Source organism: Roseitranquillus sediminis (assembly GCF_016918935.1).
GTDB classification, from domain to species: Bacteria; Pseudomonadota; Alphaproteobacteria; order Rhodobacterales; family Rhodobacteraceae; genus Roseitranquillus; species Roseitranquillus sediminis.
In genome coordinates this window covers 1-111,725 of record NZ_JAFFOB010000018.1, presented here as the reverse complement: position 1 = coordinate 111,725, position 111,725 = coordinate 1, and the positions used below count along the sequence as shown (strand labels likewise).

The following is a 111,725-nucleotide window of genomic DNA, read 5'->3' as shown; positions in this document are numbered from 1 at the left end:
CAGAAGCCAAAGACTGCGAAGCGGCTGCACTTCGACGTGATCCCCAAGGCGGTGGACGAGTACCACCAGCAGCTCCGCGCATATCCCGAGCAGGACGCAGGCCAGCGGCTGGCGAACCCGGTGTTCCACATCCATGGGGCGGACGTGCCCGAAAGCGACATGGTCGTGCCCTACGCGATGCTACTGAACCTCGCGTCGGTCTCGGCGGCGCACGACAAGGAGACGCTCTGGGGCTTCATCCGCCGCTACGCGCCCGAGGCGAGCCCCGAGACGCATCCCGGCCTCGACCGCGCGGCGGGTCACGCGGTCCGCTACTTCAACGACGTGGAAAAGCCGCAGCGTTACTTTCGCGCGCCGACCGAGCAGGAGCGCGCGGCGATGCTGGACCTGCTGGGCCGGCTGAGGGACTGGCACGGTCCGGCGGACGCCGAGGAATTGCAGTCGCTGGTGTTTGCCGTGGGTCGGGAGCACAAGTTCGAGCCGTTGCGCGACTGGTTCAAGGCGCTCTACGAGGTGCTGCTCGGGGCTAGCCAGGGGCCGCGCTTCGGCGGCTTCGTCGCACTCTACGGCGTCAGCGAGACCACATCCCTCATCGACGAGCGTCTGGCGGCCTGAGCCTCAGTCGGCGCGCCAGCGGTCCCACCAGGCGCGCCAGCGGCCGGCCAGCACCTTCGGCTTGTCGACGAAGAGCCGCGCGGCCAGATCGCGCGCCTCGGCGGCGGTCGCCGCCTTTTGCCTGTCCACGATTCCCCGGAGCACGCGCCTGGCGTCCTCGTCGAGCGGGCTGTCGTCGAGCGACGCGGCGAACACGACGAGGTCCTGGTGGTGGCCCAGACGGTCGCCGAGGTCGTCGAGCGCCGCGCGGCGCACCTCCATCTGCTCGGGCCAGATCTCCTGCAGCAAGCGGACGTGGTAGAGGTGGTACTTCACGCGCTTGCGCCACTCGTGCAGCGCTGCGTCGTCGTCGTCCTCCGGCCCGTTGCGGGCGCGGCCGTAGGTCTTGAGCAGCCCGCCCTCGATCGCGTCGAAGCCCGTGTCGGACAACGTCCACAGCGGCACCCGCTCGCGTGTCCGCGCCAGCGTCTCGGCCGCCGCCGCAAGCGGCTCGGTCAGGTCGACGTCTGCCTTCGCCACGGTGTAGTGGCGTCTGAGCGGCGCAAACGCCGTCCGGTCGAGCTGTTGGTCGTGGCGCTCCATCAGCAGGTCGTAGGTCTGAGCGAGCACCGTGAGGTCGCGGAGGCCGGAGACGCTGCGGGCGGTGTCGCGCGCCACGCGGTTCTCCATACGGTAGTCCGGGAACACGGGACGCACGAGGCGGATGAGACCGCGCAGCTTCTTCATCCGCTTGCGGATGTCGTGCACGCGCGGGGCAGGATCGCCCGCGTCCTCGGCCGAGGCGATGGCGCGGTCTAGTTGCTCCAGCGCGATCCGACGCAGTGCATCCGTGGCGTCATGGTCCTTGAGGCGGATGCGGTAAGGGATGGCTGACCTCCTCTGATCGCGAGACCGTGAACAGATGCAAGCCTAGCGGCTTCTGCCGCAAGGTAAACCGGACTGCCATCTTATGCGTATAATGGGTGCGTTTCTCAGGGAGAAGCCCAATGCTACGCATCCTCTCGATCCTCACGCTGCTGCTTGCTCTGGCCGCGCCGGCGCGGGCGCAGCAAGCGCCGGATCCGGACGTCGAGAACGTCATCCGCCAGCAGCTCGACGCGTTCCAGGCGGACGATCTGGCCACCGCCTTCACCTTCGCCTCGCCGGGCATCCGGCGCACGTTCCGCACGCCCGAGGCGTTCGGAACGATGGTGCGGCGGGGCTATCCGATGGTCTGGCGCCCGGCGGAGGTCACTTTCCTCGAACTCATGCAGATGGACCGCCAGGTCGCGCAAAAGGTCCTGATCCGTGACCGCGCCGGGGCGCTGCACGTTCTGATCTTCGTCTTGGTCGCGACCGGCGACGACTGGCAAATCGCCGCCGTGCGCATACTCGAGACGCCGGAGCGGGCCGCCTAGAAGTCGACCCAGAGCGCCAGCGCGGCGCCGACGCCGGTGTCGTTCAACACCCCCGCCTGCGCCTCGACCTGCAGGCGCAGCCTCTGGGTGAGCCGCAGGGCGACGGAGGGCGCGAGGCGCAGGTAGGGCTCTGCCCCCGGATAATCGCCCGCGCGTGCCTGCAGGATCACCGCGACGCGGTCTATAGCGTTCAGACCGACCGTTGCGTCGAGCTTCCACGCCGGGTCGCTGCCTTCGGAGTAGACTTGCGACGCGCCCTCGACCTCGAGCCAGCCGTCGCCAAAGCGCGACATATAGCCCATGCCCCAGACCGCGCCGAGCCGCAGATAATTGACCTCGTATCCCTCGTCATTGCCCCGCCGGCCGACGCCGGCCTCGACGGAGGCGACGTGCCGGCCGGACTGGAGGAACGCGTATCGGGCGAAGCCGCGCGTTTCGATGATCCGCATGTCGCCCGAGCCGGACCTCGCGATCTCGCCACCGAAGGTCAGCACCGGCGTCACGCCGAACTCGGCGAAGGCGGAAAAGCGATCGTCCCGGGCGAAGTCGCGCACCAACAGGCGCTCGCGGTCAAAGCGCGTTTCGAACTTCAGCGAGACGAAGCCGTTCCCCTCGCCACGCGGCCAGGCCGCCGCTTCGACGACGCCGGCAGACACCATGAGCGCGAGCGTGGCACTTGCCGTGATGTTCCTCATGGTGGTGACGACCTTCATCCGCTCCTCCGTCGCGTGAAGAAAGGAGGGGAAGCGGCGGCGCGGGTCAACAATGGCGGATGCAGCAGCGTCGCCCGATGTGCTAGCCTGTGGCAAAGGAGTGCGCGATGTCACAGAGCCAGACCGTCATCACCACCTTCGAGGTCAACCCCGGCACCTGCCAAGACCTGCTGGACGAGCTGTCAGACGCCTACGAGAGCTTCATCTCCAGGCAGCCCGGCTTCATCGCCGCGCGGCTCCACGTCAACGACGCGCAGACGCGGATCTGCAACTACTCGCGATGGGAACGGCGCGAGGACTTCCTCGCGATGCTGCGCTCGACCGAGATGCGGCAGCGGAACCGGCGCCTCACCTCGCTCTGCCGGAGCTTCGAACCGGTGCTCTACGACGTTGCCGCGACCTTCGGCGGCGAGCTCTAGGGCCGCAGCCAGCGGAACGCGGCGGAGGCGCCCCAGCCGGCGACGCCCGCGAGCGCCAGCGACATCAGGCCGTAGATAAAAGGCCGCTCGTGCGCGAGGACATAGAGGAACTTCTCTAGGCCGACCTTCTGCACGTAGATCACGGTATCGTAGGCGTTGATCACATGGCCCTCCCGCGTGAGGAAGATCCGCACCTCGTAATTTCCCTCGACCAGGTTCGCCGGCAACTCGATCGAGGTCGAGAACAGCGTCTGCTCGCGCACGCTGACGGCACCTTCGCGAAGCTGGTACTGACCGGCACCTTCTCGCACCCGGATCAGGGCGCGCACGAACTCCGGCAGGTCAAGCACCTCCTGCGGCGCGCCCACGGCCCGGATCGCACGTCGCGTGGTGATCCGGTGGCGCAGGTCTTCCGTCTGGCTCAGCACCTGAGACAGCGGGCCACTCGTCGCGACAGCATAGAAGCTGGGGGCACGATCCACCTCTACCGCGGCGGTATTGGCCCAGATGGCCGCCACGCGCGACTTTCGCCGCACCATCACCGTCTGCGATGGCCCGGAGAGCGTGATGACCACCTCAAGCGGCACACCCTCAAGCGGCTCCTCGCGCTTGACCGCGCCGAAGATCAGGATCTCGGACCCGTCGAAGTCCGCCGTGATCGAGATGCGGTTCTGGCTGAGGTCGGCCACAACCTCCTCGGCCGCCGCCGGCACGGCCCAGATGAGGAGCGCGACAAGCCAGCGCATCAGAAGCCCCGCCAACTGACGGAATAGAGCTCCTCCGGCTGGAGCAGCAGGTCGATCGCGAGCTTTCCGCAGACGGCGAGCACGAGGAGTGCGAGCAGCACGCGCAGTTGCTCGGCCTTCATTCGCGCGCCAATCCGCGTACCGACCTGCGCGCCGATTACCCCGCCCACGATCAGGAGCAGCGCCAGCAGGACGTCGACGGTGTAGTTCGTGGTCGCGTGCAGCATCGTCGTGAAGGCGGTCACGAAAATGATCTGGAAGAGCGAAGTGCCCACGACGACCTTGGTCGGCATGTGCAGCAGGTAGATCATCGCCGGCACCATCACGAAGCCGCCGCCGACGCCCATGACCGCCGCCAGGAGTCCGACAAGGACCCCCACCATCAGCGGCGGGATGACCGAGATGTAGAGGCCGCTGGTGCGGAACTTCATCTTGAGCGGCAGCGCGTGCACCCAGTTGTGCCGTCGCCGCTGCGCCGGACGTCCGCCGGAACGTGCGCGGCGGATCGCGTTGACGCTCTCGATGAACATCAGGCCACCGATGATGCCGAGGAAGACGACGTAGCTGAGGCTGACGAGCAGGTCGACCTGGCCCATCGCGCGCAGCCAGTTGAAGACGCGCATCCCGATGGCAGCACCGATCAGGCCGCCTACAAGGAGCACCATGCCCATCGGCAGGTCGACCGTGCGGCGTCGGAAGTGCGCGAGCACGCCCGAGATGGATGAGGCGACGATCTGGTTCGCCGAAGTCGCGACCGCCACCGCGGCCGGGATGCCTATGAAGATCAGAAGCGGCGTGATGAGAAATCCGCCGCCCACGCCGAACATCCCCGAGAGCAAGCCGACGAGGCCGCCGAGACCGAGCAGCATGAAGGCGTTGACCGAAACCTCGGCGATGGGGAGGTAGACCTGCATGCGCCTGCGTTACGCCCCTTCGACAGCGCTCGTCCAGCCGTGCTGCTAACGCTCCTTCACATAGGGCGCGCCGCCGGCACGGGGCGGAATGGCGCGGCCGACGAAGCCTGCCAGGATCACGACCGTGAGGATGTAGGGCAGGGCCTGCATGAAGGGGCCGGGGATGGTGACGCCCAGCAGATCGACCGTCTGGTAGCGGATCGCCACCGCCTCGAGCAGGCCGAAGAGCAGGGTCGCCATCAGTGCGTACCAAGGCCGCCACTTGGCGAAGATCAGCGCGGCGAGGGCGATATAGCCGCGCCCCGCCGTCATCTCGCGCCCGAAGCCTGCGTTGAGGCCGGTGGCAAGGTAGGCGCCCGCGAGGCCGGTCAGCAGCCCGCAGATCAGGACGGCGGAGTAGCGCAGACCGGTGACGCTGATTCCCGCGGTGTCGACGGCGGCCGGGTTCTCGCCTACGGCGCGCAGCCTCAGGCCATAGCGCGTGCGGAAGAGGACGTACCACGTCACTGGCACCGCCAGCAGGGCGACGTAGACTAGGATCGTGTGGCCGGAGACCAGGTCGTGGTAGATCGGCCCGAGAACCGGCACATCGCGCAGCGCGTCGGCGAAGGGCAGGTCGATGGCCGAGAACCGCGCGGGTCCGGCCAATGCGGGGGTGCGGCCACCGGAGCTGAACCAGTCCTGCGCGATCAGCACCGTCAGACCGCTCGCCAGGAAATTGATCGCAACGCCGGAGATCAGCTGGTTGCCGCGGAACGTGATCGACGCGAGGCCGTGGATCAGCGAGAACGCCAGCGCCCCGGCCACGCCCGCCATCAGCCCCAGCCAGACGGAGCCAGTGATCGCCGCGGTCGCCGCCGAGAAGAAGGCCGAGATCAGCATCTTGCCTTCGAGCCCGATGTCGAAGATGCCCGAACGCTCGCTGAAGAGGCCGGCGAGGCAGGCGAGCAGGAGCGGCGTCGCCAGCCGCAGAGTCGAGTCGAGCAGGGGGAGGATCGCGGCTACGTCCATCTCAGACCTCCGCTTCGGCCGACGTCACAGGTGCCCCGTGCGTCGGTGCAGGTAGAAACGCTCGACCGGCAGGCGCACCATGTTGTCGAGCGCGCCGGTGAAGAGGATCACCAGCGCCTGGATCACCACGATCATCTCGCGGCTGACCGCCGGCATCTCGAACTCGAGCTCGGCGCCGCCCTGGTAGAGGATGCCGAAGAGGATGGCGGCGAGGAACACGCCGAGCGGGTGCGACCGGCCCATCAGCGCGACCGCGATGCCGATGAAGCCCGCACCCTGCACGCTGTCCAGCACCAGCCGCTCGGCCTCGCCCATCACCGAATTGATCGCCATCAGCCCGGCCAGCGCGCCCGAGATCAGCATCGCCAGCATGGTGATGCGGAAGGGCGAGATCCCGGCATAGACCGCCGCCGGCTCCGAATGGCCGAAGGCGCGGATCTGATAGCCGAGGCGGGTGCGCCAGATCAGCAGCCAGACCAGCCAGCAGCAGAGGATCGCGAGAAGGAAGGCGAGGTTGAGCGGCGTTGAGGGGCGGAAGGGCAAGCCGATCGCGGCGAGGACGCCGGCGTTCGGCAGCGTCGCGCCCTCGGGGAAACGTGCCGTCTCGGGCGACATCTGACCCGGCGCCTTCAGCACGTCGACGAGCAGGTAGACCAGCAGGGCCGAGGCGATGAAGTTGAACATGATCGTCGTGATGACGATGTGGCTGCCGCGCCGCGCCTGCAGGTAGGCCGGGATCGCCGCCCAAGCCGCGCCGAAGACCGCGCCGCCGACGATGGCCGCAGGCAGCGCCAGCAGCCAGTGCGGCCACGGCACCGCGAGGCAGACGAGGGCGACGCCGAGGCCGCCGATCGCAGCCTGGCCCTCGCCCCCGATGTTGAAGAGGCGCGCATGAAACGCGACCGCCACGGCGAGACCGGTGAAGATGAAGTTCGTCGCGTAGAAGAGCGTATAGCCCCAGCCGTAGGCCGAGCCGACGGCGCCGCGGATCATGATGACCAGCGCCTCGATCGGGTTCTCGCCGATGTAGAGCACGACGAGGCCCGAGACGAGGAACGCCAGCACGAGGTTGATCAGCGGCACCAGCGCGACGTCGGCCCATCTCGGCATCAGCGCGCTCCCGTCATGCCGGCTGCTCCAGCGGACCGCGTCCGGGTGCACCATCGACCGGGCCAGGCGAGCCCTCGCCCGACATGCCCGCCATAAGCAGGCCCAGCTCGCGCTCGTCCGTCGCGGAGGCGTCGCGCTCGCCCATGATGCGGCCGTCGAACATCACCGCGACACGGTCCGAGAGGCCCAGGATCTCGTCGAGTTCGACGCTGACCAGCAGGATCGCCTTCCCGGCGTCCCGCAGGTTGACGATCTGCTGGTGGATGAACTCGATCGCGCCGATGTCGACGCCGCGGGTCGGCTGGCCGACCAGCAGCAGGTCGGGGTTGCGCTCGATCTCTCGCGCCAGGACGATCTTCTGCTGGTTGCCGCCCGAGAAGCTGCGCGCCTCGAGCCAGCAATTCGCCGGGCGCACGTCGAAGCGCTGCATCTTGCCCTCGGTGTCGCGGCGGAGCGCGTCGTTGTCCATCAGCGGGCCGCGATTGTAGCCGGGGTCGCGCTGATAGCCGAATGCGACGTTTTCCCAAGCAGTGAACTGCATGATCAGGCCGCGTCGCTGGCGGTCCTCGGGCACGTGGCAGATGCCCTGCGCGCGGCGCGTCTGACCGTCACTCCGGCGTCCGGTCAGGTCGATCTCCTCGCCGTTCATCCGCACGGTGCCGGTCGCCGGCATGATGCCGCCCAGCACGTCGAGCAGCTCGGACTGGCCGTTGCCCGCCACCCCGGCAATGCCAAGGATCTCGCCCGCGCGAACGTCGAGGCTGACGCCCTTCAGGCGCTCCACGCCCTTCTCGTCGGTCACGCGCAGGTCGCGGACCTCGAGCACGACAGGTCCGGGCCGGGCGGGGGACTTCTCGACCCGCAGCAGTACCTTGCGGCCCACCATCAGCTCGGCCAGCTGCTCGGGGCTCGTCTCGGAGGTCTTGACGGTAGCGGTCATTTCGCCGCGGCGCATGACGCTGACGGTGTCGGTCGCCTCCATGATCTCGCGCAGCTTGTGGGTGATCAGGATGATCGTCTTTCCCTCGCGGCGCAGGCCGTCGAGGATGCGGAAGAGGTGGTCCGCCTCGGAGGGCGTCAGCACGCCGGTGGGCTCGTCGAGGATCAGGATGCGCGCATTGCGGTAGAGTGCCTTGAGGATCTCGACCCGTTGCTGCGCGCCGACGCCGATGTCCTCAATCTTCGCGTCGGGGTCGACGTTCAGCTCGTATTCCTCCGAGAGCTGCTTGAGGATGCGCCGCGCCTTCGCCAGCGACGGGCGCAGGAGCATTCCGTCCTCGGCTCCGAGGACGACGTTTTCCAGCACCGTGAAGTTCTCGACCAGCTTGAAGTGCTGGAAGACCATGCCGATCCCGGCGCGAATCGCTGCCTGGCTGTCGGGGATGTCGGTCCTCGTGCCGTCGATCCAGATCTCGCCCGCATCGGCGCGGTAGAAGCCGTAGAGGATCGACATCAGCGTCGACTTGCCGGCGCCGTTCTCGCCGATGATGCCGTGGATGGTGCCCGGCATCACCCGGATCGAGATGTTCTTGTTGGCCTGGACCTTACCGAACGCCTTCGAGATGCCCCTCAGCTCAATCGCCGGAGGCGCGCCCGCTTCAGGCGATGGGGCGACCTCTGGCCGCCCCGTTCTGCTGGTGCCCGTCAAGCCGTCAGCTGGTGGAGCAGTTGTCGTCGGTCGAGTAATCGTGCACCTCGATCTCGCCCGAAATGATCTGCTGCCGCGCCTGCTCGACCGAAGCGCGCATCTCGTCCGTGATGAGGTCCTGGTTGTGCTCGTCCACGGCGTAGCCCACGCCCTCTTCCTCGAGTCCCAGGACCATGAGTCCGGTCTCGAACTGATCGTCGCCGTCGGTGCCGTCGACGAAGGCGTCGTAGACGGCGTTGTCCACGCGCTTGACCATCGACGTCAGAACCGAGCCGGGGTGCAGGTAGTTCTGGTTGCTGTCGACGCCGATCCCGAGGATACCCTCGTCGGCAGCCGCCTGAAGGACCCCGATCCCGGTCCCGCCGGCGGCGTGGAAGACGACGTCGGCACCCTGGCTCGCCTGCGACCGCGTCAGTTCGGCGCCGCGGGTCTGGTCGTTCCACGCGGCGGGAGTAGTGCCGGTCATGTTCTGGATCACCGTCGCGTCCGGGTTCACCGCCTTGACGCCCTGCACATAGCCGCAGGCGAACTTGCGGATCAGCGGCACGTCCATGCCGCCGACGAAGCCGACGGTTCCGCTCTCCGACGCCATCGCCGCCAGCATTCCGACGAGATAGCTGCCCTCGTGCTCGGAGAAGATGTAGGACCGCACGTTCGGCTGGTCGACGACGGTATCGATGACCACGAAGTCAGTGTCGGGGTATTCTGGCGAGACCTGATCCATGACCGACTGATAGGCGAAGCCGGCGGTCACGACGGGGTTCGCGCCGCTCTCGGCCATGCGGCGCAGGGCCTGCTCGCGCTGCGCCTCGCTCGTCAGCTCGATCTCCCGGTAGCTCCCGCCGGTCTCCTCCGCCCAGCGCTCGGCGCCGGTGTAGGCAGCCTCGTTGAACGACTTGTCGAACTTGCCGCCGAGGTCGAAGATGATGGCCGGCTCGGCCGATGCGACGGCTGCGGACATCGCCGTGACGGCGGCAGCGCCGAGCAGTCTCTGCATGGAACTCATTCCGAAACTCCCTGGTCGTTGTTCCGACCGCGCGACGCCCGTTTGCGGCACGGTCGCCCGACGCGCAAAGCGCGCGACGGATCGAGGCAATTAAGGCCGCAGCCCCGGAAACGGGTCAATAGCTATTTCTGGCTGAGGCGGATGCCGCGGCGTTAGCGCGCGCCTGTTGCATCGCCTCGCAAGGTCATGACGAAGCTATCTTTTTCCGGAGTATCAGCGCGTCGGTCGAGCTGTCGTAATAGCCGCGGCGCCGACCCGCCTCGTTATAACCCGCCGAGGCATAGAGATCGCACGCGGCATGGTTGTCGGCCGCCACTTCCAGGAGAGACACCGTCGCGCCGCGCTGTGCTGCCTCGGCTTCGAAGGCGGCGAGGCACCGGCGGGCGAGGCCCTGCCGGCGGTACTCGGGAGCAGTGACCAGAGTCAGCAGCTCGGCCTCGTCGGCAGCGGTGCGACCCAGTGCGAAGGCCGTGGCACCACCGATCAGGAACACATGCGGCGATGCCAACAGTGACGCGAACTCCGTCTCCGTCCAGGGACGTGGCTTGCGGATCGACCGGGCATGCAGGGCCGCCAGCGCAGCGGGCGTCACGGCAGCAGGCGGGGCATGGCCACTCGGGATGGCGCAGCGTCGGCCGGTCGGACGTAGAGCGGGGCGGGGCGCGGCCGCACCGCGCCGGAGCGCAGGCGGCGTCTGGCGACGAGCGCGATCCCGTGCGCGAGCGGCTGCGCCGGCGGAACGCCCAGAACCTCGCCGAGCGGACGCAATCCCTCGCGCAGGGCGAGCGACAGCGCTTCCTCTGCGGTCAGCGTCAGCACATCGTCGGACAGGCCGCTTCCGTGGGGGCGGGCGTGGACGGCATCGCGAGGGGCAGGGACGGCGACGAGAGCCGGACCATCCTCACCGAAGGCCCGCGCCTCGAAGCCGTCGACGCCGATGGCAGGCTGTCCGAGCGAGAGGGCGAGGCCGCGTGCTGCGGCGACCGCGATGCGGAGGCCGGTGAAGTTGCCGGGGCCGGTGCCGACCGCGAGCGCGTCCAGGTCGCTCCAGCCGACCGACTGGCTCTGCAGGAGCTCCTCGAGAAGCGGAAAAAGGCGCTCGGCCTGCCCGCGCGACATGGGCTCCAGCCGATCCGCCACGATGTTGCCGTCCGAAAGCAGAGCGGCCGCGCAGTGCGCGGCCGACGTGTCGAAGGCGAGGATAAGTTCAGGCACTGCCGTCAGGCGGCGACGGGCCGGACCTCGATCACCTCGGGAATGTAGTGTCTGAGCAGGTTCTCGATCCCCATCTTGAGCGTCAGGGTCGAGGACGGGCAGCCGGCGCAGGCGCCCTGCATGTGCAGGTAGACCACGCCCCGGTCGAAGCCGTGGAAGGTGATGTCGCCGCCGTCCTGCGCCACAGCCGGGCGCACGCGCGTGTCGAGCAACTCCTTGATCTGGTTAACGATCTCCGCGTCCGGCCCCTCATGCTCGGCGTGGCCGGGCGAGGTCTCGGCACCGCCCGACATCACCGGCTGGCCGGACTGGTAGTGCTCCATGATCGCGCCGAGGACCGCCGGCTTGACGTGGTCCCACTCGACGCCCTGCTCCTTGGTGACGGTCACGAAGTCGTTGCCGAAGAACACGCCGCTCACGCCCCGCACGGCGAAGATGCGCGCGGCGAGGGGCGAGGCGACGGCCGCTTCGGGCGTCGCGAAATCCGCTGTGCCGCTGTCCAGGACCGACTGTCCGGGCAGGAACTTCAGCGTCGCGGGATTCGGGGTCGACTCGGTCTGGATGAACATCTGACCACCTCCTGGATGCCTTGCGATATGCGGGGTCGCGGGCGCCCTGTCAAGAATCTGGAACGATTCCAAACTGGGGCGAAGCGGCGCGGATCGGGCGTATGACCCGCATGCACATCGCGTACATACGACGTGCATACGCGGACTGGCCTCAGCAGACCGCCTCGAGCTCCTCCTTGGACATCCCTCCGGGCACGACCGTCACCGGCACCGGCAGCGTGCCCGCCATCCGCGTGAGCTGCGAGACGAGCGGACCGGGGCCAGAGTTCTCGGAGCCGGCGCCGAGGACTAGCACGCCCACCTCCGGCGCTTCGCGGATCTGAGCGAGGATCTGCGGTACCGCCTCGCCCTCGCGGATCACCAGCTCGGGATCGACCTTGTGGCGGTCGCGCATCCACTTGGCAAAGACCTCGAAGTGGGCGCGGATCCGGTCGCGCGCCTCCTCCCGCATGATCTCGCCGACGCCGAGCCAGTGGTTGAACTCCTCGGGCGGGATGATCGACAGCACCTGCACGCCGCCGCCGGTCTTTTCCGCGCGCATCGCGGCGAACCGCATCGCGTTCAGGCACTCGCGGGTGTCGTCGAGGACGACCAGGAACTTGCGCATGTAACCCCCCTGCCGTCGGATCATGGCGGAGGCCCGCCGACGCGGCAAGTCAGCCGTTGGAGTGCGCCCAGTCCCAGTAGAGTTCAGTCGCGCGGCGGGTGAGGGGGCCAACCTGGAAGTGCGTGCCCTCGAACTCCGTCACCGGCGTCACCTTGGCCATGTTGCCCGACAGGAACACCTCGTCCGCTGCGCGCACGTCGTCGAAGGTCAGCACCGTCTCGTGCACCGCCACGCCGTCCGCCCGGAGGTTGGCGATGTGGCGGGCGCGGGTGATGCCGGCGAGAAAGGTGCCGTTCGGAACTGGCGTGAAGACCTCGCCGTCCTTGACGATGAAGACGTTGGAGGTGGCGCTCTCGGCGACGTTGCCCAAGGCGTCCGCCACCAGGGCGTTGCCGAAGCCCTTGGCGTGCGCCTCGGCCAGCATCCGCGCGTTGTTCGGATAGAGGCAGCCCGCCTTGGCGTTCACCACCGCGCAATCGAGCGTCGGGCGGCGGAAGCGCGTGGTCCCGAGTGTGGTCGCCCGGTCGCGCGGCGGCATAGGGATTGCCTCGAGGCAGATCGCGAAGCCGGTGGCGCCCACCTTCGGCAGAACGCCCAGCGGTCCCCCTTCCAGCGCCCAGTACATCGGCCTGATGTAGACGGCGGTGTCGGGCGCGTACGCATCGAGCCCCTCGCGCACGATCTCGACCATCTCGTCCGTCTCGACGGTGGGCGTGATCATCAGCGCCTCGGCCGAACGGTTGACGCGGGCGCAGTGCGCCTCGAGGTCGGGCGCCACCCCGTCGAAGTAGCGCGCGCCGTCGAACACGCTGGAGCCGAGCCACGATCCATGGTCCGCCGCCCGCATCACCGGCAGGTCGCCGTCGTGCCAACGGCCGTCGAAATATGTCCTGATGTCGGTGCCCGTCGCCATGTCCGCTCCCCTTCGGAAGGGGCACCATAGGCGTGGCCCAGTGTACGGTCCACCCGGGATGCAGCGGCGCCGGCGCGGCAGGACAACAGATCGTGATAAAGGAATGTCAGTGCTGGCTTTCGCCGTCTGCTTCCCTAGGGTCCGCGGCACCGATGAATCAGAAACGTGAGGCAGATCGATGCAGCGTCGGACCTTTCTCGCAACCGCGGGCGCCTTTTCGCTGGCGTCGCCGGGCGTCCTGAGGGCGCAGGATGGCGTGCGGCACAATATCTCGGGCTTCGGCATGGCCGACTGGCGCGACCATTTCGCGAACCTGTCAGGCGGCGCGATTCTGGCCGATACCGGCTCGCGCGCGCTGCACTACTGGTCCGAGGACGAGAGCATCTATCGCCTCTACCCGACCTCCGTGCCGATGAGCGACGAGCTGACCCGGCTTGGCTATACCGAGATCGTGCGCAAGCGCGTCGGCCCGGACTGGACGCCGACCCCCTCGATGCGCGAGCGCGACCCGAGCCTGCCGGAGTACATGCCGCCGGGACCTGGCAACCCGCTCGGCACGCATGCGCTCTACCTCTCGTGGCCGGCCTACCTGATCCACGGCACCCACGACACGCGCAAGATCGGCCGCCGCTCGTCCTCGGGTTGCATCGGCCTCTACAACGAGAAGATCGCCGAGCTCTTCGAGCTGGCGCAGGTCGGGACGCAGGTCCGCCTGATCTGATCCGAAGCGCCGGGGCGGCCGCGTCGCCGCTCCGGTCGCTCCACCATCTCGCCGCCGGACGCGGCGTTCAGCCGACCATCCCCACGATGTCGTAGGTCCGCCGCAGGATCGGCGCGGCGATGGTGCGGGCGCGCTCCGCGCCGCGGGCGAGAATGCGGTCAATCTCGGCCTCGTCCGCCATCAGCCGACGCATCTCGGTCGAGATTGGGGCCAGCTTCTCGACCGCGAGGTCGGCCAGCATCGGCTTGAACTCCGAGAAGGGTTTGCCGCCGACGTCGGCCATGACCTCGTCAATCCCGCGGTCCGAGAGGGCGGCGTAGATGTTGACCAAGTTGCGCGCCTCCGGCCGGTCCTCGAGCCCCGCCGCCGTTTCCGGCAGCGGCTCGGGGTCGGTGCGCGCCTTGCGGAACTTCTGCGCGATGGTGTCGGCGTCGTCGTGCATGTTGATCCGGCTCATGTCCGAGGGGTCGGACTTCGACATCTTCCTCGATCCGTCGCGCAGGCTCATCACCCGCGTCGCCGGCCCCTCGATCATCGGCTCGGTCACCGGGAAGAAGTCCACGCCGTAGTCGTGGTTGAACTTCGCCGCGATGTCGCGCGTCAGCTCCAGGTGCTGCTTCTGGTCCTCGCCCACCGGGACGTGCGTGGCGTGATAGGCCAGAATGTCCGCCGCCATCAGCGCGGGGTACGCGAAGAGCCCCAGCGACGCCTCCTCGGCGTTCTTGCCGGCCTTCTCCTTCCACTGGGTCATCCGCCGCATCCAGCCCATCCGGGCGACGCAGTTGAAGATCCAAGCGAGCTGCGTGTGCTCGGGGACCTGGGACTGGTTGAAGAGGATCGAGCGCTCCGGGTCGATCCCGCTCGCGATGTAGAACGCGGCCAGCTCGCGCGTGCGGCGGCGCAGGTCGTCCGGATTCTGCCAGACGGTAATCGCATGCATGTCGACCATGCAGTAGAGCGTCTCGATGCCTTGGTCCTGCAGCTTGGCGAAGCGCTTGAGCGCGCCCAGGTAGTTGCCCAGCGTCAGGCCGCCGGAAGGCTGGATGCCCGAGAAGACCCGCGGCGTGAAGTCGGCCATCCTGTCGCTCCGTCTGGAAATTCGTGCCGCGCTCGCTTAACGGGGGGCACCTGCCGGGTCAAGGAAGCCTCATCCCATGTCGCAAGATCCCGACGCCTCTCCGGTCCACCCGCTGCCGCCCCTCGTAACGGCGCTGGCGCTCGTGCTGACGGGGATCGAGGTTGCCCTGAGCGCGGCGGCGCGCGGGTTCATCGGCGGCGCCGATGGCATCGGCTGGCGGCAGGCGGCGATCGAGCGCTACGGCTTCTTCGGTCAGGTCTTCGACCTGATGCTCGAGCGCGGCAGCTGGCCCCTCGAGCATGTGGCGCGGTTCGTCACCTATCCGTTCGTGCATTACGGCTTCACGCACGCGCTCTTCGTGATCGTGTTCCTGCTGGCGCTGGGCAAGATGGTGGCCGAGCGGATGGGGCCGGGGGCGATGCTGACGCTCTTCTTCGGCTCGGCCTTCAGCGGCGCGCTCGTCTACGGCCTCGCGCTCGACGATCCGCTGCCGCTGGCGGGCGGCTTTCCGGCAGTCTACGGCCTGATCGGCGGGTTCACCTACATCCTCTGGGTCAGCCTCGGCGCCGTTGGGGCGCCGCAGTGGCGGGCCTTCACGCTGATCGGCTTCCTGCTCGGGATCCAGCTCGTCTTCGGCGTGCTCTTCGGCGGCACGAACGAGTGGGTGGCCGAGGTGTCGGGCTTCGCCACCGGCTTCGCGCTTTCCTTCCTCGTCGGTCCCGGTGGGTGGCGGCGGGCGGTGCAGGCGCTCAGACGGCGCTGACCGCTCAGCGCCGCGCGGCGGCGCTCCGGCTGGTGGCGAGCCGGAAATCCCGCGGCGAGAACGCGCCAAACAGCGCCCCGGCGGCGGCGTAACTCGCCAGACCCGCTGTCACCAGAATGGCGAGGGCGGCGTAGCGCCAAAGCGGTTCGGCAAGCGCCGGCGCCAGAAGCGCCTCCGCCCCCAGCAGGCAGGCGCCCATCACCGCGGACGCCGCCAGGATACGCGGCAGCCGCGCCACGAAGCGCTCGTCAAGAGTCGCCGCCGCCCCCATATCGCGCGAGCCGCGCCAGAGCAGCACCACCATCGCCCAGGCGGCCAGCGTCGTGCCGATCGCCGCTCCGAGATAGCCGATCGCGAAGGCCAGCCCGACCGCCGCCGCCGCGTTTACCACCAGCGACACCAGGGCATAGCGGAACGGCCGCACCGTGTCCTCGCGCGCGTAGAAGAGCGGCTGCAGCACCTTTTGCAGCACGAAGGCCGGCAACCCCAGCCCGTAGACCGCCAGCGCCGCGGCGGTGGCCCGGCTGTCCGCCGCGTCGAACGCGCCGCGCTCGAAGAGCACCGAGATCAGCGGCAGCGGGATCACCACCAGCGCCACGGCCGCCGGCACCGTCAGCGCCAGCGAAACCTCCGCCGCCCGGCTCAGCGCATGCCGCCCGCCCGCCTCGTCACCTGCGCGCAGCCGGCGCGACAGGTCCGGCAGGAGCACCACGCCGATCGCGATTCCCACCACGCCCAGCGGCAGCTGGTAGAGCCGGTCGGCATAGTTCAGCCATGCGATCGCGCCGTCGAAGAAGCTCGCCACCTGACGCCCAACCAGCAGGTTCACCTGCACCACGCCCCCCGCCAGCGCCGCCGGCGCCGCGATCACCGCCAGCCGCTTCAGCTCCGGCGTGAGGCTCGGCCGCCGCGGCACCAGATGGAAGCCCGCCCGCGCCGCCGCCCACCAGACCAGTCCGAGTTGCACCACGCCCCCCAGCGGCACCGACAGCGCCAGCGCCGAGCCGACCTCCAGCCCCAGCATCCGATCGATGCCGAGCCCGAGGAACTCGTCCGCCGGGATCTCGAAGAACCATCCGACTGCGATCACCGCGATGAAGACGATGTTGAGCAGCACCGGCGCCGCCGCCGCCGCCAGGAACCGCCCCGTCGCGTTCAGCACGCCCGAGACCAGAGCGGCGAGCGAGATGAAGAGGATGTAGGGGAACGCGATACGCCCGAACGTCACCGCGAGGTGGAAGCGTTCGTCGCCCACGAACCCGCCCGCCATCGCCGTGACGAGAAGCGGCATAGCCACGACGCCGAGGACGGTGAAGCCCGCGAGGATCACCATCATCCCCGCCATCGCGTCGCGGGCGAAGTCGTGCGCGTCCTCGTGCCCCTCGAGCTTCTTGGCGAACATCGGAACGAAGGCCATGTTGAAGGCGCCCTCGGCGAAGAACCGGCGGAACATGTTGGGCAGCGCGAAGGCCACCAGGAACGCCTCCGCCACCGGCCCCGCGCCCAGCGTCGCCGCGATCAGAATGTCGCGCACGAAGCCCAGAACCCGGCTCAGCATCGTCCAGGCGCCGACAGTGACGAAGCCCTTCAGCAGGCGGATCGGCTGCACCGCTCAGACGCCTTCGCGCGAGCACAGGCGCGTCAGCGCCTGCGCGGCCCAACGGGAGGAGGCGTGCCCCGCAGGGGTGCGCCGACGACGGGCGGGAGCCGCCCCTTCTCCGGCGATGCGTCGCCTCACGCCCGGGCCCGTTCGGCGCCGCTCTTGATCGCCTCGCGCAGCTTGCGCTCCAGCGCCCGGCGCCGCGCCTCCGAGTGGAACTTCAGACCGAACATGTCCTTGACGTAGAAGGTATCCACCGCCTGCTCGCCGTAGGTCGCGATCACTGCGCTCGCGATCTGCACGTTGTTGGCGGCGAGCGTCCGAGTCAGGTCGTAAAGCAGGCCGGGCCGATCGCGGGTGTCCACCTCGATGATCGTGTAGAGCTCCGAACCCTCGTTGTCGAAGGCGATCGAGGTCGGCACGATGAAGGCGCGCTCTCGCTTCTTGAGCTTGTCCTTCGGCACCAGCGCGTCGCGTGCGACCACCTCGCCCATGAGCGTCTTGTGGATCATCTCGCGTAACCTCGGCAGCCGCTCCTCGCGGTAGGGGTGGCCCTCGGCGTCCTGCACCCAGAAGCAGGCGGCGACGAGGCCGTCCTTGCTGACGTAGCTGCGGGCGTCGACGACGTTGGCGCCCACAAGCGCCAGCGCGCCGGCGATGCGCGAGAAGATGCCGGGGTGGTCCACCATCGCGAAGCAGGCCCGGGTCGCGTCCCGGTCGTGGTCGAGCTGCAGGTCCATGCGGACGTCGCCGTTGCCGATCCCGCGCATCAGCCGGGCAAAGATCGCTTGCGCCACGTGCGGCAGCCCCTGCCAGTAGGGGCCGTAGTGCCGCTGGATCTCGGCGCGGATCTCGTTGCGGTCCCAGTCGGACAGCGCCTCGCGCAGGGCACGCTTGGCCTCCGCCTCGCGCGATCCGCGGTTGAGCTGCTCCAGCCCGTCGCGGAGCGCCGTCTCGGTCTGCAGGTAGAGGTTGCGCAGGAGCTGCGCCTTCCAGTTGTTCCAGACGCCGGGGCCGACGCCGCGGATGTCGCAGACCGTCAGCACCGTCAGGAGGTCGAGCCGCTTGCGTGACTTCACCGCCTTGGCGAAGTCACGCACGGTGCGCGGGTCGCTTAGGTCCCGCTTCTGCGCCATGTCCGACATCAGGAGATGATAGCGCACCAGCCATTCGACCGTGTCGCACTCGGCGGGCTTCAGGCTGAACCGTGGCGCGAGGCGGCGAGCGATCCGCGCGCCCAGCACCGAATGGTCCTCGTCGCGGCCCTTGCCGATGTCGTGGCAGAGCATCGCGAGGTAGAGGACCTTGCGGTCGACCCCTTCCTTCAGGATGCCGCTGACGATCGGCAGGCTCTCCACGAGTTCGCCGCGCTCGATCTGCGAGAGCGTCGAGATGCACTGGATGGTGTGCTCGTCCACGGTGAAGTGGTGGTACATGTTGAACTGCATCATCGCGACGACCGGCGCGAACTCGGGAATGAAGGCGCCGAGCACGCCCAGTTCGTTCATCCGCCTGAGGCCCCGTTCCGGGTTCACCCGGCGCAGCAGCATGTTGAGGAAGATGCGGTTCGCCTCCGGATCCTCACGCAGCCGGTCGTCGATGAGGTGCAGGTTGGCCGCGATCAGGCGCATCGCAGCGGGGTGCAGCAGCAGCCCCGCCCTCAGCGCCTCGTCAAAGACGCCGATCATGTTCACCGGGTTGTTGAGGAACGCCGCCTCGTCCTTGATCGCCAGCCGGTTGCGCAGGACGTGGAACGGCGGGCGCAGGCGCGGCTTGCGGCTCAGCAGGCGTTGCAGGCTGGGCGCGGTCTTCACGTGCCGGTCCTCGAGCGCGACGAGGAAGATCCGCGTGAGTTCGCCCACCCGGGTGGCGTGGCGGAAGTAGTCCTGCATGAAGACCTCGACCGCGCGGCGCCCCGCGGTGTCGGCATACCCCATCCGGTCGGCCACCTCGACCTGCATGTCGAAGGTGAGCTGGTCGACCGCGCGGCCCGCGATCAGGTGCATGTGGCAGCGCACCGCGAGCAGGAAGCTCTCGGCCCGGATGAAGGAGTCGAACTCGCTCTGGGTGAAGGTCTCGCCCACCAGCTCGCCGGCGTCGCGCACGCCGCCGAGATACTTGGCGATCCAGAACAGCGCCTGGAGGTCGCGCAGGCCGCCCTTGCCCTCCTTGACGTTGGGCTCGACGACGTAGCGCTGGCCGCCCTGCCGCTGGTGCCGCTCGGCCCGTTCGACGAGCTTGGCCTCCACGAATTCCGGGCCGGTGTCGCGGAAGAGGTCCTTCCAGAGCCGCTCGCGCAGTTCGCGCGCGAGCGCGGCGTCGCCGCCCACGAAGCGCTGCTCGAGCAGCGAGGTGCGGATCGTGAAATCGTCGCGGCCGAGGCGGATGCAGTCGCGCACCGTGCGGGTGGCGTGGCCGACCTTCAGGTGCAGGTCCCAGAAGATGTAGAGCATCGACTCGACGAGGCTCTCGGTCCAGCCCGACGCCTTCCACGGGATCACGAACAGCAGGTCCACGTCCGAGAAGGGCACCATCTCGGCCCGGCCGTAGCCGCCCACGGCCATCACCGCTATGCGCTTGCCGTCGGTGTCGTCGGTGCGCGGATGCAGGTACTGCAGCGCCACGTCCAGCACCGTCTGCACGATGCTGTCCGTCAGGAAGGTATACGCCGACACGACCGCGCGCGAATCGCGCGGGCGCGCCGCGAAGGCCGCGGCGATCGCGGCGCGGCCGCTTTCGAGCGCCGACTTCAGATGACGCACCGTGACCCCCCGGATCGCGCGTGCGTCCTGCGCCGCCCGGATGTCCGCGGCGAGAGCCCGCCTGATGCGGGCTCCGTCGAAGATGTCCTGCGCCGGACAGATCAGGTCGTTCGGGAGCGGCGTCGTCAGGTCGGGCCGCTCCGGCGCCGCGGTCGCGCCGCGGGCGAGAGGCTCAGAAGAACGCGCCGCCGAAGCGTCTTGGGGCAGGGTCAACGATGATCACCTGGTTGTTGCGGATCTCGGCCACGGCCAGCGCCCGCTCGACGGAGCCGTCGGCGAGGAACCGGAACGCGCCGCCGGTGCCGGCGAAGCCCGAGCCCTGGGTCAGGGCGCGCGCCGTCAGCGCATCGGACCGGCCCTGCCGGATCAGCGCGCCGATGGCGGCGATGCCGTCGTAGGCGAGGCCGGCGATGGGATGCGGCTGCGAGCCGTAGGCGGCCGCGTAGCGCGCGTCGAAGCTGCGCCCGAGCGCGGGGTCGGGCAGGGCGAACCACGCGCCCTGCAGGCCGGGCAGGGTCAGCGCGCTCGACGGGATGTCGAGCCGCTGAAGCCCGATGTACTGATAGCTGCCCGGCGCGATCCCGTTCTCGGGCAGGAGGTCGGCGAGGAACGGCAGCGCCCCGGACGTGCCCGAGGTCAGGAACACGGCATCCGCGCCGCTCGACCGGATCTGCTCGGCGATGCGCGGCGCCGCGTCTCGGACACCCGCCTGCGACAGCGGGAAGGTCGCCTGCCCGGCGAGGCTGGCGCGACTGCCAGCGATCGCGCGCAGGATCGCGTCGCGCCCGACCGACTCGGCCGTGTCCTGGCCGCTGACCACGAAGATGTCGCCGCGGCCGCGGCTGGCGGCATAGCCCGTCAGGCGGCTGGCGGTGTTCTGGAACGTGGTGCCGAGCACGAAGACGTTGCCGCCGGCGATGTTGGAATTGTTGGAGAAGGCCAGCACGTTCACGCCCTCGTCGCGAACCGCGACGCCGGCGGCGTTGGCGGCGCCCGCGAAGACGGGGCCGAGGATGATCTGCGCACCTTCGTCCACAGCCTGCTGGGCCACGGCGGCGGCGCGGCCGGGTTGGCCGGCGGTGTCGTAGACCCGCAGGTCGATCGCCGCGCCGTCGAGGTCCGCGATGGCGAGGCGCGCGGCGTTCTCGAGGCTCCGCGCCAGGATCGCGCCGCCCTCGGCTGAGCCCGCAGGGACGAGCAGCGCCACCGGGACGGCGCGGGTGGTGTCGACCCGAGGCCCGCCGACCGGGCCCGCGACCGGCACGTCGCAGGCGGCGAGCCAGAGCGCGGCGAAGAGCAGCGACAGCCGCGCGGCCGCCTTGCGGAACAACGATGAACGGATCAACATGGGCGGACTCCTCGCACGCAGGGGGCTTGGAGGGGACCGTATGCCGTCGGCGCACCGGTGTAAATCGCGAGGCGGAGCACGATGAGCGGGGATCCCCTGGCGCCCGGCCTCTACCTCGTCGCGACGCCGATCGGCAGTGCGCGGGACATCACGCTGAGGGCGCTCGACATCCTGCGGGACGCCGACGCCATCGCCGCGGAGGACACGCGGACGGCCCGCAAGCTGATGGAAATACACGGCATTCCGCTGAACGAACGGCCGCTGGTCGCGTATCACGACCACAACGGGCCGGCGGCGCGGCCGCGGCTGATGCGGCTACTCGCGGAGGGCAAGTCGCTCGCCTATGTATCGGAGGCCGGTACGCCGCTCGTCGCCGATCCGGGCTACCGGCTGGCGGTCGAGGCCATCGCGGCAGGCCTGCCGGTGACGGCGGCGCCGGGGGCGTCGTCGGTTCTGGCGGCGCTGTCGGTCGCGGGGCTGCCCAGCGACCGGTTCCTGTTCGCCGGATTTCCGCCCACGGCCGGCGCGGCGCGGCGGAGCTTCCTGGCCGAGTTGGCGCCGGTGCCTGCGACGCTCGTCCTCTTCGAGTCGCCGAAGCGGTGCGCCGCGACCCTCGACACCATGGTCGAGACGCTGGGCGCGGGGCGGCAGGCGGCGGTCTGTCGCGAGCTGACCAAGCGGTTCGAGGAGGTGCGGCGCGGGACGCTGGCCGAGCTGGCCGAGGCGCTGGAGGCCGAGCCGCCACGGGGCGAGGTGGTGATCGTGGTCGACCGCGGCCACGACGCGCCGGACGCGGACGCGATGGAGGCGGCGCTGGGCGAGGCGCTGGCGACGATGAGCGTGCGCGACGCCGCCGACACGGTGGCGATGGCGCTGGGGCTGCCGCGGCGCAAGGTCTACCAGGCGGCGCTGAAGATGCAGGGCGGGACGTGAGCCGCCGCATCGCCGGCGCCGTCGGCCACCGCGCAGGGCTCGCCACCGAGGAGCAGGTGGCACGCCGCTACGAGCGGGCGGGCGGCGAGGTCGTCGCCCGGCGCTGGCGCGGGCAGGCGGGCGAGATCGACCTGGTGGTGCGGCTGGCTGGTGGGCTGGTCTTCGTCGAGGTGAAGAAGGCGCGGGACCTCGCGCGGGCGGCGGAGCGGGTCACGCCACGGCAGGCAGCGCGGCTCATGGCGGCCGCGGAGGAATACGTCGCGGGCGCGCCGGTCGAGATGCGCCTCGACGTGGCGCTGGTCGATGCTGAGGGACGGATCCAGATCCTCGAGAACGCGATCTGGGGTTGAGCCGCCCGTTGCGGTCGGGCCGGGCTTCGGCCATGACGGAGGCCGTGACGCGAACGGAGGTCCCATGTCGCTCAAGGTTGCCTTCCAGATGGACCCGATCGGCGCGGTCGACATCGACGCCGACAGCACGTTCCGGCTGGCCGAGGCGGCGCAGGCGCGCGGGCACCGGCTCTGGTTCTACACGCCCGACAAGCTGGTCTGGCGCGACGGGCGGGTGATGGCGCACGCGCAGACGCTGGAGGTCCGGCGCGAGCGCGGCAACCATGCGACCCTCGGCGAGGTGCGGGACGTGGACCTGTCGGAGATGGACGTGGTCTGGCTGCGGCAGGACCCGCCCTTCGACATGGGCTACATCACGACGACGCATATCCTGGAGCACCTGGCGCCGACGACGCTGGTGGCCAATGATCCCTTCTGGGTGCGGAACTCACCCGAGAAGATGCTGGTGCTGCGCTTCCCGGACCTGATCCCGCCGACGGTGATCGCGCGCGACCTCGCGACGCTCAAGGCCTTCAAGCACGAGCATGGCGACGTGATCCTCAAGCCGCTCTACGGCAACGGCGGGGCGGGCGTGTTCCGGCTCGACCCGAACGACCGCAACCTCGGCGCGCTCTGGGAGCTCTTCGCGACGCTCTCGCGAGAGCCGCTGATCGCGCAGAAGTTCATCCCCGCCGTGGCCAAAGGGGACAAGCGGGTGATCCTGGTGGACGGCGAGCCGGTCGGGGCAATCAACCGGGTGCCGGCGGAGGGCGAGACGCGGTCAAACATGCATGTGGGCGGCAAAGCGGAGCCCGCGACGCTGACCGACCGCGACCGGGCGATCTGCGCCGAGATCGGCCCGGTGCTGCGCGAGAAGGGGCAGATTTTCGTCGGCATCGACGTGATCGGGGACTCGCTGACCGAGATCAACGTCACCTCGCCCACCGGCATCCAGGAACTGGAGCGGTTCGACGGGATCGACGTCGCCGGGGCGATTTGGGATGCGGTGGAGCGGCGGCTCGGCCGCTGAGGGGGGTCGACCTGGGGGGGCATCGAGCCCCCGCTCGACTGAGGCCACCTGCGGTGGCCGGCGCCACGTCCTGCGCTCAGTGCTGCTGGGAGCGCACGACGAAGCCCTCGACGGTTTCCTCGCCCAGTGCCTTCAGTGCCTCGATGCGGTGCAGGCCCTCGATCAGGATGTAACCGTCGCCGTCGGCGCGGACCCGGATCGGGGTCTTCTGCCCCTCTTCGAGGATGCTCTCGGAGAGGCTGGCGACGCGTCCGGGCTCGAGCGTCTTGAGACGCTTAACCGGCACGCGGATGCGCGGGATGGGCAGGGTGCGGACCTCCAGCATCGGCGTGCCTCCGGCGTTACCGGTCGAGCCTAGCACGCGGATACCAAGCGAGTCCCGCCCGCCGGTCAGCCGCGGAGCGACGTGAGGCGGAAGCTGAGCGCCTCGGCGACGTGGGGCCGGCTGATATGCGCGTCGCCCGCCAAATCGGCGATGGTGCGCGCCACGCGCAGGATGCGGTGGTAACCGCGGGCGGTGAGGCCGAAGCGGTCGGCCGCACGGACGAGCAGCTCGCGCCCCTCGGCGTCGGGCGCGGCGACCTCGTCGAGCAGCGCGCCCTCGGCGTCGGCGTTGGTGCGGGCGTGCGGGTGCTCCTCGTACCGCCTCTCCTGTACCGCTCGGGCCGCGGCGACGCGCTTCGCGACTGTGGCCGAGCCTTCGCCCGCCGGCGGCGCGTCGAGGTTGGCGAAGGATACCGGCGGGACCTCGATGCGGAGGTCGAAGCGGTCCATCAGCGGCCCGGAGATTCGGCTGAGATATTCCTCGCCGCAGGCCGGCACCCGCGCGCAGGCGCGTGCCGGATCGGGCAGGTAGCCGCAGCGGCAGGGGTTGGCGGCCGCGACCAGCAGGAAGCGGCAGGGGTAGCGGATGTGGGCGGCGGCGCGGGCGACGACGACCTCGCCCGTCTCGATCGGCTGACGCAGGGTCTCGAGCACCTGCCGCGAGAACTCCGGGAACTCGTCCATGAAGAGGACGCCGTTGTGGGCGAGGCTGATCTGGCCGGGCTTGGCGCCCTTGCCGCCGCCGATGATCGCCGCCATCGAGGCGGTGTGGTGCGGCTCGCAGAACGGCCGGGTGCGCGAGATGCCGCCCGCCTCGAGCTGGCCGGCGAGCGAGTGGATCATCGAGGTCTCGAGTGCCTCGGCGGCCGACAGGGGCGGCAGCAGGCCCGGCAGGCGCGCGGCCAGCATCGACTTGCCTGAGCCGGGGGTGCCGACGAAGAGCAGGTGGTGGCGACCGGCGGCGGCGATCTCCAGCGCACGCTTGGCCCGTTCCTGACCGCGCACGTCGGCGAGGTCGCGGTGGCCCATTTGGGCAATCAATTCGCCCGGTTCGGCCGGCGCGATGGGCGCGCGGCCGGTGAGGTGGGCGACGGCCGCGTCGAGCGAGCGCGCCGCGATGACGGCGGTCGCGTCGACCCACGCGGCCTCGGGTCCGCAGGCGAGGGGGCAGATGAGCGCCCTGTCTTCCTCCGCCGCCGCGAGCGCGGCGGGCAGTGCGCCCAGAACCGGCACCAGCGAGCCATCGAGCGACAGCTCGCCCAGCGATACGACACCTTCGACGTCCTCCCGCGCCAGCACGTCTATGGCGGCGAGGAGCGCCAGCGCGATCGGCAGGTCGAAGTGCGAACCCTCCTTCGGCATGTCGGCGGGCGAAAGGTTTATGGTGATCCGCTTGGACGGCAGGGCGATCGACAGGGCGCCGAGCGCGGCACGTATCCGCTCGCGCGCCTCGCTGACCGCCTTGTCCGGCAGGCCGACGATCGAGAAGGCAGGTAGTCCCGGCGAAACCGCGCATTGTACTTCGACGAGGCGCGCCTCGATGCCCTCGAACGCGACGGTGTAGGTTCGCGCCACCACTGAACTTTCCTCCGACGACGGCCGCGCCCGTCATAGCCGCTCGGGAGCCGACGGAAAGTCTCCAATTCGCTTCAAGGTTAGCGCGTCAGTATGGCCGGATCTTCGTGCTGCCCAGCTCTCGGGCAGGCTGCCTTTCAGACGCGCAGGAGGCGGGCGGGCAGCAAGCGTCTAGGACATATTGCTTCGTTGGCAACGTTACAGGTGAACTTTCTTTGATCCGACGGCGTTCGGGTTGCGTAGCGCAGGTAGTAGCAGCCGAAGGTCTTCAGGACCAAATGAAGGGGAACGTCCCATGGCACTCGATGGATTTTCCGATCAGACCTTGTCTCGCCGCGCCATGCAGGCGGAGTTGCTGGACGCGGAGACGGAGCTCAGGCTGGCCTACGCCTGGCGCGACCATCGCGACGAGAAGGCGCTGCACAGGCTGGTGACGGCCTACATGCGGCTGGCGATATCGATGGCCGCCAAGTTCAAGCGCTACGGGGCGCCGATGAACGATCTGATCCAGGAGGCGGGGCTTGGCCTGATGAAGGCCGCCGACAAGTTCGACCCCGACCGCGGCGTGCGCTTCTCGACCTATGCGGTCTGGTGGATCAAGGCGTCGATCCAGGACTACGTGATGCGCAACTGGTCGATGGTGCGGACCGGCAGCACATCGAGTCAGAAATCGCTGTTCTTCAACATGCGCCGCGTGCAAGCCCGGCTTGAGCGCGAGGCGGCATCGCGCGGCGAGCGGCTGGACCGGCACCAGGTGCGCCAGCTCATCGCGACAGAGGTCGGCGTTCCGCTGCACGACGTCGAGATGATGGAGGGGCGGCTCGCGGGCTCGGACTTCTCGCTCAACGCGACCCAGTCGGCCGAGGACGAGGGGCGCGAGTGGATCGACATGCTGGAGGACGGCGGCCAGCAGGCGGCGGAGACGGTCGAGCACGACAAGGACATCGACACCCTGCGCACCTGGCTCGTCACCGCGATGTCAGCGCTGAACGAGCGCGAGCGCTTCATCGTCCGCGAGCGCAAGCTGCGCGACGATCCGCGGACGCTGGAGAGCCTCGGCAACGAACTCGGCCTCTCCAAGGAGCGGGTTCGCCAGCTCGAGGCGGCGGCCTTCGGCAAGATGCGCAAGTCGCTCGAGACCACATCTCGCGAGGTGCACGAATTCTTCGCCTGACCGCCGCTGCGGTGTTGTCCGCGACCCCGTCCCTGGCCAATCCGATCGATGCGGACGCACTGGAGGATCTGCCGCCGGCGGATGTCGTAATACTTGGCGAGTACCATGACAACCCGACGCATCACCGCAACCAGGCCGCGGCAGTGGAGGCGCTGCAGCCGCGGGCGCTGGTCTTCGAGATGCTGACGCCCGGGCAGGCGGAGAAGGCGGTGCCGGACCTCAGGCCTGATGCCGATGCGCTGGGTGCGGCGCTGGCGTGGGAGGAAAGCGGCTGGCCGGACTTCGTGATGTACCACCCGATCTTCGCCGCCGCGCCTGAGGCCGTCGTGTTCGGCGGGGCGCTACCTCCCGGACAGGTCCGCGCCGCGGTGGGCGGCTCGGCCGCGGCCACGTTCGGTGCCGAGGCGGCGCGCTACGGGCTGGATCGTCCCCTCGCGGCCGACGAGCAGGCAACGCGCGAGGAGGAGCAGGGGACGGCGCACTGCGGCGCAATGCCCGTCGGGATGCTGCCCGGCATGGTCGAGGCGCAGCGCCTGCGCGACGCGGCCTTGGCGCGGGCAGTGCTGGAGGCGCTTGATGCGACGGGCGGGCCGGTGGCGCTGATCACCGGAAACGGCCATGCACGGCTGGACCGCGGGGTGCCGGTCTATCTGGAGGCCGCGCGGCCGGGGCTTTCGGTCCTGTCGATCGGTCAGCTCGAAGCGGCGGAGGACGATGCGCCGTTCGATCTCTGGGTGGTGACGGAGGCGGCGGATCGGCCCGACCCCTGTGCCGTCTTCGACTAGCCGCTGTGCAATCCTGCATGTTGGATGTGCCTGGCGCGGCAACTAGGTGCGCCGGACCCTCATCCCTCCAAGAAGGAGCTTCGAATTGTCCCTACGCCTTCATGTCGTGACCGCGAGCACCCGGCCGGGTCGCATCGGACCGGTCGTTGCCGGCTGGTTCAAGGAACTCGCCGAGAAGCGGAACGCCTTCGACGTGCGCGGGGTCGACCTTGCCGACTATCGCCTGCCCGTGTTCGACGAGCCCAACCATCCCCGGTCTGGCAAGTACGAGAACGAGACCACCAGGCGCTGGAGCGAGGCGGTGGATTCGGCGGACGCCTATGTCTTCGTGACGCCCGAGTACAATCACGGCCCGACGCCGGCCCTGGTCAACGCGATGACCTTCCTCTCCAACGAGTGGGCGTACAAGCCGGCCGCCTTTGTCAGCTATGGCGGCATGTCGGGCGGGCGGCTCGGCGTCCAGGCCACCAAGCCGATGCTGAACACGCTGAAAATGGTGCCGCTGCTGGAGTCGGTGACGATTCCCATGGTGATGGAGCATGTCAGCGACGGTCGCTTCGCGCCGAATGAGGCCCACGTCGGAAGCGCGAACGCGGTGCTCGACGAGCTCCAGCGCTGGGCCGAGGCGCTGAGGCCGATGCGCGAGGCTGCCTGACGAGGTTGTCGTTGCCGGGCCGGGGTGCTTAGGCTGCCGTCATTGGCGGGGGACACATGCTGGCAGGCAAGCGCATCCTTCTAATCATCGGCGGCGGCGTCGCCGCGTTCAAGTCGCTCGACCTGATCCGGCGCCTGCGCGAGCGGGGCGCCGAGGTCACGCCAGTGCTGACGCGGGCGGCGGAGGAGTTCGTGACGCCGCTCAGCGTGGCGGCGCTGGCGGCGCGCAAGGTCCACCGCGATCTCTTCGACCTGACGGACGAGGCCGAGATGGGCCACATCGAGCTCAGCCGTGCCGCCGACCTCCTCGTGGTCGCCCCGGCGACGGCCAACCTCATGGGCAAGATGGCGGCGGGGCTCGCCGACGACCTCGCGTCGACGCTCCTGATGGCGACGGACAAGCGGGTGCTGCTGGCGCCGGCGATGAACGTGCGGATGTGGCAGCACCCGGCGACGCAGCGCAACCTGGCGACGCTGCGCGGCGACGGTGTGCGCTTTGCAGGGCCGGTGGACGGCGCGATGGCCTGCGGCGAGTTCGGGCCGGGACGCCTGGCGGAGGTGCCGGAGATCCTCGAGGCGATCGCGGCGGCGCTGGGCGAAGGGCCGCTTGCCGGCCGGCACGTCGTGGTGACGTCGGGGCCGACGCACGAGCCGATCGACCCGGTGCGCTACATCGCCAACCGCTCCTCCGGCATCCAGGGGACGGCGCTGGCGCGGGCGCTGGCCGGCCTTGGCGCGCGGGTAACCTTCGTCACCGGGCCCGCAACGGTGCCGCCACCCGAGGGGGTGCAGGTGATCCAGGTCGAGACGGCGCGCCAGATGCTTGAGGCGGTGCAGGGCGCGCTGCCGGCGGATGCGGCGGTCTGCGCCGCCGCGGTGGGCGACTGGCGCGCGGAGGCGGAGGCGGCGCAGAAGATTAAGAAGGCGGGCGCCGTGCCGCAGCTCGCGCTGGTCGAGAACCCGGACATTCTGGCGTCCGTGGCCCGGATGGAGGACGGCCGGCCCCGTCTGGTTATCGGCTTTGCCGCCGAGACCGAGAACGTCACGGAGAACGCCCGCGCGAAGCTGGCGCGGAAGGGCTGCGACTGGATCGTCGCCAACGACGTCTCGGCCTCGACAGGCGTGATGGGCGGGACGGAAAATGCGGTGACGCTGCTGACGCGGGAGGGCGAGGAGACCTGGCCGCGGGTGGCGAAGGAGGAGGTGGGACGCCGCCTCGCCGCGCGTATTGCAGTGGCGCTCGCATGAGGCCGGACGCAGGACCGGTGAGGGGGGGACGGCCCGGGCGGGCATCAAGCCTCCCCGTGCCGTGCGCGCAGATCCGCCCGCCGGGCCGCGGCGACGGGCGGCGGCGGTGACGCCGTGCGTGCTGCTTGTTCGGGAGCCGGGAGCGGACCCGGCAGTGGACTTGCCCGGCTATGCGACCGCCGGCGCGGCGGGCGCCGACGTCCGCGCGAACCTGCCGGAGGAAGAGCGGGCGGCGGGGCTGACGCTGGCGCCGATGGAGCGGCGGGTGGTGCCGACTGGCCTGCGCGTCGCGCTGCCCCAGGGATGGGAGATGCAGGTGCGGCCGCGCTCGGGGCTGGCGCGGGAGCATGGACTGACCCTGCTGAACACGCCGGGCACGATCGACGCGGACTACCGCGGTCCGCTCGGGGTTCTGGTGGTAAACTTCGGGCATGAGGCGGTGACGATCCGGCACGGCCAGCGGATCGCGCAGCTCGTCGTGGCGCCTGTGGCGCGGGCTGCGTTCGAACCAGTCGAGACGTTGGACGAGACGGCGCGCGGCGCCGGCGGCTTCGGCTCGACAGGCCGCGACTGATGGCGCTGGTCCTGGCGATGGCCGCGGCGATCTGGTTCGCGGGGCGACGGACTGGGGCGCCGGCCAACGCGCGCTGGCTGACGATCGCGCTGCTCTACGTGCTGGTGCTGGCACTGCAGGTGGCGCTGCCGGTGGGGCATCCGTTTCGGGAGGCGACGGGCGGATCGGCGGGCGAGTGGCTGGTGCTGGGCGGTCTCGGGGCCATCGTCTGGGCCTATACCCGCGGTCTCGCCCGCGTGCGGAGCCGGGTGCGGCCGGAGAATCGGCCGCGGCCGGCGACGTCCGGCACCTTTGGCGAGGGCGAGCTCGACCGCTACGCGCGCCACGTGGTGCTGCGCGAGATCGGCGGGCCGGGCCAGCGGCGGCTGAAGGAGGCGCGGGTCCTGGTGGTGGGCGCGGGCGGACTGGGGGCGCCGGCGCTGCAGTACCTGGCCGCGGCGGGTGTCGGCACGATCGGCGTGATCGACGGCGACGAGGTGGAGGCGACGAACCTGCAGCGGCAGGTGATCCACACCGACGAACGCATTGGAATGCCGAAAGTCTTCTCCGCAGAAGCCGCGATGCGGGCACTCAACCCCTACGTCGAGGTGCGGCCCTATCACCGGCGGCTGACGGAGGAGATCGCGGCGGAGCTGGTGGCGGACTACGACCTGATCCTAGACGGCACCGACCATTTTCCGACGCGCTTTCTGGTGAACCGCACGGCGGTGGCGGCGCGGAAACCGCTGGTCGCGGCGGCGCTGAGTCAGTGGGAGGGGCAGATCAGCCTCTATGAGCCTTCCGCCGAAAAGCCCTGTTATGAATGCATTTTTCCCGAGGCGCCGGCGCCGGGGCTGGCGCCGAGCTGCGCCGAGGCGGGGGTGCTGGGCCCGCTTCCTGGCGTGGTGGGCGCCTTGATGGCGGTCGAGGCGGTGAAGCGGATCACAGGAGCGGGCGAGACGCTGGCGGGACGGATGCTGATCTACGACGCGCTCTACGGCGAGACGCGGATCATCGCGCTCAGGCGGCGGCCGGACTGCCCGGTTTGCGGCGAGGCTTGATCGCCCCGCGACGGCGGCACTAGGGTTCGGCGATGCCCTGGAGCCGGAGTTTCCGCAGATGCTACGAACCCTCGCCCTCGCCGCGGCCTTGGCCGGATCGGTCGCCCAGGCGCAGGACCTGCCCGACCTCGGCGGGCAGGAGATCGCCGTTGCGGTCGAGAACGCCTACCCGCCGCTGCAGTTCGTCGACCCCGCGAGCGGCGAGGCGATCGGCTGGGAGTACGACGCGATGGCCGAGATCGCGGAGCGGCTCAACCTAGCGGTCGAGTACCAGCCGATCAGCTGGGACGCGATGATCCCCGCCGTGGCCGAGGGCCAGTACGACATGGGCATGACCGGCATCACCATCCGCGAGGACCGGGCCCAGGTCGTAGATTTCTCCGATCCTTACATGCGTTCGGAGATGGCGATGATGGTGCGCGGCGACGAGGAGCGGTTCGATGACGCCGAGGGCTTCGCGGCCAATGACGAGCTGCTCGTGGCGGCGCAGCCCGGCACGACGCCGTTCTACGTGGCGGTCTACGACGTGCTGGACGGCGACGAGCGGAATCCGCGCGTCCGTCTCTTCGAGACGTTCGGCGCGGGCGTGCAGGCGCTGCGAACCGGAGACGTGGACCTGGTGCTGACCGACGGCGTGGCGGCGCAGGGGTATGTCGACGCGTCCGACGGCGCGCTGAAGATCGTGGGAGAAAAGCTCGGAACGGAGAATTTCGGGTTCATCTTCCCGAAGGGGTCGGAGCTCGTCGCGCCGGTCGACGCGGCCATCGCGGCCATGCGCGCGGACGGCACGCTCGACGCCCTGAACCGCAAATGGTTCCTCGACTACAAGATGGGCGAGTGAGACGCGGACCGGGCCTGCGCCTGGCGTGAGGCAGGGACGACGGCGCACGGGCGCGACGGAGGAGCGCGGGGACTTTCCGTGGTGGCTGCTGGTCGCGGCGGCGCTCGCAGGCTGGTTCCTGTGGCGGATTGCGTCGGACGACGTCTATCGCCAGGTGCTGGCGACGCTTTCGCGCGGGATCTGGATCACCATCTTCGTGACGCTTGTGGCGTTCGGCGCGGCGTGCCTGATGGGGCTTGCGCTGGCGGCGGCGTCGCTTTCGCGGTGGCTGGTGCTGCGGCAGGTCGCGCGGTTCTGGACCGAGATCGTGCGCGGCGTGCCGATCCTGGTGCTCTTGCTCTACGTCGCATTCGTGCTCGCGCCAGCGCTGGTCGCGGCGTGGAACTGGGGGACCGGCCGGCTGGGGCTGGAGCCTGCGCAGACGCGGGACTTTCCGCTGCTCTGGCGGGCGGTGATGGCGCTGACGATCGGCTACTCGGCCTTTTTGGCCGAGGTGTTCCGGGCGGGCCTGATGTCGGTTCCGAAAGGGCAGGTGGAGGCGGCGGAGGCGTTGGGGCTGACCGGCTGGCAGCGATTCCGGCACGTGGTCTTTCCGCAGGCCTTCCGGACGATCCTGCCGCCGCTCGGCAACGACTTCGTCGCCATGATCAAGGATTCGTCGCTGGTTTCGGTGCTGGGGGTGCTGGACGTGACCCAACTCGGCAAGGTGACGGCGGCCGGCAATTTCCGCTACTTCGAAACCTACAACGTGGTGGCGCTCATCTACCTGACGATGACCGTGACGCTCTCGGTGCTGTTGCGGCGCCTGGAGGTGCGGCTCCGGCGATGAGGGGCGGCCGCCGCGGTGGGCATCGAACCCGCTGCGGCGGCCGCTTCGCGCGCAAAGCGGCGGGCGGCTGGCGCAGGACCGCACGACAGGCTAGCTCCGGATGGAGCAAAGCAGGAGCCAGCCCATGACGAACCCCCTTCTCGAGGACTGGGACACGCCGTACGGGGTGCCGCCGTTCGACCGGATCACCGACGACGACTTTCGGCCTGCATTCGACGCGGCGCTGGAGGAGGCGCGGGAGAATACCGCCGCCATCGCGATGGACCTCGCGCCGCCGGATTTCGCCAACACGATCGAGGCGATGGAGATGGCGGACGAGCGGCTGGGGCGGGTGCTGGCGCCGTTCTTCACGCTGGCCTCGACCGACTCGACGCCTGAGCGCGAGGCGATGCAGCGGGACTTCTCGCCGAGGCTGGCGGCCTATTCCTCGGAGGTGACGCGCAACCGGGCGCTCTTCCGGCGGATCGCCATGCTGTGGGAGGAGCGCGAGTCGCTGGACCTGACCGAGGAGCAGCGGCGCGTGCTCTACCTGACGCATCGCGGCTTCGTGCGATCGGGCGCGCGGCTGGAGGGCGAGCCCGCGGAGCGGCTGGCGGCGGTCAAGGAGCGGCTGGCGGTGCTGGGCACGCAGTTCACGCAGAACCTGCTGGCGGACGAGCGGTCCTGGTTCATGGAGCTCGGCGAGGGCGACCTCGAGGGGCTGCCGGACTTCGTGGTGCAGTCGGCGCGCGCGGCGGGCGAGGAGAAGGGGGTGGACGGGCCGGTGGTGACGCTGTCGCGCTCGCTGATCGTGCCGTTCCTGCAGTTCTCGCCCCGGCGCGAGTTGAGGCAGCGCGCTTACGAGGCGTGGACGAGCCGCGGGGCGAACGGCGGCGAGACCGACAACCGGGCGATCGCGGCGGAGATCCTGGCGCTGCGCGAGGAGCGGGCGAAGCTGCTCGGCTACGAGAGCTTCGCAGCCTACAAGCTCGAGACCGAGATGGCGAAGACGCCGGAGGCGGTGCGCGAGCTGCTGATGCGGGTGTGGGAGCCGGCGAAGGCGGCGGCGGAGGCCGACGCGGCGGTGCTAGAGCGGATGCTGCGCGACGACGGCGTCGAGGGCCGGCTGGAGCCTTGGGACTGGCGCTACTACGCGGAGAAGCGGCGGCAGGCGGAGCACGAACTCGACGAGACGGTGCTGAAACCGTACCTGCAGCTCGACCGGATGATCGAGGCGGCGTTCGCTGTGGCGGGGCGGCTCTTCGGGCTGGAGTTTGCGCCGGTCGACGTGCCGCTGCACCACCCGGATGCGCGGGCGTGGGACGTGACGCGCGACGGGGCGCACGTGGCGCTCTTCATCGGCGACTACTTCGCGCGGGGCGGCAAGCGGTCGGGCGCCTGGGCCACGACGCTGCGGTCCCAGCGCAAGCTCGGTGGCGCGAAGCGGCCGCTGGTGCTGAACGTCTGCAACTTCGCCAAGCCGCCGAAGGGCCGGCCGGCGCTGCTGAGCTGGGACGACGCGCGGACGCTGTTCCACGAGTTCGGCCACGCGCTGCACCAGATGCTGAGCGACGTGACCTACGAGAGCGTGAGCGGCACGAGCGTGGCGCGCGACTTCGTCGAGCTGCCGAGCCAGCTCTACGAGCACTGGCTGGAAGTGCCCGAGGTACTGGGCGAGTTCGCCACGCACGCGGAAATGGGGAAGCCGATGCCCGACGACCTGCGCGACCGGCTGCTCAAGGCGGCGACCTACGACATGGGGTTCCAGACGGTGGAGTACGTGGCGAGCGCGCTCGTCGACCTCGCGTTCCACGAGGGGGCGGCGCCGGCGGACCCGATGCAGCGGCAGGCCGACGTGCTCGATGAGCTCGGCATGCCGCACGCGATCCGGATGCGCCACGCGGCGCCGCACTTCGCCCACGTCTTCTCGGGCGACGGCTATTCGGCGGGCTACTACAGCTACATGTGGTCGGAGGTGATGGACGCCGACGCCTTTGCCGCCTTCGAGGAGGCGGGCGACGCGTTCGATCCGGAGACGGCGGAGAAGCTGGAGCGGTACATCCTGGCGGCGGGCGGGACGGACGAGGCGGACGCGCTCTACACGCGGTTCCGCGGGCGGATGCCGGGGGTCGAGCCGCTGCTGAAGGGGCGCGGTCTGCTAGAGACGATGACGCCGCCGCCGGGGCCGGTCTAGGCGCGCGGGTGCGGTCTGGCGCGGAGGGTCAGACCGGGTCCTTGTGGATGATGACGTCGGCGTTGGGGTAGGCCTCAATGATCTTGCGCTTGAGCGCGGCGCCGATGGCGTGCGCCTCGTCGAGCGTCTGGCCGCCTTCGAGCTCGATGTGGAGATTGACGAAGATCCGGCTGCCGGCGGTGCGGGTCTTGAGGTCGTGGAAGCCCTGGACGCCGGGGAAGTCCCGCGTCAGGGCCTTGACGCCGGAGACGACCTCGGGGTCGGCGCGGCGATCCATCAGCGCGTCCCAGGCGCCTGCGCCGATGCGGATGGCGCCGACGGCGAGGAAGGCGGCTGCGCCGAGGGCGACGACGCTGTCGAGCCGCTCGAGCCCGAAGGCGGCGGAGGCCCAGAGCGAGGCGATTCCGCCGAGGTTTGGCACGAGGTCGCCGAGGTAGTGCAGCGAATCCGCCTTGACCACGCGGCTGCCGGTGCGGAGCGCGACGTGGCGCTGCCATGCCAGCAGGGCGAGCGTCAGCAGGATCGAGAGCGTCAGCACGGCGATGCCGCGGCCTTGCGCGGCGAGCGGCGCGATCTCGAGCGACGCAAGGCGCAGGACGGCCGCCACCGCGATGGCGGCGGTGGAGACGAGGATGAAGGCGCTCTGGCCCAGCGCGGCGAGGTCCTCGGCCGAGCTGTGGCCGAAGGCGTGGTCCTCGTCCGGCGGGCGGGCAGCGTAGATCACGGCCGCGAGCCCGCCCAGCGACATCATCAGGTCGAGCGCGCTGTCGGCCAGCGCGACGGCCACGGACAATGCCTCGGTCTCGGCCAGCGCCCAGAGCTTGAGCGCGACGAGCGTGGCGGCGACACCAACTGACGCGAGGGTGGCGGATATGTTCAGGCGGGTCGCGCGGTCTGGCATGGCGCTGCGCTAGCGCCTGCGCCGCGCCTCATCAAGACATTCAGTCGCGCAATTCGCCCGGCTTGACGCCCCAGAGCGCGGACTTTGTCACCCAGCCGCTGCGGCCGCTGGCGGAGACGTTGCACCAGTCGGGCTGACACTCGCCGAGACGCGCGATGACGCCCTCCTCGGCCTTGGCGACGATCGGCGCGGCGGGATCGGGCCGCAGGCGGATCTCGGTTTCCGGTTCGTCGAGGACGACGGTGCGCACGCCGGAGAGTAGCGAGTAGTGCATCCAGCCGCCCGCGCCGTCGCGGTCGCGCACGCGGCGCCAGTGGCCGTACTCGCCGGTGACCTGGAGCGGCATGTCGCGGCGCACGAAGACCCAGTCGATCCGGTGGCTGAGCGAGGGGCCGCGGCGGGCGTTGCCCTCGGAAGTCTTGAGCGAGACAAAGCGAGGCATCGGCAGATTGGTGACTGGACCGCGGCCGCCGTTGCTCGACGCGGCCGCCTCGGCGTCGGGATCCGCCATGCCGGCCTCGGCATCGTCGACAGGGGCGTTCGGAGCCGCTTCGGTTTCTGCCTGCGCGGCCGGCGCCGGATCATCCGGTATGGCTGTCTCCTCCGCATGGCCGTCGGCGAAATACGCCAACGCCGCCGCGATCAGGAAAAGTGCCGCGCCCAATCCCTTGGTCATGTCCGCTCCGCCAGTGTCGCCGGGGTCTCATCGCTTGTGCGCCGCCCCGTTCCTTGCCAGTTTGCCACCCAAGCGGCGCCGGGAAAAGCAAGCGGGAGAAGTCGATGCCAACGCCACGGCTAAGTGTGGTCACCACGCGACGGTTGCCGGAAGCGGTCGAGACGCGGATGAGCGAGCTCTTCGACGCGCGCCTGCGCCAGGACGACACGCCGATGAGTCGCGAGGCGCTGGCCGAGGCAATGCGCACCGCAGACGTGCTGGTGCCGACGATCACCGACCGGATCGATTCGAGCCTGCTGGCGCAGGCGACCGACCGCCTGAAGCTGATCGCGAACTACGGCGCGGGCATTGACAACATCGACGTGGCGACGGCGCGGCAGCGCGGCATCCTCGTGACCAACACGCCGGGCGTGGTCACCGACGACACCGCCGACATGGCGCTGGCGCTGATCCTAGCCGTGACGCGGCGCATTCCCGAGGGCCTGGCGGTGATGCAGCAGGGAATCTGGGAGGGCTGGGCGCCGACGGCGTTCCTGGGCGGGCGGCTCGGCGGGCGGCGGCTCGGCATCCTCGGCATGGGGCGGATCGGCCAGGCGGTGGCGCGGCGGGCGCGGGCGTTCGGGATGCAGATCCACTATCACAACCGCCGGCGGCTGAGGCCGGAGGTGGAGGAGCCGCTCGAGGCGACCTACTGGGAGAGCTTCGACCAGATGCTGTCGCGCGTCGACATCCTGTCGATCAACGCGCCGCACACGCCGGCCACGTTTCACCTGCTGAACGCGCGGCGGCTCAAGCTGATGAAGCCGTCGGCGGTGGTCGTGAACACGTCGCGGGGCGAGGTGGTGGACGAGAATGCGCTGACGCGGGCGCTGCGTGCGGAGGAGATCGCGGGCGCCGGCCTCGACGTCTACGAGCACGGGCGGAACATCAATCCGCGCCTGCGCGAGCTCAGGAACGTGGTGCTGCTGCCGCACATGAGCTCGGCCACGCGCGAGGGCCGGGCCGAGATGGGCGAGAAGGTCATCATCAACATCAAGACGTTCGCCGACGGCCACCGTCCGCCGGACCTCGTGGTGCCGTCGATGCTCTGACGCCCCGAAGGGCGAGCCAGAGCGCAAGCGACAGCTCGGCCGCGAGCGGGACGACGTAGAGCGGCATGAGCGCGGGCGCGAGGTCGGGCGCGAGGATGCGGGTCACGCTGCCCGTCAGGTAGACCAGCCCCGCCGCCACGAGGCCGTGGCCCAGCAGCCGCAGGATGAAGTCGGAGCACGCGATCAGTCGACCGAGCAGCAGGCAGGCGACGCCGAAGAATACGAGCCCGAAGTCGTAGCCGAAGGACTGCGCCTCGAGCGCGAAGAGCGTCAGCTGCTCCGCCGGCAGCCCGCTGCGGAAGGGCTCGGCATGGAGCAGGAGGACGGCGTGCTGAAGCAGGAGGTTGGCCGCCAGCACGGCGTCCATCGTCAGCCGGAACGCCGCCGCGAGGAGCGCGAGCGTGTGGCCTGCCGGGCGCAGCAGCAGGTAGAGGAGCACCGCGAGCGCGACATCGGCGCAGAGCATCGCAGTGTCGGCGAGGAAGCCGAGGCGCAGGCGCAATTCGGCCGCGGCCACGTTGGCGGCGGTCTGCGCCGCGTCGCCGGGTGCGAGAACGGCGGATCGGACGCCAAGTTCGCCGAAGAGACCCAGCGCAATTATCGCGAGATAAAGCGCGCCGGCGATGCGGGCGCGGGTGGCGGCGGATGGCGGTGCGGGCGTGCGCGTGCGGTCCGTCATCCGGCGAGCCTAGCGCGTCTTTCCGCCGAATGGGAACTGCGGAACGGGCGCCGGGACCCTCGGCCTGCGCCAAGCGTTGTCTCCCCATCAGCCTGAGAGGCGAAAGGAGACGAGCCATGAACTGGGATCAGATCAAGGGTCAGTGGAAGCAACTGCGCGGCAGCGCCCGCGAGCAGTGGGGCGAACTGACGGACGACGACCTCGATCGTGCGGCGGGCGACCGCGAGCAACTCGAGGGCCGCATCCAGGAGCGCTACGGTCGCACCAAGGACGAGGCGCGCCGCGAGGTCGACGATTGGGCGGCGCGGCACTGAAATTGATAGGGGTCGGCACGTCCGGCCCCTACGCCTGCACGAGGAACGGCGTCGGAAAGACGTGCTCCTCGAGGTTTGCCCCAGGCCCGATGTAGTCGACGACGGCAAAGAGGCCGGGGGCATGGAGCGGCGTGAGGACGCCGTGCCAGACATTCCTGAGAATATTGACGCCTTGGCCCGGCGCGGTGAGAAACGCGCGCGGGAGGCCGGGCGTGCCGTCTTCGTCGGGGGCGACGGTGACGAGGAACGGGTGCTGTGTCATCGGCAGGAAGGCCTGCGACCCTTCCGGGTGCCGCTCCACCATGTCGAGACGGTAGGGCAGAACACGCGGCTCGGCATTGAAGATGCTGATGCCGGCCCGGCCGCCGCCGAAGTCAAGCCGGGCGCGGTCGTTCCACCGCCCGCAGAGACCGGCGTTGATGAGTCGGTCGGGTTCGTCGGACGCCTCCAGCACGTCCCCGAAGGGCGCGAAGCCGACCGCGGTCAATGGCGCGGCGCTGATTGTCATGCCCGGCGGGGAGAGGCGGGCCTCCGCAGGCAGCCCGTTGGGCCGCCCTTGTCGTGCCGCGCGCGTCGGTGACGCGCAGGACCGGCCGCGAGGGCGTCGCGGACAATCATGGCAGCAGCTCGCGGAGACGTAGCTCGGCGATGCGCTCGACCTGACGGAAGGCCTCGGTCACCTCGCGCGCGCGGTCATTCTCGAGCCGGCGCTCGAAGGCGGCGAGGATTCCGCGCTTGTCGTGGTCGCGGACGGCGATGATGAAGGGGAAGCCGAAGCGTTCGGTGTAGGCGGTGTTGAGCCGCTCGAACGTCGCGCGCTCGGCGTCGGTGAGGGCGTCGAGGCCGGCCGACGCCTGCTCGGCGGTGGAGGCGTCGGTCAGGCGGCGGGCGGCGGCGAGCCTGCCAGCGAGGTCAGGGTGCGCGCGCAGGACCTCCAGCCGGCGCGCCTCGTCCGCGCTGCGGAAGGCGCGCGTCATCGCGGCGTGCAGGCCGGTGGCGGTGTCATGCGCGGGACCAAGCTCGAGCGCCCATGCTTCCTCGGCGACCCAGGGCGAGTGCTCGAAGATGTCGCCGTAGGCCGCCACGAACGCGTCGCGGTCGAGGGCGCTTGGCTGTGGCCGCTCGGCCGGAGGATGGCGCGTGGTCCAGTGGCGCGCGATATCGATGCGCCGGGCGAACCAGACGCCCTTGTGGGCGCGGGCATGGTCGAGGAACCGCCGCAGCGCCAGCACCCGGCCCGGCCGGCCGGCGAGGCGGCAGTGCAGGCCGATGGAGAGCATCCGCCCGCCCTCCTCGTAGAGGCAGTCGAAGCTGTCGCGGAGGTAGCTCTCGAACTGGTCGCCCGAGTTAAATCCCTGCGGTGTCGCGAAGCGCATGTCGTTGGCGTCGAGCGTGTAGGGAACGATGAGCTGGTCGCGCGTCCCGATCCGCATCCAGTAGGGCAGGTCGTCGGCGTAGCTGTCGGCGATGTATTCCATCCCCTGCTCGGCGGCGAGGCGGACGGAGTTCATCGAGCACCGGCCGGTGTACCAGCCGGCGGGCCGCGCGCCCGTCACCTGCGCGTGCAGGCGGATCGCCTCCTGGATCTGGCGGCGCTCCTCGGCCTCGTCCATGTCCTTGTGCTCAATCCACTTCAGGCCGTGGCTGGCGATCTCCCAGTCAGCGTCCTGCATTGCGCGCACCTGTGAGGGCGCGCGGGCGAGGGCGGTGGCCACGCCGAAGACGGTCGCGGGCACGCCGCGCCGGGTCAGCAGGCGGTGCAGGCGCCAGAAGCCGGCGCGGGCGCCGTATTCGTAGATCGACTCCATGTTCCAGTGGCGCTGGCCGGGCCAGGGCGCGGCGCCGACGATCTCGGAGAGGAACGCCTCGGACGCCGCGTCGCCGTGCAGGACATTGTTCTCGCCGCCTTCTTCGAAGTTGACGACGATCTGCACCGCGATGCGTGCGCCGCCGGGCCAGTCTGCCTTCGGCGGCACGGGGCCGTAGCCGTGGAGGTCGCGCGGGTATCGGTTCATGGCGCTTTTGTCGGGCGCGTCGCGCTGCGTTGCAAGGACGGTCTGCTCGCTGGGCAGCCTGCGCCTTGTGAGCCAGAGTCCTCCTCGGTCGAGACCTCTCTCAGCCGAAACGGCAGGACGAGATCCAAGACGCTCGCGAGGATCGCCGCAGGCAGGAGCCTGCCGGCTGGCCAAGATAATCGCCGGCGCGACCTTCGACAGGAACTTCGCCATGACCTGCTGTCTGCCCAGCGGTACCGCCTAGAGGAGCGGCGTGACATTCAGACCCGCAGCTGGTCCTGCGTTCAGGTCGTGGCGTCGCGGGGCCGTGCAGGGCTGTCCGGCCGTTTGCCAGCCAGTCTCTCCCGCTGTAGATCGGCATCGGCATCGTGAGGCGTGCGAGGACGGGGCTGCCGTGGCGGTCGTGTCTGCGCAAGTTCCGGGCCGCATGGCTCATGGGAGGGCGGAATGGCGGGATTTCTGACGACGCACGTATTGGATACCGCGAAGGGGGTGCCGGCGGCGGGCATCCGCGTCACGCTCTATCGGCTGGACGGAGCGGAACGTACAAGGCTGGCGGAGGCGGTCACCAACGATGACGGTCGCACGGACGCGCCGATCCTCGGCCGCGAGGACTTTGCGACCGGCAGCTACGAGCTCGAGTTCGCGGCGGGCGACTATCTGCGCGAGACGGGGCAGACGGGGGCAATGCCGCCCTTCCTCGACGTGGTGCCGATCCGCTTTGGCATCAGTGACGGCGAGAGCCACTATCACGTGCCGCTGCTGATCTCCCCCTTCGGCTATTCGACCTACCGGGGCAGCTGATGGGCGAGGCCGCGATCATCTGGGAGTGGATCGGCTTTGCCGTCCGCTGGACGCACGTCATCGTGGCGATCGCGTGGATCGGCTCGTCGTTCTACTTCATCGCGCTGGACTTGGGCCTGAGGAAGGCGCCGGACCTGCCGCAGGGCGTGCATGGCGAGGAGTGGCAGGTCCACGGCGGCGGCTTCTACCACATCCGCAAGTACCTTGTGGCGCCCGAGGCGATGCCGGAGCATCTGACCTGGTTCAAGTGGGAGAGCTATTCGACCTGGCTGACCGGCGCGGCGCTGCTGATGATCGTCTACTGGGTGGGGGCGGAGCTCTACCTGATCGACCGGGCGAAGGCGGACCTCGCTGTCTGGCAGGCGATCGGGATCTCGGCGGCGTCGCTCGCGGTCGGCTGGCTCGCCTACGACGCGCTCTGCCGCTCGCGCCTCGGGCACCGGCCGACGGGGCTGCTGCTGCTGCTCTTCGGGCTGATCGTCGTGATCGCCTGGGGCTATGCGCAGGTCTTCACCGGGCGGGCGGCGCTGCTGCATCTGGGTGCGCTGACCGCTACGATCATGTCGGCGAACGTGTTCCTGGTGATCATCCCGAACCAGACGGTGGTGGTGGCGGACCTGAAGGCGGGGCGGACGCCGGACCCGGAGTTCGGGCGGATCGCCAAGCTGCGCTCGACGCACAACAACTACCTGACGCTGCCGGTGCTGTTCCTGATGCTGTCGAACCACGCGCCGCTGGCCTTCGCGACCGAGTGGAACTGGCTGATCGCCAGCCTCGTGTTCCTGATGGGCGTCACGATCCGCCACTGGTTCAACACCCGGCACGCGCGGGCGGGCTCGCCGCACTGGACCTGGGCGGCGACGGCGGTAATCTTCGTGCTGATAATGTGGCTCTCGACCGCGCCCGACGCGCTCGATGCGAGCGCCGAGGCGGGGTCGGGGGCGCGGAGGTTCGCCGAAGCGGAGGGTTTCGCCGAGGTGCACGCGATCGTGCAGGGGCGCTGCTCGATGTGCCATGCGGCCGAGCCGTTCTGGGACGGCATCCACCGCGCGCCGAAGGGCGTGGTGCTGGAGAGCGAGGCAGACCTCGCCCGTCAGGCGCGGCAGGTCTATCTGCAGTCGGCGCTGAGCCACGCGATGCCGCCGGCGAACGTCAGCTACATGGAGCCGGAGGAGCGGGCGGCGATCCGCGACTGGTACCGCGCCGCGACCGCGTCGCGCGGGCCGTGACGGAGGGCGCGCGAAGCGGGGCATCGAACCCCGCTCCGCGCGGCCTTCGGCGGCCCTCCGGCGGGCGGTCGCGATGCGCGGGCCGCGCGCCGGTGGCGGGTCAGGGGATCACGACCTCGTCGGCACGCACCATGCCGAGCACGCTGCGGGCCTGTTCGTCGAGCAGGTCGAGGTCAAGGAAGTCGTCCGAGAGCCGGCGCGCCTTGTTCGTCATCAGCGCCACGTCAACGCGCAGCCGGTCGCGCTCGGCGGTCAGAGCCTCGGCCTCGGCCTCGATCTGGAGCCGCCGGAAGAGGCCGTAGTCGCCCTGGACGCTGGCGAAGGTGAAGTAGAGCCCGAGCATCACCGTCCCCGTGAGGAAGACCAGCGGACCCAGACCTGATGTCTTGCGGTTCATGCGCGCCTCTCGTTCCGCCTCTCGACCGGGCGGTTTGGCCCGCACTCTGCACGAAGGCGTCCGCGCCGGAAACCGCCCGCACGGCAAGGGCGGCCGGGTGAGGCAAGGCGGCATCACCCGCACTGCACCGGCTCTCGCCCGAAGCCGCGCGGCGCGGTAGCATCGGCCGATGATCGCGCCCTCGACAGAGCTTCCGACGCACCGGGTCGAGAACCAGCCCGAGCCGCGGGCCGACGGGCCGCTCTGGCAGGCGGATGCGCGGCTGCGCGAGGCGGCGACGCGGACGCGCTCGCGGCCTACGCCCCGAAACTCGGCGCCGCGGAGACGCGCGAGGCGGGGCGGGAGGCGAACCGGCATCCGCCGCTCAAGGACATGCTCGGCAACCGGGCCAACGCCTCGGCGGAGATCGAGTACGAGGGCGCGCTGGCGCACCGCATCGGCGACGAGGGGCGCGGCGTGGCGACGATCCTGCAGATGGCGCACCACACGCGGCTCGACACCGCGCTGGCGCCGGCGACGCTGATGCGCGCGGCGCTGGCGGAGGCGGTCTGGTGGTGCGAAGGGCGGACGGCGCTCCAGCGCCGGCTGATCGACCAGCCGCTGATGCGGACGGTGCTGGCCGACCTCGCGCTCGACGTCGAGGGGGCGGTGGCGCTGGGGTTCCGCGTGGCCGCGGCGTTCGACGCCGGCGAGCGGGCGTTTGCGCGGGTGGCGGTGGTGCTGGCCAAATACCTCAACAACAAGCGCTGCCCGGTGGTCACGTACGAGGCGATGGAGGTTCTGGGCGGCATGGGTTACGTCGAGGACACGCCGATGCCGATGCTCTACCGCGAGGCGCCGCTCAACGGTATCTGGGAAGGGTCGGGCAACGTGATCTGCCTCGACATCCTCAGGACGCTGGCGCGCGATCCGGCGGCGGCGGCGCTCGAGGCCGAACTCGGCGCCGTGCGCGGTGCGTCCCGCGACTATGGCCGGCCGCTTGACGACCACAGGGCGCGCTGGCCGCAGCCGCCGTCCGAGGCGGGGGCGCGACTCTTCGTGGAGCGCAGCGCCACTCTGCTCGCGGCGTCGCAACTCCTGCACCATGCGCCGGCGCTGGTGGCCGAACCTACGTCATCGGGCGGCTGGAAGAACGCGGTCTCACCACGGGTGCGGTATCCGGCCTCGACGTCACGGCGACCCTCTCGCGCCTCGCGGGCGCCTAGCTGCCTTCCGCCAACCCGACCGCCTGCATGGCGTCGGCGCGATGGGCGATGTGGTCAAAGTCGCCGCGGATTGCCTTCAGCGCATAGCGCTCCTGCTCGATCTCGATGGCGGTGCGGAAGCCGAGTCGGCGCAGCACCGGCAGGGGCGGGCACCAGCCCTGCAGCGCGTGCTGCAGCAAGAACGCGAGGACACCGGCGGAGAGGCCGAGCCAGCGCCGGTCGTGGGTCAGGCCCAGCACCACGCCCGCCAGCGCGAGGCTCGACGCGTTCGCCTCGAGCGTGCGCTCGATATCCCACTCCCGGTCGAGTTCGCGCAGGCGGCGCCCGATCTCGTGCGGGTGGTCGTAGTAGTAGCCGATGCGCCGTTCGGTCTCCCACCGGATGCGGTGGCTGATGTCGGCGCCGGTCTGGCTGGACACGCGGGTCGCGCTTTCGGCGAACATGGCGCATCTCCCTCCCATGAAACGTCACGGGCAGAACCACGGCGGAGGGCCGGAGTTCCGGGCCATGGATCGCCGGCCGCGGCTGCGCTAGTCCTCTCAAGGGTTGAGCGAGGCGGGCATGGACGCGTACGACTACATCATAGCGGGCGCCGGATCGGCCGGATCGGTATTGGCGAACCGGCTGAGCGAGGACCCCGACGTGCGGGTCCTGGTGCTGGAGGCCGGCGGGCGCGACAACTGGATCTGGTTCCATGTCCCCGTGGGCTACCTCTTCGCGATCGGCAATCCGCGCGCCGACTGGTGCTTTCGCACGGTGGAGGAGCCGGGGCTGAACGGCCGGGCGCTGAGCTATCCGCGCGGCAAGGTACTGGGCGGCTCGTCGGCGATCAACGCGATGATCTACATGCGCGGGCAGGCGGCGGACTACGACCACTGGCGGCAGCTCGGCCTCAACGGCTGGGGCTGGGATGACGTGCTGCCGGTCTTCAAGGCGCAGGAGGACTTTTACGCCGGCGCATCCGAGTTCCATGGCGCGGGCGGCCCGTGGCGGGTGGAGCCGCCGCGCGTCTCGTGGCCGATCCTCGACCGCTATCGAGACGCCTGTGCGGAGGTGGGCATCCCGCGGACGGAGGACTTCAACACCGGCGACAACGAGGGCAGCGGCTATTTCCCGGTGAACCAGCGGCGCGGGCAGCGCTGGTCGGCGGCGCGCGGCTTCATCCGGCCGGCGATGTCGCGCCCGAACCTGACGGTGGAGACGGGCTGCCTCGTTGACCGCGTCGGATTCGACGGCCGCCGTGCCGAGCGCATCGACTGGATTCAGGAGGGCGCACGGCGGAGCGCGCGGGCGCGGCGCGAGATCATCCTGGCGTCCGGCAGCATCGGATCAGTGCAGATCCTGCAGCGCTCGGGCATCGGCGCGGCGGAGACGCTGCACCGGCTGGGGATCGAGGTGGTGGCCGACCGGCCCGGCGTGGGGCGCAACCTGCAGGACCATCTGCAGCTCAGGCTGATCTACAAGGTCACCGGCGCGCGGACGCTGAACGAGACCTACTGGAACCTCGCGCGGCGCGCCTGGATGGGGGTGGACTATGCGTTGCGCCGGCGCGGGCCGCTGACGATGGCGCCGTCGCAGCTCGGCGTCTTCGCCCGCTCGGGCGAGGACGTGGAGCGGGCGGACCTGGAGTTCCACGTCCAGCCGCTCTCGCTCGACAAGTTCGGTGAGCCGCTGCACCGCTTTCCCGCGATCACCTCGAGCGTCTGCAACCTCCGGCCGGAGAGCCGGGGGCATGTGAGCATCACCTCGCCCGACCCCGAGGCGGCGCCGGAGATCGCGCCGAACTACCTCTCGACCGACCGGGACAGGGAGATCGCGGCGCGGTCCATCCGGCTAGCCCGCCGCATCGCCGCCGCCCCGGCGCTGGCCGCGTACCGCCCGGTCGAGCACCTGCCGGGGCCGGAGGTGGGCGACGACGACGCGGCGCTGGCGCGGGCGGCGGGCGACATCGGCACGACCATCTTTCATCCGGTGGGCACGGCGAAGATGGGGCTGGAGAGCGACCCGATGGCGGTGGTGGACGAGCGGCTGCGCGTCTTCGGGGTGGAGGGGCTGCGGGTGGTGGACGCCTCGGTGATGCCGACCATCGTCAGCGGCAACACCAACACGCCCACGATCATGATCGCTGGCAAGGCCGCCGGCATGATCCTGGAGGACAACCGCCCGCCGCGGTAGGGCCCTTCTCCGGTCCGTCGGCCCGCGGTATCCTCCAGCAGGAGGAAGGCGATGCCGTTGCTCGACCGCAGGCAGCAGGCCCTAGCAGCGTGGTGGGCGCGGCGCGTCGTGCAGTTTGCTCTGGCGCTGGTGACGTCCTTCTTCCTCACGCTGTCGCTTGCGCGGGTGCTCGGCATCAGCGCCGTGGACTGGCCGGGCGTCGCGGGGTGGGTGCTTGGTCGCTATGGCGACCTGCTGGTCTGGGCGGGCCGGACGATCCTGTGGCTCATCTCCATCGTGCCGCCGTGGTTCTTCGACCTCGTCGCGCTCTACCTGCTCGTCGGGGCGCTCGTTCGGATCGCGGTGGCGGAGATCGCGCTGCGATCGGAGCGCGCGTTCTACGACAGGCCGCTCGATGTCTGGGACGACGCATGGCACCGCGATGGGATTGCGCAGGCGCGAGAGGCCGGGCGCGTGGAGTCGGCGCGCTTCTATCTGCTCTGGCCGGTGCGCGTCCTTTCCGACATCCGCGGCGGATACTGGACCCTGACGCCGCGCCGCGTGGCGGTCCGCTTCGGACTAGTGCTCCTGCTGCTTGCCGCGCTCACCGTGGCCTGAACGGAAAACGGCGCCGGGGTCGACCGGCGCCGTTGCATCATTTGCCCGATGGTGGGGTCAGGCGGCCTTCGCGAGGTTGCGCAGGACGTAGTGCAGCACGCCGCCGTTCTCGACGTATTCCTTCTCGACCGCGGTATCGATCCGGCATTTGAGCTCGATCTCCTTCGTCGAACCATCGCCGTAGGTGATCGTGCAGGGCAGCGTCGCGCCCGGGGTCACGTCGGGAAGGCCGGTGATCGAGACCTGCTCGTCGCCCTTGATCCCGAGGCTCTCGCGGGTGTCGCCGCCGGTGAACTCGAACGGCACCACGCCCATGCCGACGAGGTTCGAGCGGTGGATGCGCTCGTAGCTCTCGGCGATGACGGCCTTGACGCCGAGGAGCGCGGTGCCCTTGGCCGCCCAGTCACGCGACGATCCCGCGCCGTACTGCTCGCCGGCGAAGATGACGAGGGGAACGCCCTGCTCCTGCCAGGCCATCGCGGCGTCGTAGATCGCCATCTGGCTGCCGTCGGGCCCGAGCGTGTAGCCACCCTCGACGCCGTCCAGCATCTCGTTGCGAATGCGGATGTTGGCGAAGGTTCCGCGCATCATCACCTCGTGGTTGCCGCGGCGCGAGCCGTAGGAGTTGAACTCGCGCGGCGCGACCTGACGCTCGGTCAGGTAGGTGCCCGCAGGCGTGGTCTCCTTGAACGAGCCGGCGGGGCTGATGTGGTCGGTGGTGACCATGTCGCCCAGGATTGCCAGCACCCGCGCGCCCTCGATGTTCTCGATGGGCTTCGGGTCGACGTCCATGTTCTGAAAGTAGGGCGGGTTCTGGACGTAGGTCGAGGTCGACGGCCAGTCGTAGGTCTCCTTCTCGGTGGTCTCGACCTGGCGCCAGCGGTCGTCGCCCTTGAAGACGTCGGCGTACTTCTCCTGGAAGCTCTCGCGCGTGACGGTGCGCTCGACCAGCTCGGCGATCTCCTTTTGGCTGGGCCAGAGGTCCTTTAGGTAGATGTCGTTGCCGTTCTTGTCCTGGCCCAGCGGCTGTGTCGTGATGTCGACGTTCATGTCGCCCACCAGGCTGTAGGCCACCACCAGCGGCGGCGAGGCGAGGTAGTTGGCGCGCACGTCGGGGCTGATCCGGCCCTCGAAGTTGCGGTTGCCCGACAGGACGGACACAGCGATCAGGTCGTCCTCCGCGATGGCCTCGCTGATCTCTGGGTCGAGCGGACCGGAGTTGCCGATGCAGGTCGTGCAGCCGTAGCCCACGAGGTTGAAGCCGAGCGCGTCGAGATCGTCCTGCAGGCCCGCGGCCTCAAGGTACGCCGAGACGACCTGGCTGCCCGGTGCGAGCGAGGTCTTTACCCACGGCTTGCGCGTGAGGCCGAGCTCGTTTGCCTTCCGCGCCACGAGGCCTGCGCCGATCATCACGTAGGGGTTCGACGTATTGGTGCAGGAGGTAATCGCCGCAATCACGATCGAACCGTCGTGGATCTGGTAGTGACCCTCGGGGTGCTTGACGACGCCGCGGCGGTGATGCCCCTCGTCACCCGGGATCTCGACCGGTTCGGGCGCACCGCCCTCCGCCTCCCAGCGGCCCTCGGCGCGCTCGCTTGCGTCCTTGCCCTGGCGCTGGCCCTTGACGTACTCGCGGAAGGTCTTAGCGGCGGCGTCGAGCGCGACGTGGTCCTGCGGCCGCTTCGGACCGGAGATCGCCGGCACGACAGTGGTCATGTCGAGTTCGAGCGTGTCGGTAAAGACAGGCTCCGATCCGGGCTCGCGCCACATGCCCTGCGCCTTGGCGTAGGCCTCGACCAGCTTGAGCGTCTCCTCGTCGCGACCGGTCTGGGTCAGGTAGCGGATGGTCTCCGCGTCCACCGGGAAGAAGGCGCAGGTGGCGCCGAACTCGGGGCTCATGTTGCCGATCGTGGCGCGGTCGGCCAGCGGCACATTGTCCAGCCCATCGCCGTAGAACTCGACGAATTTCCCGACGACGCCCTTGTCGCGCAGCATCTTGGTCACGCGCAGGACGAGGTCGGTCGCGGTCGTGCCCTCGGGCATCGCGCCGGTCAGCTTGAAGCCGATGACCTCGGGGATCAGCATCGAGATCGGCTGGCCCAGCATCGCGGCCTCGGCCTCGATCCCGCCGACGCCCCAGCCCAGCACCGCGGCGCCGTTCACCATCGTGGTGTGGCTGTCGGTGCCGACCAGGGTGTCGGGGTAGGCGACCGTCTGGCCGTTCTGGTCCTTGTCCGACCAGACCGTCTTGGCCAGGTACTCGAGGTTGACCTGGTGGCAGATGCCCGTCCCCGGCGGCACGACGCGGAAGTTGTCAAACGCCTTCTGCCCCCACTTGAGGAACGTGTAGCGCTCGATGTTGCGCTCGTACTCCCGCTCGACGTTGAGCTGGAAGGCGCGGGGGTTGCCGAACTCGTCGATCATGACCGAGTGGTCGATGACGAGGTCAACGGGGTTCAGCGGGTTGATCTTCTGCGGGTCGCCCCCCAGCCGCTCGATCCCGTCGCGCATGGCCGCGAGGTCCACGACGGCGGGCACGCCGGTGAAGTCCTGCATCAGCACCCGCGCGGGCCGGTAGGCGATCTCGCGCGGGTTCTTCCCGCCCTTCTCGGCCCACTCGGAAAAGGCGCGGATGTCGTCGGTGGTAACCGTGTTGTCGTCCTCGAACCGCAGGAGGTTCTCGAGCACCACCTTCAGCGACACCGGCAGGCGCGCGAAGCTGCCCAGGCCGGCGGCCTCGGCCGCCTCGATCGAATAGTAGGCGTAGCTGTGACCGTCGACGCTCAGGTCGCGTCGGGTCTTAGCACTGTCTTGTCCGACCTGGATGGGCATTGGACCTCCGTCTGGGTTCGCTGGAAACTGGCGTTGCATTACCGCCGCAGGGCCACGTCCCGCAAGTGTCTGACACGCAGCTTGGTATGCAATCGTGCACCAAGGCGGGGCGGCGGGACTCTCGCATCCTTGATTGGCCATGGCCGCACCAGCAGACTAGCAGTCGACGAGGGTTGGAAGCAGGTATCTCATGCGACGCTGGGTGATCGGATTCGCCGCTGCGCTCATTGCCGCTGGCGGGGCGCTGAGGGCGGAAGGCCCGGTCGTCGTCGAACTCTTCACCTCGCAGGGCTGCTCGTCCTGCCCGCCTGCGGATGCGCTGCTGGGGCGTCTCGCGGCGCGCGAGGACGTCATCCCGCTGGCGCTGCACGTCGACTACTGGGACTACATCGGCTGGGAGGACGAGTTCGCCGAGCCGGAGCACACCAGGCGTCAGAAGGGATACGCCCATGCCGCGGGCGCCCGCACGATCTATACGCCGCAGATGATCGTCGGCGGCCGCGACCATGTGGTGGGGCACCGTCCGATGGAGGTCGCCGACCTGATCCGCGCCCACCGCGCCGCCGAGAGCCCGGTGTCGCTGAGCGTCACGCGTGCGGGCGACCGGGTCGACGTGCGGGCCATGGCGGAAGCGCCCGCCGACCTGCGCGTGCACCTGGTGCGCTACCTGCCTGAGCGAACGGTCGAGATCGAGCGGGGCGAGAACGCCGGCAAGACGCTGACCTACCACAACATCGTGACGCGCTGGGAGACCATCGCCGAGTGGGACGGTCGCGACCCGCTCTCGCTCAGCCATGCGGTGCCGGGGGACGAGCCGGCGGTGGTGCTGGTCCAGGCGGCGCGCTACGGGCCGATCCTGGCGGCGGCGCGCTTGCGCTGACGCTTGCGCTGGCGCTCGGGCTTCCAACGGCGGTGGATCCAGAACCACTGCTCCGGATGACGCCGGACCTGGGCCTCGAGGCTGTCGTTCAGCGCCTGCGTCATCGTGTGCGCGTCGCTCGGCGGGATCGGCGCCTCGGCCAGCATCCGGAAATTGAGGCCGTCGGGCTGACGCACAGCATATACCGGGACCAGTGGCGCCTCGTGCCGCAGGGCGAGTTCCGCCGCGGAATAGGCCGTGGGCGCCGGCTTGCCGATGAAGCTCAGCGTTGGCCCGCCCTTGATGTAGATGTCGGTCAGGATGCCGATCATTCCGCCATCGCGCAGGTGCCGCAGCAGCCGGCCAAGCCCCTGCCGGCCGCTGGGGAACATCGGCTCGCCGATCGCCGCCAGCGCCGCCTCGTAGTGTCGGTTGAAGTGGCGGTTGCGCATCGGGCGGTAGAGCCCACCGAGGTCGTAACCGCGCGCCAGCATCACCACGCGCGGCGCGACGAAGTTGCCGAAGTGGGCAGTCACGAGGACCGCCGGCTGCCCGGCATCCCGTGCCGCATCGAGCGCGGCGAGACCCGGCCCCTCGATCGGCGTGCCGGCAAGCTGTCGTGCGAAGCGGGCGCCGGAATAGATCTCGGCCAGGGTTCGGCCGGCGTTGTCCGGCACCTCGCGGATCAGGCGGCGGCGCTCGGCCTCGGGCATCTCCGGCATGACGTGGTCGAGATTGGCTCGGATCCGTTGCGGCCAACCGGCTAGTGGCGAGACGATGCGCGACGTCACCCAGCCGATCAGCGGCACGCGCCAGCGATAGGGCAGGGCACGCGCCGTCGCCAGCAGCGCGCGCACCGAAAGGTCGATCGCGAAGTCGTAGCGGCGGGCGGCGTGGCGCTTCATGGCGCCTGATTAGGCACTGGCGGTCCGACGTACAATCGGGGCGCCGGTCACTCGTCCTCGTCCTCGCCGCTGATCTGGTAGATGGTGCCCGCGGCCTCGAGCTTGCGGATCGCCGTCACCACGGCGTTCAGCGCCGCCTCGGTGTCCTTCTTCTTGACGTTGCCAAGCGCCGCGGCGTCCTCGCGCACCGTCTCGGCGAGGCGCTTGGACATGTTCTCCAGGATGAACTCCGCCGCCACCTTGTCCTTGCCCGTAGCGCCGGCGACCGCGGCGGCCAGCGTGCCGACGTCGACCTCGCGGGTGATCTTGGGGATGTCGCGGGCGTCGATCCGCGAAGGAATGAAGGCGAAGGTGAAGATCGCCTTGCGCACCTCGTTCGCGAATTCGACGTCCTTTTCGTCGAGCCCGTCGAGCACGTCGTCCCGGGTGACGCTGCGGGAATAGTTGAGAATCGCCCCCAGACGCTGCACCGGGCCGTCGCGGAAGGCAGGATCGCGGTCGACGTTGAGCGCGGCGGCGAGCGCCGAGCCGATCTTGTCGACGAGCTTTGCCTCGGTGTCTGCGGTCAGCGACATGGCGTAGGCGATGCGACGCGCCCGCTCGCCGGGGAGCTGGCTGAGAAGCTCGGCCGCCTTGGAAACCTTGAGCTTCGACAGGATGATCGATGCGATCTCGGCGCTCTCGCTCTCCAGCACCGGGAGCAGCCGGTCGTTGCCAATGCCCGAGATGCGCTCCCACACGTCGTCGGAGGTGATGAGGCCGGCCTGCTGCCGCAGGCGGCTTGCCGTGTTGGCGCTGATGGCGCCGTCCAGCGCAGAGAGCGCGCCCTCGATCCCATCCTGGAAGGTGAGGCCGATGTCGTCGATCTCGGCCAGGAACTCGTCGACCACGGCGGAGAGGGTCGCGCGATCGACGAAGCGCATCTGGCTCATCTGCCGCGCGAGCTCGATCTGCAGTTGGTCAGGTAGGTCGCTGAGCGAGATCTGAGCCCCCTCGGCCAGAAGCACGCGCACTACGATCGCCGCCTTCTGCCGCTTGCTCAGATGCGCAGCCTTGCCGCCAAGGTTGGGCAGCGAGGTCGAAAGGTCGGACGAGAAGTCCGTGTCCAGCGCGAGCGCCATCTTCGCGCATCCTCCAGTTCCGGTTGCGGCGGAAACTGGCAGATCGACCTTAACGAGAGGCTACTCCCGATGCAGTGCCGGGGCGGCATGACCCGCCCCAGCGGCCTCAGCCCGTGACAGGCACGCAGCTGCGGCTTTCCTCATCGAAGGTCTGGCCCTCGACGCAGGTCATCTCGTAACTGTGGCCGGAGCACATGGCCGCGGCGATGCCGGGCGCGAGCATGAGCGCGGCGAGCAGTGTCGAAAGCTTCATGATCCGACTCCTTTGCAATGGGTGACGCAAGGGTAGCACGGATCCCGCCCCAGCCAACGCCCTCTGCTCAGGTGTCGCCGAAGACACGAGCGAAGATCGTGTCGACGTGCCGGGTGTGGTAGCCGATGTCGAAGTGCCGCGCCACGCCGCCCTCGCCGAGCGCCGCCTGCACGTCGGGGTCCGCGGCGAGCTCGGACTGGAAGTCCTGCCCTTCCTCCCAGACCCGCATCGCGTTGCGCTGGACGATGGCATAGGCGTCCTCGCGGCTGACGCCGGCCTGGGTCAGCGCCAGCAGCACGCGCTGCGAATGAACGAGGCCATGGGTCGCATCGAGGTTGCGCTGCATGCGTTCGGGATAGACGACCAGCTTGTCGATGACGCCCGTCAGCCGCGCCAGCGCGAAGTCGAGCGTCACTGTCGCGTCGGGGGCGATCATCCGCTCGACCGAGCTGTGGCTGATGTCGCGCTCGTGCCAGAGCGCGACGTTTTCCATCGCCGGCACCACCGCCATCCGCACCAGCCGGGCGAGTCCGGTCAGGTTCTCGGTCAGAACCGGGTTGCGCTTGTGCGGCATCGCCGATGAGCCCTTCTGGCCCTTGGAGAAGAACTCCTCGACCTCGCCGACCTCGGTACGTTGCAGGTGCCGGATCTCGGTCGCGATCCGCTCCATCGAGCTCGCGATCACGCCGAGGGTGGCGAAAAAAGCGGCGTGGCGGTCGCGCGGGATCACCTGCGTGCTGATCGGCTCAGGCTGCAGGCCCATCTGCGCGCAGACATGCGCCTCGACCGACGGGTCGATGTTGGCAAAGGTGCCGACCGCGCCCGAGATCGCGCCCGTGGCGACCTCGGCCCTTGCCGCGCGCAGACGCGTGCGGCCCCGGTCCATCTCGGCGTAGGCCTGCGCGAGCTTGAGGCCGAAGGTCGTCGGCTCGGCGTGGATGCCGTGGCTGCGGCCGATGCAGACGGCCTCCTTGTGCTCAACGGCGCGACGCTTCAGCGCAGCGAGAAGCGCGTCGAGGTCGGCCAGCAGGATGTCGGCGGCACGGACGAGCTGAACGTTGAGCGTGGTGTCGAGCACGTCGGAGCTCGTCATGCCCTGATGGACGAAGCGCGCCTCGTCGGCGCCGACGATCTCGGCGAGGTGGGTCAGGAACGCGATCACGTCGTGCTTCGTCACCGCCTCGATCTCGTCGATGCGCGCCACGTCGAACGGGGTGTCGCGGGCGCGCCAGAGGGCTTCGGCGTTCTCCTTCGGGATCACGCCCAGGGCCGCCTGTGCATCGCTGGCGTGGGCCTCGATCTCGAACCAGATGCGGAATCTGGTCTCGGGCGACCAGATCGCGGTCATCTCCGGGCGGGCGTAGCGAGGGATCATCGGCGGCATCCGGCTTGGCTTCGGTCGGGGCGAACTCCTAGACTGCGGTTGCGGGAGCGGCAAGGCGAGGGACATGCGGGAGCTTGACGACTTCGCCGGCCGCTGGGCGCTGGAGCGGCGGATCGAGGACCGCCGCGCGGGACAGGTCCTGCGGCTCGAAGGTCGCGTGACCCTGGCCCCGACGGCAGGCGGGCTGGACGTGGCGGAGGAAGGGCGGTTGCAGCTGCCGGACGGCACCTCGCTTGCGGCCGTGCGGCGGTACCGCTGGCATCGGGCGGGACCCGTCATTGCCGTAGATTTCGACGACGGCCGGCCCTTCCACCAATTTGATCCTGCCGTGCCTCGTGCGCTCGCTGAGCATTTCTGCGGCGCGGATAGCTACCGTGTCACGTACGACTTCACCGCCTGGCCGAGATGGACTGTCACCTGGCAGGTTGGCGGACCGCGCAAGAACTACGTCTCCGAGAGTCGCCTCGCGTTCGAGGGCGCTTGCACCGGCACGCTGCCGGAGAGGCGTCTTGCATGATCTGGTGTCGTACCCACCCGCGGCCGCCGTACAGGACCTGACGGTCGGGCCGCGCTTGCATGGCACATCCGGCTGGGGCATCAATCGGTGCAGGACGGATTGGCTGGAGTGATGACGATGGCGGACAGGGTTCTGGTCGAGGCGTTCGCGCCCGCAGCAGGCGCGGGGCGGATGCTCCGCCAGGTGGCTCTCGTCGCTGCGGGAATTCTGGCACTGGTGGTGGCGGCGAAGATCCGCGTGCCGATGTGGCCGGTGCCGGTGACGATGGGCACGTTCGCCGTCCTGACGCTCGGCGCCATCTACGGTCCGCGACTGGGGCTGGCGACGATCCTAGGCTACCTCGCGCTCGGCGCGGCCGGCGTCAACGTGTTCGCCGGTTCGGGAGAGACCGCGGGCCTGGCCTACATGTTCGGCGGGACCGGCGGCTACCTGTTCGGCTACGTGCTCGCCATCGCGGCTGTGGGCGCCTTGGCGCGGCGCGGTTGGGACCGCTCTGCCGGCCGCATGGCGGTCGCGCTGCTGCTGGGCAACGTGTTGATCTATGCACCGGGGCTTTTGTGGCTCGGCCAGCTCTACGGGTGGGATCAGCCGATACTCGCCTGGGGCATGACGCCGTTTCTCCTGGGCGATGCGCTGAAGCTCGCGCTGGCGGCGATGCTGGTGCCTGCGCTGTGGCGCGTTGCAGGTCCGTCGCGCGGCTGACCGCGCCGAAGTTTGCGGCTCATCGCCGTCGGATCCGAGGCGTCATCGCGTTGTTCTGCGCCACGCGTGCTCCCTCAGAAGTGACTCCGCTCGCGATTTCGTGGCGGCGAGTGGCTTTCAGCGGGACGCGAGCCGCAACCGGTCGACGGGACCGGCGTCTCGCGGCCGGCCAGCGTGCTGGCGGTGACATCAGTGGAGGAGGCTGCGGCGCGGCTCCACGTCCATGAGCTTTCGACGGGGGATCTTTTCGATACCTCCGGACGCTTGGCTCGGGATACGTTGCCTGCCGCTATAGTCGGGACGCGTTTGAGTCATCAAGCGACGGCCGCGGCGATGGGGATCGACGACAGGACGATGTCTGGAATTGTCGTAGAGGGTGGCGATGCGGCGGTACCCTAGAGGCGAGAAGACATCCGCTCGATGACATTGCGCGCGTTGCAGGTGCTCTTGTCCATCGGCGGGTCGCGTGGGGTCGGGCGGCACGACGACCTCTCAGTCTCGATCCGCCAGCCACTGGCGCAGCTTGCGCGCGTCGTGGGCACGGTCGGCGAAGTGGCGCTTCGGGATCGATACGTGGCGCCGGATATCGCCGACCCCGACGAGGTCATGCGCCCGGTCCGGCATCACGTCGAGCGCGAGGGTTCGGCCAACGCGGGGGTCAGAGCTTGAACCTTGGCAGGCCGTCCGCCGCGAGATTGGCCGATGACATTCGCTCTCAGCGATCAGGTTACGCAAGGAGAGCCCTCGCCGGGCTGGAGACCTCCAGCCCGTGACCGGCCATGAAAGCGGGGGAATCCAGACGAGCGCCCTGCGCGAGGGCGCCCGGTACTTCATCAGCAGCTGTAATAGAGCTTGAACTCGATCGGGTGCGGGGTGTGCTCGTAGGCGTAGATCTCTTCCCACTTGAGATCCATGTAACCCTCGATCTGGTCGCGGGTGAAGACGTCGCCCTGCAGCAGGAAGTCCATGTCCTTCTCGAGTTCGTCCATCGCTTCGCGGAGGCTGCCGCAGACGGTGGGGATGCCGGCCAGCTCCTCGGGCGGCAGGTCGTAGAGGTCCTTGTCCATCGCCTCGCCCGGATGGATCTTGTTCTGGATCCCGTCGAGACCTGCGAGGAGCAGCGCCGAGAAGGCGAGGTAGGGGTTCGCCGACGGGTCCGGGAATCGGGCCTCGACGCGCTTGGCCTTCGGGCTCTCGGTCCACGGAATCCGGATACAACCCGAGCGGTTGCGGGCCGAGTAGGCGCGCAGCACCGGCGCCTCGAAGCCCGGGATCAGGCGCTTGTAGCTGTTGGTGCCGGGGTTGGTGAAGGCGTTGAGCGCCTTGGCGTGCTTCAGGAGGCCGCCGATGTACCACAGCGCCTCGTCCGAGAGGTCCGCGTACTTGTCACCGGCGAAGAGCGGCTTGCCGTCCTTCCAGATCGACATGTTGACGTGCATGCCCGACCCGTTGTCGCCCGCAATCGGCTTCGGCATGAAGGTCGCCGTCTTGCCGTAGGCGTGCGCGACGTTGTGTATGACGTACTTGTACTTCTGGAGCTGGTCGGCCTGATCCGTCAGCGTCGAGAAGATCATGCCCAGCTCGTGCTGGCACGACGCCACCTCGTGGTGGTGCTTGTCGACGTTCATGCCCATCCGCTTCATCGTCGAGAGCATCTCGGACCGGATGTCCTGCGCCTCGTCGACCGGGTTCACGGGGAAGTAGCCGCCCTTCACGCCGGGGCGGTGGCCCATGTTGCCCATCTCGTAGTCGGTGTCGGTGTTCCAGGCGGCGTCGATCGCGTCGACCTCGTAGCCGACCTTCTGCATCGAGACCTGGAACTTGACGTTGTCGAACAGGAAGAACTCGGCTTCCGGCCCGAAGTAGGAAGTGTCGCCGATGCCGGAAGACTTCAGGTACGCCTCCGCCTTTTCGGCCGTGCCGCGGGGGTCGCGATCGTATGGCTCATTCGTGTCAGGCTCGAGCACGGTGCAGTGCACGCAGAGCGTCTTTTCGGCGTAAAACGGATCGAGATAGGCCGACGTCGTGTCCGGCATCAGCTTCATGTCGGATTGGTCGATGGACTTCCAGCCGGCGATCGACGAGCCGTCGAACATGAAGCCTTCCTCGAGGAAGTCCTCGTCGACCTGGTTCGACAGCATCGTCACGTGCTGAAGCTTGCCGCGCGGGTCGGTGAAACGGATGTCGACGTATTCGACCTCTTCGTCCTTAATGGTCTTGAGGACGTCGGAATTGCTCATGAACTTTCCTTCCCTAGGGTATTCTGGTGCCGGCCCCGGCGGGCCTGATCTACAGCGCGTCCTCGCCGGTCTCGCCGGTGCGGATGCGGATCGCCTGTTCGACGTTCGAGACGAAGATCTTGCCGTCGCCGATCTTGTCGGTCTTGGCCGCGGCGATGATCGCCTCGATCGCGCGGTCGACCTGGTCGTCGGCCATCACCACCTCGATCTTCACCTTCGGCAGGAAGTCGACGACGTACTCGGCGCCGCGATAGAGCTCGGTGTGGCCCTTCTGCCGGCCGAAGCCCTTGACTTCGAGGACGCTGAGGCCCTGCACGCCCACCTCCTGCAGCGCTTCCTTCACCTCGTCGAGCTTGAAGGGCTTGATGATCGCCTCGATCTTCTTCATGGCCGGCCGACTCCTCACGTGTCTGCGGTTGCCGAAGCGACAGACCATGCGGGTGCGGATGCCACAATTCCGGGCAGGAAAGGCAGCTTTGGTCGCGGCCGGTTTGCAGAGGGTGTGCCTGAGAAACGTGCGAATTGCACCTTTCCTGTGCAATTTGTGAACGTGGTGCCTGTATGACGAAGCGCCTTCTGACGTCGGCCGAGATGAGCGCGCTGGAGCGCAGCGAGATGCAGGCGGGGCGGGTCAGCGGCTGCGCCCTGATGGAGCGGGCGGGCTCGGGCGTCGCGGATGCCATCGAAACCGCGCGCCGCGGCCGACGACGCGCCGTCGTCCTCTGCGGTCCTGGCAACAATGGCGGCGACGGGTTCGTCGTGGCGCGGACTCTTGCGCGGCGGGGATGGAGCGTCGACCTCTTCCTCTGGGGCGACGCGGAGCGGCTGCCGCCCGACGCGGCGGCCAACCGGGCGGCGTGGGAAGCCATCGGACCGGTGCGGCCGTTCGGCGATCTCGCCTCCGGCCTTCCGGCGACGGATGTGGTGGTCGATGCAATTTTTGGCGCCGGCCAGACGCGGCCGCCGCCGCCGGACGTCGCAGAGGTTACGGGGCAGCTGGCTGCCCGCACCATCGTCGCGGTCGACATCCCGACCGGGCTCTGCATGGACAGCGGGCGGGTCCTCTCCGCCGATCGCGGGGCGCTGCGGGCCGATCTGACGGTGACGTTCCACGCGCCGCGGCTTGGGCATTTCCTCGCGGACGGGCCGGAGCATTGCGGACAGATCGCGTGCGTCGACATCGGCCTGCCGCGCGGCGCGGCGGGTGTGCCGCTGGTGGAGAGGCCGCTCGTTGACCTCGCCAAGCACGTCGGCGGGCACAAGTACGACAGCGGGCACGCGCTCCTCCTGTCCGGCGGACCGGGAAAGGGCGGCGCGATACGTCTGGCAGCCCGCGCGGCGCTGCGGGCCGGGGCCGGGCTGGTCACGATCGGCTGCCCGCCGGCGGCACTGCAGGAGAGCGCGGCGCAGCTCGACGCGATCATGCTGCGTCCGGTGCGCGACGCGGATGTGCTGACGGAAATCCTGCAGGACGCCCGTTTCAGCGCTCTCTGCCTTGGGCCGGGCCTGGGCGTCGGCGAGGGCACCAGGGCGCTGGTCATCACCGCCTTGCAGGCGCGGCGGCCTACCGTGCTGGACGCCGACGCGCTCACCGCCTTCGCCGAGGATCTGACTACGTTTCGGGACGCGCTGCACGAGGACTGCCTGCTGACGCCGCACATGGGCGAGTTTGCGCGCGTCTTCCCCGAGGCGTCGGAGCGCCTGAATGCCCCGGTCGAGCGCGGCCCTGCCTTTTCCCGCCTCGATGCGGCGCGCGAGGCGGCGCGGGTGGCGGGGTGCCATGTCCTGCTCAAGGGGCCGGACACGGTCGTCGCCGCACCGGACGGGCGGGCGGCGATCCACGCGGCGCAGTACGAGCGAGCCGCGCCATGGCTGGCGACCGCGGGCACGGGCGACGTGCTGGCGGGGCTGACGACCGGGCTCCTCGCGCGCGGCCTGCCCACGCTCGAGGCGGCGGCGACGGCATGCTGGCTCCATACAGAGTGCGCGCGGCAGGTCGGGCCGGGCTTAATCTCGGAGGACATCGCCGACACGCTGCCCGCCATCTATCGTCGACTGGGGCTCTGACGGCACAATTTTGCCCCTCGCATCCGCGGGGGGGCTTTGCTATGCACCCGCGCAATTCCATGGCGGGCGGTCCGGAGTGGCCGCCCTTCTGGGCGTATGCGGGTGTGGCGGAACTGGTAGACGCACCAGATTTAGGTTCTGGCGCCGCGAGGCGTGGGGGTTCGAGTCCCTCCACCCGCACCAAGGATGAAAAGGACGACGAATGCAGGTCACGGAAACCCTGAACGAAGGTCTCAAGCGCGGCTACCGGATCATCGTTCCGGCCGACGAGCTGGAGGCCAAGGTCACCGAAAAGCTGACCGAGGCCCAGCCCGAGGTGCAGATGAAGGGCTTTCGCAAGGGCAAGGTGCCGCTGGCGCTGCTGCGCAAGCAGTTCGGCCCGCGCCTGATCGGCGAGGCCATGCAGGAAGCCGTCGACGGCGCAATGTCTTCGCACTTCGAGGAGACCGGCGACCGGCCCGCGGCCCAGCCCGACGTCAAGATGACGAACGACAACTGGAAGGAAGGCGACGACGTCGAGGTCGAGATGACCTATGAGGCGCTGCCCGAGATCCCGGAGTTCGACGCCAACGGAATCAAGCTCGAGCGTTTGAAGGTCAAGGCGGACGACGCCGCCGTGGAAGAGGCGCTGAAGAGCCTGGCCGACACGGCCCAGAGCTTCGAGGACAAGGACGGCGCGGCCGAGGACGGCGACCAGGTGGTGATCGACTTCACCGGCAAGCTGGACGGCGAGCCCTTCGAAGGCGGCGCGGCGGAGGACTATCCGCTGACGCTCGGCTCGAACAGTTTCATCCCGGGCTTCGAGGAGCAGCTCGTCGGTGTGACCGCCGGTGAGGAGCGCACGCTGACGGTGAATTTTCCCGAGGACTATCAGGCGGACCACCTGAAGGGGAAGGAAGCCACTTTCGAGACTACCGTGAAGGCGGTCAAGAAGCCCAAAGCGGCAGAGATCGACGACGAACTCGCCAAGCGCTTCGGCGCCGACGACCTCGCCGGGCTCAGGTCGCAGATCGCCGAGCGGCTCGAGTCGGAGTATGCGGGTGCCAGCCGCTCGATCATGAAGCGCCGCCTGCTGGACCAGCTCGATGAGCGGGTCAGCTTCGACCTGCCGCCGAGCCTGGTCGATGCGGAGGCCAAACAGATCGCCCACCAGCTCTGGCACGAGGAGCACCCGGAGGTGCAGGGCCACGACCACGGCGAGATCGACGTGAGCGACGAGCACCGCAAGCTGGCCGAGCGCCGCGTCCGTCTGGGCCTGCTGCTGGCCGAACTCGGCCGCAAGAACGACATCAAGGTCTCGGACGCCGAGATGACGCAGGCGGTGATGAACCAAGCGCGTCAGTATCCGGGGCAGGAGCGGCAGTTCTTCGAATTCGTCCAGCAGAACGCGCAGATCCGCCAGCAGCTGCAAGCGCCGATCTTCGAGGACAAGGTGGTCGACTACATCATCGAGCTCGCCGACGTGGACGAGCGCGAGGTCAGCAAGGACGAGCTGCAGAAGGAGATCGAAGCGCTGGACGAAGACGTCTGAATCCAGTGCATCGGCAAGTTGAAAGCCCCGGCGACGTCGCCGGAGCTTTCTCTTGCGCGGGTGTCAGTTCGACTGACCGGCGCGCGTCACGTGGAGAAGCGCACCGTTCTCCTCGTCGGTGATGATGAGGAGCGAGCCGTCCTCCAAATCCTCGACGTCGCGCACGCGGCCAATGTCTCGCAGAAGGCGCTCTTCTCCGGCGACGCGTCCGTCCTCAAGCCGCAGCCGGACGAGCGCACCAGGATAAAGCGAGCCGACGAGAATGTCACCCTGCCACTCGGAGAACATCTCGCCGTCGTAAAAGACCATCCCCGAGGGTGCGATGACCGGGTCCCAGTAGTAGACTGGCTGCTCCATCCCCTCCATCTTGCTCTCGCCCGAGCCGACGGGGGTGCCGTCATAGTTCTCGCCGTAGGCAATGACGGGCCAGCCGTAGTTCAGGCCGGGCTGGATCTCGTTTAGCTCGTCGCCGCCGGCCGGGCCATGCGAGATCGTCCAGAGCTGCCCGTCCTCATAGGCGGCCGCCTGGACGTTGCGCAGGCCGTAGGCCCAGATGGAGTCGATCGCGCCCTCCTGTCCCACGAACGGATTGCCCTCGGGCACGCTGCCGTCGAGGTTCACCCGGATGATCTTGCCATAGGTCTTGTCGAGGTCCTGGGCATAGACGCGCTGGTCCTCGGTGAAATGCTCGCCGGTGGTGATGAAGGCGTGGCCTTCGCCGTCGAAGACGATCCGGCTGCCGTAGTGCATCGGGCTCGGCGACGGCGGCTCCTGCACGAAGATGTCCTGCACGTCGGAAATCTGCCTAAGGTCCTCCGACAAGGTGGCGCTGGCGGCGGCGGTGGCCGACATGCCGTCGCCCATGGGCTTGGCGTAGGTGAGGAAGATCCTGCGGCTTTCCCCGAAGTCCGGACCGAGGGCGACGTCGAGGAGGCCGCCCTGCTCCTCATTCAGCACCTCCGGCACGCCGCCCAGCGGTTCGGAGAGGGTGCCGTCGGGCGCGACGTGGCGCAGCCTGCCGGGGCGCTCGGTCACCAGGTAGCCCGCATCGTCGGGCAGCACCGCGATGCCCCAAGGGTGCACGAGCGGCCCGGCGAGGGTCGAGACGTCGAGCTCGAAGTCCGACGACATGGCAGGTGCGCGCGTCTGGTTCTCGAAGGCCGGCTCGAATTCGGGCACGTTCTTGTCGCCCTGCACGACCGGGTCCTGTGCCAGCGCCGGCGTGGCGGCGAGGGCGGTGGCGACGGCGATGCGCGAGATGGCTGTTGTCATGCTGTGTTCTCCCTTGGCTTGTTGGGCCAATGAGAGGCGCCGCGGCGCGTTCCCTCACGAGGGCGCGAGCGCTGAATCGCCGCACCTCACGAGCGGGCGAGCTCGGCGGCCGCGCGTTCGGCCACACCTTCGTCGGTGCCATCGGTAAAGGCGGCAACCGTCGCGGGTGTATTGCCGTCGGGGAAGTGGTAGACGGCGTTGACGCAAAAGGGTCCGCCGCCCGAGTGGCCCAGCGCTCGGCCGACATGGTTCATGCGGCCGATCATGAGCCCGAGCCCGTAGCCCGTTTCGGTCCACGGGCGTCCGTCGATCCGCCCGCCGAGCCGATGCGCCGCCGTCATCTGGGCGAGGCTGTCGCCGCCCAGAATGCGTCCGCCAAAGAGGTCGTGCAAGAGGAGCGCGGCATCCGAGGCGGTGCCGATCAGGCATCCGTGATAGACCCAGCGCAGGTCATAGCTGCGCGCCGAGGACCAGTGCACGCGGTCGAAGTCCTGCGGCCGCTCGGCGAGGCTGACCGAAGCGAGGCCGAGCGGGTCGGTCACGAACATGCGGACGAGGCGGGCGAGGCCGTGGCCGGTGGACTCCTCGATCCAGATCCTAAGGAGGAGATAGCCGGTGTTGGAGTAGCGCCAGCCGGTGCCGGGCGGGAAGTCCAGCCGCTCGACGTCCACTTCTCGCAGCAGTCGATCGCACGTCCAAGGCGGCTCGCCTCCGGCAACGGCACGGTGATAGGACGGCAGCGATCCATAGTCAGGCACGCCGGCGCGGTTCTGCATCAGTTGTCGCGCCGTGAATGGCTTTCCCGCGACGGGTTGGTCAATGTCGATTGCTCCGCGCTCGACCAGGCGCAGCACGCAGGCGCAGATCACCGTCTTGGTGAAGCTCCACCAGGGAAAGACGGTGCTCGCCGCACCATTCATGCGTACCGACGCATCACCTCGGATGAGGGCCGCATGGACGGGGCGCAAGGTCATCTCACTCCTCTACAAGGAAAAGGGCCGCGTCTGGAGGCGACGCATTGACTGAACCTGAGCCAGAAGAAGGAACATTACCGCACCTCGTATGCCTTCGGATCAGCGACATTCGACGACTCCTGTCCCCTCGGGCAGCGGGCGGAGATGCGGGGTCAGGTCCCAGCTATGTCAACAGGGCGTTCTCTAATCCGCGCGTCCTCATCGCGCTGCTCGACATCTTCCGAGTCAACTACAACTGGTCCGAAGAGAGGTCTTGCGTGTCTGCGTGGATCGGGCGCGCCGAGACCACGCCGGCTCCGCGCGGAACGTTGAAGGCGCGCGTTCGGAGCATTGCTATGACCGTGGACATCGGAGAGCGGCCCACGGCGATGCGGCTCGGGATCCAAGAAGAGCGAGCGCTTTCGAAGGGCTGTCGGCTCGTAATGCCCAGCCACTATCGCGCGCACTACCGCCCGTGGATCTTCTACGGGACCCCGATCTGCGGGAAGTTTGAGGAGCTACGCGCCGCCCTCCGCCGCTCCAAGATTTACAGAGTAAGGCCGTAGCGTGAAAGAAGGCACTCCCGCGAGAGCGGAAGTGCCTTGAGTGCTATCAGGAACGGAATGCCTCGGACCGGAGGCGCGGCCCTCTTCGAAACTCGTGTGCACTCGCTCAGGCGTCGCGGCCGAGTTTCTCGTCGAGCGTGGTCTTTTCCTGAACAGCAGGCTTGTCGGTCCGCTGTTCGACCTCGGCCTCGTCCTCGTCGAGTTGCGCGGCGCCGATATCGTCGAAGAGCTGCTCGATCTCGAACTCGGCTGCGGCCTCTTCCTCGGCGGCGAGCTCCTGAATCGACTTGCCGGACGCCTGCAGCTCGGCCTCTTCGGGCGAGCGGGCGACGTTCAGGGTGATCTCGACCTCGACCTCGGGATGCAGGGTGACAAGCACCGGGTGCAGGCCGAGCTCCTTGATCGGGCGCGACAGCGCTACCTGCTTGCGGTCGAGCGAGACGCTAGCCTCGGTCGCGGCGTCGGCCGCGTCACGCGTGGAGACGGAGCCATACAGCGCGCCTGCGTCGGACGCCGAGCGGATCACGACGAACTGTTGGCCGCGCAGCTTTTCGGCGAGCTTCTCGGCCTCCTTCTTGCCCTCGAGGTTGCGCGCCTCGAGCTGGGCCTTCTGCTCCTCAAAGCGGGCGACGTTGGCCTTGGAGGCCCAGAGCGCCTTGCCCTGCGGCAGGAGGTAGTTGCGGGCGTAGCCGTCCTTTACGGAGACCACCTCGCCCATCTGGCCGAGCTTGGCGACACGTTCCAGAAGAATGACTTGCATGATCTACCTCACTTCACCGCGTAGGGCAGGAGCGCCAGGAAGCGGGCGCGCTTGATCGCTCGGGCGAGCTCGCGCTGCTTCTTGGACGAGACGGCGGTGATCCGGCTGGGCACGATCTTGCCCCGCTCGGAGATGTAACGCTGCAGGAGGCGCGTGTCCTTGTAGTCGATCCGGGGCGCGTTGTCGCCCGAGAAGGGGCACACCTTGCGGCGGCGGAAAAACGGTCTGGCTGCCATGATCTGTCCTCCTTACCGGCGCCGGTCGCCGCGATCGCCGCGATCGCGGTCGTCGCGCTTCTGCATCTGCACGGAGGGACCTTCCTCGTGCTCGTCGACCTTGAGGGTCAGGACGCGCATCACGTCGTCATGCAGGCGCATCAGGCGCTCCATCTCCTGCACGGCCGGCGCGGGGGCGTCGGTGCGCAGGTAGGCGTAGTGCCCCTTGCGGTTCTTGTTGATCTTGTAGGCCATCGTCTTGACGCCCCAGTACTCGCTTTCGACGACCTTGCCGCCGTTGTCCGCGAGGACGGTGCCGAAGTGCTCGACGAGGCCCTCGGCCTGGGTGTTGGAGAGGTCCTGGCGCGAGATGAAGACATGCTCGTAAAGCGGCATGCGATCTCCTGTTTTCAGGCGCACTTCAAAGGGCGGGTCATGCCTTCCGCGCCCGCCCACGAGAGGCTGCGCCGGTCACGTGTCTGCGGAAGGTGGCGCCTTATACACGAGGACCCGCGACTTGCAAGCTCGCGCTCCCGCCGCCAGCGCCGAGGCACGCGTTGCGCGCATTTGCCGCGCAGGCTATGCAGCGAGGACACGCAGGGAGGCTGGATGTCGCGCGCTTTTCTCTTTCCGGGTCAGGGGGCCCAGACGGTTGGCATGGGCCAGGCGTTGGCCGAAACCTATCGGGCAGCGGCCGATGTCTTTGACGAGGTCGACGAGGCGCTCGGCGAGAAGCTGTCGCTGCTGATCTGGGAGGGTGAGCAGAACGCATTGACGCTGACGGCGAATGCGCAGCCGGCGCTGATGGCGACGTCGCTCGCCGCGGTTCGGGCGCTCGAGGCCGAGGGGGTCGAGGTGACGAGCGCGGCCTTCGTGGCAGGGCATTCGCTTGGAGAGTATTCGGCGCTGGCGGCCGCGCGGTCGATCGGTGTCGCAGACGCCGCACGCCTGCTGCGGATCCGGGGGCGCGCCATGCAGGAAGCGGTTCCGGTCGGCGAAGGCGCGATGGCGGCGATCCTTGGGCTGGACCTGCCAGCTGTGCAGGCGCTGGCCGAGGAGGCGGCCGAGGGCGAGGTCTGCCAGGCGGCGAACGACAACGATCCGGCGCAGGTGGTGGTTTCGGGAAGCCGCACGGCGGTCGAGCGCGCGGCTGAGCGGGCCAAGGAGAAGGGCGCGAAGCGGGTGCTGCTGCTTCCGGTTTCGGCTCCGTTCCACTCGGCGCTGATGCAGCCCGCGGCAGAGCGGATGCAAGCGGCGTTGGACGACGTCAGCATCGAGACGCCTGTCGTTCCGGTGGTGAGCAATGTGACTGCGGAGGGCGTGAGCGACCCGGAGGCGATCCGCGATCTTCTGGTCCGGCAGATCACCGGCATGGTCCGCTGGCGCGAGAGCGTCGCCTGGATGTCGGCTCAGGGCGTGACGGAATTTTGGGAGTTGGGTGCCGGCAAAGCCCTTTCCGGAATGGTGCGGCGCATCGAGAAGTCGGCAGCGGTGCGCAACATCGGCGCGCCCGAGGATGTCGCCGCCGCGTCTGCCGGCAACTAGGGAGGAAGCATGTTCGAGTTGAGCGGCCGAAAGGCACTGGTCACCGGTGCGTCCGGGGGCATCGGAGCGACCATCGCCGAGACGCTGCACGGAGCGGGCGCCACGGTCGGCCTTTCCGGCACGCGTGAGGGGCCGCTGGCGGACCTGGCGGGACGGCTCGGCGACAGAGCGCACGTCTTGCCGTGCGACCTGTCGGACGCGGCGGCCGTTGACGCCCTGCCAAAGCAGGCCGCGGAGGCGATGGGCGGCGTCGACATACTGGTGAACAACGCTGGCATGACGCGAGACAACCTGTTGATGCGCCTCTCGGACGAGGATTGGGCGGCGGTGCTGTCGGTGAATCTGACGGCGGCGATGAAGCTCTGCCGCGGCGTGCTGCGCGGCATGATGAAGGCGCGCTGGGGGCGGATCGTGAACGTCTCCTCGGTAGTGGGCGCGACCGGCAATCCCGGCCAGACTAACTATGCAGCCGCCAAGGCCGGCATGGTGGGCATGTCCAAGAGTCTGGCGCACGAGGTGGCGACGCGCGGCATCACAGTGAACTGCATCGCGCCCGGCTTCATCGAGACGGCGATGACGGACAAGCTGAGCGAGGAGCAGAAGAAGGCGATACTCCGGCAGATACCATCGGGCCGCATGGGTACGCCCGCCGAAGTCGCGGGCGCCGTGCTCTACTTGTCAAGCCCGGAGGCGGCCTACGTCACGGGGGCCGTGCTGCACGTCAACGGCGGCATGGCGATGATCTGAGGGCGAGGCATTTGCGTTTGCCTTCGCCAAGCGGTGTGATATAGGCGGCGGACCATTTTTCGGGGTCCACGACGCCGCCGGAAATGCCTGCCATTATGGCGGTTTGACAAGGCCAACAGGCCGTTCGACAAAAGCAGCGGGCGAAGATCCCGGCAAATGTGAGGACAAGACATGAGCGACATCGAAGATCGGGTGCGCAAGATCGTCGTCGAGCATCTGGGCGTCGAGGAGGAGAAGGTGACGGAGAACGCTTCGTTCATCGACGACCTCGGTGCAGACAGCCTCGACACGGTGGAGCTCGTCATGGCTTTCGAGGAAGAGTTCGGAATCGAGATACCGGATGACGCGGCCGAGACGATCCAGACGTTCGGAGACGCGGTGAAGTTCATCAAGGACGCGCAGTAGGCATCCGGGCCACGGTTTGCGTTGAGCGGCGGCACTCTCGCGGGTGCCGTCATTTTCGTTTCAACGGTCGGCGGCATGACGCCTGCACGGCGACGGGGCCCGGCGCGGCTTGCGCGCAGATTGCGCAGCAGAGACGCCGCGTGTAACACGCCATCAGGATCAACGACGTGAGGCAGGGCGAGATGCGGCGAGTCGTGGTGACGGGTCTGGGTATGGTCACGCCTCTGGCATGCGGTGTCGAGCCGACTTGGCGCCGGCTGCTCGCTGGCGAGTCGGGCGCGGGCACGATCACCCGTTTTGATGCCAGCCACCTCGCCACCACCTATGCCTGCGAGGTTCCCCGCGGCGATGATGCGGAGGACGCGTTCCGCCCCGACGAGTGGCTGGAGCCCAAGGAACAGCGCAAGATTGATGACTTCATCCTGTACGGGCTGGCGGCGGCCGAGCAGGCTGTCAGCGACGCGGGCTGGAAACCGGAAGACGAGGAGGACCGCCTGCGCACCGGAGTCATGATCGGCTCGGGTATCGGAGGTCTGGAGTCAATCGCCGACACGGCCGTTCTCATCAAGGAGAAGGGGCCGCGGCGCGTATCCCCGTTTTTCATCCCGGGCGCGCTCATCAATCTGGTCTCGGGGCAGGTTTCGATCCGCTACGGATTCAAGGGACCGAACCATGCAGTCGTCACCGCCTGTTCGACCGGGGCGCACGCGATCGGCGACGCGGCGCGGCTGATCATGCTTGGCGACGCCGACGTCATGGTGGCGGGCGGCGCGGAATCGCCCATCAGTGAGATCGGAATCGCAGGCTTCAACGCCTGCAAGGCGCTCTCCACCAAGCGCGGGAACGCGCCCGAGACGGCCAGCCGTCCGTACGATGTCGGTCGCGATGGCTTCGTGATGGGCGAGGGGGCAGGTATCGTCGTGCTGGAGGAGCTGGAACACGCGCGGGCGCGCGGGGCCAAGATCTACGCCGAGGTGCGCGGCTACGGCATGTCGAGCGATGCCTACCACATCACCGCTCCGTCCGAGAATGGCGAAGGTGCGGAGCGTTCTATGCGAGCGGCTCTGAGGAGCGCCCAGATGGAGCCGGGAGACATCGACTACATCAACGCCCACGGCACATCCACGATGGCGGATACGATCGAGCTCGGTGCGGTCGAACGGCTGATGGGCGAAGCGGCGGATAAGGCGACAATGACGTCGACCAAGTCGTCCATTGGCCACCTCCTCGGGGCCGCGGGCGCGGTCGAGGCGATCTTCTGCACCCTCGCGATCCGCGACAACGTCGCTCCGCCGACGATCAACTTGGACGAGCCGGCGGTGATGCCGCGGCTCGACCTCGCGCCGAACGTCAAGCGTGAGAGGCAGGTCGACGTGGTTCTGTCGAACTCGTTCGGCTTCGGCGGCACCAACGCCTCTCTGATCCTGTCGCGGCTGGCCGACTGATGTGGCGTCATATCGCGTCGAACGCGCTCACGCTGGGAGTGGTCGCTCTTGCCGTGATGAGCGGCATCGTCGTCTGGGGGCGTGCGCAGTACAGTGAGCCGGGTCCGCTGGCCGAGGCGATTTGCCTCCGCGTCGAGAGCGGCTCCAACATGGGCGCGGTATCGAGGGAGCTCGAGGGGCGCGGCGCCGTCAGCAGCGCGCCGATCTTCCGGATCGGGGCCGACTACACGGACAAGTCGCAGGAGCTGAAGGCCGGGAGCTTCCTGGTGCCCGCAGGAGCATCGATGTCCGAGATCGTCGATATCGTGACGCGAGGCGGCCAGAGCACGTGCGGTACCGAGGTCGTCTTCCGCATCGGCGTGACATCCGAGAGCGTGCAGGTGCGGGAGCTGGACGTCGCGAGCAACAGGTTCGCCGTTTCTGCAGAGTTCGAGCCGGATAGCGAGGAGGCGCCGGAGGCATATCGCGCGGCGCGGGAGCTGGACGACACGCGCTATCGCGTGGCCGCGGCCGAGGGCGTCACCGTGGCGCAGGTGGTGCAGGCGCTCGAAGAGGTTGATTTCCTGCAAGGCGAAGTGACAGAGCTTCCCCCGGAAGGATCGCTGGCGCCCGAGAGCTATGAGGTCGAGGTCGGCGCCGACCGGCAGGAGCTGGTCGAGCGGATGCGGAGCCTGCAGGCCGACCGGCTGGAAGCGGCTTGGCGGGAGCGAGCCGCAGATCTGCCTATCGGATCGCCGGAAGAGGCGCTGGTTCTCGCCTCGATTGTCGAGAAGGAGACCGGGGTGCCGGAGGAACGCGAGCAGGTTGCGTCCGTCTTTGTGAACCGCCTGCGCGAGGGGATGCGGCTGCAGACGGACCCCACGGTGATCTATGGCATCACGGGCGGAGAAGGCGCGCTGGGGCGGGGTCTTCGGCGAAGCGAACTGGACGCTGCAACGCCCTACAATACTTACGTCATCGATGGCTTGCCGCCGACGCCGATCGCCAATCCCGGTCTCGCCAGCATACAGGCGGCACTGAATCCGGCAGATACCAATTATCGCTACTTCGTGGCGGACGGATCCGGCGGCCACGCCTTTGCCGAGACGCTGGAGGAGCACAACGCCAACGTCGCACGGTGGCGTGAGATCGAGGCGGAGCAGGCGGGTCAATAGCTGCGCAACTGCAAGTTTAGCGCTTGACTCGCCGAACGCTTGCAGGTATATCTCGCTGCAAGATGGGAAAACTGGGTCAACGGCCGGGGCGAAAGCCTGCGGCCGTTTTTGATTCCAGCTTCCGATCACCGCGACAGACGGAAAACCAGCAATGCAGCCAAGCCCCTCCTTTGGAAGCGAGGGATCTGCATCGGATATCCTGAGGCAGACCGAAGCCCATTACGAACGCGCGATTCAGGCGCTCGGCGCACTGATCCAAAGGATCGAGAGCGGCGATCTCGGCGCGCGGACCGAGGTTCAGCAGACGGCGACGGATGTCCGCAAGGCGATGCAGACCTTCTTCGATGAAAGGAAGAAAATTGAGGACCAGCTTCGACGGGACACCGGCGTCGTACACGCCGTCGCTCTCGACTTCAACGCCGCAAGAGATGAGATCGGGCGCCGCCTGGATCGCCTCAGAGCCGCCCGAGCTGCAGAATGAGTTCCTGGACGGGCTGACCGAGCAGACGCTGATGGCGCTGCCCTTCATGTTCGAGTTCTGGGCGCTCCCGCACCAGCTGCCACCCGAAGGCGAGTGGTTTACATGGGTCATCCTAGGTGGTCGCGGGGCCGGCAAGACGCGCGCCGGTGCGGAATGGGTCCGCGCTATGGTCGAGGGGTCAAAACCTCTTGATTTCGGCAAGGCGCGCCGTGTGGCACTGGTCGGGGAGACGATCGACCAAGTCCGCGAGGTGATGATCTTCGGCGACAGCGGCATCCTCGCCTGCTCACCCCCCGACCGTCGGCCGGTCTGGGAGGCGAGTCGCCGGCGCCTTGTCTGGCCGAATGGCGCGACGGCGCAGGCCTTCTCCGCGCACGACCCTGAAAGCCTTCGGGGACCGCAGTTCGACGCGGCGTGGGCGGACGAGCTGGCAAAGTGGAAGAAGGCCGAGGAGACATGGAACATGCTTCAGTTCGGCATGAGACTTGGAGATCGTCCCCGTCAGGTGGTTACCACGACGCCTCGCAACAGTGCGATCCTAAGGCAGATCCTCGAGAGCCAGTCGACCGTCATCACCCATGCCGCTACAGAGGCCAACCGCGCGAACCTGGCGGAAAGCTTCCTGCGCGAGGTGAAGGCGCGCTACGCCGGAACGCGGTTGGGGCGGCAGGAGCTCGAAGGAGTGCTGCTCGAGGATGTCGAAGGCGCCCTCTGGACGACCTCGATGGTGGAGAGCCTGCGCGTGGACGAACCGGGCCCGCTGACGCGGATCGTGGTCGCGGTCGATCCGCCCGTCACCGGCCACTCGGGCTCCGATGAGTGCGGCATCATCGTCGCAGGGGCTCGGACAGAGGGTCAGCCGCAGGAATGGCGGGCTGTCGTGTTGGAAGATGCCAGTGTGACAGCCTCATCGCCGACGGCTTGGGCAGAGGCGGCCACTGCCGCCATGGAACGGCACGGAGCCGACAGGATGGTGGCCGAGGTGAACCAGGGCGGTGAGCTGGTGGAAACCGTGATCCGGCAGATCGACCCGATGGTGCCTTACAGAAGCGTCCGGGCCTCGCGGGGCAAGACGGCGCGAGCTGAGCCGGTCGCCGCGCTCTACGAGCAGGGTCGCGTGAAGCACATGCGCGGTCTAGGCGACCTTGAGGATCAGATGTGCCGGATGACGTCCAGCGGCTATAGGGGCAAGGGCAGTCCCGACCGCGTCGACGCACTCGTCTGGGCACTGCACGATCTGATGATCGAACCTGCTGCGCACTGGCGCCGACCGCGCGTACGCCTCCTCTGAACTTCTGACACTGATGTGGTCCGAGCAAAGCCACTCCATCGCGCGGGTTCCGCCCGAGCGCCTTCTCAACGCGCCCGCTCGCGCGTCCTGAACGACCCAACCAAGGAGCGAACACCACATGTTTGATTTCCTTCGACGCAAGGCGGAGGCGCCCGAAGCGACGAAGCGATCGGCGACGGGCGCGCTGATCGCCTATCAGACCATGGGCCGCCGTGCCTGGAGCGCTAGGGACACGATCTCGCTCACACGCTCAGGATTTCTCGCGAACCCCGTCGGCTATCGTTCGGTGAGGCTGATCGCCGAGGCGGCGGCGGCGCTGCCGCTGGTCCTTCAGGACGGAGACCGACGCTACGAGGATCATGCGGTGCTGTCGCTGATCCGGCGGCCCAATCCGATCCAGGGCAAGGCCGAACTCTTCGAGGCGCTTTATGGCCATCTGCTTCTCTCCGGGGACGGGTATCTCGAAGCCGCTGGTGCGGAGCCCGGCATGCCGGCGGAGCTTCACGTCCTGCGTTCGGACAGGATGAGCATCATCCCCGGCGACGACGGCTGGCCGATTGCCTACGAGTACGCCGTCGGGGCGCGGAAGCATCGCTTCGACCTCGTGGAGGGGCCGCCGGCAATCTGCCATATCCGCAGCTTCCATCCTCAAAACGATCACTACGGCCTCTCGCCGCTCCAGGCGGCGGCACAGGCACTGGACGTGCACAACAATGCGACGCGGTGGTCGCGGGCACTGCTGGAGAACGCAGCGCGTCCTTCGGGAGCGATAGTCTACAGCGGTTCAGAGGGGCAGGGGACGCTGACCAATGAGCAGTATGAGAGACTGCTCGAAGAGCTGCAGACCCAGCACCAGGGCGCGATGAACGCAGGGCGGCCCATGCTGCTTGAAGGCGGTCTAGACTGGAAACCGATGGGCTTCTCACCCTCCGACATGGAGTTCCACCAGACCAAGGAGGCGGCCGCGCGCGAGATCGCGCTGGCGTTCGGCGTGCCTCCGATGTTGCTCGGCATTCCGGGCGACGCGACCTACGCCAATTATCAGGAGGCAAACAGGGCCTTTTATCGCCTGACGGTCCTTCCGCTGGCGGCGCGGGTCACATCCGCCGTTTCGCAATGGCTGGCGGAGTACACCGGCGAGTACGTCGAGCTGCGGCCGGACCTCGATCAGGTCCCAGCCCTTGCGACCGAGCGCGACGCGCAGTGGCGGCGCGTGTCGGAAGCGGACTTCCTCTCCGACGCGGAGAAGCGCGCACTGCTCGGCCTGCCACGCCGGGCCGACGACGGAGACGAACAACAACCCGGAGACGACGAGGATGATTGATGAAGCTAGTGGGCCACTCGAGCACAAGTTCTGTCAGGGCAAGTCCTGCCTGACGGTCACGAATGGCACGCGCATCGAAGGCTATGCCTCAGTCTTTGAGAAGACCGATCAGGGTGGTGACGTGGTTGCACGCGGCGCCTACTCGCGCTCGCTGCAGGATATGGCGCGGACGCGCCGGACGGTGAAGATGCTCTGGCAGCACGACCCTGCGCAACCAATCGGTGTCTGGGACGAGGTGAGGGAGGACGAGCGCGGCCTCTACGTTTCAGGTCGCCTGCTGTCCGAGATCGCACGGGCGCGGGAGGCGGCGGCGCTGATCGAAGCCGGCGCTATCGACGGGCTCTCCATCGGCTATCGGACCCGAAAGTCCGTACGGGACGGGCGGGGCCGGCGTCTGTTGTCCGAGCTTGATCTGTGGGAGGTCTCCTTGGTGACCTTCCCGATGCACATTGACGCCAGGGTCGATGCGATGGGCGACAGGCCCGACACCACCACCCTGCACGAACTGGCCGCAGCCATCGAAGATGCGCGCCGGATGCTGGCCTCGCACTGAGGCGGCGGACCACCCACCACTACAGGAGCAGTCATGAATAGACCCGAGATCAAGGCTCGGGGCGGTGCGGTTGTGCCCGCAGGGCCCGGCACCGCCGACGAAGTAAAGTCCGCACTCGGACGACTCATGCAGGACATCACGCTGAAGCTTCAACAACAGGAAGAGCGACTGACAATGCTGGATCGAAAGTCCACCCAACTCCGCCGCCCCGTTCTCGCCACGGCGGCGGAAGCCGAAGTGCCTCACAAGAAGGCGTTCGAGTCCTACGTCCGGTCGGGTGACGACGATGCATTGCGCGGACTGGTCGTCGAAAGTAAGGCAATGAACACCGCAGTCGCGGCCGAAGGCGGTTACCTCGTCGACCCGCAGACGGCGGACAACATCCGCTCGGTCCTGCACAGCGCTGCGTCGATCCGCCGGATCGCGAATGTCGTGACGGTCGAGTCCACCACCTACGACGTGCTGGTGGATCATGCGGATCTAGGCTCCGGCTGGGCGACCGAAAGCGGAATGCTGCCTGAGACAGACACCCCCGCGATCGAGCGGATCTCGATCCCCCTGCACGAACTCAGCGCGCTTCCCAAGGCGTCGCAGCGGCTGCTGGACGATGCCGCGTTCGACATAGAGGGCTGGCTTGCGGAGCGCATCGCAGAGAAGTTCGCTCGTGCCGAGGCTGCCGCCTTCATCCTCGGCGACGGGATTGAGAAGCCGACGGGCTTCCTGCACCGACCGATGGTCGACAACGATGACTGGAGCTGGGGCTCGCTCGGCTACATCGCAACCGGTGCTGCAGGAGACTTCGGGACCGATCCGGGCGACAAGATCGTCGACCTTGTCTACTCGCTGGGCGCGCGGTACCGGGCGAATGGCACTTTCGTGATGAACTCCAAGACGACGGGTGCGGTCCGCAAGCTCAAGGACGCGGACGGCCGCTTCATCTGGTCAGACGGGCTCGCTGCCGGCGAACCGGCGCGTCTCATGGGTTATCCGGTCACTGTCGCCGAAGACATGCCGGATATGACTGACGGCGCCGCCGCAATCGCGTTCGGCGACTTCGACGCGGGATACACTATCGCAGAGCGGCCTGATCTCCGCATCTTGCGCGATCCCTTCTCGGCCAAGCCGCACGTCCTTTTCTACGCGACAAAGAGGGTCGGCGGTGACGTCAGCGACTTTGCCGCAATCAAGTTGCTGAAGTTCGCGTCCAGCTGACCTTGGGGGTGAATGCGGGTCGCTACGGCGGCCCGCGCCCCCGGCGCCAGAGCGCCCCCGCACCGGCAGCGGCCTAGCCCTGTCCGACACGAGTTGATCCGGAGACCCCCGCAATGATGTTGAGCGAGACCACCTGGGTGCCGGCCGAGGCGCTGCCGATCCAGTCATTCCGAGAACACCTGAGACTGGGCACCGGCTTCGCGGACGATTACGTCCAGGACGGTGTACTGGACGATGCGCTGCGAGCGGCCATAGCAGCGGTCGAGGGCCGCACCGGCAAGGCGCTGTTGATCCGCAGCTTCAAGTGGACGGTTTCTGCATGGCGCGACTTGGCACGTCATACGCTGCCCGTGGCACCGGTGGTACAGGTGTGTCAGCTGGCGATCGTGGACCGCACCGGTCAAGTCCACGTCGTGGACCCTTCACGATACGTCCTTGAGCGGGATGTCCATCGCCCGCGGGTGGCTTCAACGTCATTGTTCCTGCCGTCCATCCCTGTGGGCGGGCGTGCGGAGATCGACTTCGATGCCGGCTATGCCACGAGCTGGAACGAGCTGCCTGCGGATCTGACGCGCGCGGTATTTCTGCTGGCGGCGCACTACTACGAAAACCGCGGTCAGGGCTCGGCTTCGGCCGGACCGATGCCTTACGGCGTCACGTCGCTGCTCGATCGCTATCGCAATGTCAGGCTCTTTGGGGGCGCGTGATGGCGGAGGTGATGCTCAACCGAAAGCTGGTGCTCGAGGAGCCGCAGAAGGTTTCTGACGGCGCCGGCGGATTTACGGAGATATGGATGTCGCTGGGCGTTCTATGGGCGGACGTGCGTGCGGGCACCGGCTCGGAGCGCGCCGCGGCGGGAGTGCTGACCGTCTCTACGGTGCCCTACCGGATCACCGTGCGCGGCGCTCCCCACGGCGCTCCCTCGCGGCCGAAGCCGGACCAGAGGTTCCGGGAGGGCTCGCGGATCTTCCGCATACTGGCAGTTACGGAGCGGGATCCGAAAGGCACCTACCTCGAATGTTTCGCGCGGGAGGAGGTGTCGGCATGAGCTACGGCATGTCCGCCGCCTTGCAACAGGCGGTCTACCAGCGCCTGATGTCGGATGCGGCAGTCAACGCCGAGGTGGGCGAGGCGATTTACGACGTCGTGCCCGCCGGACAGGTGCCGTCCACCTATGTCAGCATCGGACCGGAAGACGTGCGCGACTGGTCCGACAAGTCGGGACACGGCGCCCGGCACGACTTCGTTGTCAGCGTCGTGACCGATGCCGCCGGCTTTCAGACGGCCAAGGCCGCCGCGGGAGCGATCGCGGACGCCCTTGTCGGCACACGGCTGCCAATGGTGCGGGGGCACCTCGTCGCGCTGAACTTCCGCCGGGCGCAGGCTCGTCGGCTGGAGGCGGGGACGATCCGGCGGATCGACCTCAGCTTCCGCGCCCACGTGCAAGATACCCATTCAACAGAATCGGAGACCAAGTGATGGCAGCGCAGAACGGCAAGGATCTTCTGATCAAGCTGGACATGACCGGAGGTGGCGAGTTCGAGACCGTCGCGGGCCTACGCGCTACTCGGGTAAGCTTCAACGCCGAAAGCGTCGACGTCACGACCCTGGACAGCGAGGGCGGGTGGCGCGAGCTGCTGACCGGCGCCGGCGTCAAGTCCGCGACAATCTCCGGGTCCGGTATCTTCAAAGACTCGGCGACCGACGAGCGTGCGCGGCGCGTTTTCTTTGAAGGAGAAACGCCGGCGTTCCAGGTAATCATTCCCGACTTCGGCATCGTCGAGGGTGCGTTCCAGCTGACATCAATCGAGTATTCGGGCGACTACAATGGCGAGGCGACATATGAACTCGCCATGGCATCGGCCGGCGCACTTGCGTTCACGGCGCTCTGATGGCGAACCCATGGAGTGGCGAGGTCGAGCTGAAACTCGACGGAGAGCCGCACACGCTGAAGCTGACGCTCGGAGCGCTGGCGGAACTCGAAGCCTCGATGAAGGCGGACAGCCTGGTTGAGCTGGTCGAGCGCTTCGAGGAACGCCGGTTCTCCACGCGCGACGTCCTTGCGCTGATCGTTGCCGGACTGCGCGGCGGAGGCTGGCGCGGTGCTGCGGAGGATCTTGTCTCGGTCGAGATCGAGGGCGGCCCGGTCGAAGCCGCGCGCGCGGCGGGTCTGCTTCTCGCCCACGCATTCAGCGCACCGACCGTCGAGGGATGAGCAGGTTCGACTGGCCGGGCTTGATGCGCGCCGGATGCAGAGGGCTTGGGCTCACGCCTCAGCAGTTTTGGCAGCTCACTCCGGTCGAGCTCCTGATCCTGCTCGGCCGCGACGTGGGGCAGGCGCCGCTCAACCGGCAGCGACTGGAAGAGCTGGCCCGCGCCTTTCCAGACAGGAAGGAACCCTAGATGCGAGAGATCGACTCGATGGGGTCGTTCGAGGACCAGGTTGCCGCGCTCGAGGAGGCTATGGCCGGAGCGCGAAACGTCGCCTCCGGCTTCAGCAGCGAGCTTGGGCGCGTGCAGTCCACGATCTCGACCACGAATAGCGGCGTGAAAAGCCTGTCGGTCAACCTCGGAAGAGACCTGAAGCGGGCTTTCGACGACGTCATCTTCGACGGACGCAAGCTTTCGGAAGCGCTGAGCCAAATCGGGCGGTCGATGATCAATACTGCCTTTTCGGCTGCGGTGAAGCCGGTCACCAACCAAGTCAGTGGACTCTTCAGCTCAGGCGTTCAGAGCCTAGTCGCTGGGATGATGCCTTTCGCGGCGGGTGGCAGCCTTACTCAAGGCCGGGTGAGAGGCTTCGCCTCGGGCGGCGTTGTATCGAGCGCCACGTCCTTTTCACTGCGCGACGGGATGGGTCTGATGGGCGAGGCGGGACCCGAGGCGATCATGCCGCTCGCTCGCGGATCGGACGGCAAGCTGGGCGTCCGCGGCGACAGCGGCAGATCGGTGTCGGTTGTCTTCAACATCTCCACGCCCGACATCGAAGGCTTCCGGCGCTCGCAGAGCCAGATCGCGGCGCAGATGAACCGCGCGCTCGGGCGCGGGGATAGAAACAGCTGAAGGAAGAGGCCACGTGGCATTTCACGAAGTGAGGTTTCCCATCGCGCTCAGCTTCGGCTCGTCAGGAGGGCCGGAGAGGCGAACGGAAGTTGTGGCGCTGGCGAACGGGTTCGAGGAGCGCAACACTCCGTGGGAGCATTCGCGGCGCCGATACGACGCGGGAGTGGGACTGAGGTCCCTCGCGGACATCGATGTGCTCATCGCGTTCTTCGAGGCGCGGCGCGGTCGACTTCACGGTTTTCGCTGGAAGGACTGGACGGACTGGACTTCGTCTGCGCCCAGCAAGGAGCCGTCGTCCGCTGACCAGCGTCTTGGAATGGGTGACGGTGAGAAGCTCTCGTTCCAGCTGGGAAAGACATACGCGTCCGGCGGCGCGAGCTATGTACGGCCGATCGTCAAGCCGGTCGCGGGCACGGTCTCGGTGGCTGTCGGCGGCGAGGACCTTCCGCCGGAGCATTGGCAGGTGGATCACCAGACCGGCGCCGTCGAATTTACCGCGCCGCCGCCGGAAGGCGCGGAGGTGACGGCTGGCTTCACTTTCGACGTCCCAGTGCGCTTCGACGTTGATCGACTCCAGATCTCGGTCTCCAGCTTCGCTGCGGGCGAAATCCCTTCAGTACCCGTCGTGGAGATCCGGCTGTGAGCCTGCTCGAGCATCTGCAGACGGGAGCGACGACGGTATGCCGCTGCTGGCGTCTGGTCAGGCGCGATGGCTTCAGCGTTGGCTTCACCGACCACGATCGGAACCTCAGCTTCGCCGGCATGACCTTCAGGGCCGACTCCGGCATGACGGCTCATGCCTTCCAGCAGGGCACGGGGCTCTCGGTCGACAATTCCGAGGCAATTGGCGTCCTGACTGGCGACGGGGTTCGAGAGACCGATGTCGAAGCAGGCCGCCTCGACGGGGCTACCGTTACCGCCTGGCTCGTGAATTGGACGAACCCGGCCGAGCGCCGGATCCAGTTTACCGGGACGCTTGGCGAGATCACCCGGAGCGGCGGAGCCTTTCGCGTGGAGCTGCGCGGCATGACTGAGGCGCTCAATCAGCCACAGGGCAGAATCTATCAGCGGCAGTGCTCTGCTGTGTTGGGAGACAGGAACTGTCGCGTCGACCTGTCGAACGGGCGGTGGTCGCGGGACGTACCGGTCGAGCACGTCGAGGCAGGTCGCGCCTTCAGCTTCACCTCGCTGCAGGACTTCGATGCGCGCTGGTTCGAGCGCGGCCGCCTGAGTGTCCTCTCAGGTGAGGCGAAGGGGTTGGTCGGAATCATCAAGAACGACCGCCACGGAGAGAGCGGCCGTGGCCTCGAGCTGTGGCAGGCGCTACGGCTGCCCATCGCCCGCGGCGACATGGTTCGGGTGGAGGCCGGGTGCGACAAGCGGGACGAGACCTGCAAGGCGAAGTTCGACAACTTCCTGAACTTCCGCGGCTTCCCGCACATCCCCGGTGAGGACTGGCTGTTGGCCTATCCGAACGACCGCAAGCCGAACGACGGGGGCAGCCTGACATGAGTTCAAGAGATGCGATCGTGGCCGCCGCAAAAGGCTGGGTCGGCACCCCTTATCGTCATCAAGCCTCGACCAAGGGCGCTGGCGCCGATTGCCTTGGCCTTCTCCGCGGCGTTTGGCGCGAACTCTACGGAGGCGAGCCGGAGCCGGTCCCGGCCTATACGCCGGACTGGGCGGAGCCGCAGCGCGAAGAGCGCCTCTGGTCGGCAGCACGCCGGCACCTCATCGAAAAGGGGACCGGCGACGCTCTGCCGGGAGACGTCCTTCTCTTCCGTATGAGGGACGGATCGGTAGCGAAGCATCTAGGCATCCTGTTGGCTGTGAGCGGCGGGTCCACTTTCGTGCATGCCTACTCCGGTCACGGGGTGATCGAGAGCTTTCTGACCGACCCCTGGCGGCGGCGCATCGTCGCCTGCTTCGCATTTCCTACCGGAGACGATTGATGGCAACGCTTGTATTGTCTGCAGCCGGCGCGGCGAGCGGCGGCATGTTCGGCTTCAGTGCATTCGGCCTGACGTCGACCATGCTCGGCCGCGCGCTCGGCGCGACTGCGGGGCGCATTATCGACCAGAGGATCTTGGGCGAAGGCTCTAAGGCTGTCGAGCATGGAGGCGTCGATCGCTTTCGCCTCACCGGCGCAAGCGAAGGCGCGGCGATCTCGCAAGTGTACGGACGCGTGCGCCTGTCCGGACAGGTCATCTGGTCGTCGCGCTTCAAGGAGCGCAAGAGGACCGAGCGGGTAGAAACCGAAGGCGGTGGAAAAGGGGCGCCGCGGCAGGAGTCCACGACCTACAGCTACAGCGTGAGCCTAGCCTTGGCGCTCTGTGAGGGAGAGATCACGCGCGTCGGGCGGATCTGGGCAGACGGCAATGAGATCCCGGCAGGTGACTTCGACCTGCGGGTCTACAAGGGCACGGAGATCCAGTGCCCCGATCCGCGGATCGAGGCGATCGAGGGTGCCGGCAATGCACCTGCCTACCGTGGCGTCGCCTACGTCGTTATCGAGGATCTGGAGCTCGGGCACTACGGCAACAGGGTGCCGCAGTTCAGCTTCGAGGTGATGCGCCCCGAACAGCCGCGATCGGAGGGCGAGGCCATCGGCTTGGCGCGATCCATACGCGGCGTCGCGCTGATGCCCGGAACGGGCGAGTACGCACTCGCGACGACGCCGGTCCATTTTTCGGATGATCCGGGCCGGAACCGCTCCGCCAACGTCAACTCGCCCTCCGGACGCACCGACCTGGTGACATCGCTCGACGCCTTGCGCGATGAGGTGCCGACATGGCAGTCCACCTCGCTCGTCGTCTCCTGGTTCGGTGACGACTTGCGCTGCGGCCAGTGCAGTCTGCGTCCGAAGGTCGAGCGCCGTGAACGGGATGGTGTGGGTATCCCGTGGACCGTCTCGGGTCTGCCGCGGAAGGCGGCGCGGCAGGTCCCGTACAAGGAGGGGCGCCCCGTCTACGGCGGCACTCCGACGGACCAGTCCGTCATTCAGGCGATCCGCGCCATCGCCGCGCGCGGGAGTGCGACCGTGTTCTACCCGTTCATACTGATGGACCAGATGGATGGTAACGGCCTGCCGGACCCCTGGAGCGATGCAAGCGACCAGCCAGCGCTGCCCTGGCGCGGGCGCATTACCCTGTCGGCTGCTCCGGGGCGGCCTGGGTCGCCGGACGGAAGCGTGGATGCACTGGCGGAGGTTGCGCAGTTCTTCGGCACGGCCTCACCCGAGCACTTCGTCATCACGGGCGACACCATAGCCTACACCGGCCCCCCCGAATGGTCGTTCCGCCGCTTCATCCTGCACAACGCGTTCCTCTGCGTCGCGGCAGGTGGCGTCGATGCCTTCTGCATCGGCTCGGAGATGCGAGGCCTGACACAGATCCGCGATGAGCAGGGCTTTCCGGCCGTCGACGAGCTGAAGCGTCTGGCACAGGACGTTCGCAAGGTACTGGGGCCTGATACCCGCATCGGCTATGCCGCCGACTGGAGCGAATATTTCGGTTATCAGCCGCAGGACGGGTCGGATGATCTCTACTTTCACCTCGACACGCTCTGGGCCGATCCGTCGATCGACTTCATCGGGATCGATAATTACATGCCGCTGTCGGACTGGCGCGATGGGCTGGACCATGCCGACGCTGCCTGGGGCTCGATCTACAACCTTGATTATCTGAAGGCGAATATCGCCGGCGGGGAGGGGTTCGACTGGTACTATGCCGACGCGGAGGCGGAGGCACGGCAGGAGCGGACGCCGATCACCGACGGCGCCTACGGCGAGCCGTGGGTCTATCGCTACAAGGATTTGGTCTCCTGGTGGTCAGAGCCGCACCACGAGCGCCGCAGCGGCGTGCGCGCGGCGCAACCGACGGAGTGGCAGCCGCAGTCGAAGCCGATCTGGTTCACGGAACTCGGATGCGCCGCCATCGACAAGGGAACCAACGAGCCCAACAAATTCCTCGACCCGAAAAGCTCCGAATCGCACCTGCCGCGCCACTCGACCGGAGTGCGCGACGACCTCATCCAGATGCAGTACCTCCGCGCAATGTTCCAGCACTGGAGCGACCCGGAGAAGAATCCGCGGTCCGAGGTCTATGGTGGTCTCATGGTCGACATGGGACGCGCGCATGTCTGGGCATGGGACGCGCGGCCGTATCCGCAGTTTCCGGCAGCCGTGGGCGTCTGGAGCGACGGCGAGAACTACAGCCGCGGTCACTGGCTGACCGGACGTGTTTCATCCCGATCGCTCGCCGACGTGGTCGCCGAGATTTGTGCGAGGTCCGGCGTCGACGCGCTCGATCTCGACCGCCTGCACGGCGTCGTGCGCGGATACACCATCGACCGCGTGGACGGAGCCAGGGCAGCGCTGCAGCCGCTGATGCTGGCCTTCGGATTCGACGCCGTCGAGCGGGAAGGACGACTTGCCTTTCGCAGCCGCACCGGCGTGGCGGATGCCACGGTGACGGCCGACGATCTTGCGATCTGCGACGAACTCGATGCCGACGTCGAAGCGACGCGGGTTCCAGAAGCGGAGAGCGCGGGCCGTGTGCGCCTGACCCATGTCGAGGCGGACGGGATTTATGAAGTCCGCGCCGCCGAGGCTGTCTTTCCTGACGACAAAGGATTGGGCGTCGCACACACCGAGCTGCCGCTGGTCCTGACGCAGGCCGAGGGCCGGAAGATCACCGAGCGATGGCTAGCCGAAACGCGGGTCTCGCGCGACAAGGTGCGGCTCGCCCTGCCGCCCAGCCGATCGTTCATCGGCGCCGGTGACACGATCCGCCTTGAGAAGGGAGGTGGCCTCTACCGCGTGGACCGGGTCGAGCAAGCGGACCTGCAACTCATCGAGGCGGTGCGGGTCGAGCCCGAAATCTATCACCCGGTCGAGGCGACCGAGGTGCCGGCACGGCTGCCGGACTTTCTCCCTGCGCTGCCAGTGTTCCCGGTGTTCCTCGATCTGCCTCTCCTAAAGGGGAACGAAGTGCCGCACGCGCCGCATCTCGCCGCGAGTGCAGATCCTTGGCCGGGACGCGTCTCGGTCTTTGCCTCGACTTCCGACGATGGGTACGTGCTGAACAGCACGATCGAGGCGGCATCCGTGATCGGCGAAACGCTGACCGACCTCCTGCCGGCACGTGCCGGAGCGGTGGACCGCGGGCCGGCCCTCCGTGTGCGGCTCTATGGCGGGACGCTTTCTTCTGCGACTTGGGATCGTGTCCTGAACGGAGCGAATGCCGCTGCAGTGGGTGACGAGGCTGCGCAGGATTGGGAGGTGCTCCAGTTTGCGTCGGCCGATCTCGTGGGTCCGAACATCTACGACCTGCGCCTCCGACTGCGCGGGCAGGCGGGCACAGACTACGGGCTCAATAGGCTGCGCCTCGCCGGAAGCCGCTTCGTGCTGCTCGACGGCGCGCCCGTGCAGGTCGACCTGCCGGCGTCTGCCCGTGGGCTGGAGCGGCATTGGCGGATCGGGCCTGCCTTCGGATCTTACGACGACACATCCTACACGCACGAAATCCGGGCGTTTGCCGGCGCGGGTCTGAGGCCGTACATGCCGGCGCACCTGCGGGTCCGGAGACGGGCGGGAAACATGGTCGCCACCTGGACGAGGCGGAGCCGGATCGAGGGAGACAGTTGGGCCGGCTACGACGTGCCGCTCGACGAACCGCGGGAGATCTATCTCGTCCGCATCCTGGCCGGCGGATTGGTCGTCCGCGAGGCAACGGCAGACGGACCTGCCTGGAGCTACTCCGCCGCGATGCAGGCCGAGGACGGGATCGCTCGGCCCTGGGACATCGCCGTCGCGCAGGTTTCCGATCGCTACGGTCCCGGTCCATTCGCAAGGAGAACGATACGATGAGTGAGACGACGCGTCTGAACCTGCCGCTGCTCGCGCCGTCGCAAGCGCAAAAGCACGTGACGGTAAATGAGGCGCTCCTGCGTCTCGACGCGCTCACCCAACTGATCCTCGTTTCGCGGAGCCGGAACGACGCACCTGCGGATGCGCTGGAGGGTCAGTGCTTTGCCGTGCCCGACAATGCGGTGGACGAGTGGTCGGGGCAGGAAGGACAGATCGCAATCTTCACGGGAGGCGGCTGGGAGTATCTGCGCCCCGCCCGCGGCTGGCGGGCTTGGATCGAAGACGAGGATGTGCTGGCGACCTACCTCGACACCTGGGAGGCCGTATCGGGCGGAGAAGCCGCGTCACCTGCGAATGGCAATGCACTGCAGACAATCGAATTCGACCACGTCGTGGAGGCGGGGGACAGCTCGGCGACGACAAAGGCAATTCCTGACGGCGCCATCGTCCTCGGTGTGACGGGCCGGGTCAAGGAACTGATTGGCGGCGCCCAATCCTTCGCTATCGGCGTGATGGCCTCGCCGGATCGCTACGGCAGTGGCATAGGAGTCCACGCTGGTTCCTGGCTCCGTGGCCTGACCTCGACGCCGCAGGCCTACTGGGGCGACACGCCACTGCTCCTGACCGCGGAGGGCGGTGCTTTCGACGGAACCGGCTTGATCCGTCTCGCAATCCACTTCTTCGAGCTTGGCCTGCCCGAGTGATGCGGCACGAGGCCCCGACGCACGCGCCGGTCGTCACGGCGCGGGCCATGCGCCGGATCATGCACGGTGATGCTGTCGCTGCAGCGCGTGCGCTGCTGGCGGTGCCGCGTGACCGCCGAGCCTGGGTAATGCACCGCATGCTTGCCGAGACTCGCGAGGCGGAGCAATGCCGGCGCGAGACTGGCCACGCGCACCCCGTCTGGGGCGACGGCTCGCTCATGGCCGCGGCGCTGCGGCGAGCGGTGTCGGCGGAGCCGCCGCTCGAAGATCCGAGCTATTGTCGCGTCCTCGCGTACGTTTATTTGTCGCTTGCGCATCAGGCGGAGGGGGGGCTTCCGCTCGATCGCAGCGGCGGGGCCTGAAGATACGGCAAGCCTTGGTCTCCTGACCGATTTTGGATTAAGCTGAACGGGCTCACAAGAGGAAGCAGCATGGTCGAAACGCGCCTGAACGTCGCCGAGCTCGATCCCGTGTGGTCGCGCATTTGCGACGACGCACGAAAAATCGTGCGGGACGAGCCGCTGCTGGGCGGCCTCGTGCATTCGGCCATCCTGCACCACGCTTCCATGGAGCGTGCGCTGGCATACTCGCTTGCTGCCAAGCTGACGGCGTCGGGCATGTCGGAGCAGTTCCTGCGGGAGGTCGCGGACGAGGCAATGGCCGCCGATCTCGCCATCGGCCGCGCCGCGCGGGTGGACTTGGTGGCGACCTTTGATCGCGATCCCGCCTGCCACCGGCTGATCCAGCCGATACTCTATTTCAAGGGCTATCAAGCGATGCAGGCCTACCGCGTCGGTCACTGGCTTTGGCGGCAGGGGCGGCACGACCTCGCATATTTCATCCAGATGCGGGTGAGCGAGCAATTTGGTGTCGACATTCATCCCGCCGCCCGCATCGGGCAGGGGATCATGATCGACCACGCGCACTCTATCGTCATAGGCGAGACCGCGGTTGTGGGCGACAACGTCTCGATGCTCCATTCCGTGACCCTCGGCGGCACAGGCAAGGAGGAGGAGGACCGGCATCCCAAGATCGGCGACGGCGTCCTGATCGGCGCGGGCGCCAAGGTACTCGGCAACATCCGCGTCGGTAACTGCAGTCGGATCGCGGCCGGCTCGGTCGTGCTTGAGGACGTGCCACCGAAGAAGACGGTCGCGGGCGTTCCGGCCCGCGTTATCGGCGAAGCCGGTTGCTCGCAGCCGTCCGTCTCGATGAATCACCTGCTCAACGGATAGAACACGCCTTCGATGGCCTTCGGTATGTGCTAGGTTTCGCGACGGACCACATTGCGAGGGACTACCATGACCACTAGGCGAACCGAGGGGCGCGGGCGGCGCTTCGATTCGATACTCGACACTGTTGGCGACACGCCTGTCGTCAGGATCAACCGGCTGGCGCCCGAGGGCGTGACGATCTACGTGAAGGTAGAGGCATTCAATCCCGCCGCATCCGTCAAGGACAGGCTGGCGCTTGGTATCATTGAGGCGGCAGAGCGCTCGGGGGCGCTCAAGCCGGGGCAGACGGTGGTCGAGGCGACGAGCGGCAATACCGGCATCGGCCTCGCCATGGCCTGCGCTGCCAAGGGATATCCGCTGGTCATCACGATGGCCGACAGCTTCTCCGTAGAGCGGCGCAAGCTGATGCGCTTCCTCGGGGCCAAGGTCGTGCTGACGCCGCGGGCCGAGAAGGGACTAGGCATGTACCGAAAGGCGAGAGAGCTCGCCGACAAGAACGGCTGGTTCTATGCCCGGCAGTTCGAGAACGAGGCCAACGCCGACATGCACGAGGCGACGACCGCGCGTGAGATCGTCGCCGACTTTGCGGGCGAGCGGTTGGATTACTTCGTCACCGGCTACGGCACCGGCGGCACCGTCACGGGTGTCGGCCGCGTGCTGAGGAAGGAGAGGCCGGAGACAAAGATCGTGCTCTCGGAGCCGACGAACGCTGCGCTGGTCAAGAGCGGGAAGCCGCAGAAGCGCGGCGCGGACGGCGGCCCGGAGGAGAGCCACCCTGCCTTCGAGCCGCACCCGATCCAGGGCTGGACCCCCGACTTCATTCCCCTCGTCCTGCAGGAGGCACTCGACAGCGGCTACTGCGATGAGCTGATCCCGGTTTCGGGCCCAGACGGCATCGAGTGGGCGCGCCGACTCGCGAAGGAGGAGGGGATATTTACCGGCGTCTCCGGCGGCTCGACTTTCGCTGTCTCGATGCAGATCGCGGAGAGGGCGGAGCTGGGGACTGTGGTCCTGTGCATGTTGCCCGATACAGGCGAGCGGTACCTCTCGACGCCGCTCTTCGAGGGGATCGGAGAGGATATGGATGCCGAGGAAGCGGCGATCTCGATGTCGACGCCCGGCTACCAGATGCCCTGAACCGAACTGACTGCCGCGGGTTCGGACCTGCGGCGGCTCAGTCTTCACGCTCGGTGAGCGTGGCTTCCTCGAAGGCAGGGCTGCGGAAGAGGCAGGAGGCTCGGCGTTTGGCGGGTAACCGATGCGCGCGGCACGGAGTGTTTACATGAAAAAATCTCTTGGAGCTGTAGGTGATCGTCGGCATCCGCAGATTGTCGGGCGCCTTTGCCTGACCCCTTGGCGCCTGCAGGCCAGCCGCGACACGGGATGACCAGCCACGGGTCGGACACGACGGAACGTCCCAAGCAATTGTCGTCATAATGCTGCCTCGCAGGCTCTCGCCGCCAAGCTCACCGAACGATCGATTGCAGCCGCGACGCCGGAAGCACCGCTGGTGATGCCTCGCTCCGTCGCGCCTTGACCCTGTCGATGCCTCGGCGCTGGCGGGTCAGGCCAGCATCGAGATCGGGTTCTCCAGCCCGTCGGCGATCACCTGCAGCAGCTCCGCGCCGAGCGCGCCGTCGATGACCCGGTGGTCGACGCTCAGCGTCACGCTCATCACGGTGGCCGTCGTGACTGCGCCGTCCGCGTCAACCACCGGCTTCTTCACTCCCGCGCCGACGGCGAGGATTGCTCCGTGCGGCGGGTTGATGACGGCGTCGAAGTTGTCGATGCCGAACATCCCGAGGTTCGAGACGGCGAAGCTGCCGCCCTGGTACTCGTGCGGAGCCAGTTTGCGCTCGCGAGCGCGCTTGGCCAGGTCTTTCATCTCGGCGGAAAGCGCCGAAAGCGACTTCAGGTGCGCATCCTTCAGGACAGGGGTGAAGAGGCCGCCTTCGATGGCGACGGCGACGGCGACGTCCGAAGGCTTGAGCTCCAGAACGCGGTCCCCGGCCCAAACCGCGTTGGCCTTCGGAACCTGCTGCAGAGCCAGCGCGCATGCCTTGATGATGAAGTCGTTGACGCTCAGCTTCACGCCGCGGCTCTCTAGCTGCTTGTTGAGCTGCGAGCGGAACTTCAGCAACGCATCCAGTCGGATCTCGCGCCGGAGGTAGAAGTGCGGGATTGTCTGCTTGGCCTCGGTCAGGCGCGCGGCGATCGTCTTGCGCATGCCATCGAGCTTCACCTCGGTGAACTCGCGGTCCTTGTACATCGCGATGACCTGATCGGCAGCCGGGCCTGTCGCGGCGGGCGCGGCAACAGGCGCGGCTTGCGTCGGCTTGCCATCGGCCGCCTTTTCTTCCGGCTTTACGGCGGCGTTGGCGGCGCCCGGCTCAGCCTTCTCCACGTCAACTTTCACGATGCGACCGCGCGGTCCCGATCCCTTGATCTGGGCGAGGTCTAGTCCCCGGTCCTTTGCAATGCGCCGGGCGAGGGGAGAAGCGAAAACGCGGTCGCCCGCGTGCGCATCCTGCGCTGGCCGCGATGTTTCGGAGGCAGCTCCGCCTCCGGCCTCGGAAGGGGCCGCCTGATCCTTCGCCTCACCACGACCATATCCGCGGGCCGGAGCCGTGATGTCCGAAGCTTCCGCAGGTTCCGTATGCGCATCTCCCGACGGCTTCGCGGCGGGGGAGCCGATGTCGTCGGCGCTCTCGCCTTCGGCCAGCAGCACCGCGATCGGCGTGTTGACCTTCACGCCTTCCGAACCCTCGCCGACAAGAATCTTGCCGACGACGCCCTCGTCGACCGCCTCGAATTCCATCGTCGCCTTGTCCGTCTCGATCTCGGCGAGGAGGTCGCCGGAGCTGACGGTGTCGCCCTCCTTGACCAGCCACTTGGCCAGCGTCCCTTCCTCCATGGTCGGAGACAATGCGGGCATCAGGATCTCGGTCGGCATGTCAGTCCTCCCCCAGGGACAGGCGGTCGTAAGGCGCCCGCGGTTCTCCGCCGCGAGCCTTGGTGATCAGCGCGCTATGGATCTGGCGCGCGTGTCGGTCGAGCCAGGCGTAAACGTCGTGGTGCCCAGGCCGCTCAGTCCCGCCGGCCACCAGTGCCTCGGGCACCAGACCGACGAGCGGCCGGCCATCGGCCTCGAAGGTCACTCGCCAGGCGTTGGCGGAGCTGTCGAACCCCTCGACACGCATCAGCGGTAGGTCACCGCCTTGACCGCCTCCAGTACCTCCTTGGTGGAAGTCAGCGCCAGCTTCTCGAGGTTGGCCGCGTATGGCATCGGCACGTCCTTTCCGGTGCAGGAAAGGACGGGCGCGTCGAGGTAATCGAACGCTTCGCGCATGATCGTGGCACTGATGTGGTCCGACATTGAGGCAACCGGGAAGCCCTCCTCGACGGTCACGCAGCGATTGGTCTTCTTGATGCTCTTAATCACGGTCGCCATGTCGAGTGGCCTCAGGCAGCGCATGTCGATGACCTCGGCCTCGACCCCGTCTTGGGCCAGCGCGTCGGCGGCCTCGAGCGCGTAGGTCATGCCGATGCCCCACGAGACGATCGTGACGTCCTTGCCCTGCCGCCAGACCTTGGCCTTGCCGAGCGGCACGGTGAAGTCATCGAGCTTCGGCACCTCGAACGAGCGCCCGTAGAGGATCTCGTTCTCGAGGAATACGACGGGGTTCGGGTCGCGGATGGCGCTCTTCAGGAGGCCCTTGGCGTCGGCGGCGGAGTAGGGCTGCACCACCTTCAGACCCGGGACGCTGGCGTACCACGCCGCGTAATCCTGGCTGTGCTGCGCGGCGACGCGCGCGGCGGCGCCGTTCGGACCGCGAAACACGATCGGGCAGCCCATCTGGCCGCCCGACATGTAAAGCGTCTTCGCGGCGGAATTTATGATCTGGTCGATGGCCTGCATTGCGAAGTTGAAGGTCATGAACTCGACGATCGGCCTCAGCCCGCCGAACGCCGCACCGACGCCTATGCCGGCGAAGCCGTGCTCCGTGATCGGCGTGTCGATGACGCGTTTGGCGCCGAACTCGTCGAGGAGACCCTGGGTGATCTTGTAAGCGCCCTGATACTCGGCGACCTCCTCGCCCATGATGAAGACCGCATCGTCGCGGCGCATCTCTTCGGCCATGGCATCGCGGAGCGCCTCGCGGACGGTCGTCTTGACCATCTCGGTGCCCTCGGGGACCTCGGGCTCTACCGGCGCTGCCGACCTCGGCTCGGCGGGGACCGGGTGCTCCTTGCTCTCGTCGGGGGCGGTCTCGCTCGACTGCTCCTTGTTCGCGGGAGCGGCCGCGCTGCCTTTTCCGTCGGCGGCGTCCTCGGCGCTCTCGCCCTCCTCGACCAGCACCGCGATGGGCGTGTTGACCTTCACGCCCTCGGTGCCTTCCTCGATCAGGATCTTGCCGACAATGCCCTCGTCGACCGCCTCGAACTCCATCGTCGCCTTGTCCGTCTCGATCTCGGCAAGGATGTCGCCGGACGATACGGTATCGCCCTCCTTCACCAGCCACTTGGCCAGCGTGCCCTCTTCCATCGTCGGGCTCAGGGCCGGCATCAGTACCTGCGTCGCCATACTTGTTCTCTCCCCCTCAGACCCTCGGTTGTGCGGATCGAGCCGCCGCTCGTTCAGCCCGCGCTAGTTCTTTCTGTAGTTGCCGAATTGCCCGGGCCGGGCGCCGAACCGCCGGCGGTCACGCCTCGATCCCCTGCGGCACGTCCTTGGCATAGATGTCGGTCCAGAGCTCCGAGACGTCGGGCTCCGGGCTTTCGCGCGCGAAATCGGCGGACTCGTTGACGATGTCCTTGATCTCCTTGTCGATCGCCTTCAGCTCGTTCTCGGTCGCGTCGCCCTCGATCAGACGCTTGCGCACCTGCTCAATCGGATCGCGCTCCTCGCGCATCTTCTGGACCTCGTCCCGCGTCCGGTACTTTGCCGGGTCCGACATCGAGTGCCCGCGGTAGCGGTAGGTCATGACCTCGAGGATGTACGGTCCCTTGCCGGAGCGGCAGTAGTTCACCGCCTTTTCGCCCGCTGCCTTCACGGCCAGCACGTCCATCCCGTCGACCTCCTCGCCCTCGATCCCGTAGGCGGCGCCGCGCTCCCAGAGGCTCGGCGACTTGGTCGACCGCTGTACGCTGGTGCCCATGGCGTAGCGGTTGTTCTCGATGACGAAGATCACTGGCAGGTCCCAGAGCTCCGCCATGTTGTAGGTCTCGTAGACCTGCCCCTGGTTGGCCGCACCGTCGCCAAAATAGGTGAACGTCACACGGTCGTTGCCGCGGTACTTGTCGGCGAGCGCAATGCCGGCCCCCAGCGGCACGTTCGCGCCGACGATGCCGTGGCCGCCGTAGAACCTCTTTTCGCGGCTGAACATGTGCATCGAGCCGCCCTTGCCCTTGGAGTAGCCGTCGCGGCGGCCAGTGAGCTCGGCCATGACACCCTTGGGATCCATGCCGCAGGCGAGCATGTGGCCATGGTCGCGGTAGGTGGTGATGCGGCTGTCGCCTTCCTCTGCGCAGGCCTCCAGCCCGACGACCACGGCCTCCTGTCCGATGTAGAGGTGGCAGAAGCCGCCAATCTGGCCCATCCCGTAGAGTTGACCGGCCTTCTCCTCGAAGCGGCGGATCAGCAGCATGTCCCGGTAGTAGCGCAGCAGCTCCTCCTTCGAGGCGCTGGGCTTCTTCGTGCTTCTGCGTGCTGCCATCTCGTCGGACCCTCCCTGTCGCGGCGGACTTTCTAGCGCTCATGACCCGGCTACATCATGGCTCGTCCGAGTGCACGTGCAAATCAGCGGCATCGGGACGCGCTTGTCCAGCCTCGATCGCGCGAAAGGTCGGAGATCATGAAATGGGCCGGAAACGCATCCGCCCCCGGCCCCCCCGATCACGTTCATCTGCCTGAGGATCAGAATTCCTCCCAGCCCTCCGTTTCGGCAACTGCCTTGCCGCCGGATGCGGCAGCCGCCCTGGCGATGGCAGGCTGCGCGGGCGGCGTGGTCCTGCGGAACGTCGCGGTGACCACGTTGCCGGCCCCGCCGACGTCGAAGAGCCGCGTCGCATGGCTCAGCGTCTCCGCCTCGCGGGTGAGGGCGTGGCTGGCGGCCGTCGTCTCCTCGAACATGGCGGCGTTCTGTTGCGTGACCTGGTCGAGCTGCTTCATCGCCACGTTGATCTCGTCGAGGCCGCCGGACTGCTCCTGCGCCGACGAGGCGATGGCCGAGACGTGGCGCGAGATGTCGGCCACCGAGGCGACGATGCCTTCCAGCGCCCTGCCGGCCTCGCCCACCAGGTCGACGCCGCGCCTGACCTGGTTACTGCTCGACGAGATCAGACCGTTGATTTCGCGCGCCGCGTCGGACGAGCGCTGCGCCAGCGCGCGCACCTCCGAGGCGACGACTGCGAAGCCGCGACCCGCGTCACCAGCCCGCGCCGCCTCGACGCCCGCGTTCAGCGCCAGCAGATTGGTCTGGAAGGCGATGTCGTCGATCACCCCGATGATCTTGGAGATCTGCTCAGACGACTTCTCGATCTCGCCCATCGCGCGGACGGCTTCGCCCACCACGGTGCCAGAATCCTCGGCGCTGGTGCGGGCCTCGGTGACGACCTGATCGGCACGCCGGGCGCCCTCGCTGGTGACGCGAACGCTCTCGGTGATCTGGTTCAGCGCCGCCACAGTCTCCTCCAGCGTCGCCGCCTGCGTCTCTGTACGCTGCGAAAGGTCGTCGGCGGCGCCGGCGATGTTGCGCGCCTCGATGTCGATGGCCGCGGCGTTCTCGATCACGGTCACGATCGCCGCCCGAAGCTTCTCGATCGCCTCGTTGAAGTCGTGGCGGAGCTGCTCGTGGTCGGCCGGGAAGGCTTCTTCGATGAGGCGGGAGAGATCGCCGCGCGAGAGCCGGCCCAGCGCTTCCCGAAGGGCGTCCACGACCTCGTTCTGCTCCCGCTCCATCGCGGCGCGCGCGGCGCGGGCGGCAGAGCGCTCGGCCTCACTCGCGGTGTTGTCCGTGCCAAGCAGGACGTGGCACCGCGCCTGGCCCTTGCCGTCGAGCACAGGGTTCAGGCTGCCGTCGAGAACTGCTCGGCTGCCGTCGGCGCAGAGCGGCCGGAACCGCCCGCGCGTCGGCTCGACCGAGGCGAGTGCCGCGTCCATGTCGCCGCCCTCGAACCCGATCAGCTCGGCGGCCTTCGCGCCCTTCAATTCGTCGGCACTCCGGCCGGCCATTTGGGCGAAGAGGGCATTGCAGTCGCGGAGCCTGCCGTCGGCGCCGAACTCAGCCGTCGCCTGGATCGCTTCCAGCGCCGAGAGAACCGCGGCGTTGCGCCGCTCCACCGTCACGTCCTGCCACTCGGCAACGTAGCCGACGAGCTTGCCCTCGTGATCAGTCACGCCGGCGATGTCCAGCGCGATCACGCTCGCGCCCATCCCGAAGGCGGCGTTATATGGCAGGTTCGACGGGTCGCCGATGATCTTGCGCGCGTGCTCCGGCATCCTGTGGAAGCGGTCGATGCTGCTGCCGATGATGTTCGCCGGGTCGAACTCGGTGTCGATCAGCCGGAAATCTTCCTCCAGCCGCGCCGCGAGGTCGGTGAAGGCGGCGTTGACGTAGACGATGTTCAGGTCCGCGTCCGCCATCATCATCGCAGCCGATGAGCAGTCGAAGCCGGCGCCCTTGAAGACGCCCGCGCGGACCAGCGCCTCGCCCTTCTGAGCTTCCCCGCGAAAGCGCTCGAGCGCGCTTGCGATCCGTCCGATCTCGTCGCGTCGCCCGGTGCCTGGCACCTCGACGTCGAAGCGGCGCGCCGCCACTTCGCCCATCGCCTGCCCGACGTCGAGCAGGGGGCGCGTGACGGTCGTGCGCAGGATCCACGTCGCGACGCCAAGCGACACCGCCAGCAGCGCCAGCGCCACGAGACCGGAGCGCAGCTCGCTGCGCCAGATTTCGGCCGTGTAGGGCTCCGCTGTCCATGCAACGGCGATGGCGCCAACCGTGCCCGCCGCCGTCGCGACCGGCAGGGCGACCTGGAGTCCGTCGGCCGATGCGACCGGCCCCTCGGCCAGCGCCCGTGCGGCGAGCGCGGAGAGACCCGGTACCACCAAGCCGCTCTCGACTATGTGATTGCCCGCGGCGTCCAGGACAACGCTGCCCAGTGCCGCGCCCTCGCTCTGCGAAAGCGTTCCCGCGACGGCTTCGGCGACCGGCGCCGCGCGCTCGAACTGCACATGCTCGCCAATGCGCTCGGCCAACAGCGCAGACTGCCCGCGGGCCTTGCTGCGAACCGTCTCCTCCGCGAGCGCCAGCGACCCGCGCACGAAGAAGTACGACATGCTGGTTGCGACGGTCGCCGTGCAGAGCAGAAGGAGAACGGCGCAACGCAGGAATACCGACCGGCTGGTAAAGTCCAGCCTGTCGAGAGCTATCTTGAACGGCATGAGAATCCGGTCCTCGTGGGCGTCTGGTCATCAGGCGATGTGTCGGCACGAACGCATCGTTCGTTCGCTCGCGGCATCGCCGCGGCGGAACCTCTGCCCCATGTGCCTTACAAAAGCCTGAACGCCGGCCTGTTCGCGTCCTAGCCCAAAGCACGCTCGCCGTGGCGTAGGATCACCGGGACGACCAGCTCCTCCTCGTCGACGAGGTGCCGATCGAGCAGCCGCTCCAGCCGCACGAGTTCCTCTCTGAACGCACCTGCCGCGTCGCGGAAGTCTGGCCGGTCGCGCACCGCGATCACGCCGTTCGCGCGCCTGACGAAAGCGTCGAGATATCCGTCCAGCGCTTCGTGGTCCGTCTCAAGAAGCTCGAAGCCGCGCGAGATAGCTGGCTCGCGGGCAGAGAGCACCGGGAAATAATGGGTGTCCTCGATCGTGTGGTGGCCGTGCAGCTCGCCCACGAACATCGAGCCATACCGGCCCAACCGCTGGGTGAAGCGATGCGCGTCCCTGTCGCCGTCGAGCGCCGCCTCCACGTCGCCGGACATCATGCTCAGGAGCTTGCGGAACATCATGTGCCGCTCGAGCCAGAAGGCGACGAGACCGCCGAAGTTGTCGTGGCTCTCCCACGCCTCGCGCGGGTAGTTCTCCGCCAGCTCCCGCAGGGCGTCGGGCAGTCGTTCGCGGGTCTCGAGGGCAAGATCGATCATGTGACGCAGGTAGTGCCAGGTCGCCCAACTGCCAAGCGGCGCGTGGGCGGATGCAAGAGAGCCAGTAACGTCTCGTTAACCACACCGTACGATACCTCCGCTTCGGAGGCATCGGATGGACATGGCACGCGACGAGTTCGGCTTTTCCGAGGACGCGCTGCGGGGGCTCGAGGAACTTGAACGGCGCGTGCCCTCGTCGGTGGTGACGCGGGCCCTGACGCCGGGCGAACGACCGGGCCAAGGCGGCGTCGACGGCGCGACCCGGCCGCACTACTGGGGCCACCGGGAGCGGCTCCGCCAGCGCTTCATCGCCGGCGGTCATGCCGCAATGCCGGATTACGAGCTGCTCGAGCTGCTGCTCTTCAACGCGATCCCGCGCATCGACGTGAAGCCGCTCGCCAAGCAGCTGCTGGCGACCTTCGGGGATCTCAATGGCGTGATCGCCGCATCGCAGCACCGGCTGATGCAGGTGTCCGGCGTCACCGACAAGGTCTACCTTCAACTGCGAATCGCCGAGGCCTTCGCGCACCGGATGGCGCGGTCGAAGGTGATCGAGCGCTCAGTGATCTCGTCCTGGGAAAATCTGATCGACTACTGCCGGACCGTGATGGCACACCGGACGACCGAGCAGTTCCGCATCCTCTTCCTCGATACAAAAAACATCCTGATCGCGGACGAGGAGCAGGCACAGGGCACCATCGACCATGTGCCGGTCTATCCGCGCGAGGTAGCCAAAAGGGCGCTGGAGCTGAACGCCGCCGCCATCATCTTGGTCCACAACCATCCGACTGGCGATCCTACGCCGAGCAACCAGGACATCTCGATGACCGACAGGATCCTCGTCGCCTGCGAGGCCATCGGCGTCCGGGTGCACGACCATGTCGTGATCGGGAAGGGACGCGAGCTCTCGTTCCGAGAGCAGGGGCTGCTCTAGCGGCGTCCGGTCGCTTCGCCAAGTGGGACGGCGCTCACGTGCTCAGTAGGTCGCCGGCGGATCGCTCGCCGGAAAGGACTCGTCGCTCTGCTCGTCGGCCGCGTCCCACTGCCGTGGCGGGTCGCGCATCGATTCCGATCCAGCGGGCCGGACGGATCGGCCGCTCTCGCCGACCGAGGCCTCGGCGCGCGCCGAGTAAGCCGGCATGTCGTGGTGCGCCGAGCGGTAGAATGGCCGCCAGAGCAGCGCCTTGCGCCGCCGCTCCCTTGACTGCCACGCAACGCCGAGGGCCGTGAGCGCGATTGCCGCCAGTGCGACGGCCGCCAGTTGGGTCTGGCCTCGCGTGATGTTCCGGGGTCTTCGATACATGGGTCATCGTCCTTTCGGTCGCGCCTTCGATCCTTCGTATCCAAGGCGCGTCGCAGCGGTTGGTTCCACGTTCTCGTGGCTGCCGGTCCAGCTGCGCGATCACGTGGCTTTGCGGCCGGAATAGTCACGGCGGCGCTCATGCGTAGAGAAGATCAGGCCGGGCCGAAACGGTCCAGATAGGGCGCCCAGCGGTGCTCGATGGCGGCAGCTTCTGCCGGAGGCAGGGAATTGCGGCTTTGGCGATAGTCGGCGACTGATCCGAGATAGCGCTTTATGAGGTCGAGCGACTCCACTTCGTCGGGCAGGGCGAGGCGCTGCCAGATCCGGCGCAATTCGCTCAGCGGGTCGGCGACGAGGGCGTCGAAGGCGACGTCGGCGAAGCGGGCCGCCGGCAGGTCCCGCGTCTCGCCCATCAGGCGCTCCATCACGCGCGGGTAGGTCTCGAGGATGGTCGCCTCGATCTCGTCCTCCGGTACACGCTGCAGGGCGAGCTCGCCGAGAACGGTGCGCAGCGTCCGCCGGTTCGAGGCGAAGACGTCGCGCGGGTCGCGGTGAATGTGGATGATGCGCGCCTCGGGAAAGAGCCGCAGCAGCCAGTCCACCTGCGCGGTATAGGCCGGGTTCTTGAGCAGGAGCGGCCGCGGCTTGCGCCACGACATGGTGGCGACGAAGCGGCGGAGCGCCCGCCCGCGCGCGGCGACCTCGCTAGGCCGCGTGTCATCGAGCAGCAGGCCCTGCTGGTAGGCCCGCCGGAAATCACGCGGGAAATAGATCGCGTGGAAATAGGAGAGCGGCCCCAGATTTGCCAGCGCGACCTCGTCCTCGGTAGGCGAGTCGGGCTCGAGCCGGACGGCGTCGATAATCCGAGTGGCCGGCAGGTACGGGTCGATGAAGCGGCGGATGAGTGGCGCCGTCACCCGCCCCTCCCACGGCAGCGCGGCGAGCACGGGCGGCACCGTGGTGAAGCGGCCCGAGGCGGCGACGAGGTTGTGCAGGTGCGTGGTGCCGCTGCGCGGATAGCCGATGATGAAGATCGGCGCCTGCACCGGCCCCGACGCCACTGCGCCCAGCGCGCTTTCAGCCAGGGTCAGCGGCAGCCGCCCGAGACTGGCCGCGGCGGCGATGGCGAACGGCAGAGCGCCACGCCGGGACGGCGGACCCCATCGCGCCAAAAGCCGCACCAGCGTCAGGGGATCCGCGCCGCAGAGCGGGTGGAATACGCGGTGCCAGGCGACCCGCGGCATCAGACGTCGTAGCTGCGCCCGCGCCATTGCGCAGGCCGACCACGCCACGCCGAGATCAGGGCGTGCCACTGGATCATGAGGACGAGGCAGATGCCCACAGGGTGCAGCAGCACGCCTAGCGCCTTCTGCCGCGTCCTGATCGCCAACAGCCCCCGGGCCGCCCAGACCAGCACGATCGCCGCGGCCGAAAGGCGCGCCGCGCCGCCGTCGCCCGCCGCGAGCGTGAGCGGCAGGAGTAGGAACGGCAGGACGTGACCGCCGCCCAGAAGCACGGTCCAGACGGGCAGGGCAACCGGCTTGGCCATTCCCTCGGTCGCGTTCTTGGCGAAACCGCGCCAGACCTGCTCGGCACCTGCATACATGCGGCAGGAGGCGAGGCGCGTCATGTCGAAGAATTCGGTGCGGAAGCCTGCTGTGCGGAAGCTGCGGGGCAGGGCGAGGCCGTCATGCCGGCTCGCGCGGATCGCCGCATGACCGCCGAGGGCCCGATAGGCGGCCCGCCGCACGGCCATCACCTGGCCGCAGCCGGCGGCGAAGCCCGGGCCGCGAAAGATGCGCGCGAAGGGCAGCGGCAGGTAGCCGATCAGCAGGACGTGGATCTGCGGGATGACGAGCGTCTCGGCGAGGCTGTCAGTCAATTCCTGCGGAAAGCCGCTTGCAAGGTCGAGGTCGCCGTCCAGTGCCGCCGCTAGTCGCGCCAAGGCCTGCGGCCCCAGCCGGACGTCCGCGTCGATGAACACCATCAGGTCGTGGCGGGCTGCGCGCGACAGCTGCCAGCAGGCGTGCTGCTTGCCGTTCCAGCCGCGCGGCAGATCTCCGCCGCCGATCAGGCGGACGCGCGGGTCGCGTCCTTGCCAGGCGCGGACGCGATCGCCGGTCCCGTCGGTCGAGCCGTCATCGAGCACCACGACCTCCAGCTCGACCTCCTCGCTCGCCAGCGCACCGGCGATGGCGGCGTCAATGTTGGCGATCTCGTCGCGCGCCGGGATCAGCAGCGAGACGGCGGGCGCGCGGCCCGTTTTCGGCCGGGGCGGGGCGCGAAAGAACGGCAGGTTGACCAGCGTCACGAACGCATAAAACGCAGCGAGAGCGAGGGCCGCGGTGGCGAGCGTCTCCAGCATCAGCGCTCCTCCGACTGGTGCGCGGCGTGGAAGCGCTCGCCGCGGAGCACCGCCCGCCCGCGGCGCCAGAGATCGTAGACACCACCCACGCCGCTGCGCCCCTGCACCAGCCGGCGGAAGCCGGCCGGGTCGGCGGCCATCGCATCCTCCGCCAGCCGGTCCATCGTCTGCGTCAGCGCCTGCTCCATCGTCTCGTGGTCGGCCTTGCTGGCGGCGAGCGGCTGGCCGAAACGCGCCAGCGCTTCCGGCCGCTTCTCGGTCCAGAAAGGGTATTCCAGCGCCAGCGGGACCGCCAGCGCCTCGGGCACGCGCCTCATCAGGCGCGATACCCCGCGCCGGATGGCCACCGGGCGGACGCGGGGGTCGGCGAAGCGCCCCTGCGCCGTGACGCACAGCATCCGTTTTGAATCGGCAAGTATCGCCGCACCCTCGCGCAGGAACGCGGCCGCGCCGCGCGGGCTGTCGGGCTCGATGCCGAAGATGCCGATCCGCTTCATGAAGCGGTAGCGCTCGATCGCCGCGGCCTCCATCGGTCCGTAAGCCTCGCGCCGGGGGAACAGCTCCGACGCCAGCACGATCAGCAGCGCCGGATCCCACCAAGACGGGTGGTTGCAGTAGATCAGGAGCGGCCGGTCCTCCGGCAGATCCGGCTCCGGCTGGCTGATCCGCACCGCGCGGAACGCACGTGCCATTTGCCGCCGCATCACGCCGGCGAAGAACCGGACCATCGCAGGCGAGCGCATTCCGACCGGGTCCGCCAGGGGCCGGCCGAGATCGCTCAAGCCACGGCGTCCTGTCGAGGCGTGTCCGCGGCGGCAGGCGCGCCGCCCGCGTCGCGGTCCAGCGTGTCCGCCGCGATCCAGCCCGACATCAGCGCCATCGGCATTCCCGGTCCGGGGTGGGCCGAGCCGCCGGCGAGGTAGAGGCCCGGCACCTGCCGGCTGCGGTTCCCCGGCTTGAACGCTCCGAGAACGCGGCCGTGGCTCGCGAGACCGTAGATCGCGCCGTCGAGCACCTTGTAGCGCTCGTGGATGTCCTGCGGCGTCAGCACGCGTTCGACCCGAATGCGCTCTTCAATGTCGTCCATCCCGCCGGTGCGCTTCAGCTTGTCGAGGATGGTCTGCCGGTAGGCGGGCAGCATCTTGGACCAATCGTGGTGGTCGCGCAGATAGGGCGTGTGGACCAAGACGTAGAGCGCCTCGCCCCCCTCCGGCGCGACGCCGGGCTCGGTGCGGGCAGGGGCGGCGAGGTAGGCGGTGGGGTCCGGCGCGGGCTCGGCGCGCTCGTAGATCGCGTCGAACTCCTCCTCCGGGTCGCGGGAGAAGACGAAGTTGTGGTGCGCCAAGTGCTTGTAGGCCCGGTCGAGGCCGAGATAGAGAACAACGCCCGAGCATGCCGCCTCGCGCTTGCGGCCCTTGCGGAACTGCTCCCAAGGTGCGCCGCCGACGAGCTCGCGGTAGGTTCGAACGCTGTCCATATTCGAGACGACGTGGTCGAAGCTCAGCCGCTCGCCCGAGGCCGTCTCGACGCCGGTGGCGCGGCCGCCTTCGACCGTGACGCGGGCGACGTCGACGCCGGTGCGGACGGTGACGCCCAGCGCGCCTGCCACGCGCGCCAGCGCCTCCGGCACCGCGCGCGTCCCGCCCATCGGATACCAGACGCCTTCGCCGACCTGCATGTGGGCGATCCCGCAGAGCACCGCGGGCGAGGCGGCGGGTGACGAGCCGACATACTGGATGAAGTGCTCGAGCATCTGCGCCACGCGCTCGTCGCGGACGCTCGCGCGCACCTGACCAGCGACCGAGCGGTGCATCCTGAGCGCCATGACGTCGCGCAGCGTCGCGAGCGACATCGACCCGTTCATCGTGTCGCGCAGGTCCTCGATCGACTTCCAGAAGAAGAAGCGGTCGGAAATTTCGCTGAGCCGCTCGGCCACCTTGAGGAACTGCGCGTAGCCCTCGCCGCTGCCCGGCGCGAAGGCGTCGAGTTCGCCGCGCATGGTCTCGGGATCCTCGCGCAGGTCGAGCACGTTGCCGTCCTCGAAGAAGCAGCGCCACTGCGGGTCGAGGCGGACGAGGTCCAACTCGTCCTGCAACCGCCTTCCTGCCTCGCCGAAGATGCGCTCCAGCACGCGCGGCACAGTCAGGATCGTCGGCCCCATGTCGAAACGATAGCCGCCTTCCTCCAGCACCGCCGCCTTGCCGCCGAGCCAGTCGTTCTTTTCCAGGAGCGTGACCTTGTGCCCGCGCGCGGCCAGCGTCACCGCCGCGGCGAGGCCGCCGAGGCCGCCGCCGATGATGCCGACGCCGCTCATCCCGCAACCTCTGCCAGATTCGGTTCGGGCACGTTCTCGGCCGCCAGGCTCAGGTCCTCCGCGACCAGCTTCGAGGCGATCTTGGCGCTTTCGAAGATCGTCGGAAGGCCGCTGCCCGGATGAGTGCCGCCGCCGGTGAGGTAGACGCCGTCGAGATCCTCGAACCGGTTCTGCGGGCGCCAGTGCAGCATCTGCCCGAGATTGTGAGCAAGGTTGAACGTCGCCCCGCGATAGATCGCCATGTCGTGCTCCCAGTCCTGCGGCGTGACCATCTTCTTGGTGCGGATCCGGCGCTCGATGTCGTGGATGCCCATTTTCTCGAGCCGCCGCAGCACCTTCGCGCGATAGTCCTGCTTGATCGCTTCCCAGTCGACGTCGCCATGGAGGTTGCCGACCGGCACGAGGACGTAGAGCGCCGAGTGGCCGTCGGGCGCCAGCGTCGCATCGGTCACGCTCGCGTTCTGGACGTAGATCGTGGGATCCTCCGGCGCCTGGCCCGCGTCGATCTCCTTGATGTTCTTCAGGTAGTCCTTGGAGAGGAAGATCGTGTGGTGGTGCAGGTGGTCGAAGCGCCCCTCGACCCCGAGGTAGAGCATGAAGGTGGAGCAGGAGTACTTCTTCTTCGCGATCTTCGCATCGGTCCAGCGACGGCGCAGCCGGTCGGGCACCAGCCGGGTCATCGCGCTGGCGAAGTCCGCGTTCACCACGACCGCGTCGGCGTCGTAGCTGCCCTGCGACGTGCGGGCGCCGACGGCGCGGCGGCCGTCGAAGAGAAGCTCCTCGATCGGCTCGTTCAGCCGGATGTCGACACCCATCTGACGCGCGACTCGCGCCATCGCCTGCGGGATCGCGTTGCAGCCTCCGCGCGGGTGGAACACGCCGTGCCCGTACTCGACATGCGCCACGATGGTGAAGAGGCTCGGACACTTGAAGGGCGACATGCCGAGGTACTTCGACTGGAACGAGAAGGCGAGCCGCACGTCGGGATGCTTGAACCACCGCTTGAGGTCGCCGTCGACGGTGAGCCAGGGGCGGAAAAGCGGCAGAGCCTTGAGCATGTCGGCCTGCATCAGCGCGCGCGGACCGAGGAACGGCCGCTTGAGGATCGGGCTGAAGGCGTCGAACTTGGCGCGGTTCTCGGCCAGGTAAGCAGGGATGTTGGCTGCGTCCTCGGGAGAAATGCGCGCGACCTGCTCCTGCAGGCGCGCGACGTCTGGCGTGGCCTCGAAGGTGACGCCATCTTCGAACCGGAGGCGGTACATGGGGTCGAGGCGCACCAGGTCCACCTCGTCCTCCAGCCGCCGCCCGCAGGCCTCGAAGATCTCCGCCAGAACCTCAGGGTAGAGGTAGAACGTCGGACCGACGTCGAATGTGAAGCCGTCCTGCGTGATCGACGACGTCCTTCCGCCGACGCGGTCCAGCCGCTCCAGCACCGTGACCTCCGCCCCCGCGCTCGCCAGCAGCATTGCCGAGGCGAGACCTCCGGGTCCTGCGCCGGCGACCACGACGCGTCTGCGCCCTATCTCGGCGGCCTGCCGCGCCTCAAGTTTCCACGGAACCTCGTTCATTTGTCCTCGCCGCTTCCCTGCCGCCTAGCTGGGACGGAGGGTGGCTCGCGCTTCGTGCGGGTCAACATCATCCATCCCATGCCTGATACGCGGCGTCAGAAGTAACGGATCGAAAATCGGACCTGGCCGCCGTGCTCGGGAATGCGGACGACGGCGTCGGCAAAGCTCGGCGGGCCCATGCGCATCGGCGCATCGCGACTGAAGCCCATGCCCTCGCGTGGCCTGCCGAGCAGGCCGCGGTCGAGCGTGCCGTTGCCGTTCTCGTCGTGGATCGCCTGCACGGCATAGTCGCCGGGGCGGATGTCGCGAAGCGTAAGGCTGGTGGTGCCGGCGCGCGCGGCGACCGCGGCGCGGCTTTCGCAGTCGAGGGTCAGGAATCGCTCCACGGCGCAGACGGCCACCAACACTGCCCCGTCGTAGCTGCGGACGCCGGTGACCTCGATGGTGAGGTCTGCCGCCGCGGTTCCGTGCGCCGACATCAGCGCTGCCGCGGTGACGAACTGCAGCAGCCATATTCGTATGTGCATGCGGTCCTCCTGATCCAGACCTCGCGTCGGTACGTATGCCATGCGACAATGGACAGAGTACCGACGATGCCGTTGATTGGCCGAAGCGCAAGCTAGATCGAGATGCGAGCCGAGGCGAAGGGCCGCACCGAGGCAGAAGATGAGGGATCGATGGGGTCCAGCCGCAGCAAGACAGCGCGGGACGAAAACTTTCCGGTCGCCTCGCGATTGATTGCGGCACGGCTGAGGCCGACGGTCGCGGCTTTCTACGCCTTCGCCCGCGCGGCCGACGACGTGGCCGACGATCCCGCTTCCGATTCCGAGGAGAAGCTGCAACGTCTCGATGCGTTCGAGGCCGCTCTTGACGGTGGCGAGGGTGCAGGTCCGGCGGCGAAACTGTCGCTGATGCTGGCGCGCGTGGGGCTCGACGATCGCCATCCCCGCGACCTCCTGGTGGCATTCCGACGCGACGCACGCGGCATCCGTTGTGCGGACTGGGCGGACCTCGCTGACTATTGCGCGCATTCGGCGCACCCGGTCGGGCGCTTCCTGCTCGATCTTCACGACGAGGCGCGGGACGTCTGGGCGCGGTCGGACGCGCTCTGCGCGGCGTTACAGATCCTCAACCATCTCCAGGACCTGAAGCCGGACTTCCGCGACCTCGGGCGCATATACCTGCCGGGCGACTGGATGCGCGAGGAGGGGGTGGCGCCGGACGACCTGCTGGCGCAGAGCGCCTCGCCGGCGCTGCGGCGCGTGATCGACCGCACGCTGGACCGCTGCGACCGGCTGATCGAACGTGCGGCCGGTTTGCCGGCGTGCCTCGTCTCGCCGCGGCTGGCCGGCGAAGTGGCGACGATCCTCTTCCTCGCCCGGCGGCTCTCGGCGCAGCTTAGGCGCGGTGACCCGCTCGCCCGTCGCGTCGCTCTGTCCGCGACGGACTTCGCCGCGGGAGCGGTTATGGGCGGAGTGGCTGCCCTTCGGTGGAGCTTCGGCGCGCCGGTGGTCGCGCGGGAGGTGGCGCGTTGACCTACGCGGCGCGGGACCTCGACCTCGGGGCGGAACTCTCGGAAGCGTGCCGCCGCGAAGCAGACCGGCACGTGCGCGAGATCGTCGCCGCCTCGGGGTCATCGTTCGCCGCGGGCATGCGGATCCTCCCGCGCCCGCGGCGCCAGGCCATCTTCGCGGTCTATGCTTTCTGCAGACTTGTCGACGACGTCGCCGACGGAGATGCACCCGATCCCGTCAAGCACACCCGCCTCGACGCATGGGAGGACGAGGTCGCGCGCATCGCCGCCGGCGCGCCGCGCACTGCCGTAGGTCGCGCGCTCCTTGCGCCCGTGACGCGCTACGACCTGCCGGTGGACGAGCTGGGCCACATCCTCGAGGGGATGCGGATGGATGTCGAGGGCGCTCTCGTGGCGCCCGAGCGCGAGGTGCTGGCGCGCTATGTCCGCTGCGTGGCCGGCTCGGTCGGGCTGCTCTCGATGCGGATCTTCGGCGCCTGGCGCGGGGAGACGTCCTCGCGCTTCGCGCTTGCGCTGGCCGAGGGGCTGCAGCTCGTCAACATCCTGCGCGATGTGGAGGAGGATGCGGCGCGCGGGCGGCTCTACCTGCCGCGCGACCTCCTGCGTCGCGAGGGCGTGCCGCTGGCGCCGCAGTCCGCAGTTGGCCATCCTGCGCTGCCCCGGGTGCGCGAGGCCATCGGGCGCGTGGCGGCGGAGCGGTTCGGGCAGGCGCGGGTGGAGATCACGTCGCACTCCCGGCTGCGGCTCGCGCCGGCGCTCCTGATGATGGGGCCTTACGGACGGATGCTGGACGACATGCGCGCGGCGGGGTGGGTCGGCCCGCCGCCCCGCCTCTCGCAGCGGCGCAAGGTGTGGCTGGGCCTGCGCTGCGCCCTGCGCGGGGCGGGCGCGTGAGCGTCACCCACGTCGTCGGCGCGGGCCTAGCCGGGCTCGCCGCCGCGGTCCGGCTGGCGGAGGCCGGCCGGTCGGTCGTTCTCCACGAAGCGGCACCGGCGGCGGGTGGCCGCTGCCGCAGCTTCTTCGACGGGACGCTCGGCTGCACGATCGATAATGGCAACCACCTGGTGCTGAGCGGCAACCGGGCGGTACTTGACTACCTGCGCCGGATCGGGGCCTCGGACGCGCTGGTGGCGACGGAGCCGACATTTCCGTTCGTGGACCTCGCGAGTCGCGCGCGCTGGACGGTTTCGGTGGGGAAGGGGCCGCTGTGGTTCCTGGACCCGGCGCGGCGCCCGCCGGGAACCCTTGCCGGCGACTTCGGCGCGGCGCTGCGGCTGGCAGCGAGGCCGGGCGCCACGGTGGCGCAGGCGATCCGCGGTCGTGATGCGGCATGGGAGCGCTTCTGGGTTCCGCTGACGCTGGCCGTGTTGAATGCGCCGCCCGAGCGGGCTTCGGCGCGGCTGCTCTTCGCGGCGCTGGTGCGGACCTTCGGGCGCGGCGGCCGGTATGCACGGCCGATGCTCGCGCCGCGGGGGCTGGGAGCTGCGCTGATCGAGCCGGCGGTCGCATACCTTGGTCGCCGGGGTGCCGAGATCGGTCTCGGGCGCCGCCTCCTTTCCATCCGGGGCGATGCGGGACGAGCTGAGGCGCTGATCTTCTCCGACGGCGCGATATCGTTGCAGCCCTCCGATCGGGTCATCCTTGCACTGTCGCCGTCGCGGCTCGCCGGGGTGCTTCCGGGGCTGCGTCCGCCGGAGGAGCGCTGCGCCATCCTGAACGCCCACTTCCGCCTGCCGGAAGGCACGGCCGAAACTGCGCCGCCGATGCTGGGCGTCCTCGGCACGCATGCGCACTGGATCTTCCGGCGCGGCGAAGTCCTCTCTGTGACCGTGTCCGCGGCGGACGCCTCGCCGCTGATGGCGATGCCGCGGAACGAGGCGCTGGCGTTGATCTGGTCCGAGGTGCGCGCGGCGCTGGACCTCGGGGTCGAGGCGCCGACGGCCTCGCGTCTGCTCATCGAGAAGCGCGCAACCTTCGACCAGTCGCCTGCCGGCGTGGCGCGGCGGCTGCCGATGCGGAGCGGGTTCCGCAACTTGCTTCTGGCGGGCGACCACGTGCGGACCGGCTTGCCCGCCACGATCGAGGGCGCAGTGCGGTCCGGCGACAGCGCAGCGCGCGCGGTGCTGCGCTCCGGCTGGCGGCGGCCGTTTCGCCGGCCGACCGCGCCACGCCCGGCCCGTGCCTGATCCGGAGTCTGCATGAAGATCGTCGTAAATGGCACCGAGCACCAGGTGGAGGTCGATCCGCAGACGCCGCTCCTCTGGGTCCTGCGCGACGTGCTGGGCCTGACCGGGACCAAGTTCGGTTGCGGCATCGCCGCCTGCGGCGCCTGCACCGTGCATCTCGACGGCGAGGCGGTACCCGCCTGCGGCGTCGCCGTGGGCGAGGTGACGGGCGAGGTGACCACCATCGAGGGGCTGGGCAACGGCGTCCTGACGCCGCTGCAGGAGGTCTGGATCGGCGAGCAGGTGGCGCAGTGCGGCTATTGCCAGCCGGGACAGATCATGGCGGCGAGCGCGCTGCTGCGCCGGACACCCGATCCGACGGACGATGACATCGACGAGGCCATGTCGGGGAACCTCTGCCGCTGTGGTACATATCCGCGCATCCGCGCCGCCATCCACGCGGCCGCGGCCCGGCTGCGCGACGCATGATCGGACGGCGCGGCTTTCTGCTCGGCTCGGCGGCGGTCGCAGGTGGCCTCGCCGTCGGCTACCGCGTCCTGACCGCGCCACTGCCGAACCCGGTGGAGCCGGATGAGGGCGAGGCCGCTCTCAACCCCTACGTGCTCGTGACGCGGGAGGGGGTGACGGTGATCGCGCCGCGGGCGGAGATGGGGCAGGGGGTGCAGACGACGCTCGCCGCGCTCGTCGCCGAGGAGATGGACCTCGACTGGAGCGAGGTGCGGGCGGTCCACGGTCCCGCCTCGCTCGCCTACGCCAACAGCCGGATCATCGCGCTGGGCCTGCCGTTCGCCGACTACCGCGAGAGCTGGGTTCAGGAACTGGCGGAGGGGGCGATGGAGCTGGGCGCGCGGCTGATGGCGATGCAGCTGACCGGCGGCTCGACCTCGACCGCAGATGCGTTCGAGCGGATGCGCCGGGCAGGTGCGGCGGCACGCGTCATGCTGGTCGAGGCGGCGGCGCGGCGTTGGGATCTTCCTGCAGCGCGACTGCGGACCGAGGCAGGCGCGGTGCTGGCGCCGGACGGGGCGCGGCTGAGCTATCCGGATCTGGCGGAGGCAGCGGCCGCATTGGAGGCGCCGCGCGACCCGCCGCTCAAGCCGCGGGCGGCGTGGCGGCTGCTCGGCCGCTCGCTGCCGCGGCTGGACATGGCGGACAAGGTGACGGGCCAGGCGGAGTTCGCGACGGACGTGCGGCTCGATGGCGCGCTCTTCGCGACGGTGCGGACGAACCCGCATCTCGGCGCACCGATGTTGCGCTTCGATGCCGCCGAGGCCGAGCGGATGCCAGACGTGGTGCGCGTGCTCGACATCGGCAACGGAATCGCGGTGGTGGCCCGGACGACATGGGCCGCGATGCAGGCCGCCGAGCGGGTGGAGGTGGATTGGGCTGACGCGCCCTATCCGTCCGACACCGACGCGATCTTCGCCGGCATCGCCGCGGCATTCGACGCGCCGACGCAAATGGCCCTGCGCGACGACGGCGACGTGGACGCGGCGCTGGCGGACCCGCGGGCGCTGCGGGCGGAGTACCGGGCGCCCTACCTCGCGCACACGACGATGGAGCCGATGACGGCGAGCGCGCTCTACAGCGACAGTCGGCTGATACTCTGGGCAGGAACGCAGTCTCCGACGCGCACGCGCGAGAGCGCGGCGGAGGTTGCCGGCCTTGCGCCCGAGGCGGTTGAGATCGTCACCACCTACCTCGGCGGCGGCTTCGGCCGGCGGGCGGAGTTCGACTTCACTGATCAGGCCGCGCGGATCGCGGTGGCGATGCCCGGCACGCCGATCAAGATGACCTGGAGGCGCGAGGAGGACGTGCGGCACGACTGGTACCGTCCCGGCGCCATCGCACGGTTGGTCGGCCTGCCCGGCCCCCGCGGGCCGGAGGCGCTGAAGGCGGACATCGCGGCGCCGTCGATCGCGGCGACGCAGATCGTGCGGCAGGCGGGGATGGCGCCGCCGGGCCCGGACAAGTTCCTGGTGGAGGGCTGCTTCGACCAGCCCTATGCGATTCCCGCATTCCGCGTGCAGGGGCATGTCGCCAACGTGGCGGTGCCGATCGGCTTCTGGCGCTCGGTCGGCCACTCGCACAACACGTTCTTCACCGAGTGCTTCCTCGACGAACTTGCGCATGCGGGCGGGCAGGACCCGGTGGCAATGCGCCTCGGCCTCATGCGGGATGAGCACGCCGCATCGGCGCGCGTGCTGCGGACAGTGGCCGAGATGTCGGGGTGGGGAACGCCGCTGCCCGATGGCGTGGCGCGCGGCGTTGCCTTCTGCTTCAGCTACGGCTCGCCCACCGCGCAGGTGGTGCAGGTGCGACAGACCGACCGCGGCCTGCGCGTCGAGCGGATCTGGTGCGCGATAGATGTTGGCATCGCGCTCGACCCGCGCAACATCGAGGCGCAGATCCAGTCCGGCATCATCTACGGCCTTTCCGCCACCATCATGGGCCAGATCACCTTCGCCGGCGGCCGGGTGGAGCAGTCGAACTTTCACGACTGCGAAGTGCTCCGGATGGATCAGTGCCCGGCGATCGAGACGCGCATTCTCGAGAGTGGCGAGAGCCCCGGCGGCGTGGGCGAACCGGGCACGCCGCCGGTCGCGCCCGCATTGGCCAACGCAGTTTTCGCGTTGACCGGTCGGAGGATCCGGCAGCTGCCCCTTGTCCGCGAACTTGCCTTCGCCTGATTGATTTTGAGGCCGCGGTTCGCAGGCAAGATGCTCGAGGCGGTGGGCAACTCTTCGGCGGAAATTGTGCCACGCACTCGGTCGATATGCTCAGTGACAACGGTTTCGCCCGGTGACGCCGGCGCTACGCGCATTCTTCGCCAGCCAGCTCGACGTAACGCCCTGCTTCACGCCGGAGAAGAGCCCGGAAAGGAACAGCATGTTGCTCGCCATTCTCCTCGGATATTTGCCGGACGATGGCTCGCCCTTCGTGAACACGTGAAGCGAGATACGTGCGCGTCATGCTACTGCCGGACGTTCGAGCTGACTTCGACCTCGTCGGCGGAAAGGTTGAAGTCACATCGAGAACAACCCGCGCTCAGGAACGAAGATGCGCTCGCGACGCTTCAGCGTGTTCACGAAGGCTTCATGGCGTTGCTCTCGGGGCTCTTCTCCGGCGTGAAGCAGGGCGTTACGTCGAGCTGGCTGGTGAAGATGCGTGTGTCGCGGGCGGTGTAGGGCGAGCCGTTGTCGCTGAGCAACTCGACCGGGTGGATGTGCGGTTTTCGCAGAACCGCTTCTCGACCGCCTCGAGCATCATGTCGCGCACGTCCGTCGGTAGCCGTAGGTCGGTCGCAACGCCACCAGCGTCGTGATCAACGGCAACCCGTTCGGGCCTCTCGGCCATCACCGTCTTGCGCCTTGTGGTAGCGCCGACGCGGCTTGGCTCTCCCGCTCAGCCGGTCGTGCAGGTTCGAGCGTGACCCCCCGAGCGTCTCGGCGGCGGCCTTCATCGGGAACCGCCCTTCAGCTGCGACTGCGCAAGCAACGTCGGTTTTCTTGCCTGTGACTTCTCCAGCGCCTGTTTGAGGATCTCCACTTCGAGCGTCTTGCGCCCGAGCTGCCGCTCCAGTTCGCGGATGCGGTACTCCATCTGCCGGACGGCCCGTCTCGCAGGCTCGACCTGGTCACCTCGTCGTCGCCGGTCACCGCCATGCTCCCTCCTTCCAGCATCAGCCTGCGCCAACAATCGAGGAGGTTCGGCGCCACACCATTGCGCCGCGCGACGACCGAGATGCTCTCCCGCTCATTCATGTTCGTCGGCCTACGCGGCGCCACTGGCGCCACGGTCCTCCTCACCTTCCACGATCCGCAGGTTCTCGGACGCCGACCAGCGCCGCCGACGGTCGCCATCGGTGATGATCTCGATCTCAGACATGAGCATGTGCTCAGGCATATGCCCAAGCCTCCATGGCTATGCCTGAATGTTTGGTCGAAACGGGGGTAGACCATGAAGGATGAACTGCTGTGGTCTGCCCCCGGTGGGTCCCGCGGTTGCTATGAGAGTCCGTCAACGGAGGACGGACGATGCGCGAGCAGCAGATCATCGCGGTGCTGCGCGAGCAGGGTCGGCGTATACGCCGACGGCGCGACGACGGCGGAGGTGTGCCGCCGGCACAGCGTCAGCGAGTAGACCTTCTACCGGTGGAAGGCGAACTAATCGCGGCATGGGTACCTCTGACGCGGCGAAGCTCAAGGGCCTCGAGGACGAGAGCCGGCGGCTGAAGAAGCTGCTGGCGAAAGCCATGCTCGACGTTGCCGCGCTGAAGGACGTCCTTGGAAAAAACTGAGGCGGCCCGCCGAGCGGCGCGAGGTCGCTCTCCGTGTGATGCAGGAGCACGGCCTCTCGCAGCGGCTGGCCTGCGCGCTGGCCGAGGTCGATCCGGCGCAATCAGGTGCCGGACAGCCCAGAGATACGGGCGCGTCTGCGGGCTCCGGTGAGCGGCGACGGTTCGGCTACCGGCGGCTCGGCAGTCTCCTCGAACGGGAAGGGATCGTGATGAACAGGAAGAAGCTGTTCCGGCTCTGCACCGAGGAGGGGCTGTCGGTCCGGCGACGACGCGGCCGCAAGCGCGCGACCGGCACCCGAGCGCCAATGACGATCCCGCAGGGGCCGAACCACTCTGGTCGCTGGATTTCGTGTCGGACGTGCTGTCCTGCGGCCGTCGCTTCCGAGTGCTGGCGGTAGTGGACGATCTCACCCGCGAGGCGTTGGCACTCGTTGTCGACAGCTTGATACCCGGCGCCCGCGTGGTCCACCAGCTCGAGGCACTGACCGCCTGGCGTGGCGCGCCGCTGATGATCGTCTCCGAAGACGGGAGCGAGCTCACCTCGCGCGCCGTGCTCGATTGGACGAACCGCACCGGCGTCAACTGGCACTACATCGCACTTGGCAAGCCGCAGCAGAACGGGTTCGTCGAGTGATTCAACGCCCGCTTCCGGGATGAATGTCTGAACGAGGAGGTCTTCGGCTCGATGGTCGAGGCACGCGCGGTGATCGAGAAATGGCGGCGCGACTTCAACACCGCCAGGCCGCACTCCGCCCATGGCGGATCGACCCCGGCCGCGGCGCGCAATCGCGCCGCGGCCGACCCGCTCCGATCAATGGTAGTCTCCGCCGATCGGCCGCTACCGACGACACAACGAACAGGCTATGAAATCCAAAGACTCAGAATGATCAAAGGACCGCAGGTGGGCAGACCACAGGGCCGGACGCTTACGGAGATCCGATTGCTTCCAGAGGATGGGGAACTGGCGATCGAGCTCTGAACTGGCCCCCGTTTCGACCGGACCCCCAGGCATAGCCATGGAGGCTTAGGCATATGCCTGAGCACGTGCTCATG

The 111,725-nt window shown here is 68.5% G+C and carries 112 protein-coding genes, 1 tRNA gene and 3 pseudogenes (1 of these 116 running past the window's edge); 64 read left to right on the top strand and 52 right to left on the bottom strand.

The features are described from left to right. Positions 1-615: the 3' end of a lysine--tRNA ligase gene (locus tag JM664_RS12405; protein WP_227420241.1), read on the top strand. The gene continues 963 nt to the left of window position 1, outside the view; the window shows 615 of its 1,578 coding nt (coding positions 964-1,578); its start codon lies beyond the left edge, outside the window; it ends in the stop codon at positions 613-615. A gap of 3 nt (positions 616-618) precedes the next feature. On the opposite strand, the gene JM664_RS12400 is transcribed toward JM664_RS12405, so the two are convergent. Next, a complete protein-coding gene (locus JM664_RS12400) occupies positions 619-1,422 on the bottom strand; it encodes a CHAD domain-containing protein (RefSeq protein WP_264465697.1) in 804 nt (267 codons plus the stop codon). Between the two features lie 179 nt (positions 1,423-1,601). On the opposite strand from JM664_RS12400, the gene JM664_RS12395 reads away from it, so the two are divergent. Then, positions 1,602-2,012, top strand: a complete 411-nt coding sequence (locus tag JM664_RS12395) for a DUF4864 domain-containing protein (RefSeq protein ID WP_227420240.1) — start codon at positions 1,602-1,604, stop codon at positions 2,010-2,012. On the opposite strand, the gene JM664_RS12390 is transcribed toward JM664_RS12395, so the two are convergent. Beyond that, entirely contained in the window at positions 2,009-2,725 is a 717-nt protein-coding gene (locus tag JM664_RS12390) for a hypothetical protein (protein ID WP_227420239.1), read from the bottom strand. The two genes, JM664_RS12395 and JM664_RS12390, sit on opposite strands and share 4 nt — an antisense overlap. 107 nt (positions 2,726-2,832) lie before the next feature. On the opposite strand from JM664_RS12390, the gene JM664_RS12385 reads away from it, so the two are divergent. Next, positions 2,833-3,144 carry an antibiotic biosynthesis monooxygenase family protein gene (locus JM664_RS12385; protein WP_227420238.1) on the top strand — a complete coding sequence of 104 codons (312 nt, stop codon included), beginning with the start codon at positions 2,833-2,835 and terminating at the stop codon, positions 3,142-3,144. Here the strand turns inward: JM664_RS12385 and JM664_RS12380 are convergent. The 11 genes from JM664_RS12380 to JM664_RS12330 all read right to left on the bottom strand — a co-directional run bounded on the left by JM664_RS12380 (position 3,141) and on the right by JM664_RS12330 (position 12,883). Further along, positions 3,141-3,890 carry a TIGR02186 family protein gene (locus JM664_RS12380; RefSeq protein WP_227420237.1) on the bottom strand — a complete coding sequence of 250 codons (750 nt, stop codon included), beginning with the start codon at positions 3,888-3,890 and terminating at the stop codon, positions 3,141-3,143. The two genes, JM664_RS12385 and JM664_RS12380, sit on opposite strands and share 4 nt — an antisense overlap. Further along, positions 3,890-4,804 carry a sulfite exporter TauE/SafE family protein gene (locus JM664_RS12375; RefSeq protein WP_227420236.1) on the bottom strand — a complete coding sequence of 305 codons (915 nt, stop codon included), beginning with the start codon at positions 4,802-4,804 and terminating at the stop codon, positions 3,890-3,892. Before JM664_RS12375 ends, JM664_RS12380 begins: the two co-directional genes overlap by 1 nt. 45 nt (positions 4,805-4,849) lie before the next feature. Beyond that, complete coding sequence (locus JM664_RS12370) at positions 4,850-5,815, bottom strand: ABC transporter permease (protein WP_227420235.1); 966 nt, start codon at positions 5,813-5,815, stop codon at positions 4,850-4,852. A 24-nt stretch (positions 5,816-5,839) separates the two neighbouring features. Further along, positions 5,840-6,925: an ABC transporter permease gene (locus JM664_RS12365; RefSeq protein ID WP_227420234.1), complete on the bottom strand. Its 1,086-nt coding sequence runs from the start codon at positions 6,923-6,925 to the stop codon at positions 5,840-5,842. 13 nt (positions 6,926-6,938) lie between these two features. Continuing rightward, complete coding sequence (locus JM664_RS12360) at positions 6,939-8,504, bottom strand: ABC transporter ATP-binding protein (protein ID WP_227420451.1); 1,566 nt, start codon at positions 8,502-8,504, stop codon at positions 6,939-6,941. Between the two features lie 73 nt (positions 8,505-8,577). Beyond that, positions 8,578-9,579 (bottom strand): BMP family lipoprotein, encoded by a 1,002-nt coding sequence (locus JM664_RS12355; RefSeq protein WP_227420233.1) that lies wholly within the window; start codon positions 9,577-9,579, stop codon positions 8,578-8,580. A 184-nt stretch (positions 9,580-9,763) separates the two neighbouring features. Beyond that, on the bottom strand, positions 9,764-10,087 hold the full coding sequence (locus tag JM664_RS12350; RefSeq protein ID WP_319637531.1) for a GNAT family N-acetyltransferase: 324 nt from the start codon (positions 10,085-10,087) through the stop codon (positions 9,764-9,766). An 80-nt stretch (positions 10,088-10,167) separates the two neighbouring features. Next, positions 10,168-10,794, bottom strand: coding sequence for a tRNA (adenosine(37)-N6)-threonylcarbamoyltransferase complex dimerization subunit type 1 TsaB (gene tsaB, locus JM664_RS12345; RefSeq protein WP_227420231.1), 627 nt, complete (start codon positions 10,792-10,794; stop codon positions 10,168-10,170). A gap of 5 nt (positions 10,795-10,799) precedes the next feature. Continuing rightward, the gene (locus tag JM664_RS12340) at positions 10,800-11,363 is read right to left on the bottom strand and encodes a NifU family protein (protein ID WP_227420230.1); all 564 of its coding nucleotides are present in this window, start codon (positions 11,361-11,363) and stop codon (positions 10,800-10,802) included. Positions 11,364-11,514: 151 nt separating this feature from the next. Further along, positions 11,515-11,970, bottom strand: coding sequence for a universal stress protein (locus tag JM664_RS12335; RefSeq protein ID WP_227420450.1), 456 nt, complete (start codon positions 11,968-11,970; stop codon positions 11,515-11,517). Positions 11,971-12,019: 49 nt separating this feature from the next. Next, positions 12,020-12,883, bottom strand: coding sequence for a branched-chain amino acid aminotransferase (locus tag JM664_RS12330; protein WP_227420229.1), 864 nt, complete (start codon positions 12,881-12,883; stop codon positions 12,020-12,022). A 178-nt stretch (positions 12,884-13,061) separates the two neighbouring features. On the opposite strand from JM664_RS12330, the gene JM664_RS12325 reads away from it, so the two are divergent. Next, complete coding sequence (locus JM664_RS12325) at positions 13,062-13,604, top strand: L,D-transpeptidase (RefSeq protein ID WP_227420228.1); 543 nt, start codon at positions 13,062-13,064, stop codon at positions 13,602-13,604. 67 nt (positions 13,605-13,671) lie between these two features. Here the strand turns inward: JM664_RS12325 and trpS are convergent, their stop codons facing one another. Beyond that, complete coding sequence (gene trpS / locus JM664_RS12320) at positions 13,672-14,682, bottom strand: tryptophan--tRNA ligase (protein WP_227420227.1); 1,011 nt, start codon at positions 14,680-14,682, stop codon at positions 13,672-13,674. A gap of 76 nt (positions 14,683-14,758) precedes the next feature. On the opposite strand from trpS, the gene JM664_RS12315 reads away from it, so the two are divergent. Continuing rightward, entirely contained in the window at positions 14,759-15,445 is a 687-nt protein-coding gene (locus JM664_RS12315; protein ID WP_227420226.1) for a rhomboid family intramembrane serine protease, read from the top strand. A gap of 4 nt (positions 15,446-15,449) precedes the next feature. Here the strand turns inward: JM664_RS12315 and murJ are convergent, their stop codons facing one another. From murJ to JM664_RS12300, 3 genes are all read right to left on the bottom strand, one after another. Beyond that, positions 15,450-17,054 carry a murein biosynthesis integral membrane protein MurJ gene (gene murJ, locus JM664_RS12310; RefSeq protein ID WP_227420225.1) on the bottom strand — a complete coding sequence of 535 codons (1,605 nt, stop codon included), beginning with the start codon at positions 17,052-17,054 and terminating at the stop codon, positions 15,450-15,452. Positions 17,055-17,179: 125 nt separating this feature from the next. Continuing rightward, positions 17,180-20,020, bottom strand: a complete 2,841-nt coding sequence (locus tag JM664_RS12305; protein WP_227420224.1) for a [protein-PII] uridylyltransferase — start codon at positions 20,018-20,020, stop codon at positions 17,180-17,182. Further along, complete coding sequence (locus JM664_RS12300; protein ID WP_227420223.1) at positions 19,980-21,155, bottom strand: penicillin-binding protein activator; 1,176 nt, start codon at positions 21,153-21,155, stop codon at positions 19,980-19,982. The genes JM664_RS12305 and JM664_RS12300 overlap by 41 nt, the downstream gene beginning before the upstream one ends. Positions 21,156-21,236: 81 nt before the next feature. On the opposite strand from JM664_RS12300, the gene rsmI reads away from it, so the two are divergent. The 3 genes from rsmI (at position 21,237) to gshB (ending at position 23,447) form a co-directional block, all read left to right on the top strand. Then, positions 21,237-22,088, top strand: coding sequence for a 16S rRNA (cytidine(1402)-2'-O)-methyltransferase (gene rsmI / locus JM664_RS12295; RefSeq protein WP_227420222.1), 852 nt, complete (start codon positions 21,237-21,239; stop codon positions 22,086-22,088). After that, complete coding sequence (locus JM664_RS12290; RefSeq protein WP_227420221.1) at positions 22,085-22,438, top strand: YraN family protein; 354 nt, start codon at positions 22,085-22,087, stop codon at positions 22,436-22,438. Before rsmI ends, JM664_RS12290 begins: the two co-directional genes overlap by 4 nt. A 64-nt stretch (positions 22,439-22,502) precedes the next feature. After that, a complete protein-coding gene (gshB, locus tag JM664_RS12285; protein ID WP_227420220.1) occupies positions 22,503-23,447 on the top strand; it encodes a glutathione synthase in 945 nt (314 codons plus the stop codon). A gap of 76 nt (positions 23,448-23,523) precedes the next feature. On the opposite strand, the gene JM664_RS12280 is transcribed toward gshB, so the two are convergent. Further along, positions 23,524-23,772, bottom strand: coding sequence for a ParB N-terminal domain-containing protein (locus tag JM664_RS12280; protein ID WP_227420219.1), 249 nt, complete (start codon positions 23,770-23,772; stop codon positions 23,524-23,526). Between the two features lie 65 nt (positions 23,773-23,837). After that, complete coding sequence (locus tag JM664_RS12275; RefSeq protein ID WP_227420218.1) at positions 23,838-25,349, bottom strand: YifB family Mg chelatase-like AAA ATPase; 1,512 nt, start codon at positions 25,347-25,349, stop codon at positions 23,838-23,840. A 292-nt stretch (positions 25,350-25,641) separates the two neighbouring features. Here JM664_RS12275 and JM664_RS12270 point away from each other — a divergent pair, with 292 nt between their 5' ends. From JM664_RS12270 to JM664_RS12230, 9 genes are all read left to right on the top strand, one after another. After that, positions 25,642-26,520, top strand: a complete 879-nt coding sequence (locus tag JM664_RS12270) for an RNA polymerase factor sigma-32 (RefSeq protein WP_227420217.1) — start codon at positions 25,642-25,644, stop codon at positions 26,518-26,520. A gap of 11 nt (positions 26,521-26,531) precedes the next feature. Beyond that, positions 26,532-27,305 carry a ChaN family lipoprotein gene (locus JM664_RS12265; RefSeq protein WP_227420216.1) on the top strand — a complete coding sequence of 258 codons (774 nt, stop codon included), beginning with the start codon at positions 26,532-26,534 and terminating at the stop codon, positions 27,303-27,305. 85 nt (positions 27,306-27,390) lie between these two features. After that, entirely contained in the window at positions 27,391-27,960 is a 570-nt protein-coding gene (locus JM664_RS12260) for an NADPH-dependent FMN reductase (RefSeq protein WP_227420215.1), read from the top strand. 56 nt (positions 27,961-28,016) lie between these two features. Continuing rightward, positions 28,017-29,207 (top strand): bifunctional phosphopantothenoylcysteine decarboxylase/phosphopantothenate--cysteine ligase CoaBC, encoded by a 1,191-nt coding sequence (gene coaBC, locus JM664_RS12255; protein ID WP_227420214.1) that lies wholly within the window; start codon positions 28,017-28,019, stop codon positions 29,205-29,207. A 106-nt stretch (positions 29,208-29,313) separates the two neighbouring features. Then, positions 29,314-29,781, top strand: a complete 468-nt coding sequence (gene dut, locus JM664_RS12250) for a dUTP diphosphatase (protein ID WP_227420449.1) — start codon at positions 29,314-29,316, stop codon at positions 29,779-29,781. Then, the gene (locus JM664_RS12245) at positions 29,781-30,821 is read left to right on the top strand and encodes a HesA/MoeB/ThiF family protein (RefSeq protein WP_227420213.1); all 1,041 of its coding nucleotides are present in this window, start codon (positions 29,781-29,783) and stop codon (positions 30,819-30,821) included. Before dut ends, JM664_RS12245 begins: the two co-directional genes overlap by 1 nt. Before the next feature lie 58 nt (positions 30,822-30,879). Further along, entirely contained in the window at positions 30,880-31,662 is a 783-nt protein-coding gene (locus JM664_RS12240) for a transporter substrate-binding domain-containing protein (RefSeq protein ID WP_227420212.1), read from the top strand. Positions 31,663-31,687: 25 nt separating this feature from the next. Beyond that, entirely contained in the window at positions 31,688-32,491 is an 804-nt protein-coding gene (locus JM664_RS12235) for an amino acid ABC transporter permease (protein WP_227420211.1), read from the top strand. 124 nt (positions 32,492-32,615) lie between these two features. Next, positions 32,616-34,664 (top strand): M3 family metallopeptidase, encoded by a 2,049-nt coding sequence (locus tag JM664_RS12230; RefSeq protein ID WP_227420210.1) that lies wholly within the window; start codon positions 32,616-32,618, stop codon positions 34,662-34,664. A gap of 28 nt (positions 34,665-34,692) precedes the next feature. On the opposite strand, the gene JM664_RS12225 is transcribed toward JM664_RS12230, so the two are convergent. Together JM664_RS12225 and JM664_RS12220 are read right to left on the bottom strand one after the other, a co-directional pair. Next, positions 34,693-35,565, bottom strand: a complete 873-nt coding sequence (locus tag JM664_RS12225) for a cation diffusion facilitator family transporter (RefSeq protein WP_227420209.1) — start codon at positions 35,563-35,565, stop codon at positions 34,693-34,695. 40 nt (positions 35,566-35,605) lie between these two features. After that, complete coding sequence (locus JM664_RS12220) at positions 35,606-36,241, bottom strand: SH3 domain-containing protein (protein ID WP_406675797.1); 636 nt, start codon at positions 36,239-36,241, stop codon at positions 35,606-35,608. 104 nt (positions 36,242-36,345) lie between these two features. Here JM664_RS12220 and JM664_RS12215 point away from each other — a divergent pair, with 104 nt between their 5' ends. Further along, positions 36,346-37,332: a 2-hydroxyacid dehydrogenase gene (locus tag JM664_RS12215; protein WP_227420208.1), complete on the top strand. Its 987-nt coding sequence runs from the start codon at positions 36,346-36,348 to the stop codon at positions 37,330-37,332. Here the strand turns inward: JM664_RS12215 and JM664_RS12210 are convergent. Beyond that, positions 37,274-38,011, bottom strand: coding sequence for a DUF4386 domain-containing protein (locus JM664_RS12210; protein ID WP_227420207.1), 738 nt, complete (start codon positions 38,009-38,011; stop codon positions 37,274-37,276). The genes JM664_RS12215 and JM664_RS12210 overlap by 59 nt on opposite strands. A 116-nt stretch (positions 38,012-38,127) precedes the next feature. On the opposite strand from JM664_RS12210, the gene JM664_RS12205 reads away from it, so the two are divergent. Beyond that, positions 38,128-38,325, top strand: a complete 198-nt coding sequence (locus JM664_RS12205; protein WP_227420206.1) for a CsbD family protein — start codon at positions 38,128-38,130, stop codon at positions 38,323-38,325. Positions 38,326-38,353: 28 nt separating this feature from the next. On the opposite strand, the gene JM664_RS12200 is transcribed toward JM664_RS12205, so the two are convergent. Both JM664_RS12200 and puuE read right to left on the bottom strand, forming a co-directional pair. Further along, positions 38,354-38,833 carry an ureidoglycolate lyase gene (locus JM664_RS12200; RefSeq protein WP_227420205.1) on the bottom strand — a complete coding sequence of 160 codons (480 nt, stop codon included), beginning with the start codon at positions 38,831-38,833 and terminating at the stop codon, positions 38,354-38,356. Between the two features lie 106 nt (positions 38,834-38,939). Next, positions 38,940-40,340 carry an allantoinase PuuE gene (puuE, locus tag JM664_RS12195; protein ID WP_227420204.1) on the bottom strand — a complete coding sequence of 467 codons (1,401 nt, stop codon included), beginning with the start codon at positions 40,338-40,340 and terminating at the stop codon, positions 38,940-38,942. Positions 40,341-40,787: 447 nt separating this feature from the next. Between puuE and uraH the strand changes: the two genes are divergently transcribed. Together uraH and JM664_RS12185 are read left to right on the top strand one after the other, a co-directional pair. Further along, the gene (uraH, locus tag JM664_RS12190) at positions 40,788-41,144 is read left to right on the top strand and encodes a hydroxyisourate hydrolase (RefSeq protein ID WP_227420203.1); all 357 of its coding nucleotides are present in this window, start codon (positions 40,788-40,790) and stop codon (positions 41,142-41,144) included. Continuing rightward, complete coding sequence (locus JM664_RS12185) at positions 41,144-42,373, top strand: urate hydroxylase PuuD (protein WP_227420202.1); 1,230 nt, start codon at positions 41,144-41,146, stop codon at positions 42,371-42,373. Before uraH ends, JM664_RS12185 begins: the two co-directional genes overlap by 1 nt. A gap of 100 nt (positions 42,374-42,473) precedes the next feature. On the opposite strand, the gene JM664_RS12180 is transcribed toward JM664_RS12185, so the two are convergent. Beyond that, a complete protein-coding gene (locus tag JM664_RS12180; RefSeq protein WP_227420201.1) occupies positions 42,474-42,770 on the bottom strand; it encodes a septum formation initiator family protein in 297 nt (98 codons plus the stop codon). A gap of 330 nt (positions 42,771-43,100) precedes the next feature. Here JM664_RS12180 and JM664_RS12175 point away from each other — a divergent pair. Further along, positions 43,101-43,975, top strand: a pseudogene (locus tag JM664_RS12175) (acyl-CoA dehydrogenase family protein); the annotation flags it as partial. Here JM664_RS12175 and JM664_RS12170 read toward each other — a convergent pair. Next, a complete protein-coding gene (locus JM664_RS12170; RefSeq protein WP_227420200.1) occupies positions 43,972-44,418 on the bottom strand; it encodes a DUF2892 domain-containing protein in 447 nt (148 codons plus the stop codon). The pseudogene JM664_RS12175 and the gene JM664_RS12170 overlap by 4 nt on opposite strands. 118 nt (positions 44,419-44,536) lie before the next feature. Between JM664_RS12170 and JM664_RS12165 the strand changes: the two genes are divergently transcribed. Both JM664_RS12165 and JM664_RS12160 read left to right on the top strand, forming a co-directional pair. Further along, the gene (locus JM664_RS12165; RefSeq protein WP_227420199.1) at positions 44,537-46,150 is read left to right on the top strand and encodes a GMC family oxidoreductase; all 1,614 of its coding nucleotides are present in this window, start codon (positions 44,537-44,539) and stop codon (positions 46,148-46,150) included. Positions 46,151-46,201: 51 nt separating this feature from the next. Continuing rightward, on the top strand, positions 46,202-46,747 hold the full coding sequence (locus tag JM664_RS12160; protein WP_227420198.1) for a hypothetical protein: 546 nt from the start codon (positions 46,202-46,204) through the stop codon (positions 46,745-46,747). A 57-nt stretch (positions 46,748-46,804) separates the two neighbouring features. Here the strand turns inward: JM664_RS12160 and acnA are convergent, their stop codons facing one another. Beyond that, on the bottom strand, positions 46,805-49,579 hold the full coding sequence (gene acnA, locus JM664_RS12155; protein WP_227420197.1) for an aconitate hydratase AcnA: 2,775 nt from the start codon (positions 49,577-49,579) through the stop codon (positions 46,805-46,807). 190 nt (positions 49,580-49,769) lie between these two features. Between acnA and JM664_RS12150 the strand changes: the two genes are divergently transcribed. Further along, a complete protein-coding gene (locus JM664_RS12150) occupies positions 49,770-50,459 on the top strand; it encodes a DUF1223 domain-containing protein (protein ID WP_227420196.1) in 690 nt (229 codons plus the stop codon). Here JM664_RS12150 and JM664_RS12145 read toward each other — a convergent pair. From JM664_RS12145 to purB, 4 genes are all read right to left on the bottom strand, one after another. Next, positions 50,423-51,343: a lysophospholipid acyltransferase family protein gene (locus JM664_RS12145; RefSeq protein WP_227420195.1), complete on the bottom strand. Its 921-nt coding sequence runs from the start codon at positions 51,341-51,343 to the stop codon at positions 50,423-50,425. The genes JM664_RS12150 and JM664_RS12145 overlap by 37 nt on opposite strands. Before the next feature lie 47 nt (positions 51,344-51,390). Beyond that, complete coding sequence (locus tag JM664_RS12140; protein ID WP_227420194.1) at positions 51,391-52,464, bottom strand: flagellar motor switch protein FliG; 1,074 nt, start codon at positions 52,462-52,464, stop codon at positions 51,391-51,393. Between the two features lie 106 nt (positions 52,465-52,570). Next, a complete protein-coding gene (locus JM664_RS12135; RefSeq protein WP_227420193.1) occupies positions 52,571-52,717 on the bottom strand; it encodes a carbohydrate-binding module family 14 protein in 147 nt (48 codons plus the stop codon). Positions 52,718-52,784: 67 nt separating this feature from the next. Then, positions 52,785-54,092, bottom strand: coding sequence for an adenylosuccinate lyase (gene purB, locus JM664_RS12130; protein ID WP_227420192.1), 1,308 nt, complete (start codon positions 54,090-54,092; stop codon positions 52,785-52,787). 73 nt (positions 54,093-54,165) lie between these two features. Here purB and JM664_RS12125 point away from each other — a divergent pair, with 73 nt between their 5' ends. The 3 genes from JM664_RS12125 (at position 54,166) to JM664_RS12115 (ending at position 55,989) form a co-directional block, all read left to right on the top strand. Then, positions 54,166-54,618: a DUF6314 family protein gene (locus JM664_RS12125; protein WP_227420191.1), complete on the top strand. Its 453-nt coding sequence runs from the start codon at positions 54,166-54,168 to the stop codon at positions 54,616-54,618. Between the two features lie 117 nt (positions 54,619-54,735). Further along, complete coding sequence (locus JM664_RS12120) at positions 54,736-55,320, top strand: biotin transporter BioY (RefSeq protein WP_227420190.1); 585 nt, start codon at positions 54,736-54,738, stop codon at positions 55,318-55,320. Between the two features lie 420 nt (positions 55,321-55,740). Beyond that, the gene (locus JM664_RS12115; protein WP_227420189.1) at positions 55,741-55,989 is read left to right on the top strand and encodes a hypothetical protein; all 249 of its coding nucleotides are present in this window, start codon (positions 55,741-55,743) and stop codon (positions 55,987-55,989) included. Between the two features lie 164 nt (positions 55,990-56,153). Here JM664_RS12115 and glnA read toward each other — a convergent pair whose 3' ends face one another. Beyond that, positions 56,154-57,560, bottom strand: coding sequence for a type I glutamate--ammonia ligase (gene glnA / locus JM664_RS12110; protein ID WP_227420188.1), 1,407 nt, complete (start codon positions 57,558-57,560; stop codon positions 56,154-56,156). A 49-nt stretch (positions 57,561-57,609) separates the two neighbouring features. After that, complete coding sequence (locus tag JM664_RS12105; protein WP_227420187.1) at positions 57,610-57,948, bottom strand: P-II family nitrogen regulator; 339 nt, start codon at positions 57,946-57,948, stop codon at positions 57,610-57,612. Between the two features lie 173 nt (positions 57,949-58,121). Between JM664_RS12105 and JM664_RS12100 the strand changes: the two genes are divergently transcribed. The 3 genes from JM664_RS12100 to tig all read left to right on the top strand — a co-directional run bounded on the left by JM664_RS12100 (position 58,122) and on the right by tig (position 61,158). Further along, positions 58,122-59,627 (top strand): NAD(P)H-hydrate dehydratase, encoded by a 1,506-nt coding sequence (locus JM664_RS12100; RefSeq protein WP_227420186.1) that lies wholly within the window; start codon positions 58,122-58,124, stop codon positions 59,625-59,627. Between the two features lie 98 nt (positions 59,628-59,725). Beyond that, positions 59,726-59,810 (top strand) — tRNA-Leu (locus JM664_RS12095). 19 nt (positions 59,811-59,829) lie between these two features. Next, positions 59,830-61,158: a trigger factor gene (gene tig, locus JM664_RS12090; protein ID WP_227420185.1), complete on the top strand. Its 1,329-nt coding sequence runs from the start codon at positions 59,830-59,832 to the stop codon at positions 61,156-61,158. Between the two features lie 63 nt (positions 61,159-61,221). Here the strand turns inward: tig and JM664_RS12085 are convergent, their stop codons facing one another. The 5 genes from JM664_RS12085 to rpsF form a co-directional block, all read right to left on the bottom strand. After that, on the bottom strand, positions 61,222-62,430 hold the full coding sequence (locus JM664_RS12085; protein WP_227420184.1) for a PQQ-dependent sugar dehydrogenase: 1,209 nt from the start codon (positions 62,428-62,430) through the stop codon (positions 61,222-61,224). An 86-nt stretch (positions 62,431-62,516) separates the two neighbouring features. Next, positions 62,517-63,404, bottom strand: coding sequence for a serine hydrolase domain-containing protein (locus JM664_RS12080; RefSeq protein WP_227420183.1), 888 nt, complete (start codon positions 63,402-63,404; stop codon positions 62,517-62,519). 651 nt (positions 63,405-64,055) lie between these two features. After that, entirely contained in the window at positions 64,056-64,709 is a 654-nt protein-coding gene (gene rplI, locus JM664_RS12075) for a 50S ribosomal protein L9 (RefSeq protein WP_227420182.1), read from the bottom strand. An 8-nt stretch (positions 64,710-64,717) separates the two neighbouring features. Next, on the bottom strand, positions 64,718-64,945 hold the full coding sequence (rpsR, locus tag JM664_RS12070) for a 30S ribosomal protein S18 (RefSeq protein ID WP_227420181.1): 228 nt from the start codon (positions 64,943-64,945) through the stop codon (positions 64,718-64,720). Positions 64,946-64,957: 12 nt separating this feature from the next. Next, positions 64,958-65,320: a 30S ribosomal protein S6 gene (gene rpsF, locus JM664_RS12065; RefSeq protein WP_227420180.1), complete on the bottom strand. Its 363-nt coding sequence runs from the start codon at positions 65,318-65,320 to the stop codon at positions 64,958-64,960. 213 nt (positions 65,321-65,533) lie between these two features. Here rpsF and fabD point away from each other — a divergent pair, with 213 nt between their 5' ends. The 25 genes from fabD to cysK all read left to right on the top strand — a co-directional run bounded on the left by fabD (position 65,534) and on the right by cysK (position 87,089). Next, positions 65,534-66,469 (top strand): ACP S-malonyltransferase, encoded by a 936-nt coding sequence (gene fabD, locus JM664_RS12060; RefSeq protein ID WP_227420179.1) that lies wholly within the window; start codon positions 65,534-65,536, stop codon positions 66,467-66,469. A gap of 9 nt (positions 66,470-66,478) precedes the next feature. Next, the gene (gene fabG / locus JM664_RS12055) at positions 66,479-67,216 is read left to right on the top strand and encodes a 3-oxoacyl-[acyl-carrier-protein] reductase (RefSeq protein ID WP_227420178.1); all 738 of its coding nucleotides are present in this window, start codon (positions 66,479-66,481) and stop codon (positions 67,214-67,216) included. A gap of 171 nt (positions 67,217-67,387) precedes the next feature. After that, on the top strand, positions 67,388-67,621 hold the full coding sequence (locus JM664_RS12050; protein ID WP_227420177.1) for an acyl carrier protein: 234 nt from the start codon (positions 67,388-67,390) through the stop codon (positions 67,619-67,621). A 182-nt stretch (positions 67,622-67,803) separates the two neighbouring features. After that, entirely contained in the window at positions 67,804-69,066 is a 1,263-nt protein-coding gene (gene fabF / locus JM664_RS12045) for a beta-ketoacyl-ACP synthase II (RefSeq protein WP_227420447.1), read from the top strand. Continuing rightward, positions 69,066-70,220, top strand: coding sequence for an endolytic transglycosylase MltG (gene mltG, locus JM664_RS12040; RefSeq protein ID WP_227420176.1), 1,155 nt, complete (start codon positions 69,066-69,068; stop codon positions 70,218-70,220). Before fabF ends, mltG begins: the two co-directional genes overlap by 1 nt. Before the next feature lie 151 nt (positions 70,221-70,371). Further along, positions 70,372-70,701: a hypothetical protein gene (locus JM664_RS12035; protein ID WP_227420175.1), complete on the top strand. Its 330-nt coding sequence runs from the start codon at positions 70,372-70,374 to the stop codon at positions 70,699-70,701. Next, on the top strand, positions 70,649-71,992 hold the full coding sequence (locus tag JM664_RS12030; RefSeq protein WP_227420174.1) for a DNA-packaging protein: 1,344 nt from the start codon (positions 70,649-70,651) through the stop codon (positions 71,990-71,992). The genes JM664_RS12035 and JM664_RS12030 overlap by 53 nt, the downstream gene beginning before the upstream one ends. 118 nt (positions 71,993-72,110) lie before the next feature. Further along, positions 72,111-73,316, top strand: coding sequence for a phage portal protein (locus JM664_RS12025; protein WP_227420173.1), 1,206 nt, complete (start codon positions 72,111-72,113; stop codon positions 73,314-73,316). Next, entirely contained in the window at positions 73,309-73,869 is a 561-nt protein-coding gene (locus tag JM664_RS12020) for an HK97 family phage prohead protease (RefSeq protein WP_227420172.1), read from the top strand. The genes JM664_RS12025 and JM664_RS12020 overlap by 8 nt, the downstream gene beginning before the upstream one ends. Positions 73,870-73,902: 33 nt before the next feature. Continuing rightward, a complete protein-coding gene (locus tag JM664_RS12015; RefSeq protein WP_227420171.1) occupies positions 73,903-75,081 on the top strand; it encodes a phage major capsid protein in 1,179 nt (392 codons plus the stop codon). 116 nt (positions 75,082-75,197) lie between these two features. Next, on the top strand, positions 75,198-75,788 hold the full coding sequence (locus JM664_RS12010) for a head-tail connector protein (RefSeq protein ID WP_319637530.1): 591 nt from the start codon (positions 75,198-75,200) through the stop codon (positions 75,786-75,788). Beyond that, entirely contained in the window at positions 75,788-76,129 is a 342-nt protein-coding gene (locus JM664_RS12005; RefSeq protein ID WP_227420169.1) for a head-tail adaptor protein, read from the top strand. Before JM664_RS12010 ends, JM664_RS12005 begins: the two co-directional genes overlap by 1 nt. Then, positions 76,126-76,560 carry a DUF3168 domain-containing protein gene (locus tag JM664_RS12000; protein WP_227420168.1) on the top strand — a complete coding sequence of 145 codons (435 nt, stop codon included), beginning with the start codon at positions 76,126-76,128 and terminating at the stop codon, positions 76,558-76,560. Before JM664_RS12005 ends, JM664_RS12000 begins: the two co-directional genes overlap by 4 nt. Then, entirely contained in the window at positions 76,560-76,973 is a 414-nt protein-coding gene (locus tag JM664_RS11995) for a phage major tail protein, TP901-1 family (RefSeq protein WP_227420167.1), read from the top strand. Before JM664_RS12000 ends, JM664_RS11995 begins: the two co-directional genes overlap by 1 nt. Next, positions 76,973-77,296 carry a gene transfer agent family protein gene (locus JM664_RS11990; RefSeq protein ID WP_227420166.1) on the top strand — a complete coding sequence of 108 codons (324 nt, stop codon included), beginning with the start codon at positions 76,973-76,975 and terminating at the stop codon, positions 77,294-77,296. Before JM664_RS11995 ends, JM664_RS11990 begins: the two co-directional genes overlap by 1 nt. Next, complete coding sequence (locus JM664_RS11985; protein ID WP_227420165.1) at positions 77,293-77,484, top strand: rcc01693 family protein; 192 nt, start codon at positions 77,293-77,295, stop codon at positions 77,482-77,484. The genes JM664_RS11990 and JM664_RS11985 overlap by 4 nt, the downstream gene beginning before the upstream one ends. Continuing rightward, positions 77,485-78,144, top strand: a complete 660-nt coding sequence (locus tag JM664_RS11980) for a phage tail tape measure protein (RefSeq protein WP_227420164.1) — start codon at positions 77,485-77,487, stop codon at positions 78,142-78,144. A 13-nt stretch (positions 78,145-78,157) separates the two neighbouring features. Beyond that, complete coding sequence (locus tag JM664_RS11975; protein WP_227420163.1) at positions 78,158-78,787, top strand: phage distal tail protein, Rcc01695 family; 630 nt, start codon at positions 78,158-78,160, stop codon at positions 78,785-78,787. Next, positions 78,784-79,656: a DUF2163 domain-containing protein gene (locus tag JM664_RS11970; protein WP_227420162.1), complete on the top strand. Its 873-nt coding sequence runs from the start codon at positions 78,784-78,786 to the stop codon at positions 79,654-79,656. Before JM664_RS11975 ends, JM664_RS11970 begins: the two co-directional genes overlap by 4 nt. Continuing rightward, a complete protein-coding gene (locus tag JM664_RS11965) occupies positions 79,653-80,096 on the top strand; it encodes an NlpC/P60 family protein (protein ID WP_227420161.1) in 444 nt (147 codons plus the stop codon). Before JM664_RS11970 ends, JM664_RS11965 begins: the two co-directional genes overlap by 4 nt. Next, positions 80,096-84,013 carry a baseplate multidomain protein megatron gene (locus JM664_RS11960; RefSeq protein ID WP_227420160.1) on the top strand — a complete coding sequence of 1,306 codons (3,918 nt, stop codon included), beginning with the start codon at positions 80,096-80,098 and terminating at the stop codon, positions 84,011-84,013. The genes JM664_RS11965 and JM664_RS11960 overlap by 1 nt, the downstream gene beginning before the upstream one ends. Continuing rightward, positions 84,010-84,717: a DUF2793 domain-containing protein gene (locus JM664_RS11955; RefSeq protein WP_227420159.1), complete on the top strand. Its 708-nt coding sequence runs from the start codon at positions 84,010-84,012 to the stop codon at positions 84,715-84,717. Before JM664_RS11960 ends, JM664_RS11955 begins: the two co-directional genes overlap by 4 nt. Further along, positions 84,717-85,079, top strand: a complete 363-nt coding sequence (locus JM664_RS11950; RefSeq protein ID WP_227420158.1) for a DUF7742 family protein — start codon at positions 84,717-84,719, stop codon at positions 85,077-85,079. Before JM664_RS11955 ends, JM664_RS11950 begins: the two co-directional genes overlap by 1 nt. Before the next feature lie 69 nt (positions 85,080-85,148). Continuing rightward, positions 85,149-85,952: a serine O-acetyltransferase gene (gene cysE, locus JM664_RS11945; protein WP_227420157.1), complete on the top strand. Its 804-nt coding sequence runs from the start codon at positions 85,149-85,151 to the stop codon at positions 85,950-85,952. Positions 85,953-86,018: 66 nt separating this feature from the next. Continuing rightward, entirely contained in the window at positions 86,019-87,089 is a 1,071-nt protein-coding gene (gene cysK, locus JM664_RS11940; protein WP_227420156.1) for a cysteine synthase A, read from the top strand. Between the two features lie 427 nt (positions 87,090-87,516). On the opposite strand, the gene JM664_RS11935 is transcribed toward cysK, so the two are convergent. The 6 genes from JM664_RS11935 to JM664_RS11910 all read right to left on the bottom strand — a co-directional run bounded on the left by JM664_RS11935 (position 87,517) and on the right by JM664_RS11910 (position 95,102). Then, the gene (locus tag JM664_RS11935) at positions 87,517-88,905 is read right to left on the bottom strand and encodes a pyruvate dehydrogenase complex dihydrolipoamide acetyltransferase (protein WP_227420155.1); all 1,389 of its coding nucleotides are present in this window, start codon (positions 88,903-88,905) and stop codon (positions 87,517-87,519) included. Position 88,906: 1 nt separating this feature from the next. Continuing rightward, positions 88,907-89,152: a hypothetical protein gene (locus JM664_RS11930; RefSeq protein ID WP_227420154.1), complete on the bottom strand. Its 246-nt coding sequence runs from the start codon at positions 89,150-89,152 to the stop codon at positions 88,907-88,909. Further along, complete coding sequence (locus JM664_RS11925) at positions 89,152-90,537, bottom strand: pyruvate dehydrogenase complex E1 component subunit beta (RefSeq protein WP_227420153.1); 1,386 nt, start codon at positions 90,535-90,537, stop codon at positions 89,152-89,154. Before JM664_RS11925 ends, JM664_RS11930 begins: the two co-directional genes overlap by 1 nt. 118 nt (positions 90,538-90,655) lie before the next feature. Beyond that, positions 90,656-91,669 (bottom strand): pyruvate dehydrogenase (acetyl-transferring) E1 component subunit alpha, encoded by a 1,014-nt coding sequence (gene pdhA, locus JM664_RS11920; protein ID WP_227420152.1) that lies wholly within the window; start codon positions 91,667-91,669, stop codon positions 90,656-90,658. 200 nt (positions 91,670-91,869) lie between these two features. Next, positions 91,870-94,395, bottom strand: a complete 2,526-nt coding sequence (locus tag JM664_RS11915) for a methyl-accepting chemotaxis protein (protein ID WP_227420151.1) — start codon at positions 94,393-94,395, stop codon at positions 91,870-91,872. A gap of 140 nt (positions 94,396-94,535) precedes the next feature. Then, the gene (locus tag JM664_RS11910; RefSeq protein WP_227420150.1) at positions 94,536-95,102 is read right to left on the bottom strand and encodes a hemerythrin domain-containing protein; all 567 of its coding nucleotides are present in this window, start codon (positions 95,100-95,102) and stop codon (positions 94,536-94,538) included. A gap of 115 nt (positions 95,103-95,217) precedes the next feature. Here JM664_RS11910 and radC point away from each other — a divergent pair, with 115 nt between their 5' ends. Then, positions 95,218-96,036, top strand: a complete 819-nt coding sequence (gene radC / locus JM664_RS11905; protein ID WP_227420149.1) for a RadC family protein — start codon at positions 95,218-95,220, stop codon at positions 96,034-96,036. Positions 96,037-96,078: 42 nt separating this feature from the next. Here radC and JM664_RS11900 read toward each other — a convergent pair whose 3' ends face one another. The 7 genes from JM664_RS11900 to JM664_RS11870 form a co-directional block, all read right to left on the bottom strand. After that, a complete protein-coding gene (locus tag JM664_RS11900) occupies positions 96,079-96,405 on the bottom strand; it encodes a hypothetical protein (protein WP_227420148.1) in 327 nt (108 codons plus the stop codon). A 152-nt stretch (positions 96,406-96,557) separates the two neighbouring features. Further along, positions 96,558-97,718, bottom strand: coding sequence for a sulfotransferase family protein (locus JM664_RS11895; RefSeq protein ID WP_227420147.1), 1,161 nt, complete (start codon positions 97,716-97,718; stop codon positions 96,558-96,560). Further along, on the bottom strand, positions 97,649-98,770 hold the full coding sequence (locus JM664_RS11890; protein ID WP_227420146.1) for a glycosyltransferase: 1,122 nt from the start codon (positions 98,768-98,770) through the stop codon (positions 97,649-97,651). The genes JM664_RS11895 and JM664_RS11890 overlap by 70 nt, the downstream gene beginning before the upstream one ends. Further along, positions 98,770-99,552, bottom strand: a complete 783-nt coding sequence (locus JM664_RS11885; RefSeq protein WP_227420145.1) for a lysophospholipid acyltransferase family protein — start codon at positions 99,550-99,552, stop codon at positions 98,770-98,772. Before JM664_RS11885 ends, JM664_RS11890 begins: the two co-directional genes overlap by 1 nt. After that, positions 99,549-101,084, bottom strand: a complete 1,536-nt coding sequence (locus JM664_RS11880) for a phytoene desaturase family protein (protein ID WP_319637529.1) — start codon at positions 101,082-101,084, stop codon at positions 99,549-99,551. Before JM664_RS11880 ends, JM664_RS11885 begins: the two co-directional genes overlap by 4 nt. Continuing rightward, the gene (locus JM664_RS11875) at positions 101,081-102,652 is read right to left on the bottom strand and encodes a phytoene desaturase family protein (RefSeq protein ID WP_227420144.1); all 1,572 of its coding nucleotides are present in this window, start codon (positions 102,650-102,652) and stop codon (positions 101,081-101,083) included. The genes JM664_RS11880 and JM664_RS11875 overlap by 4 nt, the downstream gene beginning before the upstream one ends. A gap of 95 nt (positions 102,653-102,747) precedes the next feature. Further along, a complete protein-coding gene (locus JM664_RS11870; RefSeq protein WP_227420143.1) occupies positions 102,748-103,179 on the bottom strand; it encodes a DUF2141 domain-containing protein in 432 nt (143 codons plus the stop codon). A gap of 150 nt (positions 103,180-103,329) precedes the next feature. Here JM664_RS11870 and hpnC point away from each other — a divergent pair, with 150 nt between their 5' ends. The 6 genes from hpnC to JM664_RS11840 all read left to right on the top strand — a co-directional run bounded on the left by hpnC (position 103,330) and on the right by JM664_RS11840 (position 109,324). Then, complete coding sequence (gene hpnC / locus JM664_RS11865) at positions 103,330-104,187, top strand: squalene synthase HpnC (protein WP_227420142.1); 858 nt, start codon at positions 103,330-103,332, stop codon at positions 104,185-104,187. Next, the gene (locus JM664_RS11860) at positions 104,184-105,080 is read left to right on the top strand and encodes a squalene/phytoene synthase family protein (protein WP_227420141.1); all 897 of its coding nucleotides are present in this window, start codon (positions 104,184-104,186) and stop codon (positions 105,078-105,080) included. The genes hpnC and JM664_RS11860 overlap by 4 nt, the downstream gene beginning before the upstream one ends. Next, positions 105,077-106,372, top strand: coding sequence for a hydroxysqualene dehydroxylase HpnE (gene hpnE, locus JM664_RS11855; RefSeq protein ID WP_227420140.1), 1,296 nt, complete (start codon positions 105,077-105,079; stop codon positions 106,370-106,372). Before JM664_RS11860 ends, hpnE begins: the two co-directional genes overlap by 4 nt. A 12-nt stretch (positions 106,373-106,384) precedes the next feature. Continuing rightward, the gene (locus JM664_RS11850; RefSeq protein ID WP_227420139.1) at positions 106,385-106,840 is read left to right on the top strand and encodes a (2Fe-2S)-binding protein; all 456 of its coding nucleotides are present in this window, start codon (positions 106,385-106,387) and stop codon (positions 106,838-106,840) included. Next, complete coding sequence (locus JM664_RS11845) at positions 106,837-109,062, top strand: xanthine dehydrogenase family protein molybdopterin-binding subunit (protein WP_227420138.1); 2,226 nt, start codon at positions 106,837-106,839, stop codon at positions 109,060-109,062. Before JM664_RS11850 ends, JM664_RS11845 begins: the two co-directional genes overlap by 4 nt. A gap of 112 nt (positions 109,063-109,174) precedes the next feature. Beyond that, positions 109,175-109,324, top strand: coding sequence for a hypothetical protein (locus tag JM664_RS11840; protein ID WP_227420137.1), 150 nt, complete (start codon positions 109,175-109,177; stop codon positions 109,322-109,324). 119 nt (positions 109,325-109,443) lie between these two features. Here JM664_RS11840 and JM664_RS11835 read toward each other — a convergent pair. Next, a pseudogene (locus JM664_RS11835) lies at positions 109,444-110,278 on the bottom strand (transposase); the annotation flags it as partial. A gap of 131 nt (positions 110,279-110,409) precedes the next feature. On the opposite strand from JM664_RS11835, the pseudogene JM664_RS11830 reads away from it, so the two are divergent. Next, positions 110,410-111,474, top strand: a pseudogene (locus JM664_RS11830) (IS3 family transposase); the annotation flags it as partial. Positions 111,475-111,725 lie beyond the last annotated feature (251 nt).

Coding starts and splice junctions, on each gene's coding strand:
- JM664_RS12300 (WP_227420223.1), bottom strand. CDS start 21,155: ATGTTGATCCGTTCATCGTTGTTCCGCAAGGCGGCCGCGCGGCTGTCG.
- JM664_RS12210 (WP_227420207.1), bottom strand. CDS start 38,011: ATGACGGACCGCACGCGCACGCCCGCACCGCCATCCGCCGCCACCCGC.
- JM664_RS12215 (WP_227420208.1), top strand. CDS start 36,346: ATGCCAACGCCACGGCTAAGTGTGGTCACCACGCGACGGTTGCCGGAA.
- JM664_RS11990 (WP_227420166.1), top strand. CDS start 76,973: ATGGCGAACCCATGGAGTGGCGAGGTCGAGCTGAAACTCGACGGAGAG.
- JM664_RS12270 (WP_227420217.1), top strand. CDS start 25,642: ATGGCACTCGATGGATTTTCCGATCAGACCTTGTCTCGCCGCGCCATG.
- JM664_RS12340 (WP_227420230.1), bottom strand. CDS start 11,363: ATGTTCATCCAGACCGAGTCGACCCCGAATCCCGCGACGCTGAAGTTC.
- uraH (WP_227420203.1), top strand. CDS start 40,788: ATGGCGGGATTTCTGACGACGCACGTATTGGATACCGCGAAGGGGGTG.
- rsmI (WP_227420222.1), top strand. CDS start 21,237: ATGAGCGGGGATCCCCTGGCGCCCGGCCTCTACCTCGTCGCGACGCCG.
- tig (WP_227420185.1), top strand. CDS start 59,830: ATGCAGGTCACGGAAACCCTGAACGAAGGTCTCAAGCGCGGCTACCGG.
- JM664_RS12355 (WP_227420233.1), bottom strand. CDS start 9,579: ATGAGTTCCATGCAGAGACTGCTCGGCGCTGCCGCCGTCACGGCGATG.
- acnA (WP_227420197.1), bottom strand. CDS start 49,579: ATGCCCATCCAGGTCGGACAAGACAGTGCTAAGACCCGACGCGACCTG.
- JM664_RS12005 (WP_227420169.1), top strand. CDS start 75,788: ATGGCGGAGGTGATGCTCAACCGAAAGCTGGTGCTCGAGGAGCCGCAG.
- JM664_RS11890 (WP_227420146.1), bottom strand. CDS start 98,770: ATGCTGGAGACGCTCGCCACCGCGGCCCTCGCTCTCGCTGCGTTTTAT.
- cysE (WP_227420157.1), top strand. CDS start 85,149: ATGGTCGAAACGCGCCTGAACGTCGCCGAGCTCGATCCCGTGTGGTCG.
- JM664_RS11985 (WP_227420165.1), top strand. CDS start 77,293: ATGAGCAGGTTCGACTGGCCGGGCTTGATGCGCGCCGGATGCAGAGGG.
- JM664_RS12365 (WP_227420234.1), bottom strand. CDS start 6,925: ATGCCGAGATGGGCCGACGTCGCGCTGGTGCCGCTGATCAACCTCGTG.
- JM664_RS11915 (WP_227420151.1), bottom strand. CDS start 94,395: ATGCCGTTCAAGATAGCTCTCGACAGGCTGGACTTTACCAGCCGGTCG.
- JM664_RS11955 (WP_227420159.1), top strand. CDS start 84,010: ATGAGTGAGACGACGCGTCTGAACCTGCCGCTGCTCGCGCCGTCGCAA.
- fabD (WP_227420179.1), top strand. CDS start 65,534: ATGTCGCGCGCTTTTCTCTTTCCGGGTCAGGGGGCCCAGACGGTTGGC.
- JM664_RS11930 (WP_227420154.1), bottom strand. CDS start 89,152: ATGCGTGTCGAGGGGTTCGACAGCTCCGCCAACGCCTGGCGAGTGACC.
- JM664_RS12080 (WP_227420183.1), bottom strand. CDS start 63,404: ATGACCTTGCGCCCCGTCCATGCGGCCCTCATCCGAGGTGATGCGTCG.
- pdhA (WP_227420152.1), bottom strand. CDS start 91,669: ATGGCAGCACGCAGAAGCACGAAGAAGCCCAGCGCCTCGAAGGAGGAG.
- JM664_RS12315 (WP_227420226.1), top strand. CDS start 14,759: ATGTCGCAAGATCCCGACGCCTCTCCGGTCCACCCGCTGCCGCCCCTC.
- puuE (WP_227420204.1), bottom strand. CDS start 40,340: ATGAACCGATACCCGCGCGACCTCCACGGCTACGGCCCCGTGCCGCCG.
- purB (WP_227420192.1), bottom strand. CDS start 54,092: ATGATCCCTCGCTACGCCCGCCCGGAGATGACCGCGATCTGGTCGCCC.
- JM664_RS11965 (WP_227420161.1), top strand. CDS start 79,653: ATGAGTTCAAGAGATGCGATCGTGGCCGCCGCAAAAGGCTGGGTCGGC.
- JM664_RS12220 (WP_406675797.1), bottom strand. CDS start 36,241: ATGACCAAGGGATTGGGCGCGGCACTTTTCCTGATCGCGGCGGCGTTG.
- JM664_RS11935 (WP_227420155.1), bottom strand. CDS start 88,905: ATGCCGACCGAGATCCTGATGCCCGCATTGTCTCCGACCATGGAGGAA.
- JM664_RS12240 (WP_227420212.1), top strand. CDS start 30,880: ATGCTACGAACCCTCGCCCTCGCCGCGGCCTTGGCCGGATCGGTCGCC.
- JM664_RS12180 (WP_227420201.1), bottom strand. CDS start 42,770: ATGAACCGCAAGACATCAGGTCTGGGTCCGCTGGTCTTCCTCACGGGG.
- JM664_RS12015 (WP_227420171.1), top strand. CDS start 73,903: ATGAATAGACCCGAGATCAAGGCTCGGGGCGGTGCGGTTGTGCCCGCA.
- JM664_RS11910 (WP_227420150.1), bottom strand. CDS start 95,102: ATGATCGATCTTGCCCTCGAGACCCGCGAACGACTGCCCGACGCCCTG.
- JM664_RS12370 (WP_227420235.1), bottom strand. CDS start 5,815: ATGGACGTAGCCGCGATCCTCCCCCTGCTCGACTCGACTCTGCGGCTG.
- JM664_RS12385 (WP_227420238.1), top strand. CDS start 2,833: ATGTCACAGAGCCAGACCGTCATCACCACCTTCGAGGTCAACCCCGGC.
- rpsF (WP_227420180.1), bottom strand. CDS start 65,320: ATGCCGCTTTACGAGCATGTCTTCATCTCGCGCCAGGACCTCTCCAAC.
- fabG (WP_227420178.1), top strand. CDS start 66,479: ATGTTCGAGTTGAGCGGCCGAAAGGCACTGGTCACCGGTGCGTCCGGG.
- JM664_RS12375 (WP_227420236.1), bottom strand. CDS start 4,804: ATGCAGGTCTACCTCCCCATCGCCGAGGTTTCGGTCAACGCCTTCATG.
- coaBC (WP_227420214.1), top strand. CDS start 28,017: ATGCTGGCAGGCAAGCGCATCCTTCTAATCATCGGCGGCGGCGTCGCC.
- JM664_RS12325 (WP_227420228.1), top strand. CDS start 13,062: ATGCAGCGTCGGACCTTTCTCGCAACCGCGGGCGCCTTTTCGCTGGCG.
- JM664_RS12230 (WP_227420210.1), top strand. CDS start 32,616: ATGACGAACCCCCTTCTCGAGGACTGGGACACGCCGTACGGGGTGCCG.
- JM664_RS12150 (WP_227420196.1), top strand. CDS start 49,770: ATGCGACGCTGGGTGATCGGATTCGCCGCTGCGCTCATTGCCGCTGGC.
- JM664_RS12160 (WP_227420198.1), top strand. CDS start 46,202: ATGCCGTTGCTCGACCGCAGGCAGCAGGCCCTAGCAGCGTGGTGGGCG.
- JM664_RS12395 (WP_227420240.1), top strand. CDS start 1,602: ATGCTACGCATCCTCTCGATCCTCACGCTGCTGCTTGCTCTGGCCGCG.
- JM664_RS12125 (WP_227420191.1), top strand. CDS start 54,166: ATGCGGGAGCTTGACGACTTCGCCGGCCGCTGGGCGCTGGAGCGGCGG.
- JM664_RS11925 (WP_227420153.1), bottom strand. CDS start 90,537: ATGGCGACGCAGGTACTGATGCCGGCCCTGAGCCCGACGATGGAAGAG.
- rplI (WP_227420182.1), bottom strand. CDS start 64,709: ATGCAAGTCATTCTTCTGGAACGTGTCGCCAAGCTCGGCCAGATGGGC.
- JM664_RS12205 (WP_227420206.1), top strand. CDS start 38,128: ATGAACTGGGATCAGATCAAGGGTCAGTGGAAGCAACTGCGCGGCAGC.
- JM664_RS12280 (WP_227420219.1), bottom strand. CDS start 23,772: ATGCTGGAGGTCCGCACCCTGCCCATCCCGCGCATCCGCGTGCCGGTT.
- JM664_RS12185 (WP_227420202.1), top strand. CDS start 41,144: ATGGGCGAGGCCGCGATCATCTGGGAGTGGATCGGCTTTGCCGTCCGC.
- JM664_RS12335 (WP_227420450.1), bottom strand. CDS start 11,970: ATGCGCAAGTTCCTGGTCGTCCTCGACGACACCCGCGAGTGCCTGAAC.
- JM664_RS12170 (WP_227420200.1), bottom strand. CDS start 44,418: ATGTTCGCCGAAAGCGCGACCCGCGTGTCCAGCCAGACCGGCGCCGAC.
- JM664_RS12200 (WP_227420205.1), bottom strand. CDS start 38,833: ATGACAATCAGCGCCGCGCCATTGACCGCGGTCGGCTTCGCGCCCTTC.
- JM664_RS11980 (WP_227420164.1), top strand. CDS start 77,485: ATGCGAGAGATCGACTCGATGGGGTCGTTCGAGGACCAGGTTGCCGCG.
- JM664_RS11880 (WP_319637529.1), bottom strand. CDS start 101,084: ATGAGCGGCGTCGGCATCATCGGCGGCGGCCTCGGCGGCCTCGCCGCG.
- JM664_RS12035 (WP_227420175.1), top strand. CDS start 70,372: ATGCAGCCAAGCCCCTCCTTTGGAAGCGAGGGATCTGCATCGGATATC.
- JM664_RS12050 (WP_227420177.1), top strand. CDS start 67,388: ATGAGCGACATCGAAGATCGGGTGCGCAAGATCGTCGTCGAGCATCTG.
- hpnC (WP_227420142.1), top strand. CDS start 103,330: ATGGGGTCCAGCCGCAGCAAGACAGCGCGGGACGAAAACTTTCCGGTC.
- JM664_RS12100 (WP_227420186.1), top strand. CDS start 58,122: ATGACGAAGCGCCTTCTGACGTCGGCCGAGATGAGCGCGCTGGAGCGC.
- JM664_RS12140 (WP_227420194.1), bottom strand. CDS start 52,464: ATGGCGCTCGCGCTGGACACGGACTTCTCGTCCGACCTTTCGACCTCG.
- JM664_RS11875 (WP_227420144.1), bottom strand. CDS start 102,652: ATGAACGAGGTTCCGTGGAAACTTGAGGCGCGGCAGGCCGCCGAGATA.
- JM664_RS12030 (WP_227420174.1), top strand. CDS start 70,649: ATGAGATCGGGCGCCGCCTGGATCGCCTCAGAGCCGCCCGAGCTGCAG.
- JM664_RS12380 (WP_227420237.1), bottom strand. CDS start 3,890: ATGCGCTGGCTTGTCGCGCTCCTCATCTGGGCCGTGCCGGCGGCGGCC.
- mltG (WP_227420176.1), top strand. CDS start 69,066: ATGTGGCGTCATATCGCGTCGAACGCGCTCACGCTGGGAGTGGTCGCT.
- JM664_RS11850 (WP_227420139.1), top strand. CDS start 106,385: ATGAAGATCGTCGTAAATGGCACCGAGCACCAGGTGGAGGTCGATCCG.
- cysK (WP_227420156.1), top strand. CDS start 86,019: ATGACCACTAGGCGAACCGAGGGGCGCGGGCGGCGCTTCGATTCGATA.
- JM664_RS12025 (WP_227420173.1), top strand. CDS start 72,111: ATGTTTGATTTCCTTCGACGCAAGGCGGAGGCGCCCGAAGCGACGAAG.
- JM664_RS12330 (WP_227420229.1), bottom strand. CDS start 12,883: ATGGCGACGGGCACCGACATCAGGACATATTTCGACGGCCGTTGGCAC.
- JM664_RS12085 (WP_227420184.1), bottom strand. CDS start 62,430: ATGACAACAGCCATCTCGCGCATCGCCGTCGCCACCGCCCTCGCCGCC.
- JM664_RS12000 (WP_227420168.1), top strand. CDS start 76,126: ATGAGCTACGGCATGTCCGCCGCCTTGCAACAGGCGGTCTACCAGCGC.
- JM664_RS12145 (WP_227420195.1), bottom strand. CDS start 51,343: ATGAAGCGCCACGCCGCCCGCCGCTACGACTTCGCGATCGACCTTTCG.
- trpS (WP_227420227.1), bottom strand. CDS start 14,682: ATGGCCGACTTCACGCCGCGGGTCTTCTCGGGCATCCAGCCTTCCGGC.
- JM664_RS12105 (WP_227420187.1), bottom strand. CDS start 57,948: ATGAAGAAGATCGAGGCGATCATCAAGCCCTTCAAGCTCGACGAGGTG.
- JM664_RS12010 (WP_319637530.1), top strand. CDS start 75,198: ATGTTGAGCGAGACCACCTGGGTGCCGGCCGAGGCGCTGCCGATCCAG.
- rpsR (WP_227420181.1), bottom strand. CDS start 64,945: ATGGCAGCCAGACCGTTTTTCCGCCGCCGCAAGGTGTGCCCCTTCTCG.
- JM664_RS11870 (WP_227420143.1), bottom strand. CDS start 103,179: ATGCACATACGAATATGGCTGCTGCAGTTCGTCACCGCGGCAGCGCTG.
- gshB (WP_227420220.1), top strand. CDS start 22,503: ATGTCGCTCAAGGTTGCCTTCCAGATGGACCCGATCGGCGCGGTCGAC.
- JM664_RS12135 (WP_227420193.1), bottom strand. CDS start 52,717: ATGAAGCTTTCGACACTGCTCGCCGCGCTCATGCTCGCGCCCGGCATC.
- glnA (WP_227420188.1), bottom strand. CDS start 57,560: ATGAGCAATTCCGACGTCCTCAAGACCATTAAGGACGAAGAGGTCGAA.
- JM664_RS11960 (WP_227420160.1), top strand. CDS start 80,096: ATGGCAACGCTTGTATTGTCTGCAGCCGGCGCGGCGAGCGGCGGCATG.
- JM664_RS12165 (WP_227420199.1), top strand. CDS start 44,537: ATGGACGCGTACGACTACATCATAGCGGGCGCCGGATCGGCCGGATCG.
- JM664_RS12390 (WP_227420239.1), bottom strand. CDS start 2,725: ATGAAGGTCGTCACCACCATGAGGAACATCACGGCAAGTGCCACGCTC.
- JM664_RS12225 (WP_227420209.1), bottom strand. CDS start 35,565: ATGCCAGACCGCGCGACCCGCCTGAACATATCCGCCACCCTCGCGTCA.
- JM664_RS12020 (WP_227420172.1), top strand. CDS start 73,309: ATGATTGATGAAGCTAGTGGGCCACTCGAGCACAAGTTCTGTCAGGGC.
- JM664_RS11845 (WP_227420138.1), top strand. CDS start 106,837: ATGATCGGACGGCGCGGCTTTCTGCTCGGCTCGGCGGCGGTCGCAGGT.
- JM664_RS11900 (WP_227420148.1), bottom strand. CDS start 96,405: ATGTATCGAAGACCCCGGAACATCACGCGAGGCCAGACCCAACTGGCG.
- JM664_RS12120 (WP_227420190.1), top strand. CDS start 54,736: ATGGCGGACAGGGTTCTGGTCGAGGCGTTCGCGCCCGCAGCAGGCGCG.
- JM664_RS11950 (WP_227420158.1), top strand. CDS start 84,717: ATGCGGCACGAGGCCCCGACGCACGCGCCGGTCGTCACGGCGCGGGCC.
- radC (WP_227420149.1), top strand. CDS start 95,218: ATGGACATGGCACGCGACGAGTTCGGCTTTTCCGAGGACGCGCTGCGG.
- fabF (WP_227420447.1), top strand. CDS start 67,804: ATGCGGCGAGTCGTGGTGACGGGTCTGGGTATGGTCACGCCTCTGGCA.
- JM664_RS12115 (WP_227420189.1), top strand. CDS start 55,741: ATGACATTGCGCGCGTTGCAGGTGCTCTTGTCCATCGGCGGGTCGCGT.
- JM664_RS11995 (WP_227420167.1), top strand. CDS start 76,560: ATGGCAGCGCAGAACGGCAAGGATCTTCTGATCAAGCTGGACATGACC.
- JM664_RS12245 (WP_227420213.1), top strand. CDS start 29,781: ATGGCGCTGGTCCTGGCGATGGCCGCGGCGATCTGGTTCGCGGGGCGA.